This is a genomic window from Clostridium sp. AF37-5 (genome assembly GCF_003477605.1).
Taxonomy (GTDB): domain Bacteria; phylum Bacillota; class Clostridia; order Lachnospirales; family Lachnospiraceae; genus Eubacterium_F.
This window is the reverse complement of record NZ_QUDR01000009.1, coordinates 1-110,730: the sequence shown is the minus strand read 5'-3', so window position 1 is coordinate 110,730 and position 110,730 is coordinate 1. Positions and strand designations below refer to the sequence as shown.

General features: G+C 40.6%; 102 protein-coding genes, 4 pseudogenes and 2 riboswitches. Of the genes and pseudogenes, 13 read left to right on the top strand and 93 right to left on the bottom strand.

Features of this window, described 5'->3' with window-relative positions; genetic code table 11:
• Nucleotides 1-92 precede the first annotated feature (92 nt).
• From DW019_RS07835 to DW019_RS07755, 17 genes and pseudogenes are all read right to left on the bottom strand, one after another.
• Nucleotides 93-1,373, bottom strand: a complete 1,281-nt coding sequence (locus DW019_RS07835; protein WP_118443015.1) for an O-acetylhomoserine aminocarboxypropyltransferase/cysteine synthase family protein — start codon at nucleotides 1,371-1,373, stop codon at nucleotides 93-95.
• Nucleotides 1,374-1,439: 66 nt separating this feature from the next.
• Nucleotides 1,440-2,195 (bottom strand): pyruvate formate-lyase-activating protein, encoded by a 756-nt coding sequence (gene pflA, locus DW019_RS07830; protein ID WP_118443014.1) that lies wholly within the window; start codon nucleotides 2,193-2,195, stop codon nucleotides 1,440-1,442.
• Between the two features lie 84 nt (nucleotides 2,196-2,279).
• Nucleotides 2,280-4,532: a formate C-acetyltransferase gene (gene pflB, locus DW019_RS07825; RefSeq protein ID WP_117480056.1), complete on the bottom strand. Its 2,253-nt coding sequence runs from the start codon at nucleotides 4,530-4,532 to the stop codon at nucleotides 2,280-2,282.
• Nucleotides 4,533-4,631: 99 nt separating this feature from the next.
• The gene (locus DW019_RS07820) at nucleotides 4,632-5,993 is read right to left on the bottom strand and encodes an MATE family efflux transporter (RefSeq protein ID WP_118443013.1); all 1,362 of its coding nucleotides are present in this window, start codon (nucleotides 5,991-5,993) and stop codon (nucleotides 4,632-4,634) included.
• A 79-nt stretch (nucleotides 5,994-6,072) separates the two neighbouring features.
• On the bottom strand, nucleotides 6,073-7,677 hold the full coding sequence (gene pckA, locus DW019_RS07815; protein ID WP_117480052.1) for a phosphoenolpyruvate carboxykinase (ATP): 1,605 nt from the start codon (nucleotides 7,675-7,677) through the stop codon (nucleotides 6,073-6,075).
• A 177-nt stretch (nucleotides 7,678-7,854) separates the two neighbouring features.
• The gene (locus DW019_RS07810; RefSeq protein WP_118443012.1) at nucleotides 7,855-9,003 is read right to left on the bottom strand and encodes a metallophosphoesterase; all 1,149 of its coding nucleotides are present in this window, start codon (nucleotides 9,001-9,003) and stop codon (nucleotides 7,855-7,857) included.
• A 393-nt stretch (nucleotides 9,004-9,396) separates the two neighbouring features.
• Nucleotides 9,397-9,987, bottom strand: coding sequence for a DUF3793 family protein (locus DW019_RS07805; RefSeq protein WP_118443011.1), 591 nt, complete (start codon nucleotides 9,985-9,987; stop codon nucleotides 9,397-9,399).
• A 132-nt stretch (nucleotides 9,988-10,119) separates the two neighbouring features.
• The gene (locus DW019_RS07800; RefSeq protein ID WP_117479606.1) at nucleotides 10,120-10,482 is read right to left on the bottom strand and encodes a transcriptional repressor; all 363 of its coding nucleotides are present in this window, start codon (nucleotides 10,480-10,482) and stop codon (nucleotides 10,120-10,122) included.
• Nucleotides 10,483-10,580: 98 nt separating this feature from the next.
• Complete coding sequence (locus DW019_RS07795) at nucleotides 10,581-11,972, bottom strand: extracellular solute-binding protein (protein WP_118443010.1); 1,392 nt, start codon at nucleotides 11,970-11,972, stop codon at nucleotides 10,581-10,583.
• Nucleotides 11,969-12,760 carry an ABC transporter permease gene (locus tag DW019_RS07790; protein WP_022377080.1) on the bottom strand — a complete coding sequence of 264 codons (792 nt, stop codon included), beginning with the start codon at nucleotides 12,758-12,760 and terminating at the stop codon, nucleotides 11,969-11,971. Before DW019_RS07790 ends, DW019_RS07795 begins: the two co-directional genes overlap by 4 nt.
• A complete protein-coding gene (locus tag DW019_RS07785) occupies nucleotides 12,754-13,551 on the bottom strand; it encodes an ABC transporter permease (protein ID WP_117479612.1) in 798 nt (265 codons plus the stop codon). Before DW019_RS07785 ends, DW019_RS07790 begins: the two co-directional genes overlap by 7 nt.
• A 379-nt stretch (nucleotides 13,552-13,930) precedes the next feature.
• A pseudogene (locus DW019_RS07780) lies at nucleotides 13,931-14,962 on the bottom strand (ABC transporter ATP-binding protein); the annotation flags it as partial.
• Nucleotides 14,963-15,099: 137 nt separating this feature from the next.
• Nucleotides 15,100-16,833, bottom strand: a complete 1,734-nt coding sequence (locus tag DW019_RS07775) for a S8 family peptidase (protein ID WP_118443008.1) — start codon at nucleotides 16,831-16,833, stop codon at nucleotides 15,100-15,102.
• Nucleotide 16,834: 1 nt separating this feature from the next.
• Nucleotides 16,835-17,494: an RNA polymerase sporulation sigma factor SigK gene (gene sigK, locus DW019_RS07770; protein ID WP_118443007.1), complete on the bottom strand. Its 660-nt coding sequence runs from the start codon at nucleotides 17,492-17,494 to the stop codon at nucleotides 16,835-16,837.
• Nucleotides 17,495-17,609: 115 nt separating this feature from the next.
• Nucleotides 17,610-17,927 carry a type II toxin-antitoxin system RelE/ParE family toxin gene (locus DW019_RS07765; protein ID WP_022377075.1) on the bottom strand — a complete coding sequence of 106 codons (318 nt, stop codon included), beginning with the start codon at nucleotides 17,925-17,927 and terminating at the stop codon, nucleotides 17,610-17,612.
• A gap of 2 nt (nucleotides 17,928-17,929) precedes the next feature.
• On the bottom strand, nucleotides 17,930-18,208 hold the full coding sequence (locus tag DW019_RS07760; RefSeq protein WP_118443006.1) for a type II toxin-antitoxin system Phd/YefM family antitoxin: 279 nt from the start codon (nucleotides 18,206-18,208) through the stop codon (nucleotides 17,930-17,932).
• A gap of 115 nt (nucleotides 18,209-18,323) precedes the next feature.
• Nucleotides 18,324-19,592, bottom strand: coding sequence for a hypothetical protein (locus DW019_RS07755; protein WP_118443005.1), 1,269 nt, complete (start codon nucleotides 19,590-19,592; stop codon nucleotides 18,324-18,326).
• Nucleotides 19,593-19,765: 173 nt separating this feature from the next.
• On the opposite strand from DW019_RS07755, the gene DW019_RS07750 reads away from it, so the two are divergent.
• A complete protein-coding gene (locus DW019_RS07750; protein WP_118443004.1) occupies nucleotides 19,766-20,032 on the top strand; it encodes a hypothetical protein in 267 nt (88 codons plus the stop codon).
• 55 nt (nucleotides 20,033-20,087) lie between these two features.
• Entirely contained in the window at nucleotides 20,088-21,248 is a 1,161-nt protein-coding gene (locus DW019_RS07745) for a DUF4317 domain-containing protein (RefSeq protein WP_118443003.1), read from the top strand.
• 76 nt (nucleotides 21,249-21,324) lie between these two features.
• On the opposite strand, the gene DW019_RS07740 is transcribed toward DW019_RS07745, so the two are convergent.
• From DW019_RS07740 to DW019_RS07640, 21 genes are all read right to left on the bottom strand, one after another.
• On the bottom strand, nucleotides 21,325-22,488 hold the full coding sequence (locus DW019_RS07740; protein WP_118443002.1) for an FprA family A-type flavoprotein: 1,164 nt from the start codon (nucleotides 22,486-22,488) through the stop codon (nucleotides 21,325-21,327).
• 66 nt (nucleotides 22,489-22,554) lie between these two features.
• Nucleotides 22,555-23,013 carry a hypothetical protein gene (locus DW019_RS07735; protein WP_243024126.1) on the bottom strand — a complete coding sequence of 153 codons (459 nt, stop codon included), beginning with the start codon at nucleotides 23,011-23,013 and terminating at the stop codon, nucleotides 22,555-22,557.
• A gap of 227 nt (nucleotides 23,014-23,240) precedes the next feature.
• Nucleotides 23,241-23,519, bottom strand: coding sequence for a hypothetical protein (locus DW019_RS07730; RefSeq protein ID WP_118443000.1), 279 nt, complete (start codon nucleotides 23,517-23,519; stop codon nucleotides 23,241-23,243).
• 403 nt (nucleotides 23,520-23,922) lie between these two features.
• Complete coding sequence (cysK, locus tag DW019_RS07725) at nucleotides 23,923-24,849, bottom strand: cysteine synthase A (RefSeq protein ID WP_118442999.1); 927 nt, start codon at nucleotides 24,847-24,849, stop codon at nucleotides 23,923-23,925.
• Nucleotides 24,850-24,982: 133 nt separating this feature from the next.
• Complete coding sequence (locus tag DW019_RS07720) at nucleotides 24,983-25,417, bottom strand: Rrf2 family transcriptional regulator (protein WP_022376161.1); 435 nt, start codon at nucleotides 25,415-25,417, stop codon at nucleotides 24,983-24,985.
• A gap of 300 nt (nucleotides 25,418-25,717) precedes the next feature.
• A complete protein-coding gene (locus tag DW019_RS07715) occupies nucleotides 25,718-26,017 on the bottom strand; it encodes a type II toxin-antitoxin system RelE/ParE family toxin (protein WP_118442998.1) in 300 nt (99 codons plus the stop codon).
• Nucleotides 26,014-26,220, bottom strand: coding sequence for a hypothetical protein (locus DW019_RS07710; RefSeq protein WP_117479635.1), 207 nt, complete (start codon nucleotides 26,218-26,220; stop codon nucleotides 26,014-26,016). Before DW019_RS07710 ends, DW019_RS07715 begins: the two co-directional genes overlap by 4 nt.
• 154 nt (nucleotides 26,221-26,374) lie before the next feature.
• Nucleotides 26,375-27,331, bottom strand: a complete 957-nt coding sequence (gene bioB, locus DW019_RS07705) for a biotin synthase BioB (protein WP_118442997.1) — start codon at nucleotides 27,329-27,331, stop codon at nucleotides 26,375-26,377.
• Between the two features lie 84 nt (nucleotides 27,332-27,415).
• On the bottom strand, nucleotides 27,416-28,594 hold the full coding sequence (locus DW019_RS07700; RefSeq protein WP_118442996.1) for a phosphoribosylaminoimidazolecarboxamide formyltransferase: 1,179 nt from the start codon (nucleotides 28,592-28,594) through the stop codon (nucleotides 27,416-27,418).
• Nucleotides 28,595-28,605: 11 nt separating this feature from the next.
• Entirely contained in the window at nucleotides 28,606-29,319 is a 714-nt protein-coding gene (locus DW019_RS07695) for an IMP cyclohydrolase (RefSeq protein WP_117479641.1), read from the bottom strand.
• Nucleotides 29,320-29,378: 59 nt separating this feature from the next.
• Nucleotides 29,379-29,482: riboswitch (ZMP/ZTP riboswitch) on the bottom strand.
• Nucleotides 29,483-29,527: 45 nt separating this feature from the next.
• A complete protein-coding gene (locus DW019_RS07690) occupies nucleotides 29,528-30,820 on the bottom strand; it encodes a M18 family aminopeptidase (RefSeq protein WP_118442995.1) in 1,293 nt (430 codons plus the stop codon).
• Nucleotides 30,821-30,886: 66 nt separating this feature from the next.
• A complete protein-coding gene (locus DW019_RS07685; RefSeq protein WP_118442994.1) occupies nucleotides 30,887-31,657 on the bottom strand; it encodes a polysaccharide deacetylase family protein in 771 nt (256 codons plus the stop codon).
• 74 nt (nucleotides 31,658-31,731) lie between these two features.
• Nucleotides 31,732-32,970 carry a GTPase HflX gene (gene hflX, locus DW019_RS07680; RefSeq protein WP_118442993.1) on the bottom strand — a complete coding sequence of 413 codons (1,239 nt, stop codon included), beginning with the start codon at nucleotides 32,968-32,970 and terminating at the stop codon, nucleotides 31,732-31,734.
• An 11-nt stretch (nucleotides 32,971-32,981) separates the two neighbouring features.
• On the bottom strand, nucleotides 32,982-33,959 hold the full coding sequence (locus DW019_RS07675; protein WP_118442992.1) for a biotin--[acetyl-CoA-carboxylase] ligase: 978 nt from the start codon (nucleotides 33,957-33,959) through the stop codon (nucleotides 32,982-32,984).
• Nucleotides 33,956-35,194: a U32 family peptidase gene (locus DW019_RS07670; protein ID WP_118442991.1), complete on the bottom strand. Its 1,239-nt coding sequence runs from the start codon at nucleotides 35,192-35,194 to the stop codon at nucleotides 33,956-33,958. The genes DW019_RS07675 and DW019_RS07670 overlap by 4 nt, the downstream gene beginning before the upstream one ends.
• Before the next feature lie 3 nt (nucleotides 35,195-35,197).
• A complete protein-coding gene (locus tag DW019_RS07665) occupies nucleotides 35,198-35,881 on the bottom strand; it encodes an O-methyltransferase (protein ID WP_243024125.1) in 684 nt (227 codons plus the stop codon).
• 74 nt (nucleotides 35,882-35,955) lie between these two features.
• Nucleotides 35,956-36,315 (bottom strand): endolytic transglycosylase MltG, encoded by a 360-nt coding sequence (locus tag DW019_RS07660; protein ID WP_118442990.1) that lies wholly within the window; start codon nucleotides 36,313-36,315, stop codon nucleotides 35,956-35,958.
• A 3-nt stretch (nucleotides 36,316-36,318) separates the two neighbouring features.
• Nucleotides 36,319-37,989, bottom strand: a complete 1,671-nt coding sequence (locus tag DW019_RS07655; RefSeq protein ID WP_117479651.1) for a ribonuclease J — start codon at nucleotides 37,987-37,989, stop codon at nucleotides 36,319-36,321.
• 15 nt (nucleotides 37,990-38,004) lie between these two features.
• On the bottom strand, nucleotides 38,005-38,277 hold the full coding sequence (locus DW019_RS07650) for a DUF1292 domain-containing protein (RefSeq protein WP_243024124.1): 273 nt from the start codon (nucleotides 38,275-38,277) through the stop codon (nucleotides 38,005-38,007).
• A gap of 9 nt (nucleotides 38,278-38,286) precedes the next feature.
• The gene (gene ruvX / locus DW019_RS07645; RefSeq protein WP_022376178.1) at nucleotides 38,287-38,709 is read right to left on the bottom strand and encodes a Holliday junction resolvase RuvX; all 423 of its coding nucleotides are present in this window, start codon (nucleotides 38,707-38,709) and stop codon (nucleotides 38,287-38,289) included.
• 9 nt (nucleotides 38,710-38,718) lie between these two features.
• Entirely contained in the window at nucleotides 38,719-38,985 is a 267-nt protein-coding gene (locus DW019_RS07640; protein ID WP_022376179.1) for an IreB family regulatory phosphoprotein, read from the bottom strand.
• 228 nt (nucleotides 38,986-39,213) lie between these two features.
• On the opposite strand from DW019_RS07640, the gene DW019_RS07635 reads away from it, so the two are divergent.
• Nucleotides 39,214-41,439 carry a glycoside hydrolase family 95 protein gene (locus tag DW019_RS07635; protein ID WP_243024123.1) on the top strand — a complete coding sequence of 742 codons (2,226 nt, stop codon included), beginning with the start codon at nucleotides 39,214-39,216 and terminating at the stop codon, nucleotides 41,437-41,439.
• Nucleotides 41,440-41,469: 30 nt separating this feature from the next.
• On the opposite strand, the gene DW019_RS07630 is transcribed toward DW019_RS07635, so the two are convergent.
• Complete coding sequence (locus DW019_RS07630) at nucleotides 41,470-43,233, bottom strand: ammonium transporter (RefSeq protein ID WP_118442988.1); 1,764 nt, start codon at nucleotides 43,231-43,233, stop codon at nucleotides 41,470-41,472.
• Between the two features lie 273 nt (nucleotides 43,234-43,506).
• Here DW019_RS07630 and DW019_RS07625 point away from each other — a divergent pair, with 273 nt between their 5' ends.
• Entirely contained in the window at nucleotides 43,507-44,268 is a 762-nt protein-coding gene (locus DW019_RS07625) for a hypothetical protein (RefSeq protein ID WP_118442987.1), read from the top strand.
• Between the two features lie 12 nt (nucleotides 44,269-44,280).
• On the top strand, nucleotides 44,281-46,185 hold the full coding sequence (locus DW019_RS07620; protein WP_117480012.1) for a diguanylate cyclase: 1,905 nt from the start codon (nucleotides 44,281-44,283) through the stop codon (nucleotides 46,183-46,185).
• On the opposite strand, the gene DW019_RS07615 is transcribed toward DW019_RS07620, so the two are convergent.
• The 3 genes from DW019_RS07615 to DW019_RS07605 are packed head-to-tail and all read right to left on the bottom strand — an operon-like array spanning nucleotide 46,176 to nucleotide 50,169.
• Nucleotides 46,176-48,914 carry a PAS domain-containing protein gene (locus DW019_RS07615; protein ID WP_118442986.1) on the bottom strand — a complete coding sequence of 913 codons (2,739 nt, stop codon included), beginning with the start codon at nucleotides 48,912-48,914 and terminating at the stop codon, nucleotides 46,176-46,178. The genes DW019_RS07620 and DW019_RS07615 overlap by 10 nt on opposite strands.
• Nucleotides 48,911-49,696, bottom strand: a complete 786-nt coding sequence (gene srtB / locus DW019_RS07610) for a class B sortase (RefSeq protein WP_118442985.1) — start codon at nucleotides 49,694-49,696, stop codon at nucleotides 48,911-48,913. The genes DW019_RS07615 and srtB overlap by 4 nt, the downstream gene beginning before the upstream one ends.
• 11 nt (nucleotides 49,697-49,707) lie before the next feature.
• Nucleotides 49,708-50,169, bottom strand: coding sequence for a GNAT family N-acetyltransferase (locus DW019_RS07605; RefSeq protein ID WP_118442984.1), 462 nt, complete (start codon nucleotides 50,167-50,169; stop codon nucleotides 49,708-49,710).
• Between the two features lie 131 nt (nucleotides 50,170-50,300).
• Here DW019_RS07605 and DW019_RS07600 point away from each other — a divergent pair, with 131 nt between their 5' ends.
• The gene (locus DW019_RS07600; protein WP_118442983.1) at nucleotides 50,301-53,720 is read left to right on the top strand and encodes a DUF4982 domain-containing protein; all 3,420 of its coding nucleotides are present in this window, start codon (nucleotides 50,301-50,303) and stop codon (nucleotides 53,718-53,720) included.
• A gap of 81 nt (nucleotides 53,721-53,801) precedes the next feature.
• Here the strand turns inward: DW019_RS07600 and mgtE are convergent, their stop codons facing one another.
• Nucleotides 53,802-55,190 (bottom strand): magnesium transporter, encoded by a 1,389-nt coding sequence (gene mgtE / locus DW019_RS07595; protein ID WP_118442982.1) that lies wholly within the window; start codon nucleotides 55,188-55,190, stop codon nucleotides 53,802-53,804.
• Between the two features lie 37 nt (nucleotides 55,191-55,227).
• Nucleotides 55,228-56,523: a tRNA (N(6)-L-threonylcarbamoyladenosine(37)-C(2))-methylthiotransferase MtaB gene (gene mtaB / locus DW019_RS07590; protein WP_118442981.1), complete on the bottom strand. Its 1,296-nt coding sequence runs from the start codon at nucleotides 56,521-56,523 to the stop codon at nucleotides 55,228-55,230.
• 155 nt (nucleotides 56,524-56,678) lie between these two features.
• Here mtaB and DW019_RS07585 point away from each other — a divergent pair, with 155 nt between their 5' ends.
• Nucleotides 56,679-56,912 (top strand): HPr family phosphocarrier protein, encoded by a 234-nt coding sequence (locus DW019_RS07585; RefSeq protein ID WP_022376692.1) that lies wholly within the window; start codon nucleotides 56,679-56,681, stop codon nucleotides 56,910-56,912.
• A 91-nt stretch (nucleotides 56,913-57,003) separates the two neighbouring features.
• Here the strand turns inward: DW019_RS07585 and thiI are convergent, their stop codons facing one another.
• The 23 genes and pseudogenes from thiI to DW019_RS07475 form a co-directional block, all read right to left on the bottom strand.
• Nucleotides 57,004-58,191 (bottom strand): tRNA uracil 4-sulfurtransferase ThiI, encoded by a 1,188-nt coding sequence (gene thiI / locus DW019_RS07580; protein WP_022376691.1) that lies wholly within the window; start codon nucleotides 58,189-58,191, stop codon nucleotides 57,004-57,006.
• A 12-nt stretch (nucleotides 58,192-58,203) separates the two neighbouring features.
• Nucleotides 58,204-59,367, bottom strand: coding sequence for a cysteine desulfurase family protein (locus DW019_RS07575; protein ID WP_117478318.1), 1,164 nt, complete (start codon nucleotides 59,365-59,367; stop codon nucleotides 58,204-58,206).
• Nucleotides 59,368-60,129, bottom strand: a complete 762-nt coding sequence (locus tag DW019_RS07570) for a 16S rRNA (uracil(1498)-N(3))-methyltransferase (RefSeq protein ID WP_118442980.1) — start codon at nucleotides 60,127-60,129, stop codon at nucleotides 59,368-59,370. It lies immediately after the preceding gene.
• Nucleotides 60,130-60,218: 89 nt separating this feature from the next.
• On the bottom strand, nucleotides 60,219-60,896 hold the full coding sequence (locus tag DW019_RS07565; RefSeq protein WP_118442979.1) for a hypothetical protein: 678 nt from the start codon (nucleotides 60,894-60,896) through the stop codon (nucleotides 60,219-60,221).
• A gap of 284 nt (nucleotides 60,897-61,180) precedes the next feature.
• Nucleotides 61,181-61,591, bottom strand: coding sequence for an HI0074 family nucleotidyltransferase substrate-binding subunit (locus DW019_RS07560; protein WP_118442978.1), 411 nt, complete (start codon nucleotides 61,589-61,591; stop codon nucleotides 61,181-61,183).
• Nucleotides 61,575-61,853, bottom strand: coding sequence for a nucleotidyltransferase domain-containing protein (locus DW019_RS07555; protein WP_242989361.1), 279 nt, complete (start codon nucleotides 61,851-61,853; stop codon nucleotides 61,575-61,577). Before DW019_RS07555 ends, DW019_RS07560 begins: the two co-directional genes overlap by 17 nt.
• Nucleotides 61,854-61,869: 16 nt before the next feature.
• Nucleotides 61,870-62,496, bottom strand: coding sequence for a FlxA-like family protein (locus tag DW019_RS07550; protein WP_118442977.1), 627 nt, complete (start codon nucleotides 62,494-62,496; stop codon nucleotides 61,870-61,872).
• Entirely contained in the window at nucleotides 62,487-63,110 is a 624-nt protein-coding gene (locus tag DW019_RS07545) for a DUF6033 family protein (RefSeq protein WP_117478313.1), read from the bottom strand. Before DW019_RS07545 ends, DW019_RS07550 begins: the two co-directional genes overlap by 10 nt.
• An 87-nt stretch (nucleotides 63,111-63,197) precedes the next feature.
• Nucleotides 63,198-63,365: a hypothetical protein gene (locus DW019_RS15015; protein ID WP_181974939.1), complete on the bottom strand. Its 168-nt coding sequence runs from the start codon at nucleotides 63,363-63,365 to the stop codon at nucleotides 63,198-63,200.
• Between the two features lie 383 nt (nucleotides 63,366-63,748).
• Nucleotides 63,749-66,031: an EAL domain-containing protein gene (locus tag DW019_RS07540; RefSeq protein WP_182431066.1), complete on the bottom strand. Its 2,283-nt coding sequence runs from the start codon at nucleotides 66,029-66,031 to the stop codon at nucleotides 63,749-63,751.
• A gap of 111 nt (nucleotides 66,032-66,142) precedes the next feature.
• Nucleotides 66,143-66,838 (bottom strand): annotated as a pseudogene (locus tag DW019_RS07535) (HAMP domain-containing sensor histidine kinase); the annotation flags it as partial.
• Nucleotides 66,839-67,253: 415 nt separating this feature from the next.
• The gene (vanR, locus tag DW019_RS07530) at nucleotides 67,254-67,949 is read right to left on the bottom strand and encodes a VanR-ABDEGLN family response regulator transcription factor (protein ID WP_022376681.1); all 696 of its coding nucleotides are present in this window, start codon (nucleotides 67,947-67,949) and stop codon (nucleotides 67,254-67,256) included.
• Between the two features lie 72 nt (nucleotides 67,950-68,021).
• Nucleotides 68,022-68,930, bottom strand: coding sequence for a C39 family peptidase (locus DW019_RS07525; protein ID WP_117478311.1), 909 nt, complete (start codon nucleotides 68,928-68,930; stop codon nucleotides 68,022-68,024).
• Nucleotides 68,931-69,061: 131 nt separating this feature from the next.
• On the bottom strand, nucleotides 69,062-69,700 hold the full coding sequence (locus DW019_RS07520) for a class I SAM-dependent methyltransferase (RefSeq protein WP_022376679.1): 639 nt from the start codon (nucleotides 69,698-69,700) through the stop codon (nucleotides 69,062-69,064).
• A gap of 79 nt (nucleotides 69,701-69,779) precedes the next feature.
• The gene (locus tag DW019_RS07515) at nucleotides 69,780-70,070 is read right to left on the bottom strand and encodes an antibiotic biosynthesis monooxygenase (RefSeq protein WP_117478310.1); all 291 of its coding nucleotides are present in this window, start codon (nucleotides 70,068-70,070) and stop codon (nucleotides 69,780-69,782) included.
• Nucleotides 70,071-70,226: 156 nt separating this feature from the next.
• Nucleotides 70,227-70,577 (bottom strand): response regulator, encoded by a 351-nt coding sequence (locus DW019_RS07510; protein WP_242989360.1) that lies wholly within the window; start codon nucleotides 70,575-70,577, stop codon nucleotides 70,227-70,229.
• A 7-nt stretch (nucleotides 70,578-70,584) separates the two neighbouring features.
• Nucleotides 70,585-71,940 carry an MATE family efflux transporter gene (locus DW019_RS07505; RefSeq protein WP_117478309.1) on the bottom strand — a complete coding sequence of 452 codons (1,356 nt, stop codon included), beginning with the start codon at nucleotides 71,938-71,940 and terminating at the stop codon, nucleotides 70,585-70,587.
• A gap of 1 nt (nucleotide 71,941) precedes the next feature.
• Complete coding sequence (locus tag DW019_RS07500; RefSeq protein WP_117478308.1) at nucleotides 71,942-72,379, bottom strand: MarR family transcriptional regulator; 438 nt, start codon at nucleotides 72,377-72,379, stop codon at nucleotides 71,942-71,944.
• 152 nt (nucleotides 72,380-72,531) lie between these two features.
• Nucleotides 72,532-74,403 (bottom strand): InlB B-repeat-containing protein, encoded by a 1,872-nt coding sequence (locus DW019_RS07495; protein ID WP_117478307.1) that lies wholly within the window; start codon nucleotides 74,401-74,403, stop codon nucleotides 72,532-72,534.
• A 144-nt stretch (nucleotides 74,404-74,547) separates the two neighbouring features.
• The gene (locus tag DW019_RS07490; protein WP_117478306.1) at nucleotides 74,548-75,336 is read right to left on the bottom strand and encodes a class I SAM-dependent methyltransferase; all 789 of its coding nucleotides are present in this window, start codon (nucleotides 75,334-75,336) and stop codon (nucleotides 74,548-74,550) included.
• Between the two features lie 97 nt (nucleotides 75,337-75,433).
• The gene (locus tag DW019_RS07485) at nucleotides 75,434-75,628 is read right to left on the bottom strand and encodes a hypothetical protein (protein ID WP_117478305.1); all 195 of its coding nucleotides are present in this window, start codon (nucleotides 75,626-75,628) and stop codon (nucleotides 75,434-75,436) included.
• A gap of 12 nt (nucleotides 75,629-75,640) precedes the next feature.
• Nucleotides 75,641-76,516, bottom strand: coding sequence for an aldo/keto reductase (locus DW019_RS07480; RefSeq protein ID WP_118442975.1), 876 nt, complete (start codon nucleotides 76,514-76,516; stop codon nucleotides 75,641-75,643).
• Between the two features lie 2 nt (nucleotides 76,517-76,518).
• Nucleotides 76,519-77,619 carry an MATE family efflux transporter gene (locus DW019_RS07475; RefSeq protein WP_243024122.1) on the bottom strand — a complete coding sequence of 367 codons (1,101 nt, stop codon included), beginning with the start codon at nucleotides 77,617-77,619 and terminating at the stop codon, nucleotides 76,519-76,521.
• Between the two features lie 210 nt (nucleotides 77,620-77,829).
• On the opposite strand from DW019_RS07475, the gene DW019_RS07470 reads away from it, so the two are divergent.
• Nucleotides 77,830-78,702, top strand: coding sequence for a LysR family transcriptional regulator (locus tag DW019_RS07470; RefSeq protein WP_182431065.1), 873 nt, complete (start codon nucleotides 77,830-77,832; stop codon nucleotides 78,700-78,702).
• Nucleotides 78,703-78,812: 110 nt separating this feature from the next.
• On the opposite strand, the gene DW019_RS07465 is transcribed toward DW019_RS07470, so the two are convergent.
• From DW019_RS07465 to DW019_RS07450, 4 genes are all read right to left on the bottom strand, one after another.
• A complete protein-coding gene (locus DW019_RS07465) occupies nucleotides 78,813-79,262 on the bottom strand; it encodes an NUDIX domain-containing protein (RefSeq protein WP_117478302.1) in 450 nt (149 codons plus the stop codon).
• 110 nt (nucleotides 79,263-79,372) lie between these two features.
• The gene (locus tag DW019_RS07460) at nucleotides 79,373-79,783 is read right to left on the bottom strand and encodes an HI0074 family nucleotidyltransferase substrate-binding subunit (RefSeq protein ID WP_117478301.1); all 411 of its coding nucleotides are present in this window, start codon (nucleotides 79,781-79,783) and stop codon (nucleotides 79,373-79,375) included.
• Nucleotides 79,770-80,072 (bottom strand): nucleotidyltransferase domain-containing protein, encoded by a 303-nt coding sequence (locus DW019_RS07455; protein ID WP_347461416.1) that lies wholly within the window; start codon nucleotides 80,070-80,072, stop codon nucleotides 79,770-79,772. The genes DW019_RS07460 and DW019_RS07455 overlap by 14 nt, the downstream gene beginning before the upstream one ends.
• A gap of 825 nt (nucleotides 80,073-80,897) precedes the next feature.
• A complete protein-coding gene (locus DW019_RS07450) occupies nucleotides 80,898-82,280 on the bottom strand; it encodes an NAD(P)/FAD-dependent oxidoreductase (protein ID WP_347461415.1) in 1,383 nt (460 codons plus the stop codon).
• Between the two features lie 13 nt (nucleotides 82,281-82,293).
• Nucleotides 82,294-82,389: riboswitch (purine riboswitch) on the bottom strand.
• 110 nt (nucleotides 82,390-82,499) lie between these two features.
• Between DW019_RS07450 and DW019_RS15010 the strand changes: the two genes are divergently transcribed.
• Together DW019_RS15010 and DW019_RS07445 are read left to right on the top strand one after the other, a co-directional pair.
• Complete coding sequence (locus DW019_RS15010) at nucleotides 82,500-82,640, top strand: hypothetical protein (RefSeq protein WP_181974937.1); 141 nt, start codon at nucleotides 82,500-82,502, stop codon at nucleotides 82,638-82,640.
• A 6-nt stretch (nucleotides 82,641-82,646) separates the two neighbouring features.
• Nucleotides 82,647-82,787: pseudogene (locus DW019_RS07445) on the top strand (winged helix-turn-helix transcriptional regulator); the annotation flags it as partial.
• Between the two features lie 6 nt (nucleotides 82,788-82,793).
• Here the strand turns inward: DW019_RS07445 and DW019_RS07440 are convergent.
• From DW019_RS07440 to DW019_RS07430, 3 genes are read right to left on the bottom strand one after another with little or no spacing between them, the layout of a single operon-like run.
• Nucleotides 82,794-83,516, bottom strand: a complete 723-nt coding sequence (locus DW019_RS07440; protein WP_117478299.1) for an ATP-binding cassette domain-containing protein — start codon at nucleotides 83,514-83,516, stop codon at nucleotides 82,794-82,796.
• Nucleotides 83,509-85,599 carry a hypothetical protein gene (locus DW019_RS07435; protein WP_117478298.1) on the bottom strand — a complete coding sequence of 697 codons (2,091 nt, stop codon included), beginning with the start codon at nucleotides 85,597-85,599 and terminating at the stop codon, nucleotides 83,509-83,511. Before DW019_RS07435 ends, DW019_RS07440 begins: the two co-directional genes overlap by 8 nt.
• Nucleotides 85,600-85,611: 12 nt before the next feature.
• Complete coding sequence (locus DW019_RS07430; protein ID WP_117478297.1) at nucleotides 85,612-86,703, bottom strand: hypothetical protein; 1,092 nt, start codon at nucleotides 86,701-86,703, stop codon at nucleotides 85,612-85,614.
• A gap of 216 nt (nucleotides 86,704-86,919) precedes the next feature.
• Here DW019_RS07430 and DW019_RS07425 point away from each other — a divergent pair, with 216 nt between their 5' ends.
• Genes DW019_RS07425 through DW019_RS07415 form a run of 3 tightly spaced genes read left to right on the top strand, consistent with a single transcriptional unit; the run spans nucleotide 86,920 to nucleotide 88,058 of the window.
• Nucleotides 86,920-87,291: a PadR family transcriptional regulator gene (locus DW019_RS07425; RefSeq protein ID WP_022376463.1), complete on the top strand. Its 372-nt coding sequence runs from the start codon at nucleotides 86,920-86,922 to the stop codon at nucleotides 87,289-87,291.
• Between the two features lies 1 nt (nucleotide 87,292).
• Nucleotides 87,293-87,730, top strand: coding sequence for a hypothetical protein (locus DW019_RS07420; RefSeq protein ID WP_117478296.1), 438 nt, complete (start codon nucleotides 87,293-87,295; stop codon nucleotides 87,728-87,730).
• Nucleotides 87,731-87,743: 13 nt separating this feature from the next.
• A complete protein-coding gene (locus DW019_RS07415; protein ID WP_022376466.1) occupies nucleotides 87,744-88,058 on the top strand; it encodes a hypothetical protein in 315 nt (104 codons plus the stop codon).
• 15 nt (nucleotides 88,059-88,073) lie between these two features.
• Here DW019_RS07415 and DW019_RS07410 read toward each other — a convergent pair whose 3' ends face one another.
• The 19 genes and pseudogenes from DW019_RS07410 to DW019_RS07315 form a co-directional block, all read right to left on the bottom strand.
• Complete coding sequence (locus DW019_RS07410; RefSeq protein WP_117478295.1) at nucleotides 88,074-89,030, bottom strand: 2-dehydropantoate 2-reductase; 957 nt, start codon at nucleotides 89,028-89,030, stop codon at nucleotides 88,074-88,076.
• Between the two features lie 162 nt (nucleotides 89,031-89,192).
• Nucleotides 89,193-90,920 carry an ABC transporter ATP-binding protein gene (locus DW019_RS07405; RefSeq protein WP_118442974.1) on the bottom strand — a complete coding sequence of 576 codons (1,728 nt, stop codon included), beginning with the start codon at nucleotides 90,918-90,920 and terminating at the stop codon, nucleotides 89,193-89,195.
• Nucleotide 90,921: 1 nt separating this feature from the next.
• On the bottom strand, nucleotides 90,922-92,712 hold the full coding sequence (locus DW019_RS07400) for an ABC transporter ATP-binding protein (protein ID WP_118442973.1): 1,791 nt from the start codon (nucleotides 92,710-92,712) through the stop codon (nucleotides 90,922-90,924).
• Between the two features lie 113 nt (nucleotides 92,713-92,825).
• Nucleotides 92,826-93,446 (bottom strand): TetR/AcrR family transcriptional regulator, encoded by a 621-nt coding sequence (locus tag DW019_RS07395; protein WP_117478292.1) that lies wholly within the window; start codon nucleotides 93,444-93,446, stop codon nucleotides 92,826-92,828.
• 98 nt (nucleotides 93,447-93,544) lie between these two features.
• Complete coding sequence (locus DW019_RS07390; RefSeq protein WP_117478291.1) at nucleotides 93,545-94,705, bottom strand: MalY/PatB family protein; 1,161 nt, start codon at nucleotides 94,703-94,705, stop codon at nucleotides 93,545-93,547.
• A gap of 14 nt (nucleotides 94,706-94,719) precedes the next feature.
• Nucleotides 94,720-95,565 carry a DUF3737 family protein gene (locus DW019_RS07385; protein WP_117478290.1) on the bottom strand — a complete coding sequence of 282 codons (846 nt, stop codon included), beginning with the start codon at nucleotides 95,563-95,565 and terminating at the stop codon, nucleotides 94,720-94,722.
• A 373-nt stretch (nucleotides 95,566-95,938) separates the two neighbouring features.
• Complete coding sequence (locus tag DW019_RS07375) at nucleotides 95,939-97,285, bottom strand: MATE family efflux transporter (RefSeq protein ID WP_118442972.1); 1,347 nt, start codon at nucleotides 97,283-97,285, stop codon at nucleotides 95,939-95,941.
• Between the two features lie 12 nt (nucleotides 97,286-97,297).
• Nucleotides 97,298-97,951, bottom strand: coding sequence for a GntR family transcriptional regulator (locus DW019_RS07370; protein ID WP_118442971.1), 654 nt, complete (start codon nucleotides 97,949-97,951; stop codon nucleotides 97,298-97,300).
• A gap of 32 nt (nucleotides 97,952-97,983) precedes the next feature.
• Complete coding sequence (locus tag DW019_RS07365) at nucleotides 97,984-98,676, bottom strand: LrgB family protein (RefSeq protein ID WP_118442970.1); 693 nt, start codon at nucleotides 98,674-98,676, stop codon at nucleotides 97,984-97,986.
• A complete protein-coding gene (locus DW019_RS07360; RefSeq protein WP_022376476.1) occupies nucleotides 98,669-99,031 on the bottom strand; it encodes a CidA/LrgA family protein in 363 nt (120 codons plus the stop codon). Before DW019_RS07360 ends, DW019_RS07365 begins: the two co-directional genes overlap by 8 nt.
• Before the next feature lie 82 nt (nucleotides 99,032-99,113).
• Nucleotides 99,114-100,523 carry a glycoside-pentoside-hexuronide (GPH):cation symporter gene (locus tag DW019_RS07355; protein WP_118442969.1) on the bottom strand — a complete coding sequence of 470 codons (1,410 nt, stop codon included), beginning with the start codon at nucleotides 100,521-100,523 and terminating at the stop codon, nucleotides 99,114-99,116.
• Nucleotides 100,516-102,801 carry a glycoside hydrolase family 2 TIM barrel-domain containing protein gene (locus tag DW019_RS07350; RefSeq protein WP_118442968.1) on the bottom strand — a complete coding sequence of 762 codons (2,286 nt, stop codon included), beginning with the start codon at nucleotides 102,799-102,801 and terminating at the stop codon, nucleotides 100,516-100,518. The genes DW019_RS07355 and DW019_RS07350 overlap by 8 nt, the downstream gene beginning before the upstream one ends.
• Nucleotides 102,802-102,918: 117 nt before the next feature.
• On the bottom strand, nucleotides 102,919-104,373 hold the full coding sequence (locus tag DW019_RS07345; RefSeq protein ID WP_117478284.1) for a UDP-N-acetylmuramoyl-L-alanyl-D-glutamate--2,6-diaminopimelate ligase: 1,455 nt from the start codon (nucleotides 104,371-104,373) through the stop codon (nucleotides 102,919-102,921).
• A gap of 15 nt (nucleotides 104,374-104,388) precedes the next feature.
• Nucleotides 104,389-105,180 carry a Cof-type HAD-IIB family hydrolase gene (locus DW019_RS07340; RefSeq protein ID WP_117478283.1) on the bottom strand — a complete coding sequence of 264 codons (792 nt, stop codon included), beginning with the start codon at nucleotides 105,178-105,180 and terminating at the stop codon, nucleotides 104,389-104,391.
• Nucleotides 105,181-105,183: 3 nt separating this feature from the next.
• Nucleotides 105,184-106,545, bottom strand: a complete 1,362-nt coding sequence (locus DW019_RS07335) for a citrate/2-methylcitrate synthase (protein ID WP_118442967.1) — start codon at nucleotides 106,543-106,545, stop codon at nucleotides 105,184-105,186.
• A gap of 139 nt (nucleotides 106,546-106,684) precedes the next feature.
• Nucleotides 106,685-108,550 (bottom strand): heavy metal translocating P-type ATPase, encoded by a 1,866-nt coding sequence (locus tag DW019_RS07330; RefSeq protein WP_118442966.1) that lies wholly within the window; start codon nucleotides 108,548-108,550, stop codon nucleotides 106,685-106,687.
• Nucleotides 108,551-108,561: 11 nt separating this feature from the next.
• A complete protein-coding gene (locus tag DW019_RS07325; RefSeq protein ID WP_022377652.1) occupies nucleotides 108,562-108,780 on the bottom strand; it encodes a cation transporter in 219 nt (72 codons plus the stop codon).
• A gap of 26 nt (nucleotides 108,781-108,806) precedes the next feature.
• Nucleotides 108,807-109,094, bottom strand: a pseudogene (locus DW019_RS07320) (metalloregulator ArsR/SmtB family transcription factor); the annotation flags it as partial.
• An 88-nt stretch (nucleotides 109,095-109,182) separates the two neighbouring features.
• Nucleotides 109,183-110,730 (bottom strand): lectin like domain-containing protein (locus DW019_RS07315; RefSeq protein WP_243024121.1); only part of this gene is annotated, 1,548 nt, incomplete at its 5' end.

Here is a 110,730-nt window from a genome sequence, read left to right as displayed (position 1 = left end):
TTTGGGAACACACCTGCATAGCAGGTGGTTTATTTTTATTGCCAATACAAAAATGTAAAAAGCCAGCATCTTCGCTGGCTTTTTATGTCAATTTAATCCTCTAACGCCTGTTTTAAATCAGCAATTAAATCCGCTTTATCTTCAAGTCCGCAAGAAATACGAACAAGGCCTGCCGGAATACCGGCTGCCAAAAGCTGCTCATCATTCATCTGACGGTGTGTCGATGTTGCCGGGTTTAAGCAGCACGTTCTGGCATCTGCAACATGGGTTTCGATTGCTGCCAGTTTCAAACGTTTCATAAAACTTTCTGCCGCCGCACGGCCACCTTTTAATTCAAAAGAAACAACGCCGCATCCACCATTTGGCAGATATTTCTGACCTAATTCATAATACGGGTCACTTTTAAGACCGGAGTAACTTACATGCGCTACCTTTTCATGACTTTCCAAGAATTCTGCAACCGCCTGTGCATTTTCCACGTGGCGTGGCATTCTCACGTGAAGAGACTCCAAGCCAAGATTTAAATAAAAGGCATGCTGTGGAGATTGAATACAACCAAGATCACGCATCAACTGTGCGGTACATTTTGTAATAAATGCGCCTTCCTTACCAAACTTCTCTGCATACGTGATTCCGTGATACGACTCATCCGGTGTACAAAGTCCCGGGAATTTATCTGCATGAGCCATCCAGTCAAACTTGCCGGAATCCACAATTGCGCCACCTACTGCTGCACCGTGGCCATCCATGTATTTTGTCGTCGAATGAGTAACAATATCAGCTCCCCACTCAATTGGGCGGCAGTTAATCGGCGTCGGGAATGTATTATCTACAATCAGCGGTACCCCGTGTGCATGTGCTGCTCTCGCAAATTTTTCAATGTCCAAAACCGTAAGTGCCGGATTGGCAATCGTCTCGCCAAATACCGCTCTTGTGTTATCTTTGAATGCCGCATTCAGTTCCTCTTCTGTACAGTCCGGAGAAACAAATGTAACATCAATTCCCATCTTTTTCATTGTCACTTCAATTAAGTTAAAGGTTCCTCCGTAAATGCTGGAGGAAGAAACAATATGACTTCCATTTTCGCAAATGTTAAAAAGTGCAAAGAAGTTGGCAGCCTGTCCGGAAGAGGTAAGCATTGCTGCTGTACCACCCTCAAGTTCTGCAATTTTAGCCGCTACCATATCATTAGTCGGATTCTGAAGACGCGTATAAAAATACCCTTCTGCTTCCAAATCAAACAATCTTCCCATATCCTCGCTGGTATCATACTTAAATGTAGTTGACTGAATAATCGGAATCTGTCTGGGTTCCCCATTTCCCGGTGTATATCCCCCCTGCACACATCTTGTATTTAATTTGTACTCACTCATTTTTTAACTCCTTTATTTTTCATGTAATTTATTATCTATTCTACCACATTTTACAAGGATTTCCTATTATTTTTTTATCCCCAATATTTCTTCTGCGTCCTTCACTTGTTCCTCCGTTGGCACCGGAACACCTTCAAGTGAATACGGAATGCCAAGATTTTCCCATTTAAAAAGACCAAGTGTGTGATACGGTAGAATTTCCACACGGCTCACATTCGTCCACTCATCCAGTTTTTTTCGAAGTGCTTTCAAATCCTCTTTGCCATCAGTAAGCCCCGGAACAAGAACGTGGCGAATCCACATTTCTTTTCCCATTTCATTCATCTTATCTGCCATCGCAAGAATATTTTTGTTGCTTCGTCCGGTCAATTTCTTGTGTTTTTCCTCATCCATTTCCTTGATATCTAACATTACAAGGTCTGTAACTTCCATCAGTTTTTCAAACTTTTCAACGGTTGCCGGTTCTTCACCATAAATACTTCCACTGGTGTCTAAAGTCGTGTGAATCCCCTTTTCTTTTGCATACCCAAAAAGTTCGGTCACAAAATCAATCTGTAACAATGGCTCGCCGCCACTGACCGTAATTCCTCCATTATTTTTCCAGTAATTCTGATAACGGTAAGCACGGTCAAATGCCTCTTTTGCCGTCTGCCAGCCAAGTCCGACATCCATTTTTTCATCTTCATCTGTGCAAATCTTCCAAGTCTCGGGATTATGACAATACCGGCAGCGCATCTTACAGCCCTGTACAAAAAGTACATACCTCACGCCCGGTCCATCCACCAGACCAAATGTCTCAATACTATGAACATATCCCTTCATAATTACCTCTCTTTCACTTGAAAAAGATGCACAACCGGGACAAACTTCCCGGCTGTGCATCCAGAATTTTTTTGAAGCTTTTCTTTACATTCTTCCGTGGCAGGTACGTGCAATTACATCATTCTGCTGTTCTTCGGTCAAATCGATAAATTTAACGGCATAACCGGATACACGAATCGTAAAGTTTGCGTATTCTTCTTTTTCCGGATGTTTCTGTGCATCCAACAATTTTTCTTTTCCAAATACATTGACATTCAAGTGATGTGCTCCCTGATCGAAGTATCCGTCAAGTACCTGAACCAAATTGTTCTTACGCTCATCCTCATTATGTCCCAATGCGTCCGGATTAATCGTCTGCGTATTGGAAATTCCATCCAAAGCCCAGTGATATGGGAGTTTAGCAACGGAGTTCAGGGAAGCAAGCAAACCATTCTGCTCTGCTCCGTAACTTGGTGATGCACCAGGTGCAAATGGAGTAAATGCTTTTCTTCCATCCGGCATCATACCGGTTGCTTTACCATATACCACATTGGAAGTAATGGTAAGAATCGATGTTGTAGGCTCGGAATCACGGTACGTATGATATTTTTTAATCTTATCAAGGAATGTACCAAGAAGCCATACACCAATCTCATCGGCACGCTCATCATCGTTACCGTAACGTGGGAAGTCTCCCTCTGTCTCAAATCCTACTACAATACCATCTTCATTACGAACTGTCTTAACTTTTGCGTACTTAATTGCACTCAAAGAGTCAATTACATGAGAGAATCCTGCGATACCGGTTGCGAATGTACGGCGTACATCGGTATCAATAAGAGCCATCTCAGCAGCTTCGTAATAATATTTATCATGCATATACTGAATCAGGTTCAAAATATTTACATACAGACCTGCCAGCCAGTCAAGCATGCGGTCATAACTTTCCATAACCTCATCATAGTCAAGGTATTCGGACGTAATCGGTTTGTAAGCCGGTCCGACCTGATTAAATTCTTTTTCGTCCACACCACCATTGATTGCGTACAACAGTGCTTTTGCAAGGTTTGCTCTTGCTCCGAAGAACTGCATTTCCTTACCTGTCTGTGTAGCAGATACACAACAGCAGATGGAGTAGTCATCGCCCCATACCGGTTTCATCACATCGTCGTTCTCATACTGAATGGAACTTGTACGAATGGAAATGTCAGAAGCATATTTCTTAAATGTTTCCGGCAAATCAGACGAATATAATACAGTAAGGTTAGGCTCCGGTGAAGGTCCCATGTTCTCCAACGTATGAAGGAAGCGGAAGTCATTCTTCGTCACCATAGAACGTCCATCCATGCCGATACCTGCTACTTCCAATGTTGCCCATACCGGGTCACCGGAGAACAACTGGTTATAAGAAGGAATGCGGGCAAATTTAACCATACGGAATTTCATTGTCATATGGTCAATCAATTCCTGTGCCTCTGTCTCTGTCAGGATGCCTTTTTTCAAGTCACGCTCAATATAAATATCGAGGAATGTAGAAATACGTCCTACACTCATGGCAGCACCATTCTGTGTCTTAATAGCAGCCAGATAACCAAAGTAGAGCCACTGAACAGCTTCTTTTGCATCTTTTGCCGGACGGGAAATGTCATAGCCATAAATCTGAGCCATTTCTTTCATTCCCTGCAAAGCTTTAATCTGCTCTGCAATTTCCTCACGAAGACGAATTACATCGTCTGTCATTGTTCCGCATCCACAGTTTGCTTTATCTTTCTGTTTCTGCTCAATCAAAAAGTCAATACCATACAAAGCTACACGACGGTAATCGCCAACGATACGTCCACGTCCGTAAGTATCCGGAAGACCGGTTACAATGTGGCTGTGACGAGCCTTTTTCATCTCTGGTGTATACGCATCAAAAACAGCAGCATTGTGTGTTTTGTGGTATTCGTTAAAAATTTTATTAAACTTTGGATTTGGTGTGTAACCATAAGTTGTACATGCCTGCTCTGCCATCTTGATACCACCGTATGGCATAAACGCACGTTTCAGAGGCTTGTCTGTCTGAAGACCAACAATTTTCTCCAAATCTTTCAATTCTTCTTTAATATATCCCGGGCCATATGCAGTCAGAGAAGATACAACCTCTGTCTCCATATCTAAAACGCCATTATTGGCACGCTCTTCTTTCTGAAGTTTCTGCAACTCGCCCCAAAGCTGATTGGTTGCATCAGTAGGACCCGCCAAAAAGCTCTCATCTCCATCATATGGGGTGTAATTCTTCTGAATGAAATCTCTGGTATTAATCTCTTCTTTCCAGATTTTTCCTTCAAATCCATCCCATTCTTTGAACTCTTTCATCTTGTTACCTCCTTAAAAATCGCAAATGTCTATTGCTGAATGTAATACTAACATTTTCTATACCTAATTTCAAGCAAATCAATGATATTATTTCTCATTTCATTTTTGGTTAAAATTTCTCAATTCCCGGTAAACCATAATAAAACAGACAACCGCCGCTAAACAGTCTGCCACCGGACCAGCATACATAATTCCATCAATTCCCAAAAACAACGGGAACAAAAGGATTAGCGGCAGTAAAAATAGAATCTGCCTTGTCAATGCCAAAAAGCTGCCAACCTTAGGTTTGCCAATCGCTGTGAAAAAATTCGACGTAATCGGCTGCATAAAATTGACAAATGTAAAAAACAAAAAGACATGAAAATACCGAATTGCAAACTGATAATACAGTTCGGAACCATCTCCGAAAATGGAAATAATTTGTCTTGGGAAAAACTGAAACATAAAAAATGCAATTACTGCTAAAACAGCACCAATGGAAACTGCTTTTATATATGCTTCCTTCACACGCCCTTTTTTCCCCGCTCCATAATTAAAACTTGCAATCGGCTGTAAGCCCTGCGAAAGTCCAATAACAAAGGACATAAAAATCATGTTTACTTTTGTAATAATGCCGGCACACGCAATCGGAATATTTTCGCCGTAAATCGAGTGGGAACCGTAATGCTTCAACGACTGGTTCATAATAATCTGCACAATCATCATCGCGACCTGATTACTGCAAGGTGCCATACCAAGAGACGTGATTCTCTTAACATTTTCCCATTTTACAAACAAATGCTCTTTATGAATCGATACCGTCTTACCATGCATCAAGCAAATAATCGCCATGATTCCGGACACCATTTGTCCAATAACCGTAGCAAGCGCCGCTCCAGTCATACCAAGATTCAATCCAAACACAAAGAGAGCATCCAAAACGGTATTAATCACCGCTCCGATCAGATTGCAAACCATCGTCATACGCGGTCTTCCATCGGCTCGTATCAAATGACCTCCACCGGTACCAAGAAGTAAAAATGGAAATCCAAATGCCGTAACTTTTGTATATTCTATGGCAAAGGGAAGTACCGCTTTTGGTGATCCAAAAAACAAAAGCAATGGTTTTAAAAATAAAAAGGTGATAATGGATAAGAAAAGACCGCTTCCTGCAAGCAATACAACGGCATTTCCTAATAAATGCACGGCCTTTTTATCATCTCCGCTCCCCATCGCCAGATTAAATGCAGACGAACCACCAATTCCAATCAGTAAAGCAAGTGCCAGACAAGAGGTCGACAACGGGAAAGCAATATTTGTCGCTGCATTTCCTAATTCTCCCACTCTTTGACCAATAAAAAACTGGTCTACAATATTATAAAGAGAACCAACCAGCATTGAAATGATACTTGGAATCGCAAACTGTGAAAGCAATCGGTTTACCGGCTGTTCTCCCAAAGGATTTTTCGTTTCTATACTCATTTTTCTTCCATCCACTCAAAAAAAGATGTCAGGGGCAAATCATGCCCCCGACATCCTCTTTTTATCATTTTAATCAATATTATTTCTGAGGACCTGCTGCTACAAGTGCTTTACCTGCATCATTTCCTTCATACTTAACAAAGTTCTTTGTGAAGCGGTCTGCCAAATCTTTGGCTTTTGTTTCCCACTCAGAAGCATCTGCGTAAGTATCGCGAGGATCCAAAATACCGGAATCAACACCCGGAAGTTCTGTAGGTACTTCGAAGTTGAAGTAAGGAATCTTCTTTGTTGGTGCATTTTTAATATCACCATTTAAGATAGCATCAATGATACCACGAGTGTCTTTAATGGAGATACGTTTGCCGGTTCCATTCCATCCTGTATTTACAAGGTATGCCTTTGCGCCGCTCTTCTCCATCTTCTTAACAAGCTCTTCTGCATATTTTGTAGGATGCAGTTCCAAGAATGCCTGTCCGAAACATGCGGAGAATGTAGGAGTAGGCTCTGTAATTCCACGCTCAGTACCAGCAAGTTTTGCTGTAAATCCGGAAAGGAAGTAGTACTGTGTCTGCTCTGGTGTCAAGATAGATACCGGAGGAAGTACGCCGAATGCGTCAGCAGAAAGGAAGATTACATTCTGTGCTGCCGGTGCGGAAGAAATCGGACGTACAATATTTTCAATATGATCAATCGGATAAGATACACGTGTATTCTCTGTTACACTCTTATCTGTAAAATCAATTTTTCCGTTTGCATCTACTGTTACGTTCTCAAGAAGGGCATCTCTGCGGATTGCATTGTAGATATCCGGCTCAGACTCAGCATCCAAGTCGATAACTTTTGCATAACATCCACCTTCAAAGTTGAAGACGCCGTTGTCATCCCAGCCGTGCTCGTCATCACCAATCAAGAGACGTTTCGGGTCTGTAGACAATGTTGTTTTACCAGTACCGGAAAGACCAAAGAAGATTGCTGTGTTCTTTCCATCCATATCTGTGTTTGCGGAGCAGTGCATGGAAGCAATTCCGTCCAATGGAAGGTAGTAGTTCATCATGGAGAACATACCTTTCTTCATCTCACCGCCGTACCATGTATTAATGATAACCTGCTCACGGCTTGTAATGTTGAATGCTACACAAGTCTCGGAATTCAATCCAAGTTCTTTGTAGTTTTCTACTTTTGCTTTCGAAGCGTTGTATACAATAAAGGTCGGCTCAAAAGTTTCAAGTTCTGCCTCAGTAGGCTGGATGAACATGTTCTTAATGAAATGTGCCTGCCATGCTACTTCAACGATGAAACGAACAGCCATACGGGTATCTGCATTTGCTCCACAGAAAGCATCTACAACAAAAAGTCTTTTGTTAGAAAGTTCTTTCTTTGCAATATCTTTTACGGTAGCCCATGCTTCTTCTGTCATCGGATGGTTATCGTTTGCATATTCATCAGATGTCCACCATACTGTGTCTTTGGAATTCTCATCCATAACAATGTACTTGTCCTTAGGAGAACGTCCGGTATAAATACCTGTCATAACGTTTACTGCACCAAGCTCTGTTTCCTGTCCTACTTCATATCCCTCAAGCCCAGCTTTTGTCTCTTCCTCGAATAACAACTCATAAGAAGGATTGTAAACAATGTCAGTTGCACCAGTAATTCCATACTTGCTCAAATCAATTTTTGCCATCTTACACGAACCTCTTTTCTTTCTTATTTTCTGATTAGTCATTGGTTAGTTAGTCATCCAATAAAAAATCTCACAACTATAGTACCACATTTTTCGGTAATGTCAACCTTTGTCTATCTGTGTCATCCATTGGAAATGTTCTAATTCACACTAATCTCGTATATTATACACGAAAAATCAAAATAAATCCACCTTCTGTTTTTGTAAATTTATCATGACATATTCGCAGTGCTCCTGCGTACGCATTGAATACCCCCAGCCGGCTTCACCGGAAGATACAATTACCTTGCAGGAACCGCGCTGGTAAAGACCATAGTTTAACTGCCCCGCCATCTCCGTAAAGTGCCCAATCGGCCAAATCTGTCCGGCGTGCGTGTGCCCCGAAAGTTCCAAATCAACTCCTGCCTGTGCATTTTCCTCCGCCTCAATTGGCTGATGATCAACGGCTATAATATATTTTTCCTCGCGGTCTTTTTGAGGAATTTTCTGAAGAATTTCTTTCGTCGACTTCCGCCCGGATGTATTTGCCCAGCCGGCATCATCTCTTCCAAGCAGAATAATTTCATCATTTATTATGGTGTATGAATCCTTTAGGATATGAATCCCATTTTTCTCAATTGTTTCATCCAGTTGTTTTTCCGTATAGGCTTTATTCGTCGTATACGGCTGTCTGTCATGATTGCCATACACATAATAAACGCCGTATTTGGTTTTGACTTTGCCCGCCATAGCAAAAATCTCCTGCATGCTTTCATACGATGTATTTTCCTCTACAATATCGCCGCCAAGCACCAAAAAGTCAGGATGCTGGTTCTGCAAATTGGTAAGTGCCTCTTTTACCGTATTCTTGCTTTGAATCGTATCAAAGTGCGTATCTGTAAGCAGGGCAATCTTATAGTTTCCAATTTCTTTTACCGTTGCCAGCGAATAGTCAGTCTGTTTTACCTCTGTCATGTTGGTAAGCCCATAAATCATAACTATGATAAAAATAACGACCGGCAGTGCACCACAGCGGTAAATTTTATGAAGAACCCGATATACTCTGCTCTCTTTTTTGCGGCGCAGAAAAAGACGCAGGACAAATGCCACAACGTCAAAAAAGAGGAATAACACAATTAGGTGAAGCATCACCATGGAAATCGTGCGGCTCATCATGGCACTGCATCCGCCAATTACCACAGAAATTAAACTCCGGATAATCCTCATTTTTCTCGTTTTTTTGTTCCCACCGAAAAATTCAATCATGCTGCCTGACTTGCAGAATGCATAGGTTCCTGTCAATCCAAATATAACACTAAGCATCGCAATCATAATTATCATTTGCATCAAATCAATCCTTTCCTTTGCAAGTGAAGTTATTATACTTGGAAAAAGGGGAAAATGCAAGGTGGTTGCGTTTTCAACTTCCCCTCACGTTACAACAAAAGTTTTCTCATATGGGCGCTCCCGCTAAATAAGTCCGTAGCGGTATGGGCACCTAAAACACAGGTACCTCATACCGACGGACTTAAACCCATATTACGAAAATCTTTTATTGTAACGTGAGGGGAATTCTGAAAAACATCACCTTTTATCCTTCGATTTTCTCTATAGCAACGCTCCCGCACCATTCATAAATGCGCCGGGCAAAAAAAGAAGTTCATTTGTCGAGAGACAAATTGAACTTCTTTTTTAATTTCGGGATTTTCTATGGCAGTCCCTTTGTTCAAAATTGTTGCATTAGCGTTTGCACGCAATTACCTGTTCCACCTTTTTCCCTTGTCTGATTTGTTTCATGAGTTCTTCTCTGGCACACTCAAACCGGCGAAACAGATTTCTTTTGGCCGGAACATTGGCGTACACTTTCCAATATCCCGTATATAGACAATTCTTTCCATCGTTTTTTATAAATCCTTCCACGTCATCGAGCGGATATCCCAAAAGGAGTCCCAGTTCATGGGGGAATGATTTGTTCTCCGTACGATAACTACGATATCTGCGTCCAAATTCAAGCAGAATGGATTCCAGATCAAACTGCTCATAGCCATTTTCCATCAAAATTGTGGTGGCACGCTTGTTCCGCATATAAATCGCGAGCATGGCAGGATTGTACAATAAGACCGTTAGTTTGTCTCCATCCAAATAAAGGACACGGCAACGGATACCGCTGTTTTGCAGGAGAGCACACAATCTCCGCAAATGGTTTTTACGAATGATAAATAAATTGGACATTTTTAATCCGGCAATCAATGGCGCACACTGTAGAACAAATTGATTCTCAACCTGTTCCATATCCATCTTCCGAATCATCTCAATGGCTTCCTTGCTCATGCAATTGGATTCTTCCTTGGTTAGTTTTGTCTAACTTGTGTTAATCATACCAAACTCTGTATCTGCTGTCAATACACCTTACTGATACAATTTCCTATTAAGAATCCAATTATTCCATCCAATTTGTAGTAATCAACTCTGGAAACCGCAAGCCTTTAATCCACTGGCAATCACCTGATTCCACTGTGCCTGTGTCAGTTCCAGACTGGTTCCATCGTTTAATTTTACCTCGCAGTTATCTTTCGCCAGGCAGTCATCACCGCAGTCAATGCGGTACATGGTATTTCTGCTGATTGCACCAATATCCTCCAATGTATTTATCATACGGTAAACGGTCGCAATACCAATCGACGAATCTTGTTTTGCCGCTTTGTAATAAATTTCTTTGCAGCAGGAATATTCTTCCTGCAAAATAATATCAAGTAAAAGCTGACGCTGCTTTGTGATGCGGCATCCTTGTTCACGCAATCTTTCCAGTATTTCTTCTCTCTGCATGGAATGTTCCTCCTTACGAAAATGATGTTTTTCATTGTTAGTATAAACTAACTCTCGTAAGTTGTCAAGAACACGCGTCCGTTATTGCCAACTTTTTTTCAAAAACAACGCACTCGAATCCACATCCTTGAGATTCTCCGATTCGCTTCCTCACTAAAACACTGCATAACAGCGCTGCGTTTCAAAACGCTTTGCTCCGGATACTGGGCACTGACCTGCCGTGAGGCTTGCGACTTTGGCACCTCCAATACATACTTATTTTTGGTCTCTTTTGCACCGGAGAAAAAATAAGATAAGTCATAAGGGGATACTTCCTCTTCATCCTCCTCTGCGCCATAGCACCAATCTGCATACTTAAAAATCAAATCACTGTCACCACCGGCAATCACTGAAGTATAACCGACATAATACATATTGCGGATTACATTGTCCGGCCGTGAAATATAATTGATAAAAGCCTGCGCCGCTTGTTTCTTCTTCGCATCGCCGGAAATTCCGTTTTTCATCATGCAAAAACCATCAAACCAAAGGTTGCTTCCCTCTTCCGGCACTGCATAACTAAGTTCCAGCCCGTCTTTTTCGGCCTCATCCATCGTGTAAACACCATCACCGGACCACTGCATATTAAGAACGACTTTGCCGGTCACCATATCCGCTTTTCCACTGTCCGTTTCCAGTGAATACGAATTTTTCCGCATTTTTTCCAGAATCGTCTGCACCTTGGTAACCGTCTGTTCCGATGTGTCATTTAACTCATCCGTCAGGCAATGCGTTGTCTCCATCGCTTTTTGAAATTCTTCTGACAACAATTTTTTCTCTTTTAAAATCGTAAGGGCAACTAAATAAGAATCGCGTACACTGTTTTTCATCGTCACCTGTTTCCTATACTTTTCGTCAAGCAAAACCGACCAGTGGCGGACATCTTCTTTTGACACCGCAAAAGGATTATATACAAGTCCCATAACACCCCACATATAACCGGCCCCATAACGGCTTAACGATTCGCCACTTATCTTTAAATCATCAAATACATTTTTAATATAAGGAGAAACACCGCGGCTGTAATAATTTTCTTTTTTTGAAGCATCGAAAAAATCTTCCGTAAACGGCTCCAGTTTTTTCTCCTTCATCAACTTCATAATCATGTATTCCGATGGACAGACCAAATCAAAAGTATCTCCCAATGTCATCTGATTATACAAATCTTCATTTGTTCCAAAAGTAGAATATTCAACGCGTACTTTCTCCCCATATGTCTTTTCATACCAGGATTCGAAATCGTCTACCATATTTTCTCTGCCTAAAATTTTCGTTTTCTCATCCAAATCAATTGTCTCATCTTCGTCCCAGCCGCCTTCATCTAAATATTCCTCCCAGTTGGCAATCCGAAGCACAATTTCTTCGTTTTGATTCTCCTTGTTCTCACAGCCAAAGAAAACTGTACTGCAAAAAAGCAGCGAAAAACAAAATATCATCCATATTTTTTTCATCGTTTTTGTTTCCTCCCCGCTTTCATATTCATTCCAATCACAACGAGAACAACAACCAAAAATATAACCGCAGACAATGCCCACAACGCCGTCTTAATTTCGGTTCTTGCCCCCTTCGTTGCATTTACCACGTAGGTGCTGATTGTATCAAACACCGCTGGTTTTGTATACGTTGTAATAAAATAATCATCCAGTGACAACGTGACAGACAACATAAATCCGGATGTAATGCCCGGCATGATTTCGCGCACAATCACGCGCCACAAAGCCTGTCTGTGATTGCAGCCAAGGTCCAAAGCTGCTTCATATAAATTCGGATCCATCTGTTTTAATTTCGGCAGCACCGACAAATACGCAAATGGAGCGCATAATACCGTCTGTCCGACAAGCAGCGGCAGATACGTGTCCTTGTCCACACCAAACAAAACAATCATCAAAACGCAGATACTAAAACCGGTTACAACTTCTGCATTGGCAATTGGAATCTGATTCAAAAAATTGATGCACTGCCCGCTTTTTTTCCCGGCGTAAAAGGAACCGATTGCACCAATGGTTCCAAGAAGAGTGGACAAAAAAGCAACCGTAACCGCTAAAAGAAGCGTTCCGCCAATCATATGGAGCAGTTCCTTCGTGGTAAATAATGTGACATAATGCTCCAGTGAAAAACCACGAATCGCACCAATCATCGTAGAACTCGTAAAACTGTAAACAATCAGCACAAGAATCGGTGCATACAAAAACACAAATACACAAAAAAGCCAGAGTCTTTGTCCTAATTTTTTCACCATATGCCACCTCCTCTTGCTTCCACTTCCTGCTTCTTTGCAAAACGGTCCGTAATCCATGTCACAAAGAACATTAAAATAAGAAGAAGGATTGAAATCATGGAGCCATTATGCCAGTCATACGCATTGAAATAACTGCCGATCAGGCTTCCCATAATATAGGTACTGTTATAAATCATATCTAACACAACATAATTTGTCATCGCCGGCAAAAATACCATTGTCACACCACTGATAATCCCCGGTAACGTCATCGGAATCATGACCCGCCAGAACACATGGAAAGACGATGCGCCTAAATCAGCCGCTGCTTCCGGAAGACTGTCATCCAATTTGGATATCGTTGTGTACAGGGGCAGAATCATAAAGGGAAGAAAATCATACACCATGCAGAGTATCGTATTGAAAAACGGATACATCGCAAGATTTCCCTCCATGACATCTAAAATTTCTTTGACAGCTGTAATGCGCAGCGTAAAATTAATCCACATTGGCATCACAAGCAAAATCACATAGACCGGTCCCCGTTTCAGATTGCCCCGCGCCAGTATATAAGCAGTCGGATACGCAATCAATAAACAGACAATCGTTGTTGTAACAGCAATCATAAGGCTGTAAAACAAAGTTCCCATGGTTTTCCCATCGACAAAAAACTCACGAAAATTTTCCCATGTAAACTGTCCCTCTCCATTCGTAAGTGCATAATATAAAATAACAAAAAGCGGCAATACCACAAACACAAGCAGAAAAACAAGGTAGGGGATCCGAAGCTGCTTCCTTGAAAATCTAATCATCCCGCGCCCCCTTATTTATCACTTCATATGTTATTTTTTCATCCGGCACTACCACACTGACATAGTCGCCCATATTCCACAGCCACTCGTCATCCACATAATAATCCACATCATTTTTGCTTCGGATTTTATATTTGTAGTGGTCGCCTTTATATATAATAGATATAATATTTCCTTCAACAAATCCTTCTGCCGGGTCATCACTTAAATTTGCATCTGCCGGCAAAAAGGACGCCATAACATGAATTCCTTCTGTATTTTCCGGCACCTTCCCTGAAAAAAGTTTTGTCAAATCCGGTTTCCTGCTGCCGTCCACAAATAGAACATGTCCACTCGCATCCATCAGTCCCTCGTAATGGTTGATGTTCTGATTATACGGCATAACATGAATCCCCTGCGGTTTGATGTCGATTCCGACCTTCGTGCCTGCTTCAATTGCTTCCTCATTCTGCGCTACAATTTCACTTTTTCCGGAATAAATAACAATCTCATGAAACGTTCCCTTGAACACGGAGGAATGAACTTTTCCTTGTATTTTTCCCTCTCCTGCCGGGCAAAGAATAACCGACTCCGGTCGAATCACAGCCTCAACATGGTCGCCAAGTGGAAAATTCTCCTTGCAGCCAAACTCCACCCCGTGAATTGAAAGCCTGCAGTCACCGACCATTTTGCCATCAAAAATATTGCTCTCGCCAATAAAATCGGCGACAAATGCATTTTCCGGCACCTTATAAATATCTTCCGGTTTTCCCGCCTGCTGAATTTTTCCATCCGCCATAACCACAACCTTATCTGAAAGAGCCAGAGCTTCCTCCTGGTCATGAGTAACAAAAATAAATGTAATGCCAAGCTCTTTATGCATTTCCTTTAATTCAAACTGCATTTCTTTCCGCATCTTGTAATCTAAGGCTCCAAGTGGCTCATCTAACAAAAGAATTTCCGGCTCATTAACAATTGCTCTCGCAATCGCAACACGCTGCTGCTGTCCGCCGGACAACGTAGAAATTTTTCTTTTTTCAAATCCTTCTAAATCAACCACTTCCAACACTTTTTTTACCTTTTCCCGAATCACTTCTTTCGGCACTTTTTTCATTTTCAAGCCAAAGGCAATATTGTCATAAATATTGAGATACGGAAATAGGGCATACTTCTGAAACACCGTATTGATTGGGCGTTTCGCCGGTGGAAGTTTGCTGATATCTTTTCCGTGTAATAAAATCTCTCCCCCGGTCGGCTGCTCAAAGCCGCCAATCATACGCAATATCGTCGTTTTCCCGCAGCCGGACGGTCCCAAAAAGGTAACAAATTCCCCTTTTTTTATCGTAAGGGAAAAATCCTTGATAACGGGTGTGTCCTTTTCATAACACTTTTTTACATGACGCAATTCAATGATATTATTTTCTGTAGCCATCTTTGTACCTCGCAAGCAAATTTGCCGTTATTATAGCGTATTTGGGGGACAAAAATCAAGTGCATCCAATTTTTTGCTTTTGGGGCAGAAGATTAGATATCCATTACCAAATGCTTTGGTTGGTAATTTTTCTTACATCATGGAATACTGTCCGCCACACACAGCATCCCCCATCCTACTCTGTCATTCGGAAAGGTTTCAAATGCTCTTGTTCTTCTAGCGCCGCGGATGAGATAGGCTTTTACTTTCTGACCATATAAGTAAGCATCGTTTCCATTGATAATTCCATATTGCATGATCAGAGCGGCGCTTCCGGTGACAAATGGACACGCCATTGAGGTTCCGCTTTTTCTTGTATATCCGCCACCGGGTGCACAGGACAAAATACCGACACCGGGTGCCGAAAGATCCGGCTTGCTCTGATTGCAGCAGACGTAACCTCGCCCGGAAAATGGCGCATAAGTGTCCGTATTTGCATCGTATGCGGCTACGGTAATTGGGCGCATAGCGGTCGAAGGAATTGTAAGCGTAAGTGCTGATTCAGAAACTAAAAATCCGGTTTCTTCGTTAATTTGTGCACCGCTTGGCATCCACAATTCAAAACGCCCGTCCACCAGTTGTTTGGGCATGAGTGTTAATTTCCAGATGCCGCCCTGAATCATCGCCCGATCAGATACGGGGATAATTTCCAGATAAATTTCCTGCAAAATCTGATAGGGCGACGGCTCACCAAAATACCATAAAATTTCCATTCCATCCTGCAAAGAGCGAAAGGTTCCTGCCGTTTCCTCCGATACGACAATCTGACTTCCGGATGGCGTTGTTAATGTAATTTGAAAGGAATCCACATACTGCTTCCACAATTGAATGGACAGACTTGTTTCATAGGGTGAGACGCTAAACTCTACAACTTTCTCTCTGCCTGCCTCTAACTGCCCGGAAGCGTGCCGCCGCAAATTGCCCTCGTTGCCGCTGCCAATGCAGATTGTTGTGCGCCCCACTAAAGCTGCTTCATCCAAATACGTTTCCAATAATGACGTACCGGTATGCGAACCATAATTATTTCCATAACTTAAATTTAAGGCAAGCGGCTGGTTTCTTTCTGCCGCAAAACGAATACAAAAATCAATTGCCTGCATCAGTTCTGCCGTCTGCGGAAAATCTCTTTGCGTCCTGCCGCCTAATTTCACAATTAACAGTTGTGATTCATACGCCACACCGCGATTTTCTCCCCGGCTGGCACGGCCATTGCCTGCTGCAATCCCGGCAACATGTGTTCCATGTCCGCTTGCATCCACTGCCGGCGCAGGACCTAATGCTTGTAACAATTCATTTATTTTTTCTTCCGAATAAAACAAGCCGAAGGAATAACCGGACGGTGGCATAAGCTCCATTTCGCCCTCATTTACCGCCGTCTGGTTCCAAATTCCCACGATTCTTGTTGTTCCATCTTCCTTTCGAAAATCCGGATGATAAATATCAATTCCGGAATCTATGATTCCTACCAGAATACCCTGTCCGGTCAGAGAAAGGGGCTCCCTCTGTACGGGAGGAATGCACGATACCAGTTTTCCTTCGTATACGGCAAAAGACAACGCCTTTGGCTTTTCGATATATTCTACCTGTGGTTCTTCTGCCAACGCTCTCAACTGTTTTTCTGTCACTTCTAAAACAGCGTACCCTCCTAACAGCGGCGTCACCCGCTCATAGTTACCTGCCAATTGCAAAAGTTCTCCGGAATACCGAATAATCACCTGCCACAACTTTTCTTCCGGGTCATAACCGGCAGATAAATTTTCGCTTTTTTCTCTTGTATCTTCTGAGACATCTAAAGACAACTCCAGTAAATTTTCTATTTTAGGATCCGACATCTCAGTTTTTTCTCCTTCCATAATCATATGCACGCCGAAGCTTTTGTAGTGCTTTTTTTTCAATCCGGCTCACATAGCTGCGCGAAATACCAAGCTGTTTGGCAATTTCACGCTGTGTAATTTCCGGATGTTCCGGTGTTCCCTTTCCCTCGGACACACCATAGCGGAGGCGGATAATTAACTTTTCTCGTTCCGTCAGATTTTTCTCAATATAACCGTATAACTTTTCAATATTTTCTTCCTTTTCCATCCGCTCCGGAATATCCTCGTCGACACTCTCCAATACATCCAAAAATCGAAGCGCATTTCCCTCACCATCATCCCCGCTAATCGGCTCATACAAAAAAATTTCCCGCGCCCGCTTCTTATCACTCCGAAATGTCATCAACAATTCATTGTCGATACAGCGGGAGGCATACGTCGCTAACCGAACGCCCTTCCCTATTCGATATGTGTCGACCGCTTTAATCAGTCCAATTGTCCCTATGGAAATCAAATCATCGACACTATGGTCGGAATTGCTGTATTTCTTCACCAGATAGGCAACCAGCCGAAGATTTCGTTCAATCAGAATATTTCTTGCCTCTCTGTCACCCTGTTCCCATCTCTCAATTGCTTCATTTTCTTCCTCTACACTTAAAGGCTGTGGAAATGACTGCATGATACACCTCAGAGATTGTCGTTACTTTCATCCTATGTAATTTTTTGTCCATAAGTGCCTGGACGTAAAAAAAAGAGATGTCCTCGGGGCATCTCTTTTTTTAGGATAAACTTCTCTACAAACCACGAATAATATTCAAATAATCTTGGCGTTGATCTACGACTGCATATACAATCACTTGCTTATTTTCCTCATGAATTTTATAAAATACTAAGTCTTTTTCTAAAATAAGCACTTTATACCCTTGTCTCTTAAGAATAAGATATCTTGGCTCGGTTCCAATATATGGATCATCTCCTAATTCAAGAATTCGTTTTTCAATCTCGTCAAGTTTCTCAAGTGCTGCTGTATTTCCAAAATTTTGAGCAATATACAAAATTATTTTTCTGATACCTGCATCGGCTGTATCAGTCCTTATTACCGCATACTTCATAATCACTCCTCCTGAAGCATTTTTCTCAAATCATCAAATGTTTCCGTTATCGGAGCAACTCTGCCATTTTTAACATCATCTTCCGCTTCGGCTAATACTTCTAATAATTCTATTCTTGCTTTCATATTTTTATATTCTTCATAGGAAAGTGCAACCGTATCGCCTCTGCCATTTACTGTAATAATCACTGCTTCTTTGTTTTCCTTACACAGTTTTGATATTTCAGAATAATGATTTCGCAAATCAGCAGATGGTCTTATTGTTTCTTGCAATGTCAACATATTAGTCACCTCCGTGTATAATATATGCAAATTATATCATCTTTTGTGTATATATTCAATATCGGATGTTGTGCTGTTTGTGACAATAAATCTTAAATTACCATCAGCGTATAAATCACACATACGCTTCATCATTAAGCCCCTGCTGCATAAGACGAACTTTCGCCTTTTTACTGCTGTAGAGTTTTGTCACTTTCGTATTTTTGTTGTAGGAATAATAAAAAAGTTTACCTTTCTCATTTACAAATTCACCAATCCAGGTACCGTTTTTCGTTACATCCAGTATCATTCCTGTACGCACGGTCCAATTGTGCATGCCACACTGATTGCCGTCATTATATCCATTTCCATAATTCTTCAAAAAAGAACTTAGTTCTTCCTCATAGGTAATCGACTTCCCGGTCTTTTTATTTAAACTTACAACAACATAATTTCTGTCGTATGAAATTTCCTGATATGCTCCAATTTTATACTGATAATCTACTGCTAATTGCAAATACATTGTATTGCCGATAAAATAGAACTTATCAATATGCATCGAATGGAATGCATCTGTGGAAAACTTCTCTTTTACACACTGCATTAATACATCCATTGAAATCAGGTTTGTTTTCTTCTTTGCCATATCATAACAAACAATCCACTTTTCTGTTGGAACATACAGTTTTTTACCAGAAATGCCAACCTGCGTATCTAACTTTTCATGTTCATCATAACGGTAGCGTTTTGACTCATACTGCGAAGCCTTATTTACTATTTTTTTACGTTTTCCGGTAGACAGATTTAACTGGTAAAAGGCTTCATCAATTTTTTTATAATAACTCTTAAACCGCGAGTAATAAATGCAGTTTCCAATCTTTGCAGTAAGCCCCGATGCATCCTTTGCAACATTAATACTGCTGTAATAGACAGGCTTTCCGGTAAGTGACGTTTTCTGTTTCGTTTTCTTGTTATAAGATACAATCGAATTGTTTATGCGATAGACAATTTTTTTATCCGTCGCATAAAGGAACTCCTGCCATTCGTTGACATAAAACAACTTCTTTTTCTTTTTTACTTTTAACTTTCCGCTCTTTTGGTTCAACGGAACCTGCCATACATAACCGGTCGACGAATCCTTCCGATTTACTTTGTAATAATAAATATAGCTTTTCGTCTTGTAAATTTCCCTCATTGAATACTCTTTTTTAATCAATGTGTACTTTTTCTTTTTACTGCCATCCTTTCCATAGAGTTCAATTCCGTCTTTGTAATTACTGCAGTAAACATACTTTTTGCCAGTGTACGGATTCGCTGTCTTTGCTTTTGAAACCGCCGCCTGCGGTAAAATCATAGAAAGTACAAAAACCATGCAAACCCCTATTTTGCTGAATTTTTTTACCATATACATCATCCTCCTTCTCGGGTTGTTTCTATAAACAATACGATTGAAAATGGTAAAATGTTGCAGTTTTTTTAATCTATTTTTACTTTTTTTATAACATTTTCCATTTTTCATTCGTATTGTAAATAGACACCCACAAAAAAGCAAATAATTATCGAAGGGAGAATTTAACTATGAAGAAAAAAATTGATGTAACAAGCAATAAAGGGAAAGTAAAAAATCTTGACATTCCAGCTACACTTGGCGATGCACCGGTAACACAAATAGGTTATGATTACATCACAAGAGATGCCAATTCTGGAGATGACTTTGATGAATTCGGCCAGACAGTTTTTGGCATATATGTAGAAGAAGCACACAACTGCGATGGTGCTTTTGAAGATATATTGATAAAAAAGCAAAAAAGAGTACAAAATAATATTTCCTTTTTTTCTCCCTGATGTGGTACAATGGAAAAAGACAATTTCCGGCGTCTGCCGGTTAAGGGAGGTACATATGAACAAAAAAGAAATCGCAGAAATCAAAAAACGATTTACAAAAACAAAATGCAGCTTTACAAGACTCTGCGGATGTTACGTGGATGCCGACAAGCAAAAACGCATGACTTTAAAGGAAGCGTTTTTAGGCCTTCCGGAAGAAGAAATGTTTAAATACATTGACATTTTCCGCAAAACACTTTCCGGCTCCATCGGAAAAACACTTCTGAATATGGAGTTTCCAACCGAACAGGAAACAAAGGAAGACGGCACGCAGGTATTTTTAATGAAACTGTTAGAAAGCAAACTGACCGATGATGAATTGCTAGATGCCTTTTATGACAAAGTAATTGAAAATTACGGCTATCCGGAAAATTATTTTATTATTTTGGTTCATGACGCTTATGATATTCCGAAAATCACAACAGACGGCATTGAAAATTTTGATGCATCGGAATATGTGTATGACTACATTCTTTGCAGCATCTGTCCGGTTAAGCTGACAAAACCGGGACTTTGCTACAATGCAGAGACCAACCACATCCAAGACCGGATTCGTGACTGGCTCGTACAGCCGCCGGAACTTGGCTTTTTGTTCCCGGCATTTAATGACCGCAACATGGATATTCACAGCCTTTTGTATTATTCCAAAAATGCGGATGAGGTGGATGAGGTGATTACCGACAAGCTCCTCGGCTGTCGTATGCCGCTCCCGGCAAAAAGCCAGAAAGAAACATTCAACGCAATTGTAGAGGAATCGCTTGGCTTAGAATGTGATTATGAGGTGGTTAAATCCATTCATGAAAATCTGAATCAGATGGTAGAAGAAAACAAAGAAAATCCGGAGCCTCTCACATTAGATAAATCCGACATGACGCATCTTCTGGAAAAATGCGGTGTTGAGGAAGAACAAATTGAGGCTTTTGAGGCACATTATGACGAATCCGTCGGAGAAAATGAAACACTGGTTGCCACCAACTTATCCAATACAAGGAATTTTGAGGTGCGCACCCCGGATGTTAAAGTTTCCGTTAATCCGGAGAGAACCGACTTAGTAGAAACAAAAGTAATCGACGGCGTTCCGTGCTTAGTCATTGAAATTAATGATTTAGTAGAGGTAAATGGAATTCAGATTGTATCTGAGCTTGCTCATAAGGACAAAGAAACCGAAAAAGAATAATATGATAAAGGCAGTTTCACGAAAGGATTTTCCTTCCTGAAACTGCCTTTTTACTTCAATTATATTGAATTACAAATTATGCCAACAATTCATCTGCTAACGCTTCCATCTGAGCGACATCTGCCTCTTTCATCGTCGACTTGATTGTAACCATGTTGTCACAGAGTGTCATATTTTTCATCTTCTCAAATGCTTCGCGCATTTTTCTGTTTGCCACCGGTGCCCAGCTTCCATTTTGCACAAAGGCAACTTTCTTGTTCTGGAAGTTTTTGTGACCTAAGTGGTACAGGAAATCCTGCATAACCGGGAACAAACCGCCATCATATGTTGCACAGGCAACTACAATTTTATCATAGCGGAACGCATCCTCAATTGCCTCTGCCATATCTTCTCTCGACAAATCACTGACAACGACTTTTTTTGCACCTTTGGCTTCTAACACTTCACCAAGTTTTTTCGCTGCTTTTGCCGTATTTCCATGAATGGATGCATAGGCAACAAATACACCGTCATCTTCTGCTTCGTAGCTACTCCAAACCTGATATTTACCAATATAATAGGCAAGGTTTTCCTGAAGAATTGGTCCATGAAGAGGACAAATCTTCTGAATATCCAAGCCGGCTGCCTTTTTCAACAAAGCGGCTGCCTGCGCACCATATTTACCTACAATATTAAAGTAATATCTTCTTGCTTCACAAGCCCAGTCTTCATCGGCATCCAGCGCACCAAACTTACCAAAAGCATCGGCAGAGAACAAAACTTTTTCCGTGGATTCATAAGAAACCATAACCTCCGGCCAGTGAACCATCGGTGCCATCACAAACGTAAGTGTGTGTGCACCAAGAGACAAGGTATCTCCCTCAGCAACAACCACCTTTTTGTCTGTTACATCCATCTCAAAGAACTGTGGCAGCATCGCAAATACCTTCGCATTGCTGACAAACTGCATCTGCGGATATTTTTCAGCAATTGCCTGAATGCTTCCGCTGTGGTCTGGCTCCAAATGAGAAATCACAAGATAATCCGGTGTTTTTCCATCAAGTTCTCTCTCTAATTTTTCCAGCCATTCATCAGTTTTTCTGGCATCCACCGTATCCATTACGACAATTTTTTCATCCAAAATCACGTAAGAATTATACGATACGCCATTTGGCACAATGTACTGGCTCTCAAACAAATCAATATCTTTATCGTCCACTCCAATATAACGAATGGCATCTGAAATCGTCACATTACTCATTTACAAATCCTCCTTATCCTTAGGTCAATAATATCGACTTAAGAATAACACCATCCCATAGAAAAATCAAGGCATATACGGAACTCTTTGTTTTTTTACTTTTACGATTGCATATACATGAATCTTTGAACTGGAATAAAGTTTCTTGATTTTATTCTTTTTCACTGTTTTCGTCTTTGATTTACCATTTTTCTTGTATTTGACAAGGTAGGAAATCTGCTTTTTATAATTACCATCGTCATTACTCACAAGTTTAAAATAAGGTTTGGACCATGTATAATTTCCTGATTTCTTTTTCGCATAGGTTCCCATGTCAAATTGTGTACGAGTAATTGATGTTAAGTTTGGGTCAATGCTTACCTTTGTCTTCTTGCTCTTAACATTCAGTTTTTTCACTAGATTGCTGCCAGATATATATAAATCCTTAACTGACTTTGAAACAATTATTTTTTGAATTTTAGAACCAACACTTATGGTTACATTTCTTTTCCCCTTAACCTCTAATTGATTTATTTTCCCATGCATACCGTCTCTTGATGGTGTAACGCAATCTTCCCAAAAATTACTATCAAAATTGCCATTTAGTACCACATTTTTAATATTAGCGAACGCGTTCCTAACACAAATTGAATCTTTGAATACGATTTTCGTTAATTTTGCAGCATCCAAAAAATTCTCAGCATAAATATACTTTAGGCTTTTTGGCAAATTAAGTTGTTTTAAATTCGGTGTATTCGCAAAAGCAAATTCTCCTATTTTTTTACTCCCTCCGGAATCGTAATCTTTTCTACTGACTTACTATCTGTCGAAAATACATGTCGAGAATTTTTAAATTCAGCATACTCACTATCTGTAAAATGATATTCGTTTTCCTCATTAAAATAGTAATCATATTCATTCCAACATATTCCAATCTGCACAATGGAATATCCATCAATTATCTTCGGAATTACCACTTCTTTTGTCGGTTTAATCTTTAACACGGTTGCGGTTTTATTGGCTTCATCTAAAACTGCACCTCCCTTACTCACTTATCATAGCATATAATCATCCGTAAAAAACAAAACCGGCACGAATGGTCGTTTTTCGTCCCTAAACGGTCAAAATCATCTCCGTTTGAAGCATCTACTTACTATAACGTTCCAAACGGAGAAAATCTGACAAAATATTTAATTTATTTTTCACCAAGAAGTTTTTTCATTTTACCCGACATTTCCGGCTGATGCAAAACACTTGCCTTGCTAATTTATCGCATAAATGCACACATTTCAATAAAAATGACATTTTTAGCAAAATGAAGGGCCACTTTTGCAAAAAAAGCACCTCTTTCTTTGGAATTTTGTTTTTCAACTTAATCCCAACACAGAAAAAGGTGCTTCTTCTTTATCTTTTTAATTATCCTATAAAATTTTCACCCTAGCAGTTTGAAACCGCTTAAGAAAACATCGGTGTGGATAAATAGCGATCACCGGTATCCGGGAACAGGGCAACAATTGTCTTGCCTTTGTTTTCGGGTCTCTTTGCCAGTTCTGTCGCTGCTTTTAACGCTGCTCCGGAAGAAATACCAACCAAAATTCCCTCTGTTCTTGCAATCTCACGGCCTAACTCAAAGGCATCCTCATTTTCAACCGGGATTATCTCATCATAAATGTCCGTGTTCAATGTGTCCGGTACAAATCCGGCACCAATTCCCTGAATCTTATGGGCTCCTGCCTCACCTTTTGACAATACCGGAGAAGTTGCCGGCTCTACTGCTACAATTTTCACATCCGGATTTTTCGATTTCAAATATTCACCGACACCGGAAACGGTTCCGCCTGTTCCTACACCGGCAACAAAAATATCCACTTTTCCTTCGGTATCCTCCCAAATTTCCGGACCGGTCGTACGCTTATGTGCACGTGGATTCAGTTCATTGACAAACTGTCCAGGAATAAAGCTGTTTGGAATTTCTTTTGCGAGTTCATCTGCCTTTGCAATGGCACCTTTCATTCCTTTTGCGCCATCGGTCAAAACAAGTTCAGCGCCATACGCTTTCATCAGGTTGCGGCGCTCCACGCTCATCGTCTCCGGCATTGTAATAATAATACGAATACCAAGCGATGCAGCAACGGAAGCAAGACCGATTCCTGTATTACCGCTTGTCGGCTCAATAATCACGGAGTCTTTTGTCAATTTACCAGTCTCCAATGCATCTAGAATAATTTCACGTGCAATACGGTCTTTTACGCTTCCAGCTGGATTAAAATACTCTAATTTTGCTAAAATTTTTGCCTCTAAATTGTGTTTTTCCTCGTAATTTCCCAACTCTAAAATCGGTGTATTTCCTACTAAATCAGTTACTTTCTTATAAATTGCCATCTTTCTTACCCTTCCTTCCTTTCTTTTCATATTATTCATACGTGTTTGGTATGATTACTATTTGATGATTAAAAGAATACACCTTATTTCCTAGTTTGTCAATAGGAAATAAGGTGTTTTTTGTTTTTCAATTTTAAATGGAATAATCGCCGTCTTTTGCAATCTGCCAGTCAACCAAATCTGCAAGTGTAATGTTGTCAATTACATCACTGATAGCATCGTTTAATTTCTTCCAGACAACGGCTGTTGCGCAGTTGTCCATGCGGCTACATGACCCAAGTTCTTCATCCACGCAGTCAACCGGTGCCATACTGCCTTCTGTCAGGCGCAAAATCATGCCTACTGTGTATTCTTCCGGCTTTTTTGTCAGCAGATATCCGCCCTGGGGTCCTCGGATGCTTCTGACATACCGTGCCTTATTTAAAATTGCTATAATCTGCTCTAAGTATTTATCGGATATTCCCTGACGGCTTGATATTTCTTTTATTCTGGTTGGTTTTTCTGAATCATTCAGTGCCAAATCCAGCATAAGCCGCAGCGCATACCTGCCTTTTGTTGATATTTTCAAGGGTCTTCCCTCCTGTTCTTTTCATACATTCCCTACCGTATTTATATGATACAATAAGAGGGGCGAAAAATCAAGGGGTGGTGTTTATTTGGTTTCGTAAATAATAGCGGAAAGTTTGTCCCTTGTGTGCCGCTTTCGCTTAACAAATACGCAGGGGTATCGGCAGGTCAAAAACACCTGCCAGACACCCGCGTATTCGTAGCACACAAGAAACAAATTTTCCGCTGCTATTTACTGAAGCCAAATAAATCAGCCACATCCATCATAGCTTGAAATTGCGGTCGTTCAGTATTTTTATTATTACCAGCCTCGAAGTTGTCGAGACAATTTTGCGGAATTATATACTTCATGAATAATAATATCGTCACCACAAATCTCGTACACGATAGTATAATTCTTGTAGTACAATTCACGCACATTCGTATCACGAATCCATTTTGCCGGAGTTCCTTTTTCAGCTTCGCCTTCATTACTTAAAGAATCTCCCAAATCAATCAATTCATCAACAAAAGACACTGCACGAGCCGGATTATTTCTTGCAATGTAGTCTTCAATATCATTCAAGTCTTCAATTGCCAAATCAGACCAGATTATGCTCATGCAAGAATTGTCCTTTCTTCACGTTTCTTTTGAAACATTTTGCGTACTTCGTCCGTTGTATGCCCGCCATATTCAGTGATAGATTGCTGGCTCTTCTTGAAACGAAGCAATTTATATAAGTTTTCCATAACTTCAAATTCATCCTGAATGTCATCAGATATGTCAGAAAGATTATCAATAATCAACTGTTTTGCTGTACTCATACAAATCACCCTCCTTGTTTTGTTGTACATAGTATAACACGATGCCGTCATTTTTACAATTGATTTCAAAATCCTATTTGGTTTCGTAAATAATAACAAAAGCGACGCAGGATACAGCCCTTCCCCCCTCTTATAATCTTCCGGAACCTGTAAACTAAATCTCAAAACCACTTGCAACAAGCATTTGTTTATCCTGTTTGGTATTATTTCCCGATGTTGTAAGCATATCGCCGGTTATCGTGGCATTTGCCCCGGAGAAGAAAGCTTTTTTACCATTTTCCTTCATCAGTTTACGGCCTGCTGCCAAGCGAATTGATGTCGAAGGGTTAATAAAACGGAACATAGCGATAACTCGCAGAAGTTCTTCTTCGGTAAGCTGTTTTAGGTTTTCAAACGGTGTACCCGGAATCGGCATCAGTGCATTTAACGGAATGGAATCAACTTCAAGCTCTGCAAGCGTAAGTGCCATATCCAGCCTATCCTCCCATGTCTCTCCCATGCCGACAATTCCTCCGGAGCAAACCTCTAATCCGGCCTCTTTGGCAGCCCGGATGCACGCAAGCTTATCCTCAAACGTATGCGTGGTGCAGATACTTGGAAAATATCTGCGCGACGTCTCAATATTCGCATGGCAGCGTGTTACGCCAACCTTACGCAAAATTTCAAACTGCTCTTTTGTCAAAAGACCATGCGAAGCACATAATTCAATTTCTTTACACTCCTCATGCATTCTTTTGTACGCTTCTACAATCTGATCAAACTCTTTGCCGACAAGCGTTCTGCCCGCTGTCACAATAGAAAAACGATGAGCTCCATTTTCTTCATTTACATGACATGCTTTCACAAAAGAATCCACATCCATTACATCATATTCTTCTGCTCCGGTATGGTGATGGCTCGACTGGGCACAGAACCGGCAGTTTTCACTGCACCGTCCGGCACGTCCATTAATAATTGTGCACAAATCCACCTGATTACCACACAATTCTTTTCGAATTTTATCGGCTCCCTGACAAAGCGACTCCAAATCACCATCAATCAAAAAAGTCAGGTCATCTTCTTTTCCTAAACGTCTTCCTTCAATAATCTCATTTACCAGTTCTTCATACATAATAAAATTCCTCCTATGGTAGATACTTTTATTCTACCATGGGAGGAATGATTGTCAACCTAAATATTTTATTTAGTTGTCATTTTAGTGATGGAACAAACGGATTCCTGTAAAGCTCATCACCATATTGTGACGGTTGCAGGCATCGATACAATCCTTATCACGAATTGAGCCGCCCGGCTGTGCAATGTATTTTACACCGCTGCGGTATGCTCTTTCAATGTTATCATCAAATGGGAAAAACGCATCGGAGCCAAGTGTTACATCTTTTGCGTACTCGGACAACCATTTCTGCTTTTCTTCTTTTGTAAATACCGGTGGTTTTTCGGTGAAATATTTTTCCCAGCATCCATCTGCCAAAACATCCATGTAATCTTCACCGATATAATTGTCAATGGCGTTGTCGCGCTCGGCACGCTTCATCCCCTCTTTAAACGGCAGGGAAAGTACCTGTGGAGACTGTCTTAACAGCCAGTTATCTGCCTTCTGTCCGGCAAGTCTTGTACAGTGAATACGGGACTGCTGTCCGGCACCGATACCAATTGCCTGTCCGCCTTTTACAAAGCAAACAGAATTTGACTGCGTATATTTTAACGTAATCATTGAAATTGCCATATCAATTCTTGCTGACTCCGGCAAATCTTTATTCTCTGTCACAATGTTGCTGAAGAAATCTTTGTCAATGTTTAACTCATTACGGCCCTGCTCAAAAGTAATACCAAATACTTCTTTGTGCTCAATTGGGTCCGGTACATAATTCGGGTCAATCTCGATAATGGCATAAGCACCTTTTTTCTTCTCTTTCAGAAGTTCTAATGCTTCCGGCTCATAACCCGGTGCAATAATTCCATCGGAAAATTCTCTCTTAATCAATTTGGCTGCGGAGACATCACACACATCTGACAATGCAATAAAGTCACCATAAGATGACATGCGGTCAGCACCTCTTGCTCTGGCATAAGCGGCAGCAAGCGGAGATAACTCACCCAAATCGTCTACCCAGTAAATCTTTGCCTCTACCTCACTCAAAGGAAGACCTACTGCTGCACCTGCAGGGGAAACATGTTTAAACGAAGTTGCTGCCGGAAGACCGGTCGCCTTCTTCAATTCGCTGACTAACTGCCAGCCGTTAAATGCGTCCAAAAAGTTAATATAACCCGGTTTTCCATTTAACACTTTGATTGGCAGTTCACCATCTTTGCGGTAAATACGGGATGGTTTCTGATTCGGGTTACAGCCATATTTCAATTCCAATTCTTTCATGATTTTCTCCTTTACTTATTCTTATTTTTAATAATCGATTCGTATTTTCCGGTTTCAATGTCAATGTAGCGCACAAATAAGGAAACTTTATTGTCCTCATTCAAGCTTTCCCACAGCATATCAGCAAATGCATTCATATCATCCATTGTTTCAATCCATTTCGGCTCGCCCTCAAAACTTGGCAATGGATTTCCATCACACATATAAGTATGGATAAAATGTCCCTCTCCTGCTACCGGATTCTCATATGCGAAAGTATAACGATTGCAGGCATCCGGATTTCCGTTATTGCTTTTTAAAATAGACATTGCATAATTGTACTCTCCATTTTCCACATGCATAATGCCGGAAATTCTTGGTGTATAATTCGGGCCGTCCGGTTCAAATTCTCTTGTGCGGAGCGCCTGCTCAAAAGTCTGCTGTTTATCCATCAGTTCATAAATTGTGTCTGTCTGGTCACCGTTGGTAACAATAGTCTTGTTTCCCAATACGCGGACCGGTGCGTAGATAATAAGACTTGGGTCACTCAATTTTGATGGGTCAAATGCCTGTGTGCGGATTCCCTCACCATCGTTTACAAAGACACGGTTTCTACTGTTTTCACTCCGCCCCATAATAAAATAAGCGGTCACTGCGTATTTACCGTTTGGTGATTTTCCAATCACGATTCCACGTCCCGGATACGCATTGTTTTTGAGTTCCTGTTCCAATGAAAGTTTCTGCATCATGATTCCTCCAATCTTTTTTGTAATAGTATCAAAAAAACCGCCCGGGCAACCGGGTAAACGGTCGCCCAGGCGGTCGGCAATTCATACAAATCCACACTCCCTGTGAGTTCTCTCACTCTATATGATTTTCATATAGTTTCCGCCAGTCGTATGGAACTAAGTTTAGAATAACTGATTTTTAGGGAAAATGCAAGCGTTTTCTTCATTAAATACGCCACATGCCATCCTTTATCTGGCAAATCTCACTCTCATAAAATGCCTGAATTGCTTCTATCATGGTTTCTACGTCCTCACAGCCGGCAGTTTCCACCGCACTGTGCATGGCAAGCTGCGGCAGACCGATATCCACCATTGGCACACTAAAGGAATGACTCAAAAGATTACCAAGTGTACTGCCGCCCGGCATATCGGCGCGATTCACAAACAACTGCGTTTTGATATCATTTTTTTCACAAAGTGAGCCAAACACACCACCGGTCATTCCGGTTGTCGTATATCGCTGACTCGCGTTATATTTGATGACAACACCGCCGTTTAAAACAACCGGGAACTCATCATCACTCTTTTCCGGATGGTTTGGATGGACAGCGTGCGCATTATCTGCACTAAGCAGAAAACTCCGGCTTTCCGCACAAATCTGCTCCTCCTTTGTCATGCCGTAAAACAAACAAATCCGCTCCAATACATCCGGCAGGAAATTACTAAGTGCCCCCTGTCTGCTGCCGCTTCCCACCTCTTCATTATCAAAGAGGCAAAAGATAGAAAGCGCTTCTTGCGGAAGTTTATCCTGTGCACGTAAAAACCCTTGTAACGTCGTGTACACACAACCTAAATCATCAAAACGCGGCGTCAAAAGGAACTCATCTTTGACACCGGCTGTGACTGCCGGCTGGCGCACGGTAAGAATCAAATCCATATCTACAATTTCTTCATCCCCTTTGCAGCCTGCTTCCTCCCGCAAAAGTGTCATCAGTTCTGCCTCGCTGCCACCATATAACGGCTGTAAATCAACGTGAACATTATGCTTATATCCCTGATTGATTTCTCGGTTAAAATGAATGGACAGATTTGGAATCACAAATACATTTTTATCCGGTGCAATGAGAACACTGGAAATTCCCTCTTTTGTCTTTTTCATCACACGTCCGGCAAGTCCAAGCGGTCTGTCAAACCAGCTTGTGTGAATCATGCCGCCATAACCTTCGATTTCTGCTTTTGCATAAAAGGCATCTTTTTTCTTAGCTTTCTTAATCCGAAACGTAGGAAAATCACTATGACTGGCACAAAGGTGATAATAAAGCGGTTTTTCTTTTGGCATGGAAAAGGCAAGTAAACTCGACTCATTTCTTGTTACGTAATAGTTTTTGCCGGGCTCTAACTGCCAAAGATTTTCTTCTTCCAAGGACTGAAAACCAGCCACTTTCAAAGCCTCTTTTACCTGTTTTACCGCATGATACGGACTCACACTCTGATTCAAAAAAGAACATATTTTATCCATAATAAAATCCCTCTCTCTTTCCGATGATTTTCCTTTAGTATACCAAATAGCCGCCATTTTTACAAATCAGCGCCAGCTCGCCGGAAACAAATATTCCTCTCTGTGGTCAAGCGTATCAAAACGATACCCCTGTTCTTTGATATAATCAATAATCTGTGGAAGAACTTTTGCTGTATTATCCATGGCGGAGGCATCATGCAGCAGGATAATCGGCTTTTCAAAGTGCGTGACATCTTTTTTTACATTTTGAAATATTACTGCCTGTGAAACATGAGGGAAAATCGAATCTTCGCCCGATACATTCCAGTCGAAACTTCTTACGCCCTCTTTCCTTAGCTGATTATGGAGTTCATCTACATAAGATTTCACATAACCGTTATTGCTCCCCCACGGAAAGCGGTGGAGTGTCGGCTTTTCTCCTATTATTTTTTCAATGCAATCGGATGCCGCCCGAAAATCTTTGTAAAAACAATTGGCACTGGCATACATCTGATTATGCTCATGGCAGTATGTGTGCACACCAATCGCATTTCCTTTTTTCTTTAATTCCTTTACAGTATCAACCCGCTCCCCCGTAATTTCCTTTCCAATCAGGAAAAATGTTGCGACAGCTCCTTTTTCCTCTAATATTTTAATGATTTTTTTCGTATTTCCACTGGGACCATCATCGAATGTCAGATAGGCAGTTTTTTGATTTTCCTTTTGGACTTTAGATACAAAACTGCCCGTTGGAACAATAATTGTGCCGTCATTTTCCGTTTCGTAATTTCTCTTTACTTCATAAAATAACAGCACAAAAAGGACACAGACACAAACAACATAAACTGTCTTTTTCATCAACACACCACCAAAACAATTCCCCTTATTCCATTGTATGATAGCAGTGTCAAAAGGTTAAATGTTTATCCATATTAAAGCAGATGTGGCGGAATCACCGCTTTTACGAAAATGCCGTCCTCACGGTATTCTTCTTGTTCCAGTCTTCCAAACTCACGAATTGCCTGGATTTTCCCTGCTTCGTCGTAAGCAAATACTTTTTCAATCTTCACCATTCCCTCATCCAGTACCTCTTCGATCTTTTCCACCAATTTATCCAGTCCGATTTTCTGCTTTGCAGAAATCATAAGAGATGCTTCGCTATTTTTATCTTTTAAGCCATCCGGCTTATATTCCAGACAGTCCATTTTATTAAATGCTGTTATAACTTTTTTGTCGCCAATATTTAACTCGCGCAAAGTGTCATAAACAACCTCCATCTGCAAATCATATTTGGGATTTGAGACGTCAACAACATGAAGAATCATGTCCGCATACTTCGCTTCCTCAAGCGTGGAGCGGAAGGCACGAATCAGCGAGTGTGGCAGTTTACTGATAAATCCAACTGTATCGGTAAATAAGATTTTCTGCCCATCCTCTTTTTCCAAAACGCGTGTCGTCGGGTCAAGTGTTGCAAATAACTTATCCTCTTCTAATACAGCGGCTTTTGTCAGTATATTCAAAAGTGTTGATTTTCCGGCATTTGTATAACCAACGATGGCAACTGTTTTCGTCGGATTCTGCGTTCTTTTATGACGCTGCACCTCACGATTTTTCACGACTTCTTTTAACTGACGGTTCAACATGGATATGCGCTCTTTAATCAGACGCCTATCCATTTCCAGCTTTTTCTCACCGGGACCTCTTGTTCCGATTCCACCGCCAAGCCTTGACAAACTTTTACCAAGTCCTGTCAGCCTGGATGAACGGTAGCGAAGCTGTGCTAATTCAACCTGCAGTTTTCCCTCGCTCGTCCTTGCATGAGCGGCAAAAATATCTAAAATCATTACGGTACGGTCTAATACCTTAACCTGCAGTTCTTCCTGCAAATTGGTAAGCTGCGCCGGCGTAAGCTCATCGTCACACACAATGCCATCCGCATCGGTCTGCATAATCAGTTCACGCAGTTCTTCAATTTTTCCCTTGCCGACATATGTTCCCGGATGCACGGACTCTCTCTTTTGAATCAGTCTTCCGACTACGATGCCGCCTGCTGTTTCCGTAAGTTCTGCAAGTTCATCCAAAGAATAGGAAACATCCGTTCCATCCTCTAAATCAACGGCAGTTAATAAAAATTTTTCCTGCACCTGTTCTGTCTCATAGGTCTTAGCCATGTTTTTCTCCTTTAACAAACCCGCACGGTAATTTCTCCCGTACGCAGAATCTCCTGTGTATGGTCTTCCTTTTCCACAATCAATCCACCGTCTTCATCAATCGCAACGGCAGTTCCGTATTCCCAGTCTGTTCCGCTTGTAAAGCGAATCTTTTTCCCAAGAACATTTGACCACTTGCGGTAATCTTCCATAAAACTTTTATCCGGTAAATCCTGATATAACTTACATAAATTCTCAATAATTGCTGCTACCAATTCATTGCGCGGAATCTTTTCGTCCTCTGCGCATACCGTTCCGGCAATCTCTTTGATTTCATCCGGATAACCTTCCTTTGGCGCATGGTAATTAATTCCAATTCCCACGACAACTGTATCAATCCGTCCCGACTCAAAATCGGACACTGCCTCGGTCAAAATGCCACATATCTTTTTTCCGTTCAGATAAACGTCATTCACCCACTTAATCTCCGGTTCCTGTGAAAGGACATCCCGAATCGCACGACATACCGCAACAGAAGCCGCTGTTGTAATCAGGACAACATCCTGCGAAATTTCCGGCTTTGGACGGAACAAAACACTCATGTAAATCCCGCTTCCATCGGGCGAATAAAAACTTCGTCCGCGTCTGCCACGTCCATTTGTCTGCTCCTCAGCAAGTATCACAAGCCCCTCGCCTTCACCATTCAGTGCACACCTCTTTGCTTCCATATTCGTGGAATCAATGCACTTAAACACCTTGATTTTCTGACTGTCGTACGGCTTATGCAGACACAGCCGGATTCCTTCCTCCGACAACACATCGCTTTCTTCTTTCAGGCGGTAACCACGGTTATTTACTGCCTGAATCTGATAACCTTCTTTTTTCAGAGTATTCACTGCCTTCCAGATAGCCGATCTCGTCACGCCAAGTGATTCTGCCATCTCCTGTCCGGACAAATCTCTTTCCCTGCTTGCCTCTAACAGTTTCAATACTTCCGTCTTTACACTCATCGTTCAATCCCTCTCATAATCTCGCCGGCGCAGACCACACCGTCCACTCTCATGCGGATTTTCTCTCCCGGATGCGGACAGGAATCTGTCTCTTCGCCATCCTCATTCAACATTTGCAGCACAGAAACCGTCTGGTTTTCGCCATTTTTCTTCATAATTTCAATGGTATCGCCAACTCTGAATTTATTTTTCTGATAAAACACCACATACCCATCTTCCGTTACTTCTTTCACCTGTCCAAGATAAACAGCACCCTTCTGATAGGTATTGTTATCATAAATCTGTGTTTCATGCGTTGGTTTTCCAAAGAAGAAGCCGGTCGTAAACTGACGGTAGGTACATTTTGCAATTTCCGCCTGATAATACGGAATATTTTTCTTATATTTTTCCGGGTCTTCAAAATAATCGTCGACTGCCTGACGGTACGTTCTGGCAACGACAGCGACATAAAGAGCTGTTTTCATACGTCCCTCGATTTTAAAACTGTCAACACCTGCTTCCACCAACTCCGGAATGTGCTCAATCATACACAAATCCTTGGAATTGAAAATATATGTTCCCCTCTCGTTTTCCTCAACCGGCAAATATTCACCCGGACGATTTTCTTCCATAATATAATATTTCCAGCGGCACGGATGGGTACATGCACCAAGATTCGCATCACGGCCGGTAAAATAATTGCTCAAAAGGCACCGCCCGGAATACGAAATACACATCGCACCATGGACAAATGTCTCGATTTCAAGGTCTTCCGGTATATGTGCATCAATATCCGCAATCTCTTTGATGGAGAGTTCACGCGCCGTCACAACACGCGTTGCGCCCAATTTATGCCAAAACCGGAATGTACGGTAATTCACATTATTTGCCTGCGTACTGATATGGATATCAATTTCAGGACAGATTTCCGTTGCAATCTGGAATACACCGGGATCGGAAATAATCAGAGCATCCGGATCGATTTCTTTTAATTCTTCAAAATACTTCTGCACACCCTCTAAATCTCTGTCATGTGCAGTAATATTCGCTGTCACATACACTTTTTTCCCGTGTTCGTGAGCAAAACGGATTCCCTCAGCCATATCTTCCTTAGAAAAGTTTTTTGCCTTTGCCCGAAGTCCATACATTTCACCGCCGATATAAACCGCATCGGCACCATAATAAACGGCTGTCTTTAACACTTCCAAACTGCTTGCCGGGGCAAGAACCTCCGGCTTTTTTCGATTATTCTCCATGAATTACTCTCCCTTTCCATTTCTTTTTTTCGTACTAATTGTCATGCCATCGGCAATCGGCAGACAGATTGTTTCTAATTCTTCCTTCTCACACAAAACTTGTAAATATTCCCGCATACGTCCATGTATCGTACGATCTCTGCGCAGTACCGCATAACGGGATTCCAACACATCACCATCATGAAAAATATTATCGGACACAAGCATCGCGTCATCTGCCATCAAAGCAATAACATCCGGCAAAAAATTCAAATACTGTCCCTTTGCCGCATCCATAAAGATAAAATCATAGGATTTTCCTTTTGTTAAAAGTTGTTTTAATACTTCCGCTGCATCACCTTCAAGCAACGTAATCCTGTCATCTTCATCCAGCATCTCTAAATTTCCCCGCGCTTCTTTTAAGCGCATCTCAACTTTTTCAATTGTCGTAATATGTGAAGATTTTGGCAAATACTCACGCATGCAAAGAGCGGAAAATCCAACCGCTGTTCCAATTTCTAAAACCTCTTTCGGCTTTCTCTCCCGCAGCAAGAAACGCAACATATCTCTTGTGCCGGACCTTATAATCGGCACATCCTCTGAAAGTGCCTTTCTCTCAAGCTCTTCTAATGGCTTTGGCAGTGGCTCCCTGTATTTTTCCAAAAACACTTCCATGCGGTCATGGTGACTCGTCTTTGTGTGTACCATTTTTTCTCCTTTACTAAACGCACAAAAAATCCCAGTCCTGCCATAAGAAAACATGGGATTTTATGTGTTATCATTTACAATCCGTAAATTACACGGATAATTTCCTCGTAGGTCATACTGCTGTTCAGCGTATAAATACCTTTCTGCATGTCGGTTCCCTCGCGTTTCATCAACTGCATGTGCACATAAAACGCCGCCGGATTACCGACCAAATCCTGATTTGACAGCCGCTTAGCCACTTCAAATTCACCATCATCCTCCGATATGGTAAATGCTGTTGTCTGTCCCGGCGGCAAATCTTTTGACGTATCGCCCACCGCCTCGCAGGCAAAGGAATAGCCGACGCGGCACAGCTGTACACCACCAAATACAACCAAACCATAAAACACGATATTCAGTAATACAATTAACATGGTTCGTACAGCTTTTAACATGGATTATACCTCCATAATAATTGGTAAAATAACCGGATTTCTCTTCATCTTCTTCCACAGGAAGTCATTCAGAGTATCCTTAATTTCTGTTTTAATTCTTCCCCAGTCTGTAATTCCTCTTTCGTATAGACGGTCAAGCGCAATATTAACAACTTCATGGCACTCATCCATCAAGTTTTCCGCTTCTCTAACATAAACAAAACCACGGGATACAATATCCGGTCCTGCCAAAATCGTGTTGGAGCCTTTCTCCAGTGTAAGTACCACAACCAAAAGACCATTTTCCGATAAGTGCTGGCGGTCACGAAGAACAATATTTCCTACATCGCCAATGCCAAGTCCATCGACCATAATTCCCTGTGCAATCGTTTTACCAACAATTGTCGCACGATCCTCACGGAGTTCCAAAATATCTCCGGAACGTAAAATCTTAATATTTTCTTTTGGCACACCCATCTTCTGTGCTACATCTGCCTGTCCCTGCAAATGACGGTACTCACCATGAACCGGTATAGAAAACTTCGGTTTCACAAGCGAATAAATCAATTTAATCTCTTCCTCACATGCATGTCCGGAAACGTGAGTATCCTGAATAATTACCTTTGCACCCTTTTGAGAAAGTTCGTTAATTACTTTTGAGACCGACTTCTCATTACCCGGAATCGGACGGGAACTGAAAATAACAACATCCCCGGGTTTAATTGCGATTTTACGATGAATACTTGCCGCAATACGGGAAAGAGCTGCCATTGCTTCACCCTGACTTCCCGTCGTAATCAGTACGAGCTGCTCATCGGAATAATTTTTCATCTCTTCCAAGCTGATAATCATATTGTCCGGCACCTGAATATAACCAAGTTCCACCGCCGTATTTACGATGTTTACCATGCTTCGTCCTTCAATGACGACTTTACGGTTCTGCTTCTTCGCCGAATTAATAACCTGCTGCACACGATCTACATTCGAGGCAAACGTAGCCACGATAATACGGTTGTGTACATTTTCCTCAAAAATCGAATCAAAAGTCGCACCAACCGTACGCTCCGACTCAGTAAAGCCCGGTTTCAAAACATTCGTACTGTCGCACATCAGGGCAAGTACACCTTTTTTACCAAGTTCTCCAAAACGAGCCAAATCAATTGTGTCTCCGTAAACCGGCGTATAATCTACTTTAAAGTCACCGGTGTGTACAACAATTCCTGCCGGTGTATAAATGGCTAATGCCGCTGAATCCGCAATACTGTGATTTGTCCGGATAAACTCAATACGGAAATCTCCTAAGTTAATATACTGACCATAAGTAACAACTTTTCTCTTAACGTTATTTAACAGATTATGCTCTTTTAACTTATTCTCGATAATTGCCATCGTAAGTCTCGTAGCATAAATCGGAACATTCAGTTCTTTTAACACATAAGGCAGAGAACCGATGTGATCCTCATGTCCGTGTGTAATGACAAAGCCTTTCACTTTATCTCTGTTATCCTGCAAATACGTGATATCCGGGATTACTAAATCCACACCTAACATATCATCTTCCGGGAAGGCCAGTCCGCAGTCCACTACAATAATACTCTCTTCCGTCTCAAACGCCGTAATGTTCATTCCAATCTGTTCCAAACCTCCAAGCGGAATAATCTTTACGCGCTCTTCCCCTGTTTTTTTCTTCTTCAATTTTATTACACCTCTCTATTCTAATCTTAATTCTACATCGTCCAATAATTCTTCTAAGTACTTTGAAATAATTTTCAACTCTTTCTCATCGTCTACAACCTGATACGTTACCAGTTCGTCCTCTGTTTCCTCTCTCAAAATCATTGCTTCTGCTTCCTCATCCTCAACGGAATCTGTCACGAGAAGATACGATACACCGGCAATGTCTGCTTTTTCCAACACAAAAAAAGCCTCCTCGCTGCCATCGTCAGCCGTAAGCATAATGAGTCCATTTTCGTTTTCTGACATCAAATCCTCCTAATTGTGTATGGAATCTAAATAACCTTGTAAAATCAGGGAAGCTGCAATCTTATCTACATACGTTTTCCGATGTTCTGAGCGCACTCCGCCTTCTTTTAACACATCCATGGCAGAAACCGTGCTGAGCCGTTCGTCCCACAGCACTACTTCTAACCCTGTTCTAGCCTTTAGTTTTTCCATAAATTCTTTCGTTCGCTCGACACGCTCTCCCTCCGAATTATTCATATTCTTCGGGTAGCCAAGCACAATACGTCCTACGTCATTTTCCTCTGCCAGTACCTGAATACGTGCCAGAGTCTGTCGTAATTTGTTTTCACTTTTTCTTTTTATAACTTCAACCGGCTGGGCAGTCAAAAGCATGGAGTCGCTAATCGCCACACCAACTGTCACTGAGCCGTAATCAAGTCCCATGATTTTCAAAATAAATACCTAGTCTTCCTTGAGATTATTCTCAATATAGTCTTCTAAAAACACTTCAATAATTTCGTCACGCTCTGCGCGCATAATCAAACTTCTTGCACCTTTGTGACTGGTAATATAAGTCGGGTCTCCCGACATCAGATACCCAACAATCTGATTAACCGGATTGTAGCCTTTTTCCGTCAATGCAGAATAAACTGCCGCAATCACATCACGGACATCCAAATCTTTCTCCGCCTCAACCTTAAAGTATTGCGTATTATTCAATTCCTGCATGCCGCCACATCCTTTCTATAATCATACCCAATTACTAATATTGTAATATATATAACCTCAATTCGCAAGAGTTTTTTTGCATGAAGTTTATCTCCGCAATCTTATAATATTTTTCACCAAGCACAGCAGAAGAACGGCAGCCATCATCTGCTTTTGTTTTTTTATCATACACTAGAAAAATTCGTTTGACAATTGTATAATGTTACAAAAAAGAAAAAAAGGAGCAATATGATGAGTCAACTGTTTTACTATACACCGGCAAACGGAGACTGGAACAAGGCACTTCCGATTGGAAACGGAAAACTTGGAGCCATGATTTTTGGAGAGGAACATGAAGAACATTTTCAGCTTAATGAAGATTCTGTCTGGTTTGGAACAAAACGAAACCGCAATAATGCGGATGCCAGAAAAAATCTAGAAAAAATCCGTGAATTAATTTTAAATGGAAAAATTTCAGAGGCGGAAAATCTCTGTAAATATGCCCTGTCCGGCACACCACAGAGCCAGCACAGTTACCAGACACTGGGTGATGTTTATTTTGATTTCTGCGGTGTACGAAAAAAAACAAAAGATTTTAAGCGGACACTCGATTTATCAACCGCCATACATACCTCAAAAGTCACGGATGCAGACACTGGCTTTTCCTATGAAATTGAGACTTTTGCCGACTTCGACACAAACTGCATTGCTGCCCATTTTACGAGTACTAATCCGGATGGGCTTTCTTTGGCTGCCTCCTTACAGCGTGGCTCTTTTTATGAGGCAACCACCCACACAGACGACACGCTGTTAATTTCCGGCAGACTCGGCGGCGGGGATGAATCTTTTTGTGCCGGTATGCGCTTTGTCATTTCGGACGGCGCACAAACAGGCATGGGCGAACATTTGTTAGCCGAACACTCCTCTTCCATTACCGTATTACTGACAGCGGCAACTACATTCCGTCACAAAAATCCGGAAGAAGCAGTAAAAGAATCATTAAAAAAAGCAGCTTTCATTCCATATGAGAAATTGAAAGAAAAACATGTCAAAGAATACCGCTCATATTTTGACCGCATGCATTTATCACTTCCTTATGATTCATCTCTCGATGCCCTTCCAACAGATGAAAGACTTGCACGTATTGATAAGGAACACCCGGATAACGGACTCATTAACACGTACTTTGATTTTGGCAGATATCTGTTAATTAGTTCCAGCCGCGGCGACTGTCTTCCGGCAAATCTCCAGGGCATCTGGAATGATTCTTTAAGTGCACCGTGGGGAAGCAAATTTACCATTAATATCAACACAGAAATGAATTACTGGCCGGCATTATCCTGCCGGTTAGCCGACTGCGAAAAACCGCTTTTTACACATATGCTGCGCATGTTGGAAAACGGAAAACAGACCGCTAAAGAAATGTATGACTGCCGTGGTTTTGTCGCCCACCACAACACCGATTTATGGGGTGATACAGCACCGCAGGACATCTACATTCCTGCTACTTACTGGGTTATGGGCGGTGCATGGCTTGCTACCCATATCTGGAACTATTACAGTTACACAAAAGACCTTGATTTTCTCAAAGAAATGTACCCATTTTTACGAGAATGTGTTGCCTTTTTTATGGATTTTCTCATCGAAGTTAATGGCGAATTGGTAACCTGCCCTTCTGTGTCACCGGAAAACACTTATATCATGAAAGATGGCACACAAGGACGCTTGTCTTACGGCGTTACGATGGACAATGAAATTCTCCACGAATTATTTGACCATTTTGAAAAGTCCTCCACATTGTTACAAGAAACCGATATCGATTTTTGCCAAAGAGCAAAAGAAACGGCAAAAAAACTACCAAAAATAAAGATTGGAAAACACGGTCAGATTATGGAATGGATGAAAGATTATGATGAAGCAGAACCGGGTCACCGCCACATCTCACATTTGTGGGCACTTCATCCGGCTTTCCAGATTACGCCGGATAACACACCGGATTTATGTGATGCTGCCAAAATTACGTTGCAGAGGCGTCTCAGTAAAGGCGGCGGACACACCGGCTGGAGCCGTGCGTGGATTATGAATATGTATGCCAGATTATGGGATGGAGAAAATGCTTATAAACAGCTTTTACTCCTCTTTTCCAACTCAACTTTACCAAATCTGTTTGACACGCATCCACCATTTCAAATTGATGGTAATTTCGGCTCAATTGCTGCCATCGCAGAAATGCTCTTGCAGTCAAGAGAAGATAAGACGATTTTTCTTCCTGCACTTCCAAGTGCATGGCAGAATGGTTTTGTAGAAGGAATCTGTGGCAGGGAAAATATCTGCTATGACATTCGCTGGAACAAAGGCGTCCTTTCCGATGTCACCCTGCACGCAGGGTCTGATACCTCCATCACGCTTTCTTACAAAGACAAGGAAAAACGCCTCACCCTGCAAGAAGGTGAGACGTTATCTGTATCATTTTAATCATTTAGGAGTGTAATCGTTTTACTTTTATTAATCGTCCTGTAAAGCATCAAACCCGCTCTCACCGGTTCTGACTTTGACAACTTCTTCGACATTGTATACGAAGATTTTACCATCGCCAATGTGACCGGTGTAGAGTGCCTCTTTAGCAGCATCTACAACTTTTTCTACCGGCACGGCACTTACGACAACCTCAACTTTCGTCTTCGGCAGCAACGTAAATTCAACCGGTACACCACGATAATACTCTGCTGTACCTTTCTGAGTACCACAGCCTAATACAGAAGTTACGGTAATACCGCTGACGCCAATCGCATTCAGTGCTTCCTTCAAATCTTCGAACTTGCTCTGACGGCAGATAATGGAAATCTTGCTCATCTTCACTGCACCTTCGGCTACCTCTTTCTTCTTCTTGAGAGTCGGAGCAGGAACCTCTGCTACCGGTACAGCGGCTTCCATCGGGACATCGCCCATCATTGTCTTTGCTCCTGCCGGTGATGCAGCATAGAAGCGGTTACCAGCCGGCATAAAGTCTGCGTAAGCACTTGGTAAACCATGTTCGGTTGCATCCAGACCTTCGATTTCTTCCTCCGGTTTTACACGAAGACCAATGGTTGCACGGATTGCAAGGAATGTAAGTGTAATCAATACAACAGCCCATGCACCAACCGTAAGAATACCTAAAATCTGAAGTCCTAACTGGTTAAATCCACCACCGTAGAACAAACCTTCTTTAATTCCCGCTATTTTAAATCCCGGTGCGGATGAAGTAGCAAACAAACCAACTGCGAAAGTTCCCCAGATACCATTCATCATATGTACGGCTACCGCACCAACCGGGTCATCCACACGAAGCACATGGTCACAAAGCCATACACCAAAGACAACCAGCACACCGGCTACCGCACCGATAATAGCTGCACCGAGTGCATCGGTTACATCACAAGGAGCTGTGATTGCTACCAAACCTGCAAGAGATGCATTCAAACACATCGAAACATCCGGTTTGCCATATTTAATCCATGTAAAAATCATACATACAACGGTTGCCACAGCAGGTGCGACTGTTGTTGTCAGGAAAATTGAACCAAGCGTTTTCAAATCTGTTGCAGCAGCACCGTTAAATCCATACCAGCCAAGCCATAAGATGAATACACCAAGTGCACCAATTGTTAAGTTATGACCAGGAATCGCATTTACCTTTATCACTTTACCGCTCTTATCTTTCTTAAACTTACCAATACGAGGTCCTAAGAATGCGGCACCAATTAAAGCACAGATACCACCTACCATATGAATAGCACAAGAACCGGCATAATCATGGAATCCAAGATTTGCTAACCAGCCGCCGCCCCAAATCCAGTGGGCTTCAATCGGATAAATCAATGCTGAAATCACTGCTGAGTATACACAATAGGACAAGAACTTAGTTCTCTCTGCCATTGCTCCGGAAACGATTGTTGCCGTTGTTGCACAGAACACAAGGTTAAATACAAACGTTGAAAAATTGAAATTTGCAAAGTTCGTAAACAAGTCAAATCCCGGTTTACCAATAAATCCAAGATAATCTTCACCAAGTAACAATGAAAAACCAATCAACATAAACATCACAGTTCCGATACAGAAATCCATGAGGTTTTTCATAATGATGTTACCGGCATTTTTGGCTCTGGTAAAACCACCCTCTACCATAGCAAAACCTGCCTGCATCCAGAATACCAGTGCGGCGCCAATCAAGAACCATACGCCCCACAAATCGCTCTGAAGCGATTCAACTGCTTTCATTACATCCATACTAATTCCTCCTTTTCTTTCATGACGTATTCCCCTGCAATAGAAAAAGCGCCAGAAACAAATTCTCGTTTCTGACGCCTTCGTCATTTATGTCTGCAATTATAAAACGCGGTTTTCTAAATGTCAATACCTTTTTTACATTTTGTGCATTTCCAACAAATACCATTCGTAAAAATGCAACTTTTTTCAATAATTAAACAACAATCCTTTTCTTGCACACATTTCTGTGCTATAATTGATTATGTTTATCAAAATAAGAAAGGCTGATTATAAATGGCTTTAAATACCAAAGGAAAAAAGACATCTTTGACCGAAGAGGCATCCATTTACCAGAAAAGACAGGATGATTTATCGGACAAAGAACGTATAAAGAATATGACAGGAAAGCAAAAACGGGACTTTTTCAGAACTTATTATCTTCCCAAACTGCTCGTTATACTTGCTGTAGCCGGTGTTGTTTTTTACATCGTATGGGTTGATTTTATCAACAAGTCTCATATTTATATGCGGTGTGCGATTCTGAATGAGTCGATTACCGACAGCACCCTGACAGAATTCAGTGACCGATTTACCGACTCTATGAAGATGGATTATAAAAAGAACCGTGCTTCTTTTTATATGTATTATACCCGCTCGGATGTTGCCAGAGAGATGGGAGCCGACACGGGCAGCGATTTATCGGAAATCAGCAGCCGTCTGGTGGCAAATTCATTAGACTGTATGATTGCTTCTTATGAAGATGTAGAAAATATTTACTTAAAAAATGGATTTATTATGAATCTCAATGATTTTTTAAGCGAAAAAGAAAAAAAGGCCTTAAAACCTTATCTTGTCACCAAAAAAAATGAGGCTGATAAAGTGATTGGTATTTCTTTGAAAGACTGTAAAAAATACCGGACACTTTTCACCGGCAGAACACCAATTACAGAAGAACCTGTTCTTTATGTAATTACGAACGCAACCGATGAAGGAAAAAATTATGTCAAACAACTCATTCATTACCTTTATTCGGATGAATTAAAACAAACAGCGTAGATTGGAGGACTTATGTTAAACGGACGAAAAACCATCGGTATTATTTTATTTGATATAACCGGCTACTATCAGCAGCAGTTGGTACATACGTTATCAAAAACCGCTTCTAAGCGCGGCTACAATCTGCTTACTTTCTCTGCTTTTACCATCTACGGCAGCGATACAAAAAATGCAGCAGGTGAATATAACATTCTCCATCTGATTCCGTATGAACAGCTCGACGCCCTAATTGTCTGCCATGACACATTTAACAGCAATGAAGCTGTCGAGGAACTGTGGAAACTTGTCACAGAACGCTGTCAGGCACCCATTATCAGCATACGCAAAAAGGTAAATGGCTGTTACAACATATTAGCAGAAGACACAGATGCAATTCCTGCTTTTGTACGCCACTTTCATGATGTTCATCACTTTGACCGCATTGCCTTTATGTCCGGACCATACAACCATCCGGATGCAATTTTCCGCTTAGAAAAATATAAAGAGGCAATGGCTGAGTTAGGACTTGACTGTCCGGAAGAATACATTTTCGAAGGTGACTTTTGGAAAAATTGTGCCGCTGATGCAGCAAACCACTTTATGAATTTAACAAACCGCCCTCAGGCAATTGTCTGCGCCAACGACTACATGGCACTCTCTCTTTGTAAAGAACTTACATTACAGGGTTATTCAGTGCCACAGGATATCGCCATTTCCGGTTTTGATGATGTACGGGATGCGCGTGCAAATGTACCACCGCTAACCACCTGTTATGTCTCAGTCTCTGATATGGCAAAAAAAGCAATGGAAACGATTGATACCTTATTAAATGGGAAAGAAGCTCCTGCCTGCACGTTTGTTCCTACAAAAATCATCATCCGCAACTCCTGCGGCTGTGAATCCTCCACGATGAAAGATTTAAGTCTTTCCCGTATGTATGAAGTGGAATTAATGGAACAGCTGATTAACCAAAATGCGCATAATACATTCGTTTCCATTTCGCTGGAAAATATAACATCCGCAGAGGATATCGGTGATTATCTCCGATTAGAGGATGCCCCCGGCATTACCCGCGATTTCTACCTGTGTCTTGGCATCCACGGCAATGGTGCCTATCCACAGGTAAAGAAAAAAGCACCCGGTTTTGCAAAACGCTCCCATTCGATTTACAGTTTAAGAGATTTAAATCCAATTGCCACCTCAAGTTTTGAGACGAAAAAATTACTGCCGCCGGAAGCTATCCGCGAGGAACCAATGGCAGTATTTTTCTTCCCGATTCATTATTTGGAGTATAATTTTGGCTATGTAGCAGCAACCTCAAACGGTGAGGAAGCACAAGATACATTATTTCACTCCTGGCTTTCCCTTATCGGAAATACATTGGAAAACTCGCGAATTCGTGCAAAAAATCAGGCACTATTGGAAAAATTAAATATGCTCTACCACGAAGATTTTCTTACAAAATTATATAACCGCCGCGGTTTTGAGCAGTTCTCGGAAGAAGAATTTGCAGAAGCAAAGAAACACAACATAAAGACGATGACACTGAGTATCGACATGGATAACCTGAAATACATTAACGATGTTTATGGACATTCTCATGGAGATTTAGCACTTCAGACAATTGCCGATGCAATGCGTCAAGCCTGCTCCGGGTGTGAAATCTGTGCCCGCATCGGTGGCGATGAATTCGCTGTATTCGGTTATGACTACAGCGAAGAGAAGGCAAAACAGTATACCGAAAACTTCTTACAGTACTTAAAAGATTTTAACGCTGACAGCAGCCTTCCATACTGCGTCAACGCCAGTTTCGGATATACCATCTCCGACCCGTCACTTTCCATATCGCGAGAGCAGTACATGAAAGCCAGCGACGATTTACTCTATCAAAACAAGCGAAAACGTAAGGAAAAGTATGGTAACCTAAGTCAGCGGTAAAAAGATTCTAAAAGTTGTAAAAAGCGCTTCATCTGTAGTGGTTTCTCCAAAAAAGCATTGATTCCTATTTGTATACTGGATTCAATGCTTTTTTGGTGGATTTCATCCACCAATACAAACAAAGGAACTTTTTTTGCCCGTTCACGGCTGCGAAATTCCAGTGCAAAATCTTCATAATCAATTGCTAATGAATATCCATCCACCACAACAACATCAAATGGCTCTGCCACATAACTCTCCCATAATTCCAACCCTTCTTTTGCAGAATAAGCAACATCCACCTGTGCTCCACAGACACGAAACCGTACCCCCATCATATCAGATTCCTCATTCTGCGACTCAATAACCAGAATTTTATAGCCTTTCAATGATACATCATTTGGGAAAAGTTCCGGTTTTAGCTCTAACTGCGTAATCTTATCTTTCCAGCTCTTCTTTAACGGAAGTTCCAATTTCATCACATTCACATTTCCTCCTCGACGGCTTAATTCCAATCTTCCACCGAGAAATTCCGATAAGCGTCTGGCAACCACCAATGAGAATGTTGTACAGTAAATACCCTCTTTTCGCTTCCAGTCCATTCTGGTGTTTACATGATCCAAAAGATAGTTTCTGCCAAATGAAGACTCATCAATTGGCAGTCCCCAGTCCTCAAACATAACAGATAATAAAAACTGGTCGTCCCCTCTTTTTTCCACTGTTCCGAATACACGCACAGTAGAAGATTCCTCTGAATTTAGCAGGCAGTTTCCAAGAATGTGGTTAAAAATTTCGAGAATACGCTTTTCATCTCCAAAACACAGTTCTCCATCCAAATCAAAGTTTGCCTCTAGCGTTAGTTTTGCCCGGTTCATTCTCTCTTTCCAGTCAGTAACCACTCCATTTACAAGTTTTGCCAGAGAGAAAGAATTGTTTTCAATCACCATTTTCCCCTGTTCAATTATTTCGTATTCTGACATACTCTCAATAACTTCGAGTACATACTGAGCGGCCGTGCGGATTTCTCCAATTCGCTCTTGCAGATTCTCCTGCTTATAAAGTTCCGCGCTTACATATTGAACCGGCGCCATTACTTCTCTTGTTAAAATAGCCAGAAAATTTCTTCTCATCTCCACCATATCCTTTGCTTCTTTTAACGCTGTCGCCATCAATCTGCGGTTTGATTCTTCCTCTTTTAACTGAATCAGTCTCAATTCATGCATATCCTGTGCTTCAACAATAATTGTATCCGTGTCACTTCCCAGATAGCTGTAGCGGAAACATTTGTATCGATAATCCCCACCCGGTTTATTAATGCGGAAAAATAAAACTTCCTCAATCGAACTTGACTCCAGCACGTCTTTCATGTTATCCAAATCAAATACCGTATAAAAACGCGCCTTATCCTCCGGGTGCACGTAATGAGTTGCCGTTTTTTCCACAAAATCTTCAAACATGGTAAACGGGTAAATGTCTTCAAAAGCTTCCTCTCCGGTAAAATATCCCTTCATTGTGTGGTCACGCAGAGAAACTTTGATTACGATTTCATAAATTTTATCTGCCTGTTTTTGATAAATATTCTGTAATTCGAGCCGCTCTTCCTCCTGTTTTTTCTGTTCCTCAATATTTTTCATACTGCCAACCAAGCGAACAACCTGACCCTTTTCCAATACTTTCGTGACTGCAAATTCATACCACTGATAACTCTCTTTGCCGGTAGAATTCTCCTTTGTTAAAAAACGAATCTGTGAGGATGCCGAAATTTCATCCGTATATAAAAAGTCAAAAACACCCTTATCCTCCGGGTACAAAAGACCGGAATCATACATAATTTCATTCAGCGTTCCCTTACACTGTTTTTCCACGCATAAAGAAAATGTCATATGTTCGGAATCTTCATAAAACTGCATCTGTTTTTCCTTTACATCGTATTCAAACAGAAAGTGGGCATTAATCCCCGAAGCAATCATATAACGCTCTTTTTCCCGCTCTAAGCGGTACATCGTACGTTTCTGTTCCGTGACATCCAAAAGCGTACATAAATACTCGCATCCCTCTTCGGTTTCCTGATAATATCTGCCGACCATCCGGTACCATCTTGTATCCTGATAACGAGGATGCCTGGTACGAAAATCGTAATCAAGCGGTTCCTGTTTTCTTGCCTGCTCAATGATGTGGCTGCGAAGCCCCGGCAAATCCTGCGGATACGTATAAATACCGGAACTGCCAAGGTACTGCTCCCTCGTTGTTCCCACCATTGTAAAATACTGGTGATTTGCCTCCATAATGTAGAAATTCGTATCGGTAACAAGAACGGTCATCACACCACCCGGAATGTTATCATAGGTCGTGTCTCTTTCCCTCATCGTTTTTTCTTCGCGTGAAACATCAACGACTAAAGAACGGATATTTTTTCTTCCGGTATCATCTTTTTCATAGCGTCCGTTTTCCCACACCCAGATAAGTGAACCGTCTTTCTTTCTCATGCGGTAACGGCACGTGTAACTGCCGCTCTGTTTCAGATTTTTTCGAATCTGATAACGAATTTCCTCATAATCCGGTGGATAAATCAAATCTCCCACTTTACCACAGCTGCGTATCATAAGTTCCGACTGCGTATAACCCATCATATTACAGAATCCCTCATCCACCTCATCAATGAGCATTTCATCATTTTCATAATGCGAAAGTCTTTCTCCAAAGTCTTTGAGTTCATGCATTCTGGCTAACTGCCACATTTCCTTTGTCATACATTCTCCTTCTTTCTAGCCACAACTACAAACCGCCCGTTTTCCGTATGATAAGCACAAGTTACCAAAGTCAGAAGCTGCTCTCCGTAAGCCGGCGTTGCCCCATCTTTGTAAATTGATAATTTCTTACAATTTTTCACATAGGTTTCATACTGTTTTTTTGACAGTTTTCCTACATACCGGTAATACTTAAACACATCCTCATTTTCTTTATACACTTTCGAGCGAAATACTGCTACAACCTCATACTGCCGCTTCTCATAAAGCGTATCAAACTCAATCGTTTTATGCTTTTTATAAAAATCTGCCTTTTCAAAATCCTCCAAATGCGCAAACATCAAACCGCTTTTCATGTGATGACCGTAAACCATCAAATTTCCTTTTAACTCATCAATGTCACACTTAGCATCTAAAAACGGTAGTCCGTTCACATCGGATTTTTTCTCAAAATTGCGATGTAAATAATATTCCGAATCTTTTTTCGTCTGCATAACCGGATAATCAATTTTTGTATTTTTCACCGTTACCCAGCCGATTAAATCTGAATTTTTCTTATAAAGCTTACGGTATCCCTTTTGAATCGACCGTCCGGTTTCGGATTTCACTTCTGTTTCTTCTTCGGTGTCCGAAAAAGCCTCCTGCCTAATCTGCTGCAATTGTGATAATTCGTTTTCTGTTTGTTTCGCCATCCAGAAATAATGAAATAAATATCCCCCACTGGCTAAAAATACGACTATAAACACAATCAGAAGAACCGTAGACAACACTCTTTTTTTCTTCATATTCTCCTCCTTTACAATGCCTTTCTCATCGGCGTAAAACGAATCCCATCCGCCTTTTGTTCCTTATCCAAAGGGACAAAACCGTTTTTTTCATAAAAGCCCACAGCATACGGCGAAGCATTTACCGTAACCGCACGAATTTTAGGATTCTGAGCTAATACCTCATTTTCCACTACTTTCATCAGCTTCGTTGCCACTCCCAGATGATGAAATTTCCCCCTCACAAACAAAAGACTAATGTGCTGTCCTGTGCGCAGGGCAATTACTCCAATCAAATATTGATTGAGATAGCACCCATAAAATTTCATTTCGCCTTGATTGACTTTTTCCACCATATTATGATACTCAATAAAATGGCGGAAAGTCTGAATCCCCATTTCTTCATAATCCGGCACCTCAAATTCTTCAAAGACTTCCCAGATAAGTTCCAATGCCGGTCTTAGTTTCTCCGGCACAATTTTACAAATCTGCATATTTTTTCCCTTTCCAAAAAAACTACATCTTAAGTATAAAGAAATTCATTGCCTGTGTCAAAGTTTTTTGCTATCCTTATACATAGATAATTAACCCACATTCAAAACGACTTTTTAGGAGGATAACCTTTATGAAACAGCTTTTTAACAACGACTGGTTTTTCCACAGAGAACCACTGGAAACGACCATCGATACATTCTTTAATACAAAGGACTGGGAGCCGGTTGACATCCCGCATGACTGGATGATTTACGACAGCAAAGATTTGTACGCTCAGGGAGTCAGCTGCTACAAAAAAACTTTTACGGTGCCTGCCCTCGGTTTAGACCGCCTTTCCATACTGTTTGAAGGCGTATACATGGATAATGAAATCTATCTGAATGGAGAGAAAATTTTCACATGGCCTTACGGCTACTCACAGTTTGAAATTGATTTGACTTCCTATGTCAAAGAGGGCGAGAATACCATCTGGGTAAAAAACACCTATGAACTTCCAAACAGCCGCTGGTATCCGGGCTCCGGCATTTACCGAAACGTCTGGCTTGTAAGACGTCCTGCCGTTCATTTCACAACAGACGGCGGTTATCTGTCAGCAAAAAAAGAGGGGGATGCTTTTATTCTGCATGCCGACTACGAGATTCAAAACGATACCGATTCTGCCTGCGAGGTTACTCTTTGCCACAAAGTACTTGCACCGGATGGTAAAGTGGCCGGTACAAGCAAAGAAACTCTTACCATTCCTTGCGGCCTTACCGTAAGCAAACAGACAATGACTTTTGAAGCCCCACTTCTTTGGGATATTGAGTCACCGAATTTGTACACCGTACATAGTGAAATTATAAAAGACGAAACTGCCATTGATTCCAGTGATGAACGCTTTGGTTTCCGGACAATTGCCTTTGACCCGGATAAAGGTTTCTTTTTGAATGGCAGAAATGTAAAAATCAACGGTTCCTGTGAACATCATACGCTCGGTGCACTCGGTGCTGCCATAAACCGCGAGGCTGTCAGACGCCAGCTTACAATTATGCAGAAAATGGGTGTTAATGCCATCCGCAGTGCACATAATATGCCGGCACCGGAACTGATGGAATTATGTGATGAAATGGGTCTTCTTTTGTACACGGAAAGTTTTGATATGTGGGAACACTGCAAGACCGATTACGATTACGGAAATTATTTTAAAGACTGGTGGAAAACCGATTTGACAAGCTGGGTACGTCAAGACAGAAACCACCCATCCGTCTTTATCTGGGGCATCGGAAACGAAATCCACGACATCAATTTTGACCGTGGATTAGAAGTAACAAAAATGTTACGGGATGCTGTCAAAGAACTTGACTACTACGGCAATGCCGTTATTGGCATGGGTTCTAATATCATGGGCGGTGAGGGAGCTCAGAAATGTGCTGCTGAAGTTGATTTGGTCGGTTACAATTATATGGAACATCTGTATGATGAACACCACGAAAAATATCCGGACTGGTGCATTTTCGGAAGTGAAACTTCTTCCACTCTGCAAAGCCGTGGTATTTACCATTTCCCACTGACAAACCGTTTATTAACTTACGATGACGGACAATGCTCTTCCCTTGGCAACTGTACCACAAACTGGGGAGCTAAAAATACAGACGTCGTTGTATCTGCCCACCGTGACCGTGATTACTGTTTTGGTCAGTTTATCTGGAGCGGTTTTGATTATATCGGCGAGCCGACACCATATTTTACAAAAAATTCGTATTTCGGTCAGGTTGACACCGCCGGTTTTCCAAAGGACAGCTACTATCATTACATGGCTGAGTGGACGGATTATAAGACAAATCCGATGGTTCATCTCCTGCCTTACTGGGATTTTAATATCGGTCAGAAAATTGATGTCCGTGCCTTTTCCAATGCGCCAAAAGTCGAATTATTCTTTAACGGCAAATCTCTTGGTGCACAGACGATTGACCACAAAAAAGGCACTCACTTAGCCTGCGACTGGCAGATTGCCTATGAGCCGGGTGAGCTAAAAGCAGTTGCTTACGATGAAAACGATGCGGTAATTGCAGAAACCGTACAAAAATCTTTTGGCGATGCCAAAAAAATCGTATGCAAGCCGAACAAAGAACAACTTTTAGCAAATGGCGAAGACCTTTTATTTGTCGAGATTAACACTCTCGATGAAAACGATACATTTGTTGCAAACAGCCGCAGCCGTGTTCAGGTTCACGTCAGCGGTGCCGGACGTTTAATCGGGCTGGACAACGGTGACAGCACCGACTTTGATTCCTACAAAGGAACGAGCCGCCGCTTATTCAGCGGTCGTCTTCTGGCAATTATCGCCGCCAAAGACACACCTGGAACCATTGAAATCGAAGTCACTTCCAAAGGACTTACTGCTGCCACCCTTTCGATTCCTGCCCTTTCTTGTGATGTTCGTGATGGCATTTCCTGCTTCATGGAAAACAAAGAATCCGCAGAAGATTTAACCGATGAAATTCCGGTTCGCAAAATTGAATTGACAAACCACGGCACCAATCATTTCGATGAAAATGCGACAGAAACTACCGTTACCGCAAAAATTCTCCCTGCGGATGCAACCTACCGGGAAATTGAATTTAAGGCGGTTACACTTGATGGTGTCGAAAGCAATAGTGTGAAAATCGAGACAACCGGAGCCGAGGCAACGATTCACGCATTAGGCGATGGTGAATTCCGCCTGTGTTGCAGCTGTAAAAACGGACGCGATGTGATGGAAGTAATGTCCGAGCTGGAATTTTGTGTGACAGGTCTCGGCGAGGCAACTTTAAATCCGTACAAAATGGTAAACGGCATCGATTATAAAGACTGCACAAACGAAGCTAAATTAAGTTTTCAGGGCGGTGTCTATATCACCGCTGAGGAACGCACCCGCTTCCTCTTTGAAAATGTGGACTTTGGCGAATATGGCTCGGATGAGATTCACATTCCGATTTTCTCATTTGAAGATGAGCTGCCAATTGAAATCTGGCTTGGTGACTCTGAAAAAGACGGCAAATGCCTTGTCAAAGACAAGTATCAGGCAAAGAGCTGGTATAACCACTATCAGGAAAATGTTTACACTCTGCCGGAGCGAATCCGCGGTGTACAAAGCATTTCCATCGTGGTATACCCAAGCATCAAACTTTCCTTACAGGGCTTTTACTGCAAGACATTAAGCAAAGCCTACGGAAAAGTATACGCCATCGAAAACAATACGATTTCCGGTGATATGTTTACCGTTTTAGAAAAACAAATTACTGACATCGGAAATAATGTTACACTCGAATTTGAGCATATGGATTTTGGTGAAGAAGGACCATCAAAAATTACAATCTGCGGTCACTCACCAATTCCTGTCAACACGATTCACATCCGCTTCTTTGCAGAAGACGGCAGAGAGATCAATCACATGGCAGAATTTACGCAGAGTGATGATTACAAAGAAGTCACTTTTCCAATTAGCGGCTTTACCGGATACGGAAAAGTAAACTTTATCTTTATGCCGGGTAGTAAATTTGACTTTGACTGGTTCCAGTTTGAAGCATAGAAAGTAGAAAAAAGAAGTTCATTCGTGAGAGACTATAACGTGAAAGCGTTATCTCGTCTCGATACGAATGAACTTCTTTTTTTAACCCATTATGGGAATCAGGAACAGCCATGCCAATCCATAATACGTGACCACAGCCACCAAATCATTTACCGTAGTAATCAATGGACCGGATGCAACTGCCGGATCAATTTTAATTTTTGCAAAAAACAGTGGCACTAATGTTCCTACCAGACTTGAAATTACCATTGCTAAAAGCAGTGACACGCCAACACAGCCGGACACCAAAAATGCCGTCGGAAGGGCATAGCCCTTTAAGCCGAAAATATACAGTCCCAAAAAGACAAATGCCAGTCCGCCCAAAAGCAGCCCATTGCAGAAGCCAACTTTCATTTCTTTCAGCACAAGCCGAAGTTTTGCTTTTGCATTCAATTCATCATCCATCAGTACGCGAATCGTTACCGCCAGTGATTGTGTGCCGACATTTCCCGCCATATCTAATATAAGGGACTGGAAACAAATCACAATCGGAATCACCGCCACCACAGCTTCAAATGAGCCAACCACAGTTGACACGCCCATACCCAGTAGAAGCAAGATGATTAACCATGGCAGTCTCTTTTTCATACTTTCCTTTGTTGTCTCACGCAAGTCTTCCTCTGCTGTCAAACCAGCTAACTTCGCATAATCCTCACCCATCTCATCATCAACTGCCTCGATAACATCCTGAGCCGTCAAAATACCAATAATTTCTTTTTTATCATTTAATACCGGAAGCGAATCCTCAGCATAATCCTTGATTTTTTCAATGCAGTCGGATATCTTTTCGCAGTCTAACAAATACGGATATGAATAACTAATGAGATCATCCAAATCATCATTTTCTCTGGCAATAATTAAATCCTTTAAATCAATCGCACCACTGAATTTATTATTCTCATCCACAACATAAAGCGTTGAAATATTGTCGTTTTCACCTGCCTGTACAATCAGCTCACGCATAGCCTGGCGAATATTCAATGTCTTTTTAATACAGATATAATTGGTCGTCATAAGACTACCAATTTCCTCTTCATCATACGAATGAATCAACTGAATATCTGCCTTGACATCCTCGTGCAGAATCGGACGCAGTTTTTCCTTTACACTCTCATCAATTTCCTCCAGCAAATCAACTGCGTCATCAGAATCCATTTCATTGATAACTGCCGCCAGTTTATCAATCCCGATTTCCTCAATATAGTCTTCCGGTTCCTCAATAAAAGTAAAAATTTCAGATACCCATTCAGGCTCTAATATATTATATAAATGGATTCTTTCTTCTTTTGTCAGTGCTTCTAAACTTCTTGCAATATCATTATCATGGTAGTCATGTAATTTCTCAATAATTTCTTCATCCGGCAGACCACTTCTTATAATCGATACAATTTCATCGGTAAACTGTGGTTCTTTTAAGATTTCTTTTTCCATACTCATTCCTCCGTTCAGGTATAATGCAAATCAATCCTCACACCAAAACATGCTCCACAAGCACCTCATGAATCTCATTTTCCCCATACCCTTTTTCTGCTGCCTCAGATGCTAAAACGCCAATCTTTACATAACGTTCATTGTGTCCAATCAGATACCCTTTTCCTTCATGGGAAACAACTTCTTCAAACAGTACCTTTTCCCGTTTTGAAACAAAAGCATCCGCATAATTTTTCTGATATTCTTTTGTATCCTGTATGAGCAAATCACTCCTGTGTTTTTTCACCTGCGGGTCAACCTGGTCTGTCATTGCCGCAGCTCTTGTTCCTCTGCGCGGCGAATAAGGAAAAATGTGCAAATCAGAAAAAGCAATTTCCCTCAGAAAATTTCTTGTAATCAAAAATTCTTCCTCGGTTTCTCCCGGAAATCCCGTTATGACATCCGTGGTAATCGCCGGATAATCAAAATATTTTCGCAGAATTTCCACTTTTTCCTTATACTCTGCACTTGTATAATGCCGGTTCATCCGCTTTAATACCGTATCGCATCCGCTCTGCAGGGATAAGTGGAAATGCGGGCACACTTTTTTTATTGCCGAAAGTTCTTTTGCAAAAGATTCCGTAATAATTCTTGGTTCGAGTGAGCCAAGCCGGATTCTCTCAACCCCCTCAATTTCTGCGACTTTTGAAATCACAGCCAAAAGTGGTTTACCTTCAAGGGAGACAAAATTTAATGCATCCGAAAAATCCACGCCATAAGAAGACAGATGAATCCCGGTAAGAACAACTTCTTTATAGCCCTGCTTCGCCAACAATTCTACATGAGAAATAACCTCATCTTCTGGCATGCTGACTAACTTACCTTTGCCTCTGACATAAGGAATCATACAATAAGTACAAAACTGATTGCATCCATCCTGAATTTTCAGATATGCTCTTGTTCTCTCATGCTCCACATGACGGCTTCCCATCGTCTGTGTTTCTTTCGGCGTCAAATGAAATTGTTCCACAAAACGCTCTGCCATATGCTCTTTTTCCCGATTTGAGAAAAAGGCATCAACAGCCGAATCCTCTTCAAGTTTTGCCTCGCCGCTCTCAACATAGCAGCCAACTGCCACTACTAAACTATCCGGATTTTTCTTTTTCGCACGGTGTAACATCTGCCTGGATTTCCGGTCAGCCATATTCGTCACCGTACACGTATTTACAATATAAACATCCGCTTTTTCCTGAAAATCTACTACATCAAAGCCAAGAGACTGAAACTGTTCCATCATTTGTTCCGTCTCATAAAAATTTACTTTACAGCCAAGTGTCAAAAAAGCAACTTTCATTTTATTCTTTTCCTTCCATAGCATTTTGCACAAAAAACAATATTTTTTTGAAAAGACCTCGTTTATTTTTTATATTGACATACTTCGTTAATCATACTAATATAATACGTGAAGAGAGGAAAATCTCTTAACACAAAATAAGGAGGTAATATAGTATGAAAACAGTTAAAATTTCTTTAAACTCAATCGACAAAGTAAAAGCTTTTGTCAACGAAGTAACAAAGTACGATGCAGAGTTTGACTTAGTATCCGGAAGATACGTTATTGATGCAAAATCCATCATGGGTATTTTCAGCTTGGATTTGTCAAAACCAATCGACCTCAATATTCACAGCGAGAACAACATTGATGAAATTCTTGCTAAACTTGACGAGTTCATCGTTAAATAAAAAATATAATATTGGGTTTGTTACTTAGCATGGGGCGGCATGATGGCCGCTTCTTTTTTTGTCTCAAAACGACGCACCGCCCCACAAAATTTTATTCTGGTTTTACACAGATTACTTCACGTTCTTCAATCGCTTTCTTTACCATTTCATCAATTTTTTCCGCTAAGTTTTTCTCAGACTCTTCCATCTTTGCAATGTCCGGTTTCGTCACCGGATGCTTTGCCACAAAAATCGTACAGCAGTCTTCAAACGGCTGAATCGATGTCTCAAAGGTATCAATCTTTTCCGCAATCTCAATAATTTCATTTTTATCAAAAGCAATCACCGGACGGAACACAGGCATATTACATACCGCATCCGTTGCCGCTAAACTCTGCATTGTCTGGCTCGCCACCTGTCCGACACTTTCACCGGTAATCAGTGATAAGCAGTGACGTTCTCTCGCAATTTTTTCTGCAATCCGCATCATGTATCTGCGCATAATAATTGTCAATTCATCGTGCGGACATTTATCATAAATATACAGCTGAATATCTGTAAAATTCACAATATGGAGATTGATATTACCCGCATACTCGGAAACAAGACGCGCTAAATCTACAACCTTTTGTTTGGCACGCTCACTTGTATATGGCGGTGCATGAAAATAAACTGCTTCAATTTTCACGCCACGTTTTGCCATCATATAGCCGGCAACCGGACTGTCAATACCTCCGGATAAAAGCAGCATTGAGCGGTCACTTGTACCAACCGGCATACCGCCGGGTCCTTTGATACTTGTCACATACACATAAGCACGTTTGCGGATTTCAATATACACTTTAATTTCCGGATGGTGCACATCAACCGACGCATTTGGCATATTTTCAATGATATACTCACCAGCCTGCATGCAGATATCCGGGCTTTTCATCTCATATTTTTTATCGCTTCGTTTGGCAAATACTTTGAATGTGAATGGGCGGTCACCCAGTTCTTCTTTCATATGAGTCACCAGTTCCTCACATACATGGGAAAATGTTTTATCCTCTACTAGAACAACCGGACAGATATGAGCAATACCAAAAACATGGCTCAGCCCTTCCATCACTTCTTCCTTGTCAAAATCATCCGAAAGAGCCTCCACGTAGACGCGTCCCTGCTCCTTCTCTACCATAAATTCACCCACACAGCGGTCCAAACGCTCACGCACACGGCGAACCAATGCATTTTCAAATACATAACGGTTTTTTCCTTTAATTCCGATTTCTGCATATTTAATCAAAAAAGCTCGTACCATTTTTCTCTCCTTCTATCGTCTTGTATACCGTGCTAACACCGGTACCAATTGTTTTAATTCCGTAATTGTCTGTTTTAACTGCTCAATCTGTGTCTCCACGGAAAAACTAAACCGCAGCGTACAGTCAAGCCGCTCATTTGCAACGCCAATCGCTTTCAGCGTTCCACTGATTCCCGGATGATTTGAGGAACAGGCGGACCCGGAAGAAACATAAATTTCTTTTTCCTCAAGGGCATGCAAAAGCACCTCGCTTCGGACACCGTCAAAACTCACACTCACAATATGAGGTGCCGTCTCTTCTACCGCAGAAGCATCACAGGCATTTACAACAGCCCCATCAACTTCTCCAATATGAGAAACAAAATACTGTTTCAATTCATACAAGTGCTTTCTATTTTCCTCCAGATTTGCATACATTTTTTCTGCAGCCAGAGAAAGCCCGGCAATTCCCGGTACATTTTCCGTTCCGGAGCGCATCCCCTGCTGCTGCCCACCGCCATGAATATAGGGATGAATTTTAACCTTATCCCCAATATATAAAAATCCGGTTCCTTTCGGTCCATGAATTTTATGACCGCTGACACTCAGCAAATCAATTCCCATTCGTTTTGGATAAATATTCATTTTCCCATATGCCTGAATCGCATCTACATGGAAAATAATATCCTTGTTAAATGCTTTTACAATTTTAGAAAATTTCTCGACATCCAAAATCGCACCAACTTCGTTATTCACAAGCATCGTAGAGACTAAAATCGTATCCTTACGTAATGCATTCTCAAGCGTTTCCTCACTCACATGCCCCATTGAATCCACGGGAAGGTAAGTGACTTCATAACCCATTTTTTCTAAATATAACAGCGGCTCATAAACAGCCGCATGCTCAAAACAGGTTGTGATAATGTGCTTGCCTGCACGGGCATTTGCAAGTGCTGAACCAATCAGCGCCATGTTATTACTCTCCGTACCGCCGCTTGTAAAAACAATGTTTTTCGCCGCACACTTTAACGTTTTGGCAATCTGTTCTCTCGCCTGTCTTACATAACGCTCTGCGATAACACCTTTCATGTGAAGGGATGATGGATTTCCAAAGTCCTCGTACATCACCCGCGTCACCAAGTCACAGACCTCTGAAAATGGTCTCGTCGTCGCCGCATTATCCAAATAACATTCCATTTATTCTTCCTCATTTCTTCCTTCGATTAAAAACATAAGAATCGACAACGCTGCTAACCCTGCCGTTTCCGTCCGCAAAATTCGTTTACCAAGAGAAATCGGTTTAATCCCTTGTGCCACTGCCGCTTCCACTTCCCCGCGTTCAAAACCACCTTCCGGTCCGATAAAAATGCCAATCCGGCCGCCTCTTTTTATTTGAGAGGCCTCCGTAAAGGAAAGAACTGACTCTTTCATGCCCTCGCACAATTCGTAAGGAATCATCACATAATCCATTTCATCTGCCATAGAAAGTGCTTCCGAAAAACTTTTCACCGCCGTCACTTCCGGTAAAACACCTCTACCGCTTTGCTTTGCGGCCGATTCAGCAATAGTACGCCATCTTGTCACTTTCTTTTCTTCTTTTTTGGCGTCCAGTTTTACCACGCATCGTTTTGTTTTCACCGGCACAATGGATGCTGCTCCCAATTCCACTGCCTTTTGAATCACGAGTTCCATTTTATCTTTTTTCGGCAGTGCCTGAAACAATGTAATTTCCACCGGAAGTTCCGAAACCGCCGGTTTCTCATCCCGAATCAAAAGACTTATCTCGCTATCGGAAACCGCCAGAATCTCGCACTCATAATCCACATCTTTCCCACAGGAAACCATTATCTTTTCCCCTTTTGTCATCCTGAGAACATTGCGGATATGGTTTACATCATCCCCATGTATCACAATTTCATTTTCCGTGCGGTTTTCCTCCGGTACAAAAAAACGGTGCATCCTTCTCTTCCTTTCCTTCAACATACGAACGGCACAAACAGCGTCCTTCCTGTCTGTGCCGCACGGTTGTATTCGTTTATTCTTTTTCGTTAAATCAACGTGCCAAACATCGTATATGTCGACTTGCCCTGATTCAATGCAATCTGGTTTGTACTCTGATTGTACAGTGTCGATGCTTTCTGTGCCACGCGGTCAGCAAGTGAACCGCTGCCTGAAAACAGTGCCTTCAAATCACTCATATTTGCTGCCTTGAATTTCGTCTCATCCAAAGACAATGTATTATCGTCATTGATTGTAATTCCAACTTTATTCAAAAGTCCCTGACTCAGATTCATCTGTTCCGTTCCCCATACAGCCGTCTGTAAAATACTATATGAGTTCATACTTTTTGTTGTGCCAAGTACACTGTTGTACTGGCTCACAAAATTCTTTGCCTTATCTAACAAATCTTCTGCTTTTGTATTATCACCATAAGAAGCATTTTTTAAATCATTTGCTGCCTGATACAGCTTCTGTGACGAACTCTTTAAACCAGACAACTTTGTGCCACTGTCTGCTGTACCGGAGTTTTTAATTGTCTCCGCAGAATCACTGCTCTTCTGTTTTGCCACATAAGCTTTCATCGCTTTTTTGTAAGCACCTTTTTGAATCATCTGCAAGTCGCCAATCGACGACAAAAGTGAGCCGCCCCTTGTACTGCTAGTTCCAAAAAATGTGTCTACAAATGAATTTGCTCCATATGTTCCTAATCCATACATATTATTCATAACATTCACTCCTTTGATTACTGCATCGGTACTCCATTACCTTAACTCTGCGACAATCCTATCGCAGTTTTATCCACTATCTTTAGTATAGCAGAAAATGGGTATGTGTCAAGTCGTTGGCACTTTTTGATTTCCGTAATTCAGGAGAAAAGTCAAAGAAACTGGCAACGAATATTTGACGCAAACAAAACCAGCCAAACTCAGTTTATCCTTATCTTATAAATGCGTCCTAGAACACTTTCCTGTATACGGTTGTTACCACATCTAATAACGATACACGGCCTCTAATTAAGGCTATCCCCCAACTGCTTCACTTTGTCGGCAAAAATGTAAAACAGATCAATATATTTCCTAACAATTGCGTTACAATGCGTTTTCACAATTTCGCAATCATAATCATGAGTAAGTTCATTCCTCACTTTTAGCATTTCCATCCATGCCTCATCAGAAATCAAATTTGCTTTGAATGCCTCTCGCAACACTTCTCTTGGAGAACCAGCAACAAACCCCGTGATTGCATAGTACTGCACCAAAATGTCTTTCATAACCTTCCATGCCAAATCAAATGTAATGCTAAACTTAGCACTCGTTCCACTCAGCACAAATGAATCAGAAAAATCTCTGTTCTTTGCCTCTGATAATGCATCCAGCGAATTACAAAATGATGTAAACCGGCGATTAAATTTTTCGTCCATACTGTCTGATATCCTCCAATAACAACTGATTTTTACAAGTATCCATATTTACCATATCGACGCTGTATAATGTTGGCAGATTTTCCACTTCTTCGACAAGTGCATCAAAATCTTTGACACCGGTTACTGCAATGTCAATGTCGCTTCGTTCCCTCGCAGTTTCCTTTGCTCTTGAACCATATAATATAACTTCTTTTGCTCCAAAATCCCGACAAAGATTTGCCGTTTCTCTGATTACCTGCTCTGCTTTCAAAAGTATCACCTGCCTCTTTCCTATACTAGCATTTTGTGAAGGAACTGGCAACTTCCTTATCCTCATCCTCTTTTTCTTTTGCCACATCAGCAATCTTTTGATTTAGTGTTCCCAAAGTATTCATCTGGGATGCAGATGCTGACAATTTCTTCTGCTCCAGTTTTTCAAGCTCTTCTTGTTTCTTTTTAACGCTGCTGCCACTTCCCGCATCTTGTCTGATTTCAGCTTTCAGCCCTCTGATTCTGCCTTCCATTCCGGTCACCGCTCTGCCCTGCACCTTTGCCTGTGCCATAGCAGAATCTGCCGAAATCATAGACTCCATACTAGCCTGTGATAATCCAGCCGTTTGTTTATCTTCATTTGCAGCTGCACGATTGTTTCCTGCAGACATCTCTGCCTGCTGTTTTTCTCTTCTCTGCTCAATCTGATGCTGCCGCAGTTGATTATATAAGTCATTGATTTGTCTTTGTATTTCCTGACGTTTTTTCATTTTTTCTTCTGCACTCAATGATTTATTCGAAGAAATTTCCTGCTGCTCTTTCTGCTTTCTGGCAATCTCGTTTTTAATATTTATGCTAAAAGAATCCATCTTCTGTGCCATTTTAATTCCAGCTGTCTTGGAACCAGCTCCGCTCAGTCCATTTACCTGCATTTTTCATCTCCTCCTGTTAATCGAAATTGAATCCCCTTAAATCGGTTTTGTAAATACGCCCGGCACGCTTTTCCTTTTTTCTTTGCCAGTTTCTTTTCTAAAATTTCATTTGTATGGTCTGACATTTTCTTCAAAAAGGAACTCTTATCTGAATTTTTTGTAATAACCCAGCCGCCCCAGTTTCCATTTTCGTCGCAAAACCAGCCGTCGCTTACCACTTCCCGCCCCTGTGCTTTCATCTGTGCCTTAAACTGTTTGGAGCAATTCGTTAAAAACTTAACATCCTTTTCAAAGGTCATTCTCGCCTCTTCATCAGTTCCCAGTTTGTCTAAATATTTCGGATGAATTACAAAATTCACATCCGATGAATTGCCATATGTCTGCCCGTAACCTACAGTTCCCACAAAAAACTTAGTTCCACTATTTCGCTTTTCCACTTCCTGTATAAAATCAAGACCGGATGAAGCAGCATCCGATATACTTTTCTCATAACTCACACCACCATTATTAACCACCGTCCGAGACGATGGTTTCGAATCCGATGCCTTCATCCCAACTGTCTCTTGATTTTTCACCGGATAGAAATAACCATTCCCAATTCCATTTACTGCCATAATGCCATCCTCCTTGAAGTATTACTCGTTTGAACTCCATTTCAAACATACTTTATAGTGTAAATATCGGCATTATTAATAAAAAACTTAAATCAAAAACATCTTCGCCAGCACACCCTCTTTTTCTATTTCTTTTATATTATCAAGTTTAATTGTTCCATTTGGAAATATACTTAAGATGCGGTCACAGTACATATTGACTGCATATCCCACAACTCCCAGTGCGAACATAATTCGAATGATTAGTATTGTCATATTTTTGTCCTCGCCCTTCCTTGTTGTTAGTTGTATCTAACTAATCATACCATTTTGCCTGTTCTTTAGCAACCTTTCTACAGTAAAATAATCCAATAGAAGCTCGAGGAGGTTTTTGCTTATGCTAACCATTAGTGACCTTATCTCAGTGCTCGCACTGTGTGCGACCTTTTATAGTCTTGGTTATACGCATGGTAAGCATAATTCCAAGACACAAAAATAACCGCCCCTGTCTGACAAACTTTGGCGGTCATTTCTGACAAAATTATCAGGCTATCCGCATAGGCGGTAGCACTTCTTATTAATATCATAATATCATTGAATGGTTTTTATGTCAAATGAAACAAAAAATCCGGTCGCGTCTCAATCCTGCTCTCCCCCCTCTACATATATCTCTCCTCAAATTCACTCACCGGAATCGGCTTTGAAAAATAATACCCCTGATAGATTCCGCATCCCATCTGTGAGAGTTTGACAACCTGTTCCTCTGTCTCCACGCCCTCTGTGATCACAGAAAGACCAAGCATTTTACTAAGAGATATAATCATATTTAAAATCGTCATACTTCTTTCCAAATGTTCCGGTTTTGTTGTTCTTAAAAATCCCATATCGATTTTTAACACGTCAACATCTATATCCTTCAACGTATTAAAAGAAGAATAACCGCTTCCAAAATCATCAATTTCCACTTCAAAACCATATTTTCTAAACTGACCAATGATTTCAAGTTCTCCGGCAGTTCCCGTCATGATAGCCGTTTCCGTAATCTCCAGTTTCAAAGTTGATGGCACAATTTGATACTTTTCCACAAGAGACGTGATGGTCTTATAAACATCCATATAACAAAAATCCTTTGTAGAAATATTTACGGATATATATAGATCATCCCTTCCGTTTTTCTGCCACTGTGCCAATTTTTCAACAGCAAGCTCCCACACAAACCGGTCAAGCCGGTAAATAAGTCCTGTCCGCTCAAAAATTTCAATAAAATCTCCCGGAAAAATCAATCCGCGTTTCGGATGCTGCCATCTTACAAGAGCCTCTGCCCCAATCATTTTTCCTTCCGATGTCATCTGGGGTTGTAAGTACATGCAAAACTGCCCTTTTGCAATCGCTTCATCGAAATCCCCTACAAGCTGTTTTTCTTCAATAGTTTTATCCAATATAACATCACTATAATAGGCAATCGATTTGTCATAGTTTTCATACAATGTTTTCATGGCAAGATTTGCTTTATCACACATGATGGAAACATCCTCATCTCTGTCCGTAATTTCGTAAACACCAATATACATATACAAATGATACATATCATTATCAAACGCATGTCTCATTGTCTGTACCATATTCATAAAATTCTGCTCCAAAAATTGAGTTTTTGGAACACACATTGCAAACTTATCCCCACCAATTCTGCCATGGACAATACCTTCACCACATTGTTCCCTAAAAATGTCCGCCTGCATTTTTAGGACTTCGTTTCCCTTTTCAATTCCAAAAAGATCGTTAATCAATTTAAAATCCTTAATATCAAAACATACTAACAGCCAGTCCTCGTCTGTTTTTTCTTTTAAAACTTCTGCTACTTTTACTGAAAAATAATCTTTATTATATAATCCGGTAAGCGTATCATGCGTCGCCAAATATTTTTCTTTTTCATAGGCAAGACGTTTTTCTGTTGTATCAATGAGATTTAAGAAAAATCCTATGTATTCACCCTTCTTTGCAAATATCTTTCTATATTCTATATCAAAATAATGTATTTCATTGTCAATCGTCCTTTGGGCACTCCATTCCACGCAGTCCCGGTTGTCAAAATCATGTCCACACAGCCAATTCTGCACCTGCTCGGAAAATCCTGCAATATCATTTGACAAGTCATGAAATATACTGCGTGCATGATCATTTGCATAGACACATTCCCCACTAATATCAAAACAGATTACCGCATTATTCATACCTGCCACCACAATGGACAATGTTTCATCAATCAACTCCCTTGGCGACCGATATAACGTCAAATAACAAATTAAAATGGATGCAAAGACAAAAAACGGAAGAGAAATATCTAATGGAAATCCCGAAATATTACATACAATATTTAATATAACAATCACACAAAACACTCCAAAAATTGGAACATATTTCTTGCGGTAAAAATCCGATATTTGCACAATCTTTGTCAAAAAAGATGCAATAATGCAAAATATCAAACAATAGGAAAATCCATAATGAAGATAATAAAAAATCGTTTTATCACTAATATGATACATCTGAAAACTTATATAGTTTTCTGCTTTCAACGTAAATACATGATGAAAAAATACATTTAGAAACAGTGAAATTCCATCCAAACCTGCAACAACAAAACAGCCTGTCCGAAACAAAGTCACTTCGTTAAAAACCCGGGTATACTGTTGTGAATACTGTAATATATAAATCAACAGCACGTCAAAAGAAAACAGATACAGTCCTTCCATAACATACGAAAACAGTTGGTTGTCTGAAAGCACAAATACCCCATTACTAAGAATGGTGATAATCACAAGAACAAGACATTTTACAATAGAAGATGCCACTTCACTTTTTACTTTTCCAGCATATTTTATACAAATCAATATTGGAATTATCATTAACAGCAATACCAGTATATATACTTTGTCCATATAGGCGTCCTCCATTCAAATATAATCTATCCACTTTCATTATACAATGAAAAATATACTTGTCAAATGACCTTTCAAAGTTGTTTGTATCAAGTGTTTATCGACGCATTTTCATTCACACGGAAGTTCTACTTCAAACACAATTGTCTCATCCGCACTCTCTGCCCGTATCTGTCCGTAATGCATCTCCACAATCTGTCTGGCAATAGCTAAGCCAAGTCCTGAACCACCCGTTGCAGAAGACCTTGATGCGTCCACACGGAAAAACTGCTCAAAAATATGTTCCAATTTTTCTTTAGCAATCGTCCGCCCATGATTTTGTACACGAATCAAAACTTTGTGCTCTTTCGTCATCCGCTTCATTAACAAATGTATGACCGTATCCGGATAACTATAATTGACAGCATTGCGAAGCAGATTATCAAAGACGCGTTCCAATTTATCAGCATCTCCGGACAAAATAATATCTTTCTCAATCACAGATTCTACAGATAATCTCTTTTCCTGCAAAATCGGCTCAAACTCGCTAACAATCTGTTCCAGCATACGGCTGAAATGGATTGTCTCTTTTTCCAGCGTCATAACAGAAAGATTAAAACGCGTAATATCAAAAAATTCATTTATTAATTCTTCTAGTCTTTCTGCTTTATTGAGTGCAATTTCTGTATAACGTTCACGTAATTTTTCCGATATTTGCAGCTCATCCCGAAGCAATGACAAATATCCTATCACACTGGTAAGAGGTGTTTTTAGGTCGTGAGCCAGATATACAATCAAATCATTCTTTTTCTGCTCTGCCTCCTTCGCCGCCATCTCATTTCGCAGCGCCTGCTCCCGCACAAGATTCAACTCATTTTGCACGCCCTCCAAAGAACGTGGCATTTCCAATGGCTTTTCCGGCCAGGACACCATTTTCCCTGCGGCATCCACAATCTCATCTATTTGCCGGAATACACGATACAAATAATAGATTGTCACAATCAACCAGATTGCTCCGCCAATTGCTGCACAAACAGTAATGATATGCAGATTAAGCCAATGTAATAACGGCCAGTACGAATCCGACGGATACCATACTCTGACTGACAAAACAAGTTTTGATAATATAACAAATAATGCCAGACTACCGATACATACCCCCAGTGTAATGACATACTGCATCATAAGCTGTCTTGCCTTATGATTATGCTTTTCCCCTTGTTTTTTCTCTAACTTTGCATTCTTACTCAATGGTATAACCTACCCCCCAGACTGTTTTTATAAACTTTGGTTTTCGTGGCATCTCATGCATTTTATCCCGTATTCTGGCAATGTGTGCCATTACCGTATTGTTGTTGTCCAAATATTTTTCTTTCCATACCGCTTCAAACAACTCCTCAGAAGACACAACATTCCCCTGCCGCTTCGCCAAATACCAGACTATATCAAACTCCAAAGGCGTAAATGCAACTTCCTGTCCATTCAACGTACATTTATGGCTAGCCTTAGAAATATGCATACCCCGTATATCAATCTCTTCATCCTGCTCCCCTGCAAAACCTACTGTATTATATCGTGTATAACGTCGTAACTGCGTTTTCACACGAGCGGTAAGTTCCAACGGGTTAAATGGTTTTGTAATATAATCATCTGCTCCCACCGTCAATCCCATAATTTTATCTAAGTCCTCTACCTTCGCCGTCAGCATAATAATGGGAAAATAAAACTTCTGGCGAATCCTTCTGCAAAGTGCAAATCCATCCATGTCAGGAAGCATAATATCCAATACGGCGAGACTAATTGGTGTTGTCTCCAAACAATTAAGAGCATCCCCTGCATTATAAAACTTGTACACCGTATATCCCTCATTTTGTAAATACACCTCTACTAAATCTGCAATTTCCCTTTCATCATCTACCACCAGAATATTCTCAGCCATCTGCGTATTCACCTCTTCCATTTACTCATTTGAGGTCATTGTACTACAAACAAATAGCTTCTGCAAATGTCCTCACCGGCAATATGCCCACAAATTTTTTATCTGTGGCTCAAGCACCTCATAATCCCATAAGCAACTCCTGCGAATACAATTGGGATCGTTTACCTTAATCTTTCCATACTTCATCCCGGTCAACACAATAAAATGCCCCTCTGTTGTAAAATCTCCCGGTCCCACACTGCAAATAATCGGCTGTCCCTGCTGCAATGCGGTTTGAACGGTTTTCTTACTCAAGCTAATTTCACGTCCCTCAACGCCAAGATATGAAGCACCTTCGGTAAGCAGACTCCAGCTCGTTCCCGTTCCTTTTAGATAATAGCCATTTTCCTGTGCATATTCTGCAATCTTATCCGGTGTTGCATTTCGATTGCCGGTCAGCCCCACAATCACCATTGACAAACAAGTCGGAGCACAGCCCGATAAACCAATATCACTGCTCCCATAGGATACATATCCCCATCTTCTATCCCATTGCAGCAAAAGAGGTATCTTTCCCTCACATTCTTTTTTTGTTAATTCACCGTGCGCAGATTTATCTGCTATTAAATATCCAGCCACAAAATTCAACATCTCCGAATTATTACAAAGAGAACGTAATAATACCGTCGGATATTCCGCCCGATTGTTATAAATACTTTCATATGTTTGATTTTTCTTGGACAAACGGCTTAATTCATTTGTAATCTGTGCTTCGCTAAACTTTTTGGGTGCTTTCTCCTTTTCACCATGAACGGACATATTCTCAGCAGACACATCATATACTTCATCAGATTGCCACTGTCTAATCCATGTTACTGCACTTCCAAAAAATTTCCATATCACCATCAGCGCCAAAACAATTGCAAGACCTCTTACTAATTTTTGTTTTCTTTGTTTGCTTCTCCTCTTAGCAAGGATTGTCTGACTGTTTATTCTTTCCATAAAAATAGCCTCCTTTGTCAGTTTCTGATAACATCATAGCAGAACAAAAAAGGCTATTTTTATAGTTCCTATCACAACTTTCTGATATCTTTCTTCATAATTTCTTACAAAATTATGACTGTACTTTCCGATTATTTACTCACCACACAATGCATGCGCATTCCCTTTCGAATCTCCAGTTTTTCTACCTTTAAACCCGCCTTTTTACAGCAGTCCGTAACCACTTCTCTTGTAGCGATTGTCACATCTCCGTGCCCACACAAATTTGCCAGAGGAAGTTCTATCTTATCCATAAACCATAATAACAATTTATTATCACTGGTTACATCCCGAAGTACAAGCCTTCCACCGGGACGAAGACACCTTTTTACGCTGTCAAAAAATGCCTGTGGATTCGGATAATGATGAAAGCTATTCGAGCAGATAATGGCATCAAACGCATTGTCCTCAAACGGAAAATTCTCGCAATCACCAACTACAAAATCAGCATTTGGAATATTTTTCTTTTTTGCCTGTTCAATCATTGCCGGTGTCAAATCAAGTCCTGTATAATGACGATCCGGATATTTTTCCGCAAGCAGAGAAATCATTGGCGCAGGTCCACATCCGGCGTCCAAAAGGTCTGAAAAATCTTCCTTTTCCAGTTCCTCCAAAATATCCGGGTAATCTTTTTTACACATCTTATAAATTCCCGCATGGTCGCTTTCATAATTTTTAGCCGCCTTTGTAAATTCTTTCACCGACATATTTTTATATTCTTCATCTGTCATCACATTTCTCCTTTCACGATTAGCCACGTCTAACTAATGTTATTTTAGCATAACCAGTCACGAATGCAAGAGTTAATTATTATACCGAAATCTCACGCACCGATGTATCTAGGACGTATTTCTCCTTTATCTCTTTCAAAATATGCATATGCTCACTCCGCAAATGTTGTTGCTGCTGTCCTTTTGATTGCCACTGTTCAACAAGAAGCACACAAGCCGGGTTGACCGCATCATAATAATAATCATAAGATATACAGCCGTCTTCTTGACGTATTTCTTCTAAAACTCCGGAGGAAATCACTTCCTTCACAAAATCCTTTCTTTTATTTAGTTTTGTCTGATATTTCACAAGCAGTATGAGTTGTTCCATATTTTATGACCTCTTTTCAGTTATATTTTCATAAATCGCACGAACTACTTTTTCTTCCTCCAACGGCTTTGCCAGATGTGCATTCATGCCTGCTGCCATGCATTTTTCTTCATCCTCCTTAAAGGCATTTGCCGTCATCGCTATGATTGGAATTGTCTAAGCGTCCGGACGCTCCATGGCACGTATTGTTTTGGTCGCAGTAATCCCATCCATCACAGGCATCATAATATCCATGAGAATAACATCAAAAGCTTCCTCGGCGGATGCTTCAAATTTATGTACCGCCTCAAGTCCATTGGATACCGGTTCTACCAATGCACCACAGTCTTCTAATATAAACCGGGCAATTTCCATGTTCAATTCATTGTCTTCGGCCACTAAAATTCTAAGACCGGTGATATCTGCATCTGCAGCCTCTTCTTTTTCTTGTGCTTTTGCCTGCCTGTCAAGTCGGAAAGGAATTACAACCGTAAAACAACTGCCTTCTCCCAGTTCACTTTCTATCACCTCAATACTATTTCTTCTTTATCCGGCAAGTGTTCTTCCTCACAAAAACAATATAAAAAATCACATTCAAAACAATTCCAAAACATGTCGCAACAGGGGCCGCCAATCCTATTTTAGTAAGACTTGCATGTGGCTGTATACTCATAATATAGGCAAGAGGCAGTCTCACTAACAATGTCTGAATCAGTCCCTGGATCATTACCCATACCGTTTTTTCATTTCCATTAAAAAATCCTACCATACTAAATAAAATGGCTGTAACAATCGTCTCCGGTGCAAACCCTCTCAAATATTCTGCACCCTTTTGAATTACAGCCGAATCGGTTGTAAAAATAGATGTTAAGTAATCGCCAAAATTCCATACACAAATAAATACTACCGCACCGACAACCAAACCAACTCCCATGCCGGTAAACATAGACTTTCTTGCTCGTTCATTTTTTCCGGCACCAACATTCTGTGATACAAACGATGCCATAGACTGCATAAGCGCACTTGGAACAAGCATTGCAAAATTGACAATTTTACAAGCAACTCCGTACCCGGAGGAAGCTTCCAGTCCAAGCTTATTGATAAAGGCACAAAGTGCCAAAAAAGACATCTGTGTCAAAAATTCCTGAAGCGCCAATGGCAATCCCACACGAACAAATCTCTTACACTGTTTATTAATTTTAAAATCCCGTTTTTTAATATGAAAACCATAATTTTTCTTCTTTAGAATAATAATGGCAAGAATGACACTTACCGCCTGAGCCGCAACTGTTGCAATCGCGGCACCGGCCGTATCAAGATGAAAACCAGCTACAAGAATCAAATCTCCGATAATATTTACAACGCATGCAACCGCCACAAAAATAAGCGGTGATTTGCTATCACCAAAGCCTCTGAAAATGGCTGCTAACACATTATAGGCAACAATAAAAAATATTCCGCCTCCGCATATTCTTACATAAACGGATGTAAGGGCAAGCGCCTCTTCTGGTGCCTGCATCAATACCGCTAATGGATTCGCAAAAAATACCATCACAACAAATAATATAATACATATGATTGTAAATACCGTCACGGCTCCTCCTAACAATTCGCCGATTTGTTCCACTTTCTTTGCCCCAATATACCGTGCAATAAGCACCGTAATTCCCATTGCAAACTGCGTGATTACAAAGGTAACAAGATTCAATATCTGACTGCCTGTAGATACCGCCGACAACCCAACCGTCGTTCCAAATCTTCCTACAACAAGCAAATCTACTGCACCATATGCCGCCTGTAATACAAGTGCACCTAAAACAGGCATCATAAATGGAATTAATTTATTTAAAATACTTCCCTGTGTAAAATCCGCTTTTTCTCTCTGATTCATTTCATTTTCTTCCCTTCATAACTTCATATAATTTTTCTATCGTCTCTATCATGTTATCCGCATCCGCGTCAGAAATATCATCAAGTTCTGCACTAAGTTCACCAAAATACTGGTCTACATATTTATCCACTAAGTCTTTTCCTGACGCAGTAATTTTAATAAACACAACTCTTCCATCTGTTTTTGCTGCCTTCTTTTCAACAAGTCCAAGTTTTTCCATATCTTTTGTAATTTTGGTAACACCCGGTCTTGGCAGCCCCAATTCATCGCTGATATCACTTACTTTTATATTAGTTGTTTTTAATTCTAATTTCCGTATTGTATCCAAATAATGAATGTGAGTGGATGTGACTCCATTCGGCAGTTTAGGAAGTAAATCCCTTACACGTTTCGCCAGATAACAAGCATCCATTACTTTCTTAATCTTATCTCTCTGCATAATAAAATACTCCTTTCGCAATTTGATTACCTAATGTAATTACTTTACATAATCAATATACCTGCATTTTCCCTTTTTGTCAACAGCATATTTTTTAAGATACACACAAAAAAGGGACACCCCTTAAATCAAGGTGTCCCCGTCACATTTTCCTATTTCTTTTGTTTTCTCAAAACTGTTCTTTTACTCCACTTACTGTAATATTTTTTGCCGTTAACAATCTTGTATGCACGAATTCTGGCATAATATGCCTTTTTCTTTCCTTTGAGACGAATCCACTTATTGGTGTGCTTGGCTTTAATTTGTTTCGTCGTCTTTTTGGTAAATTTTTTAGATGTAGAATACTGAATCTCGTATCCACTTACATCTGTCACTTTCTTCCAGTAAATTTTGACCCGCTTTCTGTTTTTCTTCAAATGTTTTTTGCTGATGTATGGTCTTTTTACTGTAATCTTTTCCTTTACGATATTATCTTTCGGTGTTTCTTTTTTATCCGTTGTGTCCGTGTTGTTTGTGTTTGTATTTCCGTTACCTTTAGTACCTGTATTAGAACCGCCATTATCACCGGTTCCACCATTTTCCTTGTTTGGGTCCTTTATTTCTCCGCCACCTGTTTCACCGCCGCCTGGGTTATCCGGTTCATTCTTTTTCGCCACAATACCGTAAAGACTTAGATGCATTGTGTTAAAAATCACACAACCATCTTCCACGGTGCATTTAAAACGCTCCATTATTTTACCATCTTTTACATATACAACTTCATAGGAATCATAATCCTTCAACTCGTCCGGAAGTATAAGTTTCACTCGCATCGGACAGCCATTCACCTGTACAATTTCTTGATTTTTCATCAAATTAATATCCAGCAGATATTTTAAATTTTCTTTTGCCAAGGTCTCCGGAATCGTCATATTAGCCATTTCAAGAGAATATTTTTCATCCTTTGGCAGTTCCAGTTCCACACTTCCTCCGGTACACGAAACAACCGTAACTTCGTCTTCCTCCGGTACATTAGGTGTATTGGGCTCTTTTTCCCAGAGTGCATACAAGGTTACATATTTGTAATAGCTCTCATTGTCCAGCAACTCATCTTTTTCCAGGTCATCCCCATTATCCTTACGCCAGCTTTCGCTAGATATCAACTGATATGTTTTCCCACTGCCGTCTTTTTTACTATTCCATCCCTTAAATCTGTACCCACTTCTTTGTGGAATATAGTGAAAAACAGGCATAGCCATATCATCATCCGCACCGAGATAATCGTACTTTTTCACAAATTCGTCTTCTATCATACCTCCGTTGGCATCCAGATTTAATACATACGATGTTCCCTCAAACGTTGTCTTTTTATAAAGGGCATAAATCACCAATGAATCACCACTTTTAAAATACGACTTATCCAGTGCACTTGTTAAAAATTCACCATTGCAGCCCCATCCACAGAAAGTGCAGCCTTCGCGCTCTGCCGCATACTTGGACATATCTAGTGATTTAAGCTCGTCTTCCTTATATGTTAATAGAATCTTGGTCTGACCGGGCAAAGCACTGCCGGTAATTTCTCCGCCATTCCCATTCAAAAGCACACGATACTCTTCCTGTTGTTCTATTTCGTCACCTAAGAATAATGCGTATAAACTGCAGCCATTTGTAAATTGCACACCGCCCATGCTTCCTGAACTATTAAAATCATCGATGCTTAACTCTTCTATAGTATCTACAGCAGCCGAACCTTTTGCCCATCCTGAGAACTTTCTAATCTCATTATAAGCAACAACACCATTTGTAAGTTCAGACACGTTTAATACCGTTTCGCCCTCATCTACGTTAAACTTAATTACCTTGCCGGACTGACCGTCAATATTTGCTACCTCCTTATCTGACCCCTTTAGATTCAATACCAATGCATACTTTCCATCCTCCGCAATCGTAAACGCACCGGCCTCTTTCGTTCCAAACCACATTGCCGCCACGGTAAGCACAAACATGGCAAGCATGCAAAACTTCATTTTCCCTTTCATAATCATACATATCCTCCTTTAGATGTTTTATGGTTGAATTGTATACTATCCGGGAAAATTTTGCAATTATTTCCAAAAAAAGAGTGGCTTTTCCATTAAATTTTCACTATTTTTCACTAATATTTCTTGTAATACCGAAACAATAGAAAATTATTTTCTCACCTTTAATTCTACCAGTGCGGCATAATGTTTAATGTCAAATTCCTCTAGTGCAATTTCTGAAAGCAATTTCAAATGTTTGGTTTCCCATGATTGCAGTTCTTCTTCATTAAGAGAAGCACCTACTCCACGGCAGGCTTTCATTCGCCCATGCCACGAATCTCTGGAAAAATGTACATCCAGCTTGTATTCTTCGTGATGAATCAAATCAAAACGTGTTTTATAACAGTCTGGAATCCGGATTGGATGCATCGTTTCTCCCGCCCCACTCCATGCAGGACTATATTTTAGTACAAGTTCTTCGCTTCTGCCGGCAATTTCATCCTCGTAAGGAAGCCACGCCATATACAAAACCAGAAGTTTTCCGCCGGGTTTTAACATCCGGTATAGATTTGGCATAACGCTTTCATGATTGAAATACCAAAAACACTGACAAGCAGTAATGACATCAAAGGATTCTGCAGGAAGATCTATCTTTTCCGCTGCAACTGCTTTGTAATCAATATTCATACCAACAGACAAGTGTTTTGCCTGTTCAATTTGTTCTTCCGATATATCTGTACCGATCCATTTTCCACCGTAGGAATACATATTTCTTGGTAAAACACCCGTCCCAGTTCCTAAATCCAATATCTTCTGACCATCCTTGCATAAACCTAAAGCCAAAATTTTCTGATAAAATATCTTAGGATAAATATCACGATATTTTGCATACTCGGAGGAAACTTTTCCCCAGTCAAAACCTTTACCGCCATCAATTGTTTTATCTTTGATAATCAATGTTATTACCTCCGTAATCTTGTTATTAAATTCTCTGCAAATCCTTGAAAACAGTATAACACAAAACAAAATGGCATGGTGAACTGATTGAAACTATTCACGCTAAAAATTCCTGATTTTTCACGTAAGAATCTTTTTGGAATTGCGGCATAATTAAACGATAGTCTGTATTCTTTTCAAAAACAGATTGGGCATTGTATTTACCAGACAAAAATCCATTTGCCAGTGGTGAAAACGCCACAAATCCTACTGCTGAAACTTCCAAGTCTGTTCCTAAAATCTTTTTTCTCATCTTCAAAACTCCTTATACATGATACTGGTTCGCTTTTTCCAAGAATTCTGTCACTGCTTTTCCGGTATTTCGTGCGGTTGCATAGGTATGTCCGGTATCCAATGATGTGATTTGCTCCATTTCATCTTCTGATAAAGCAAAATCAAAAATATCCAGATTTTCCCTCATCCTTATAGGATTTGCAGACTTTACAACCGGGACAATTCCTCTTTGTACAAGCCATCTTAAAATAATCTGTGCCACTGATTTTTGATGCTTCTGTGCAATTTCACATAATATTTCATTCGTAAAAAGATCTTCTTTTCCGGCAGCAAGAGGTGACCATGCCTGCATCAGAATGTTTTGTTCCTTCAAATAGTTACATTCATCTTCACGCTGGAAATACGCATTGCACTCAATCATATTTACAGCCGGTTTTACCTTGTTAAAGAACAAAAAATCCGCCATTCTGTCCTGCGTAAAATTATCCACTCCAATAGATTTTACCTTTCCCTCTTCATACAATTCTTCTAACGCACGCCATGCCCCGTAATAATCATTGTATGGCTGGTGGATCAGATATAAATCCACATAATCCAGCCCCAGACGATCAAGGGAACGCTGGAATCCTTCTTTTGCTTTTTCGTAATTAGTATCCGTTATCCAAAGCTTTGTTGTCACAAATAAGTCTTCTCTTTTAACAATTCCTTCTGCAATCACACGTTTGATTGCTTTTCCAACAGCAGTTTCATTTTCGTAAGCAGCCGCAGTATCAATCAGGCGGTAACCTGTTTTAACTGCCTGCACAACAGCACTTTCACATTCTTCCAGATTCGTCATACGGAATACTCCGTAACCGATTGGAGGCATCGTTACTCCGTTATTTAATACAATATCTTTTCTTTCCATAATTACATTTCTCCTTTATTTGTATGAAATCTTTTCGATGGATGATAAATTACTAATACTATAAAAATCAGTAATGCCGTCACCGAAAGGCTGACCGGATAAGCAGTTAATATTCCGGCAAACGTTTTGTGTGAAGGGAATACTGCCATTATCCAGAAAATTCTCACTCCGCATATTCCCAGCGTTGTCACGATAGCCGGTATCAGAGAAAAGCCAAAGCCTCTCATATAACCAGACATATTTTCATACAACATACTGATCGTATATGCAGAAAATACCATAATCATCCTTGTATATCCTACAGAGATAACCTGTGGGTCATTATTAAAAATGGATAGTAATTCCCTTCCTGCCAGTAAAATCAAAACAATGGCACACGCAGTTGCAACCGCATCCTCAACAATACATAAAATCAAAACTTTTCTGCACCTTCTGATCTGTCCTGCGCCATAATTTTGTCCCACAAAAGTCGTACACGCCTGACTGAAAGAGTTCAATATATCATACACAAAAATCTCAATATTGTAAGCTGCTGACGATGCTGCCATAACAACCGTTCCAAGGCTGTTGATAGCCGATTGGATCACGATATTGGCTGCTGCAAATACCGCACTCTGGATTCCAGCAGGTAAACCGATTCTCATGATCTGCCCTAATATTTTCCGGTCAATTCTCAGTTCCTTCCATTCTACATGAATCAGTTCTTTTGTTTTTACAAGGCCATAAAACAGTAAAGCAGAACTTACCGCATTGGAAACAACTGTTGCAATGGCAACTCCATTTACTGTCATCTGTAAGACAGCTACAAAGAACAGATTCAGCAATACATTCAGGATTCCTGATATTGTCAATATGACAAGCGGCGTTTTCGTGTCTCCGGTACTTCTAAAAATAGCTGCTTCAAAGTTATAGAGCAATATGACCGGCATTCCAATCAGGTAGATTCTTAGATAAAGCAGAGCTTCCGGAAAGACATCCCCCGGCACCTGAAGGGATGACAGTAAGGGATTCGCAACCAATTCCCCGGCAATGGCGACGCCGATTCCTGCCAGTATTGCAATAAAAATCGAAGTATGAACCGACTGCAGCCACTGGAAGTGCAAATAGCGGCAGCTTATTCCAGATGGAGCCGTGTAACATATCCAACGATTTTCGTTTTTGCTTTTCCATCATTTTTCTCAATCCTCTTATCTATGTTCTATCAGTGAAAAGTATAATCTTCTCTGATTAAAATAACAAATACTTATATAGAATGATTTATCATAATTGACAGGAATGATAAGAAAGGCTACACTAAATTTGAGGTGATGATAATGGAATTACGAACATTACAATATTTTCTTGCCGTAACCAAAGAAGAGAATATCACAAGAGCTGCCGAGAGCCTGCACATTTCGCAGCCTTATCTTTCCAAGCAGCTCATGGAACTGGAAAATGAATTCGGAAAACAATTGCTGATTCGTGGCAAGCGCAAAATTACATTGACGGAAGACGGAATTATCCTTAGGAAACGGGCAGAAGAAATCCTATCCTTAGTGGAAAAGACCGAATATGATTTAAGCTCTAACAACTCACAAATTGGCGGAGAAATTATTATTGGTGGCAATCCAACGATAACAGTATTAAATACAGCCGCACGTCTTCGTTCCAAATACCCAGATGTGCATTTTCAATTTTACAGCAGCGATGCGATTGATGTATTAGAACGTCTGGAGCATGGAAGCATCGATTTTGCTGTATTTTTGGAACCGATTGACATTTCAGAATATAATTACATTTCACTACCGGAATCATCCCGTTGGGGAGTTTTAATGCCTTCTGACTGCAAGCTTGCAGAAAATGATTTTATAGAGAAGAAAGATATTTTGAAAATACCTCTGATTTTTCATCGGAGAGCCGGTCTGCAACAGTTGATTTCTCATTGGGCTGATACTGATATAAAAAACTTCAATATCGCTGCCACATATAATGTAGTCAATGGCTCTCCAACAAAATTTATCAAAAGTGGATTAGGGTTTTATCTGACCACTGAGGATTTACTTCCGACGATTTTAGAACAGGATGTTTGTTTCCGTCCTCTAAATCCACCATTAGAAATACATTATGCATTGATCTGGAAAAGAACTGCATTTCAATCAAAGGCTGCTGAAATATTTCTGCAAAAATTAAAGCAATCTACAGCCTAGAGAAATGACAATTGCTGGCATAAAAGATGGCAGGCAGTCTCGTTATAAGACCACCTGCCTATTGATTATTCCTATGTAGTTTTCTGTATCTCGTCAGTCCGACAAACTGCCTAATCAAGCGGATAACTTATTTCGTCTCCCCAACTTAATACAAGTTCAAAATAATCATCTACTTGTAATAATCCATACGACCATAAAAAAGCCCTATCTTTTTCACTAAGTTCATTAAGCTTTTTCCAACATACATTTTTGATAGATTGTTCTTCTCCTACTGGAACTTCTGGGTCTATTCCCACAATCGCCTCTTGTTCTTCCGAAACATCAACTAAAAATACATATTCTATACTTCCATCTTTGCAATGTAATGTGTTTAGAGGTCTATTAATTACTCCTTCTAAACCACATTCTTCTTTCAATTCCCTTATAGCAGCTTCTTCTGCGGTTTCACCTATCTCAATTCCACCACCTGGAAGTTTCCAAATATATCTATTAAATCGAAATGTTTTTATCATCAAAATCTTGTCATTCCTAACAACCAAAGCCATACTTCTATTTCGCACTGATATTCCTCCTAAAATTACGATTTGTACCCACTACATTTCAGGCGGGTTGTTCATTTTCTTCTATCGTAATTCTTCCTGTTGATACCGTACTAAATCCTCCACTCATCTTACACCCAATCACTTTCAACTACATCCAGTTTCTTTACCAGCATATCCCTAAGAACAATAAAAGCCGGAATAAAACTGTCACGTATCAGCATAATCATTTCATCAATTTCATCTTCATTATAAATATGAACAGAAGTATTGCGTTTTTTCAGCATAAGCAGCCATACCTCAGAATCATTGATAAATCCAATTTTATAACCAAGCTGCAAGATTTCACGAAGCGAACCGGTAGCAGTACCTTCCACACTATGCAGTCTCATAATTTCCTGCAATGCTTTCCATGCAAGTTCAAAAGTTAGATTAAATTGTCCAATAATCCCTGTTCGATATATATCATTTTCTTCTGCAAGTTTAAAATCCGCCTCTGCCAATATAGACAGACTATTTGTAAAGTTTTCAAGTTTTTTCATAAATTATAACACCATCCCTTTCTATTTCTTGTTTCAATTCATCTGAAATTTTTACATCTGCTCGTACGACATCAAACATAAGAAGAGAATGCATATTTTCCTTGACATCCCAATAAAAATGTTCAAAATCTCCACCATATACTGCGATATCTATATCACTTCTTTCTGTATTTGTGCCTCGTGCACGGGAACCAAACAGTATAATTTTTGTGACAGAATACTTCTTCGCAAAAAAAGAAAGTTCCCTCAATATTCGATCTGGAAGATTATATTTCATATTTATCATCATATAAAAATCTCCTTGCAAATAAAATCAACACTCTATATAATGTATCGTCATAATTTCAGAAAACTAAACAGAGCATTTCGTCATTTCTCCTACTATCTTACACATTTTTCCTATTTCTTGCAATCGCAATCGAATTAAAAATAATACTTGACTTCATTTAATTGCGTGCTCGGCGTATATCATGGATATGGTTTTACAGAAAATTTCATACCGGATTATCTCATGACATACTGCAAAAATTTTGTTATGGCATTTCCGTTGCAGCTTATTCTTGTTGGTCCACTTGCAAGATTGATATTTCGAACACTATTTATTAAAAACAAACGGGCAGGAAGCACAAATGAAATTCAAAAAGAATACGAGCAAATTGTGAAAAGTACGATGTAAATTCATATTGGGGTTCTTCTGCTGCCTTTTGCGGAAAGCCCGCTTTCAATGTCCACTTTTACTTCATTCAAACATCCAGCCGATACACATCACTTTTCCCGTTTCTTCCAGCTAATAAAGCCATACAAATCAAAGCTTCCCGATGAAACATTGGATATCACAATGATTAGCAGGGAACCAATCCATACTCCCCCATTCTTTTTTTGTTAAACTTTTAATTGGATTACTCATAATAGTGCCTAAGCTCCTTCCTATTTTCAAAAAAATAAAGCGCCAGCATTTCCTATCTTCTAAGACCTAACGATAGAAAATCTGACGCTTAACTTTCCTACCCGGTGGCAGGAAAGTGTCGTGTTTTATTTCATTGTTATTCTAGTTATAGCATAAAAGAAAAAGCTTGTCTAGAATTTTTTAGGACAATTACTCCCACTTTCCTTATCAATTATTCACAATATGGTCTGCCACATACACGCCGCTTGCCGAAGCATGCGAAAGCGAATGTGTTACACCACTGCCATCACCAATCACATAAAGACCTTTATGTTTCGTTTCCAAATTTTCATCAATATCCACTTCCATATTATAAAATTTAACTTCCACTCCGTATAAAAGAGTGTCATCATTTGCTGTACCGGGTGCCACAGCATCAAGTGCATAAATCATTTCAATAATACCATCCATAATACGTTTTGGAAGCACCAGACTTAAATCACCGGGCGTTGCCGCAAGAGTCGGACGCACTGTACTTTCCTCAATACGATTTACCGTACTTCTCCTTCCCCTCACAAGGTCTCCAAATCTCTGAACAATCACACCACCGCCCAGCATATTGGATAGTTTTGCAATACTTTCACCATAACCATTGCTGTCTTTAAATGGCTCAGAAAAGTGCTTCGCCACAAGCAGCGCAAAATTAGTGTTTTCTGTTCTCTTTTCCGGGTCTTCAAAACTGTGTCCATTTACCGTAATAATTCCGTTTGTGTTCTCGTTCACAACCTGCCCATAAGGATTCATACAAAATGTGCGGACACGGTCCTCAAATTTCTTTGTGCGGTAAACAATTTTACTCTCATATAATTCATCGGTAAGATGCGAAAAAATAACTGCAGGAAGTTCCACGCGAACTCCGATATCTACTCGATTTGATTTTGTGGAAATATCAAGATCTTCACAAATTGACTGCATCCATTTACTTCCGCTTCGCCCAACAGAAATAATACACTCTGTACATTCTGCCTCCCCATCTTTATATAAAACCTTATAACCCTCTTGTTTTTTTTCGATTTTATCTACCGGCGTCTGGAAATAAAAATCTACTTTATCCTTTAGTTTTGCAAATAAATTTTCAAGAACTACATAGTTAATATCGGTTCCTAAATGTCTTACGGATGCATCCAAAAGTGTAAGTTTATTCTGCATACAAATCTTCTTAAACTTCGTGTTTGCCGTTGAATACATATGCGTTTTTGCACCACCATAAGCACAATTAATCTCGTCGACATATTTCATTAGCGAAATTGCCTTTTCCCTTCCAATATACTCATAAAGTGTCCCACCAAAATCATTCGTAATATTATATTTTCCATCCGAAAAAGCGCCTGCGCCGCCAAAGCCACTCATAATTGCACAGGATTTACAATTAATACAAGACTTTACTTTATCTCCATCAATCGGACATTTGCGTTTCTCTAAAGAATATCCCTTTTCAAATACGGCAACTTTCAGAGACGGATTCTTCTTCGTCAACTCGTACGCTGAAAAAATACCTCCCGGTCCGGCACCTACAATAATTACATCATATTTCATATTCGTGTCCTCCATTTCATAACAAATAAAAAACTACCATAATTGTTATAGTAAACTATTACGGTAGTTCGTAGAAACGTTTGACCAATTACAAACCTATATAACACTGAAATCATATCATAGATTGCGGGCAGCTGCAAGTGTTTCGCACTTTTTTGTGGAATCGGCAATACAAATTTTCAATAAATTTCGATATTCCTGCTCTTCAAAAGTACCCCTAAAGGAGGATTTTTTATGAGTGATTTTGATAAAATACAATCTCTTTTACAAGAAAGAGCAGACTGTAATGCTAGAATAAATTTAATTCCATACGAAGGAGAAGATATAAATGTAATTAGCAATTTTCTAAAGGAAAAGTGCTGGAAAACCTTTTAATCTCTAGACGGTCTCATCACCCGAACCGTTTACCCAGAAGTTCCTCCTCATGTAGAATATGCTCTGAGCGAAACGGGCGAATCCATGAGACCGATTCTTATGGCAATGCAAAGCTGGGGCACAAATTACAAGAAAACTTTAAAATAATTTTACCTATTTTTCTCCCTTATCACCAAAATAATTCATATACACATCCTCTAAATTATTTCCATCAACGGCATGAACCAAATGTTCCGGCGTATCATCTGCCACCAGTTCTCCCGCCTTCATGATGAGAATCCGGTCTGCAATACTTTCGACATCACTTACCACATGAGTTGCTAATAAAATTATTTTATTCTGAGACAACTGATGAATATAGTTTCTCAAATTGACACGTTCTTTCGGATCAAGTCCTGCTGTCGGTTCATCCAAAATTAGAAGTTTGGGATTGCCTAATAATGCCTGAGCCAGCAAAACACGCTGTTTCATTCCCCCGGAAAACCCGCCAATTTTTTTATCCGCCACATGTGACAAGTGAACAATTTCTAAAAGATTTTCAATCTGCTTTTTTGCTTCTTTTTTTCGGAGTCCTTTCAATTCCGCCATATAAACCAAAAACATGCGGGCAGAAAAACTTTCATAAAATCCCTGCTGCTGTGGCATATATCCTACTTTTTCCAGATAACTTCCCCCCATCTTTAATATCTCTTTTCCATCATACAAAATTTCACCGGAATCCCTTTTTACATTATCCGTAAGCAAATTCATTAGTGTACTCTTCCCAGCTCCATTCGCTCCGAGCATACCATAAATACCATCTTCAAATGTATAAGAAAAACTTTTCAATGCCACCTTTTTCCCATATGTCTTTCGCAAATTTTTTATTTCAATCATTTACATTCCTCCATCTTCGATATGTAACAAAAATGCTTATACAGAGACACAACAATACAAAGATACCAACAAAAATGGTTTTCCTGCCCCTCTGCGTTCCAAGTACCATATATTCTGAAACACCGGAAATCACTGTAAAAATTAACAATGACAGCGAAATCATCTGTGCTTTTTCTACCCGTTCTGTCGTAGATGATATCATCAGGCACAGATTGGCAACCATCATATAAATTAAAAAGCGCATAAAAATCCAGATACACAAAAACTGTCCGATGCTAATGGAAAAAGGCACATTTTGTAAAAATGATATATTTTGAACCGGTGCACTCAAACCATCTAAATTATATAAACGCCCTGCTTCATAAATCTCCGCTCCAACAGTCAGACCACAGGTAAATACCGCCGTAATTACCGCACAGACTTCCTTTCGTAAGAAAAAGCTCTTCCTGCCTTTTTTTGTACACCGCAGAATAAAGCGGACACCGGACTGCCTCTCCATAGCATAACATCCGGACAACATAAATATCATGGCAAGTATTGCCAGTGCACCGTGAACCATTCGGTCAGATACATTTCCTTTACCAAACAGCCAACGATACCCGGTTTCATTCAGCCACCAGCCATCAATTCCCTGTTTTTCCAGTTTTTCTGCATAATTTAACCGCTCTTCAAGTTTCAAAGCCATTGCCCTTGTTGCCTCGTAGGACTCATAAATATCATCTGCTTCTTTTAATGATTCCCCCGATGCTTTGGCACGGTTCTCCTCAACCTTTTTCAATTCTTTTGTTATTTTTTCATATGGCTGCATCGTCTCTTTTGTAATATGTCCGGTATTTTGTTCATAAAAATGATTTAATTGTTCCCGTGCCGGACTAACCATTAAATCCTCCATGGAAATGCCGCTTACAATCAAATACACAAAAATAATAGCAGCAAAGATTCCCTTTCCATAGAATAATGTTTTATATAATTCAAATCCAATCCCGTGACAATGACACAAAATCTTTTTCCACCATTCATTCACCCGCTCCAGTACACGCTCCACAATTCCTGCCGCATAAAACGGTCTCGTCCTCTTATTAATATAACAGGCAGCAATCCCTGCGGCAGCACAAAATACAATAGCAGTTCCCTGCACAAATTCCCGCAGATTAACCAGTATACCGCCTATCCGGAAATTGACATATTCTAAAAATGTTTCTTTTGGACTTGCCAAAAACCATAAATTGAAATATCGCAAGACACAAAGCGGATGCTGTTGTGGGATAAGATGATACAAAGCAAATGCCGTTCCATAAATTAAAACCACCAAAACCAGTCCCAGATTTCGGTTATGTACCAGTGAGAGGAACGCCCACACAAACAATCCCGTAAACATCATTAAAAGTGTACAAATCACCCAATAATATATCAAAAAACCAGATACAGAAAGGGGAAGGGTAAAATCTTTTAGCGCAATAACCGACTGTGCCGGCGAAGATAGGATTCCACTGCCTCCGTAGTCAAAAAAAGCCATCCACAATGTTTCAGAAAAAATAAAAAAGCTAAATAGCAGCGTTAAAAACAAAAAGATACCTAATCGTTTTACTGCCAATTTCATTCTTCCCGCTTTACAGCTATAAGTAATCTGCCAGAGCCCCGACTTCCTTTCATCAAAAAAATTTAGAACCGTTACAATAATAAACAAAAGGAAAACATAAAAAATTTCATCATATTCCAAAAATTCGGACATCGCCTTTTCAGAATGTGAAACATCTATATTGACTCCTTTTATCCTTGCAAAATCTTTTTTTGTCCGCTGGATATTTTGATTAACAAATGAGTTTTCATCCGAAAAAATACTAATCTCGGACAAAGTTTCCGACTGTGCATCCATCTCCTTTATTTTACTAACAAACTCTTCTTTTGCCGTTTCCTGATCTTCCTGCCACACATCAAGGGTATCCTGTCTCGTTTCTTTGTCTCTTAACGCCTGCAAATTATCCATTTGATAATATTGAAACAAAAACAAATTTGCAATTAATAATACAAATACGGCAAGCAGATATTTTTTTTGACAAACAATTCTTCTTAATTCTCCCATAATAACTCCCCTCTATTTCAAAGTAGAAATCTCCTTTAAATTCAGTATTTGATAAGTTTCTTTTTCTATATTTTGAAGCAGTACTTGTTTGGAATCAGACCAGATAATTTCCGGACTATTTTCTGTCATGTTTTTTCTCTCACAAATCACATTTCCATCATAATCCACAACCATAATCCTCCGGTCTGATACCGAGTCTGCACATGGTTCATTATCAAAATATATATACTTTTCGTCCCGGCATACACTACAGATTTCATATTGCCACTCAAACAGTTTCTTTTCATTTTTACCATTCTCATCATATGAACGAAGTCCTTTTCCATCTTGGTAGCAAAAATAGCGTTCTCCCCTGACAGCCAGTAGAGCCTCGCCCTTAGGAATATTTAATTTTTTACTAGAACCCTCTAAAATGTTCCATTCGTAATTCAATAATTCTTCCTCTGTCCCATCCTTATCCAAATAACAGCTTGTCGTAAAATAAATATGATTTCCCCTTGTTTCATTAACATGAATAAGCGGCACATATCCTGTCACCTGAGCAACTTCCTTTTTTTCATCCGAGGAATCCAAAAGAATCTGATACAATGTCTGTGTCTTCTTTTCTCTGTCTTTCTGCATCCAGTTCACTGCCATATAGCCATAGCCTCTATGTATCGTAAAATCTAGCGAGCAGCCGGAATCACCACTATCATAGCGAAACAGTACTTTCAATTCTTCTCTCTGGCTTCCATCCAGGCTGATTCGATACAAAGAACAGGTTAATTCTTCCGAACCTCCGGCTACTACATAAAGATTTCCGGCATATGCCTGAATATTCTCCGGATGAGTAAAATGGGCATTACATGAATTATCTTTGTGTTTGCAATTTGGTTTTCCACATAACGGAACTGCTTTTTTCGATTTTTTATCAATGAAATAAACATATTGATCCTGTAACACATAAAATCCATTTTCTGTTGCTGCTGCATTTCTTATCATGGAAAAATTCTGTGCATCCTGTTCTTGATTATAGTTCTCACCATAATCCTTCTGATTGGTTCCACCGCAGCCGGTAAGACAAATACATAAAAGAATATACGCTGCAATAATAATTTTTTTCATTTGAAACTACTCCCTTCTCTTATTATTTAAATCTAGTTTTTCTTTCAACTTTAGATTTGTTATTTCTTTTTTAGAATAACATCGTATGTAGCAAATGTCAAATACTATTTATTAAAAAGTATTGATGTTATATAATAAAGTTGACAACATGATTTATATAAGATAAAATAAAACTCAGAAAATTTTATGGTGATACATATATAAAGGTGTGAAAAAATGGCAAAACAAACTAGAAAAGTAAACACAATAAAAAATGGCACCATTGAATTGGTTTTGTTACTATTATTGCAAACGAACAAAAAATATGGATATCAACTGGCACAGGAAATGTCCGAATTAAGCAATGGTAAATATGAATTAAAAGAAGCGACTATGTATCCAACTCTTTATCGTTTAAATCAAAATGGCTATTTGGATTTTGAACAGGTTAAAGTTGGCGTTCGTCGGACACGTGTTTACTATTCTATCACGGAAAGTGGCAGATTAAGATTAAAAAATCTTTTACAAGAATATGATACCATTACTTCAGCAATTGATACCATCATTTCTTGTGTCTCGCAAGTGGATAATAAAAACGGGGAGGATTAACATGCAACGAAATATCACAAAAAAATACCTAAGACAAATTCGAAGACTCTATAAGGGAAAACATAAAATAAAAAAAAATTTTCTAGATGAGTTAGAACAAGACTTATTACATTATCAAAAAACTCATCCAAATGCAGATTACAATGATTTGCTGACGCAATTTGGAGAACCATCAGAAATTCAAAACATGGTCTCCTATCACTCACTCACAAAACTCCATCCAAGAAATATGATTTTATATTGGTGCAGTTTTTCTGTCTTTTTTATAATACTCATTATTCTTATATGGCTTACAATTCAGCATGTATGTGCTATGCGTGAATACGCTGATGGATATTATGTGGAATACTTTGAAGAAGACAATAAAAATATACAAAACATAAATCCTATAAATGGAAACCCAGACCCAACACCAGTGCAAGAAATCACTTTTGATTAGGAGGTTACAATCCATGCTCAAAAAACATCAAATCAAAAAAATCATAAAGCAAATGGTTCCTTCCTCTGTTTATTCAAATCCTCAACGGAAAATGCTGAGAGAAACTGCAAAAACAGAGTTGTATGATTATATAACTAAATATCCAGATGCAACCTATGCAAATTTACAACAACAATTTTGTGACAACGAGATAATTAATTCCAAGCAAATGCAAACAAGCAAAAAAATCATGAAATTAATGATAGGTATCGGCGGACTATTATTTATTGCCTGCCTTATTGCTTATTTTATTGCAGACAATTTGGAGCCGCCGACCTATGTTTTTTAATTTCTTTATAATCCCCTACTTAAACATCACCGGCTCCTCATTTCCTCCGCGATAATCAAAGACACCTTCATTCTTTTCTTCTAACGCCTTAATCATATGATAGGTATACTCATTATATGGCGTCGGGATACCAAGTTCCTTTCCCATGCGTATAAGCGCACCGGAAAACATCTCAATTTCCGTCTGTCTCCCTGCATCCAAATCCTGCAAAGTAGAATATCTCGCACTTGGCGGCACGGCGCTTCTTTGTGTCGAAGTATTTTCCACCTTTGACATATCGATTCCCTTTGCCAGCGCAATTGCCTCAAGTTCTTCCTTAAGTTTATCACTGATTTTTTTCATGTGAACACTATCCCGGTAGCAGCCGACCCCGGCACCCAAAATTGCCTGTGGCAGGTTGTTGCACACATTTAACCGGTATTTGCTCCACACCTCTTCACGAATATATTTTGTCGCACGAAAATGGATTTCTGTTCTTCCAAACAATTCTTTTACCGCCTGCACCCGCTCACTGTCATAGGGTGTCTTCAATTCTCCAAAAATAATTCCTATCGTTGTTTCCGGATTGAAATAAAAGCCCGTTTTCTCTTTATGAGAAGCAATCTTAATGACAGAATATAATACGTGTGGCTCTCCCACTTCCTTTGCAATAATTTCCTCACTATCAACGCCATTCATCAGACTCATAACAATTGTATTTTCTCCCACAGCCTCTTTGATACTTGGCAGAGCCTTTAAAAGTGCATTGTATTTGAGAGCAACCACTAATAAATCTGCTTTCTTTGCTTCCTTTGGCGCCCACACCTGCGGGCGATAAACCTTATCATTGATAAGACATCCCTCCCTCCGAATGCGCTCCGCTCTTTCTCCCTCTGCGATGACACCAAGTTCTACATCATCCAAAGCAGAAATCCCCCAGATAACATAGGAACCAACTGCCCCTGCTCCTAAAACGGCTACGGAATGTATCATTTTATTTTCCTCTTTTCTTCATATTTTCTTTTTTATCCAGCAATGCGGACAGCCTTCGTCCTCATCTTCAACTCCATATCCACAAAAGTTTTTCCGATACGATAGGAAATGCTGTGCCAGTTCATACATTTCTATTCTATGCAGTTTTTTCGTATTCTGCCTCTACAGTGCCCAGTCCGCAGCAAGGTTCTGCGTCTTCACCATATTGGCATAAATACCGTCTTTCGCATCCAGCTCAGATGGCGTTCCACTCTCTGCTACCACACCGTCTTTTAATACTACTATTTTATCCGCATTTGCAACCGTTCTCATACGGTGAGCAATAATCATGACCGTCTTGTCTTTAATTAAACGAGACAAAGATTCCTGAATCATCGTCTCATTGTCTACATCCAACGAAGCCGTCGCCTCATCTAAAAGAATAATCGGTGCATCCTTTAAAAAGGCTCTGGCAATCGAAATTCTCTGTCTTTCTCCACCGGAAAGTTCCGATCCGTTTTCTCCGATTACCGTATTCCAGCCGTCGGAAAGTTTTTCTGCGAACTCATCGCAGTGAGCAAGTTTTGCCGCCGCAAGCACTTCTTCATCCGTTGCATCCATTTTACCGATTCGTATATTTTCAAGAATTGTATTATTAAACAACGTAACATCCTGAAATACAATTGAATACAGTGACATCAAAGTCTCCGGGTCTACTTTGGAAATATCCATGCCGCCGACTGTTATGCTGCCGCGGTTTGCATCCCAGAAACGGGAGGCAAGACGGGAAACTGTCGTTTTACCGCCACCGGATGGTCCAATCAATGCTGTAACCTCTCCCTGCTTTGCCACAAAGGAAACATCTTTCAACACCACATCACCGGTCTCGTAAGAAAATCCCACATTGGAAAATTCAATGTTATAACCGTCATTCTTCATTGTGTTTGTACCGTCCTGTACTTCATGTGACAAGATTTCATCTAACCGGTCACTCTGAACACCGGAAGCAATAACTGCTGCCAGATTTTGCAGAGAAACCTGCATTGGGTCATAAATTCTTGATACTACCATCAAGAACATGAAAAAGGTAAGAATATCTAATTCCCCTTTTGCTAACAATACACCACCAACAAGTGCAACGGTAGCAATTCCAAGTTTCAAAATCATCTGTGAACTTCCGACAAATACAGCTGTTCCAAGCTCTGTTACAATCGCATGCTTTTCAACCGCCTTAATTTTTGCAGTCAGTCCTTTCATGTAATCTTCCTGCGTATTATAAGCCTGCAAATCTCTTACATTTTCCAGGCACTCCTGAATACCGTCTGCACATGCCATTTTCAATACCATCTGTTTTCTATTCAAACTCTTCTGTACTTTTCCCGAACATCCGACAATGAGAAATGAAACCGGAAGTACCCAGAGTGCTGCAATCGCCATACGCCAGTCAAAGAAAAATAAACCAACCGCAATCAAAGCTGTCGAAATGCACGCACCAAAAAGTTCCGGAATGAAATGAGAAGATGCTGTCTCCATCTGTGCGCAGTCATTCATAATTGTGCTTGTTAAGTCTGACAAGTCTTTTTTCCCGAAGAAAGAAAGCGGAATTTTTCTTAATTTCTCAGCTAATGTTACTCTTCGGACACCACTTTCAACGTAGGTCGATAAAAACGTGGCATTGTACTGAATGTATGTTGAAATACCAATCAATACAAATGTAATCAAACACCCTGCCACATAAAAGAGAACTTTATCCCCTAAATTTCCTGCCATATAGTCTCTTACTAAATAATACAAAAGGGCAACCGGCACCATAAGTATAATATTCGAAATGGTAGCGGAAATAATTGCTTTTATCATATCCGATGCTCCCTGTTTGGAAAGAGCATATTTATGCATCAATTTTTCTATCATATTACACACCTACCTTCCAGCTTACAGATTGATTGTATGCTTTCCACATGTGTGCATACAGCCCTTCTGCATCTTTTAATTCTTCATGTTTTCCTGCCTGTCTGATTTCGCCATCCTGCAAAACAAAGATACGGTCAACACCGGTAACAGAAGAAAGTCTGTGTGCAATCATAATCACGGTTTTTCCTTTTGAGAGTTTTGCAAATGCTGCCTGAACTTTCACCTCATTATCCGGGTCAGCAAACGCTGTCGCCTCATCCAAAATCAGAATCGGTGCATTTTTCAGCATTGCTCTTGCGATGGAAATACGCTGTGCCTCTCCACCGGATAAATAAGTTCCTTTGGAACCGATTACGGTATCAATACCATTTGGCAGTTTTTCGATAATATCTTCACACTGTGCATTTTTTAATGCCTCCATGACTTCCTCACGGGTCGCATCTTTTTTACCCATGCGCACGTTGTCATAGATGGACATTTTCAAAAGTTTGCTGTCCTGGAACACAAACGATACGGTATCCATCAGCTTTTTCTGCTCAATATCCTTTACATCCACGCCGCCGATTTTTATGCTGCCCTTTGTCACATCAGAAAACCGCGCAATCAGACGCGCAATCGTTGTCTTTCCACCACCGGATGGTCCGACAAACGCAACCTGCTCACCGGCATGAATTTCAAGATTGATATTTTTCAGTGCATCCTTTGAAGCACCTTCATATCGGAACGAAACGCCATCAAAGCAAATGGAAGTGTCGTTTGACGTCTTTTTAGCCGTGCTCTGTGTAAGTGGTTTTTTATTGAGAATTCCATCAATTCTCGTAAGTGCATCTTCAACAATCATCGTATTTTCACCGGCGTACATCATCTTTGTTAAGGTAACCGTGATAATTGGTGTGATAATTATATAAAACAGTAAATTTAAAAGAAATGTGTTGTCCACTGCTCCACTATTTACCCCGCCAAAGAAAAATGCTGCTGCAATCAAAATAGCAAATACTGCATTAATTGATACCGTGTATACCGTCATCGGAATGCGCATATCTTTTGTGTAAGAAATCGTCCATTTTTCGTAATTTTTAATTGCCTCACGAAATCTCTTGAACGAAAAGACAGACTGACCAAATGTCTTTACGACGGGGATACCACGAACGTATTCTACAGCTTCACTTGACATTTCTTCGAGTGCATTCTGGTATTCTGCCATTTTCTTTTTCATATTTTCGCCCATCATGCTTCCCATCACAAGAAAAGCTACCCCAACCGGAATCAGACACAAAAGTCCAAGCCGCCAGTCAAATACGAAAAGAAGAATCGCAAGACCAATCGGCGTAGCAGCTGCCACGCATTTATCCGGCAGCTGGTGAGCTAAATAGGTCTCGGTTGCTGCACTGGATTCATTCACAACTTTTCTTACTTTTCCACTTCCCTCTTCATCCATAAAACCAAGTGGCAGCGTTAAAATATGTTTCATCAGCCCAACTCTTATATTTGCCTGTACGCGAAATGCGGACAAATGCGAACAAATCAAAGCTCCGATATAGATAAGCATGGACAATATCGCAAATCCAACCGCACTCCATCCATAAGCCGACAGATTTTCTGCATCTGCATAATTTGGTGCCACGTAGAGCACCCCTTTGATTATGCGCCAGATAAAATAGAATGGAACAAGTGCAACAAACGCACTTATCGCAGCAAGAATCCAGGATGCAATGGTAAGATATTTATACTTTCCGGCATAAACAAATAACCGCTGCATCGAACTTTGCTTTGTTTCTTTCTTCTTTGCCATCTAAGAAAGCCTCCTTCAAATACTATTCGTGTCACATAACTAGTGTAAGTTATAACTAACCAAAGATTTAAAAGAGGGGCTGCTTTCACTCCATGCAGCCTTCCTTTTTATATTCAATCTTTTTCATAAATAACACGCCATCCGGCACAGTGATATTTTGCAAGCATATCAATATATCGGAGTGCCTCATCCTTTGGCATGTTGTGCCTAACCACTTCAAAAAAACTTTCAAAAAGGGCCTTATTCATAATATGTGAAAATTCACCGGTAATAGGACTTTCCTTTTGGGGGTCAATCCCCGCTGTCTCCATGTATTTGACCGTATACTCTGTCTCAATCTCCACTAAATGTTCCACAAAATTTTGAAATTTTGTTCCATAAGAACCATCCACCAAAAGTTGAAACTCCTGTAAATGCTCATACATGAATAAAACCATCTGGCGCATACCATCTCTCGTTAAATCATCCATAATTTCCGGCTGCTTCTCCGGGTCCGTCTGATGAAACTTTTCCTGTATGCCACGGAACATCCGGACAAATTCTTCTGCTGCCGTCTCAACAATTGCACTAAAAAGTCCTTCTTTTCCACCATACCGGGAATAAATTGAACCCGTCGTAGTTCCGGCTTTTGCAGCAATATTCCGAAGGGATGCATCCACATACCCTTTTTCAAGAAATTCCTTCTTTGCACATGTTTCTATTTTCTCAGAAACACCTTCCAATGGTTTTGACACCTGTACCTCCAATCCATAACACCGTTATATAACACTGTTATGAGTATAATCTTGCGTCTTTCTTTTGTCAATGCCTTACCGCTTATTGCGACATTTTATCATTTTATCTGTGTGATTGCCTGAGACAGCCGTTTTAATCCATCCATCATCCGCTCTCTTGGGCACGCTAAGTTCATTCGGAAAAAGTGTTTTCCATCCCCGCCAAAGACATTGCCATCGGATAAATATAATCCGGTTTTCTCGCGAATCTTTTGTACCAGCTCTTTCGCATTCTGTGAAACCTCCTCACAATTAACCCATAAAAGATAGGTTGCATCGGACAAAATCACCGTCAATTCCGGAATTTTCTCCTGAATATATGACGTAGCGACACGTTTGTTTTCCGAAATATAGGCACGCAATTCGTCAAGCCACACTTCTCCTTTTGTAAATGCTGCTACTGCCGCATCAATGGCAAATGCATTTGGCTCCGCCACCTCATCGGTATTCAGTCCCCGCCATACTTTGTGACGAATCACCGGATTTGGAACCGAAACTGCCGCCGTCTGCAAACCGGCAATATTAAACGCTTTCGTCGGCGCAATGCACGTAACGCTGTTGTCACGGCACGCCTCGGAAACAGAAGCAAAGGGAACATATTCACACTCGGGCTCCGTTAAATCACAATGAATTTCATCGGACACAACAATCACATGATATTTTTGACACAGCTCGCCGATTCTTGAGAGCGTCGCACGGTCCCATATCTTGCCCCCCGGATTATGAGGGTTACAGAGAATCATAAGGGTTGTCTGAGGATCCGCCAGTTTTTGCTCCAAATCTTCAAAATCCACCCGGTAATTTCCATCTTCCAGCACAAGCGGACTTTCCAACACCTGACGTCCGTTGTTGAGAATTGAATTGAAAAAGATGTTGTACACCGGTGTGTGAATCAGCACTTTTTCTGCCGGCGTTGTCAGTTTTCTGACAATGGAAGAAATGGCAGGCACCACACCTGTACAGAAAACAAGCCAATCCTTTTCCATTTCAAAATGATGTCTTTTTTTCCACCAGCCAACATATGCCTCATACCATTGTTCCGGAATCACGGTATAACCAAAAATCCCATGATTCAAGCGTTTTTTCATTGCTTCCAGAACACACGGTGCGGTCGCAAAATCCATGTCCGCCACCCACATCGGCAATTCATTTTCCTCCACATCCCACTTCAGCGATGCGGTGTTTCTGCGGTCAATCATCTCATCAAAATTGCTTGCCATGAAAATTTTCCTCCTTATACTGTCTCCTCACAAATAATTTTTGTCTTCGACGGGTCTATTTTATCCTTTTCCAAAATGAGTTTTCCAATGCTTTTTGCGCGGATTTCTCCACTTGTCGGATTCAATACACTATCAATCGTGTTAGTAATCTGTGCATCCACCGTCGAATACTCAAATGCCAGCGTCGTATTAATTAATTTGCAGTCTTTCATCACCAAATGATCAATGTAACACATGCCCTGAAGGCTCTCAATCGTACAGCCAATCAGTGTCAGATTTTTTGCATTCCATCCAAGATATTCACCCGAAATAAAGGAATCGTAAACGGTTACATTTTCACTGTTCCAAAATGCGTCCTTGGACAACAATTTGGAATTTTTGATTTCTACATTTTTTACGCCATCAAACGAATAATTTCCATAAAGTGTCAGACCGTCAATCTTCATATCTTTGCTGTTCATGGCAAAATAATCGCCTTTTGCCATCACATCATTCAAAACAACATCCTGACAGTTCCACAATGTTTCCTCTGCATTTGGAATGGACACGCGGGAAAGTGTTAAATCCACACATCGGCGGAAATTTTTAGGTGCCTCAATTGCACAATCTTCAACAACCATATGGTTCGTATACCACACACCGGCACGCGCCATATCAAACCACGTGCTGTCTTTTACAGAAATGGAGTCCGAATACCACAGCGGATATTTCCACTTAAACATACTGTTTCTTAATTCAATATTATGACTTTCTTTCAATGGAGATTCTCCATCGTCAAATATCGTATCGTATATTTTCAAATCCGCACCTTGAAATAAGGCACGCTCACCAGTCAAAAACTGTTGTCTGATTTCTTTCATCACAAATACCTCCTGTATCTGGGCTAAAAATAATTGGTAGCACCAATAACATACTATTTCCTATTATAGTTTCTTGCTTTAAAATGTCAAATGGTTGTTGGGTGGTTTTTTGTTTTCCGTAATTCTGTAGTAAAGCTTTATAGAAACTCTGAAAAGGAACGAAACACATCCATAAGATGAACTGAGTTTGGCTGGTTTTGTTTATTTCAAGTTTCCGAGATTGGTTTCTTTGGCTGCCCATAATTCCGTAGAAAAATTTTGTGACTCGTGGGTTTTGAGTACGTCGGTATGCGGCACTGGTAGTTTCAGTGCCCATACCGCTACGCACTCAACAAGTGGGAGCGCCCACGAGGTTCAAAACTTTTCTACGAAATTATGGGAACCGAAAAAAGTGCCCTCGAAAACTTGAAACAATCCCCACCATTCCCACCAAATCAGCGAGTCCCCACCCGATTGGTATCGCCGCCCAGATTCCTATCACGCCGGTGTGGAAAAGTCCGGTGAGTGCATAGGCAAGAAGCACTCTCGTTCCCAGTGAGATTATCGTAAGAACCACCGAGACAACCGGCTTGTCCACCGCGCGGTAATATCCATAGAGCAAAAACAAAATACCGATTCCAACATAGAAAGCGCCTTCTACCCGGAGATATTCGGCGCCGGCAGCTGATATGGCACTGCCCTCGTTTGTAAAAAATCCCATCAGCGTGTCAGCAAATCCAAAGACAGCTGCACTGATTACAAGGCAAAAAATCAATACGCTGACGAGTGCCAGCAGAAATCCTTTCCGGATGCGGGCATACTTCTTTGCCCCGTAATTCTGTGCCACAAAAAAGGAAAAGGCATTTCCAAAATCCTGCACAGGCATATACGCAATCGTGTCAATTTTGACCGCCACGGAAAACGCTGCCATAATCGTTGTACCAAAAGAATTGACTAATCCCTGTATCATCAGGATGCCAAAGTTCATAACGGACTGCTGCAAACACGTAAACCCGGACAAAGAAAGAATCTGCCGGAAGTTCTTTTTTTCCCATGTGAAATCTTTTTTCGCAGGGCACAAATCAGAATACCGGAAGAGAAAATAAAGCATAAGACCGATACCTGCTATATATTGGGAAATAACGGTTGCCACGGCAGCACCCGCAATACCAAATGAGAATGTCACAACAAACAAAAGGTCAAGTCCGATATTAAGTGCGACTGAAATCCCAAGAAAAACAAGTGGCAGCACCGAATTTCCGATACTCCTGAGAACACTTGCAAAATAGTTATACAAAAAAATAGCAAAGAATCCGGCAAACACATATATGAGATACGTTACCATATCCTCTACGGTTTCTGCCGGAACCTGCAAAAGATAAGTAAGTGGTCTTACGAATCCATACAACAGTATTGTCAAAACGATCGAAAGACTACCAATTGCCGTAAAGGACATAAAAATCCCATTTCGGAAAGTCTCTTTTTCTCTCCTACCGTATGCCATCGAAAAAAAGGCACCTGCTCCCAGACACAGACCAATAACAACCGAAGTCAAAAATGTCATCAACGTATACGATGCGCCAACTGCCGCCAGTGCCCTTTTGCCAAGATAACGCCCGACCACCCATGTATCGACCAGGTTATAAAACTGCTGCAGCACATTGCCAAGCATGAGAGGAAGTGCAAAAATCCAGAGGCTCTTTACAATTGCTCCCTTCGTTAAATCTCGTTCCTGTCTCATCCTGTGTTCTCCTTACATCCGCTTCTCAATCAAATCATAATGAAAATCAATTGCAGCATTAAAAGCCTTTTCATCCTCTTTTATGAGAGCCTCATAAATCCGCGTGTGACTCGCTAACAGACAATCTCTACTGTCATATTCAACGCATTCCGTATACACAATGCTGACCGCCTGCATAATTGTAATCAGCAGATTATTTTTCGTAGCAAAAACAAGTGTGTCATGAAATTCCTTATCCTGTTTTGCCAAAGGTTCCCCGGTTAATTCAGCCATTGTATGTAATAAATCCGAAAGTTTTTGTTTGATTTTTTCATCGATACCATTTTCCAAAAGAAGATTGCCAGCCATTTTCTCCATGGCACGGCGAAACTCACAGATTTCACTTTTCGTTACCCCATTTAAAAGAAGAAGCATTTGAATCATGCTGCCAAAAGACTGCCCGATATTCTCCGCAACATAATTACCGGAGCCCTGCTTCCTTTCAACAACGCCCATGCCATGCAGAACACAGATGGCTTCTCTGGCAGAATTTCTTCCAATTCCTAACTGCTCTGCAATCTTTCTCTCCGTCGGCAGTTTACTTCCCCAAGTCAAAGTACCATCTTTTACCAAATCGTAAAAATATGAAAGCACCTTTTGATATTCCTGACACCCGGTTTGTTTCATAACCTTTTCCTTTCCTATGTAAATGAAATTTCTTAAATAAACTTCATAAATAATGGGGAAAATACTACGGTCAAAATTCCCGTAGCTGCAATCGCAAGACTGCTCATTGCCCCTTCGATTTCGCCAAGTTCCATTGCTTTCGCCGTTCCAATCGCATGTGAGGAAGATCCAAATGCGAGTCCCTTCGCAATCGGATGAGTAATACGAAACAACTTGCAGACAAGCTCACCAAACATATTGCCAACCACACCGGTAACAACAATCACTGCTACCGTAATGGTAACATAACCGCCTAACTCTTCGGAAAGCCCCATGCCAATTGCCGTTGTAATCGACTTTGGCAAAAGCGTCACATATTCCGTGTGCGACAGACTCATAAATTTTGCTAACATAAAAACTGTTACACCACTGGTAAGTGTACCAGCTAAAATACCAAACATAACTGCTTTCCAATTCTTTTTAAGAAGCTGCCACTGCTCATACAAAGGAATCGCAAGACATACCGTAGCCGGAGTCAAAAACCAGCTCAAATAAGAAGCCCCTGCATTGTACACATCATAATCAATATCTGCGGTCACTAATATAACAATTGATAAAATAATGGATATTAAAAGTGGATTTAATAGCGCAATTTTAAATTTCTTTTTCAGAAATGCCCCTGCCATATACGCAAGCAGACTAATGGTAACTCCTGCAAAAAGTGAGTTCTCTAAAAATTCATTCATGGTCTTTCCCCTCATCTTTCTTAATCATCCACTGAGCCGTTTTTCCCGTTGCCACAGCTACCGCAACAAAACTAACAAACGTAATAATTCCCACGGGAATTAAAAGAGGTTTTAACACATTCCACGATACCATCAGACCAACGCCCGCCGGAATAAACATCACCGGCATAATTTCAATCAAAAACTTCCCTACCTCCTTCACCGAAGACAGTTTAATATGTCCCGTCATCAAACCCACAAATAAAATCACCATACCGTAAATACTTGCCGGAATTGGCAGTGGCAGAACATATTTGACAAGTTCGCCAACAAATGTGATACATAAAATAAGTAAAAACTGCTTTAAATATTTCATAATCCTCTTCCTTAACGTAATATAATAAATTGGTAGTACCAATTTGGCACCACCAACTATTATACAACGGATATCCTTCTTGTCAAGAATTTCTTCTTTTTTCCAGCTCAGCAATATTTTCAGTCACCTTTTTTTTCGAAAGCGGATAGATAAAAAGCAAAATCATCGCCACAATAAAAAGCCCAATTGCCGGTATCAGACATGACATCTGAAAAATCCGGTCAAGAATCACTGCACGCCTTGCTATCTGCTCTGCTCCCTGCGGATTATGCATAAGCTGTGCCTGATATCCAACCGCCGCTAAAATCGTCCCCACAAGGCCCGACGACAAAGCCTGACCTAACTTTCTTGCAAACGAATATAAGGAATACACCGTTCCATCTTCGCGCACCTTATTTTTCACCTCGGCATCATCAATCACATCTGTTATCATTGCCCAAATAACTGTGTTAAAAAAGCCGATTCCGATATAAGCAAGGACAAAAAAGCCAACGTAAACCCATTCATTTTTCGGATATATTACCATACACAAAAACAAAATCACTGCTCCAAATAGGCAGGAAAAAGCCGACAATTCCCGTTTTCCATAACGCACGGACAGCCGTGTAGCAAGCGGTGCACACACACCTAACACCGCTAGACTGGTGAGAAGCGAAAACATTGACTGTGCCTTAGCGCTATTATACACTTCCGGAAATACATAGGCAGAAATTCCCTGCATGCCAAGTAAGGCAAGCAGCAAAAACATCGCCGCCGCAATAATGCCAAGCAATGCCCGGTTTTTCATTAGATTTTTTAACTGGCTTGTGAACTGGATTTTCCCTTCACTCGCCGGCACCTCAACACGCTCTACCGTAAGTCTTACACACAGCAGATAACACAAAAAGGATAGCACAGAAAAAACACCGGCAATTACCGTCATACGAAATCCTGACAAAACCGTCTGACCTTCCACCGTAACATAAGCAAGCATCGGTGTTCCTGCTCCAATTACAAGCCCGGCAAGAGTTGCTCCGACCGTCCGCCAGGTTGATAGCTGCGCCCGGTCCTTTGCCTCGGCAGAAATTGCCGAAGCCATCGAACCATACGGAATATTAACCGCGGTATAAAAAATCGATCCCCACAAAATATACGTGACAACCATCCAGCCTACCTTAAACCAATATGGCATACCGGCAAATGCTGACTGGTAAATCAAAAAACTGGAAATCGCAACCGGACCACACATCCGCCTTATCCAAGGACGAAATTTTCCGTCCTTCCCCGGTTTACTCCGATCCACAATCTGTCCCATTGTAATGTCCGTGAATGCATCTAAAAAACGAGCAGCCATCATTAACATTCCCACCACACCGGCACCAATTCCCATAACGTCTGTATAAAATTTCAACATGAAAGCCGATGATAAAATAAAGGTAAAATCATTTCCGAAATCGCCAAACATATACCCGATTTTATCCCGCATACCAAAGAGTCTGACTTGTTTATCCATTTAAATTCTCCTTTTTAATTTCGTTTAATTTCATATTCAGACTTTCTAAAAAGCCATCCGGTGCCATCGCCCCAAGCATTTCCTTCATACTTTCCAACTTCATTTTTTTCATCATATCCCACATGCCTTCTTCTTTTGCAAGTGTCATACCGGTAATCAATTTCATCGCTTTCGTGACAAGTTCCATCGCCTCATCATTTTCACTGATTTCCTCTAACGTACAGCGGATATGATAACGGTCCTCCGGATATTTCATTTCCTCTGAAAGATTTAGCGAACCAACCTCCTGAAACCAGTTTGCCACGCCTTCTTCCCTCTCACTGGCTTCCGGGAATACATAGCTTTCCGGCTCTTTTTCCACCCTATCAATCGTCACAGCATCCCATACATCTCCTGCCTTTACAAGAATTGCATTTTTTCCTCCACTAAGAGAAATCGGGAAAGATGCCACATGACGTTTTACCTCATTTACCGCCATTTCTTCCCCATTCACAAAAAGTGTCACTCTTTCCTGATTTGTATACACGCGGATTTGGGTATTTTCCCCAGAGCGGAGCGAATACCGCTTATCACAGATATGAACCATCGGTTCTGGATTCCAGTACGCCTTGTATAGGTAAAAACTATCCTTTTTAATTTTTCTGTCCATCGTTACAAGGCCTTTGTTATTTCTTCCCGTCACACCGCCTTCTGAACGTGCGGCACACCCAAAATCAAACATATTCCATACATATGAGCAGAAAATCCAAGGGCGTCTCTCTAACATATGTGCCATATATTCGTGGTATCCTGCCTGATATGCCTCGCTGTAATCTTTACACTTTGGATTTTCTCCCTGATAGGTAATGATTCCCTCACAGCCATACTCCGACAATCCGATGCAGCGGTTTGGATATTTTTCATGATACTCATCCATCCATGGACCATTGTCCTCTGTCTTTCCGCCATACCAGCCAAAATAATGGTTATAACTTTCCACATCGGTAATTTCATGCATCGGACCGTCTTTCGGCGTCATCGTCACATGAGCAATCGTCGTGAGACGGTATGGGTCAATCTTTTTAGCAAGTGCATTTAACTCCCTGTGATTCTCCACAAGCTTTTCAGAAATACCCCCAATCAAAATTTCATTGGAAATGCCCCAGAAACAAATGCTTGGATGATGGTCATTCTGATAAATAAGTTCCTTTAACTGGGTTATACAGTTCTCATGTGCTAAAGGGTCTTCATTCATCACGCTGATAAAAGGAATTTCCGCCCAAACAACAAATCCTCTTTTATCACACTCGTTATAGAACTCCTGTGCGTGCTGGTAATGGGCAAGACGCACCGTATTTGCCCCGATTTCTTCAATCAGCTCAGCATCCCGGACGTGATCCTCTTTTGTAAGTGCATTTCCCTGATACAATTTATCCTGATGCCGGCTCACGCCGCGCAGCGGCACACAATTTCCATTTATTAGGAAACCGCGCCCGGGATCACAGCAAAAAGTCCTTACACCAAATTTAAGTTCCACTTCATCCAGACATTCGTTATTACGCATAATGAGCGCCTTTAGCGTATACTGATAGCTATTTTTAATATCCCAGCGGTGCGGTTTATAAAGAGGAATAGAAGTATCCGGTGAGTCCGCCGGACGTGCTGCACTTGCCACTTCTTTTCCATCTTCATCAAAAATCTGGTAAATCACCTGATTATCTTTTTCCACCCCGCAAATCTTTGTTCGGATGTGAAGCATAAAATCCTCTTTGTCCCACGAAGCTGGTTCTGTGGCAGCATGGATTCCCAAATCTCCGTAGTGTAACAGTTCAAAATGTGTTTCCGGCACGCAAATCAGATGTGCGCCACGATACAGCCCGCCATAAAAAGTAAAATCTGCTGACTGCGGATAAATCGCATCACATTTTTCATTGCTGCACCAAATTGCTATCGTATTAAATTCTTCCGTACATTTTTCCGTAATATCGGCTCGAAATGCTGAATAGCCCCCCTCATGGCTCACAACGAACTCACCATTTACAAACACTTTTGCCTGCTGCCCCGCCGCCGGTATTTCCAAAAATAAACGAGAATACTTCGCAGACGGCTCCCACTTATCCAACGTTTTTACATACCAGTAACTGCCTCTGTCATATGTTCCATCTCCCTTTTGTCCATCCAGTGCATTCCATGTGTGAGGCAGCGAAACAAGTTCTCCCTCTCCCGGTCTTGCCTCCGAAACATCTACATCCGCATGAATAAACCACCAATTCTCATTAAAATCTAAAATCTGACGCATTTATTTATTCCTCCATTGAATCATTCTCTTTTTACTTATACCCAAAAAAAAAGAAACTATCCGTTTATGCTTTCGTTTCGCATAAATTGATAGTTTCTTTTTCAATTCAAATTTTAATTAACGCGCCAGCGCATTCATAACCGCTTCTCTCTCACTGTAATGGTATTTCACACCATTGATTTCCTGATATTCTTCGTGACCTTTACCAAGAAGAATAATCATATCGCCATCCTCAGCATGGTCAACTGCATAATTCACAGCCTCCTGACGGTCCGGAATCACCACATACTCACCGTTTGTCTTTGCCAGACCAACCTCAATATCTTTTACAATATCCATTACGTCTTCCGTTCTCGGATTATCACTTGTCACAATTGCAAGTTCCGCCAGATTTCCAACGGCCTCTCCCATCTCGTAACGGCGCAGTTTACTTCGATTGCCGCCACATCCGAAAATAGCAATAATCCGGTGCGGATTGTAACCACGCAGAGTCTTTAGCACACTCTCGGTACTCACACCATTATGCGCAAAATCAATCAATACGGAAAATCCTCTGCCGGTCGGAACATTTTCCACACGGCCACGCACTTTTACGTGCTCAAGCGCGTGCAGAATCACCTCTTCCGGCATTTTCAACAGAGCACCGGTACACGCCGCACACATTCCATTGTAAATATTAAAACGTCCCGGCAGACCAACAATGATATCTCCGTTCAAAAGACCATTCGCATGGAATTTCATACACAGATTTCCCTCGTTATTCACATGCTCAATTTCCGTTGCCGTCATATCCGCATCTTCTGTTCCATATGTTTTAACCTCACATGTCGCATCTTTTATCATTTCTTTCCAGTGCGGGTCATCACGATTTACAATTCCGACGTCACACATCGTAAACAGACGGCTCTTGCAGTACAAATACTCATTAAAATCTGCATGCTCATTTGGTCCGATGTGGTCCGGCGTAATATTGGTAAAAATACCATAATTAAAATGCATTCCTGCCACACGGTCCATCTTGATTCCCTGCGAGCTTACTTCCATTACCATATACTCGCACCCGGCATCCACCATATCTTTAAAATATCTCTGCAAATCATAGGATTCCGGCGTTGTATGCTCCGTCGGTGTCACCTTGCCGGCAATTGCCACACCAATTGTACCAACAATTCCGCAGGTTTTCCCGGATTTTTCAATAATATCACGAATCATATATGTGGTTGTCGATTTTCCTTTTGTTCCTGTAATTCCAATCGAAATCATCTTCGATGCCGGATAATCAAAATACGCCTGGGATAAAAGACTCAGCGCTGCTCTGCCATTTGCCACACGAATCACTGTAATACTTTCATCTATGGACTCAATCTCTTTTTCCACAACAAGCACCGATGCGCCTTTTTTCACAACATCCGGAATGTATTTATGACCATCGACAACCGTTCCTGCAATGGCAACAAACAACATTCCCTCTTTGATTTTTCTGGAATCATATGCGATATCTGCCACTTCCGTATCAAGGCTTCCCTGTACCAGTTCGTACTCGATGTGCTCCACTAATTTACTTAACTTCATTTCGCCGACCTCCCTTTACTCGATTAATTGATAATGTTTCAATGCCTTCTCAATTCCATCTTCCATCACAGCCGCCGTTACATAATCGACCGACGGAAAAATATCCGGATTGCCACTTCCCATTGCAATGCTGATGCCGGTGAAATCAAGCATCGGCAAATCATTTGTACTATCACCAATTCCTACCGTATGCGCTCTGTCAATTTCTAAACGCTTACAAAGAAAATCAATTCCGGTCGCCTTTGAATAACCTTTTGGCACGACCTCATAAAAAGTCGGGTCACGTAAAATAAAATCAAACGTGTTTTCCCATTGTTCCTTAAATGATTTCATGTCACTGCTCTCATCAAACCAGAGTGCCATCTTATCAAAATTCAAATCGGCATCCTCCCAGAACAACTGGCATTTTGCCGAAAATGTTCCATTTTCCTCAAAGATGGATTTTACAACCGGCATCCAGTAATCTCTGCGGAAATATGCCGTCTCCTGACCTTCCAAAACACCATCGATATGATAGCGCGTCAGAGAATCGGCAACTTCTCTCTGCAATTCTTTCGGTAATGTTGCATGAAGCAGTTCTTCCCCATGATAAAATATATTCGTACCACATCCGCCTACCACACCATCAAAACCAATTTCCAAAATATCCTTTGGCCAGATGGACTTGCAGCGTCCGGTACAAAGAAACAGTAAATGTCCGTTTTTCTTTGCCTGATGCAGGGCACGCACCGTACTCTCCGGCACGATTCCCTCTTTTTCATCTAACAAAGTTCCATCAATATCGAAAAATAACATGTATTGTTCCATCGTTTATTCTCTCTCGTCTATTTCACGGAAATCCACATGACTTCCTACGTATTTGTACGCCGGTCGAATAATTTTACCCTTGTTTACCAACTCTTCCAGACGATGTGCACTCCATCCGGAAATACGGGCAATCGCAAAAATCGGAGTAAATAATTCTCTCGGAATACCAAGCATAGTATATACAAAACCACTGTAAAAATCAACATTTGCACAAACCGGTTTATAACGCAAATGTGCTTTCATAATCAAATCTTTGGACACTTCTTCCACTGTTTCATACAGATGAAATTCATCCATTTTACCTTTTGCCTCCGCCAGTTTTTTTGCATAGCGTTTCAAAATCACGGCACGAGGGTCAGACAATGTATAAACCGCATGTCCCATTCCATAAATCAGACCGGATTCATCAAAGGCCTCGCGATTCAGAATTTTATTCAAATATTCTTTAATCTGCTCTTCATTATTCCAGTCCTTGCAGTGTTCTTTAATATCATCAAACATCTGCAACACTTTTAAGTTGGCGCCACCATGACGCGGTCCCTTCAGCGAAGCAATGGATGCTGAAATCGCAGAATATGTATCTGTGCCGGAAGACGTTACCACATGATTGGTAAACGTCGAGTTATTACCGCCGCCATGCTCTGCATGAATGACAAGTGCAATATCTAAAACTTTCGCCTCTAACTCCGTAAATTTACCGTCCTGTCTTACCATCTGCAAAATATTTTCTGCAATTGACAAATCTTTATCCGGTGTACGGATGTATAAATTATCATCAAATCCAAAATGACGGTATGACAAATACGCATACACCGCAATCAACGGAATTTTGCCGATTAACTGCAAAGACTGGCGCAGTACATTTGCCACGGAAATGTCGTCCGGATTCTCATCATACGAATACAGTGTCAGCACACTTTTCTGCAATGCATTCATAATGTTTGCACTTGGCGCTTTCATAATCACATCACGAACAAACTGACCGGAAAGCTCCTGAAGACTGGTTAATACCTCTTCAAAATCCTTTAACTGAGTATGTGTCGGCAGTTCGCCAAACATCAGCAAATAGGTTGTCTCCTCGAAAGCGAATCGGCGGTTTTCAAAACTTTTTACAAGGTCCATTACATTATATCCCTGATAATAAAGTTCTCCGTCGCAAGGAATCTTTTTGCCGTTTTTCAAGCGGTATCCACAGACATCTGAAATCTCTGTCAATCCGGTAAGTACTCCTTTACCATTCGAATCGCGAAGTCCCCTCTTCACATCATATTCGTTATACAAATCCTGGTTAATGGCACCGGATACCATACAGTAATTCACCAGATTTTCAAATTTGCCATTTAACTTTTCTCCCAGTTCCATCATTGAGTGATTATCCAAACCAAATCCTCCTTCTTTTGGACTCTTGTCATAGTCGAAAAAAGAGGATAGGACACTTCATTTTCGGACCTATCCTCTTTGACTACGACATTATACTACATGTTAATCAAAAATGCAAATCATGTTAATGATTTTTCATCACCCGCATTGAGTTCAAAATTGCTAAAACGGATACACCGACATCGGCAAATACAGCTTCCCACATATTCGCCACACCAATTGCACCAAGCAAAAGTACAACTGCTTTTACGGCAAGGGCAAATACAATGTTCTGCTTTACAATGCGAAGTGTTTTTCTGGAAATCAGTACGGTTGACGCAATCTTTCGAATATCATCATCCATCAAAACAACGTCTGCCGCCTCAATTGCTGCATCGGAACCAAGACTTCCCATCGCAATACCAATATCCGCACGGGTCAAAACCGGTGCATCATTGATACCGTCGCCGACAAAGGCAAGACGCTCTCCATCTTTTTGCGCAGAAAGAAGTTTTTCCACCTCATCCACTTTATCACCGGGGAGAAGTTCAGCATGTACTTCATCCAGTTTCAACTCATCTGCCACATGTTTCGCAGTTTTTTCTCTATCACCGGTCAGCATAACACATTTCTTCACGCCAACATTTTTCATCTTGTGAATCGCCTCTGCTGCGCCCTGTTTCACGGTGTCGGAAATCACAAGTGCCCCTAAAAAGGTCTGCTCCTGACCAACATAGACAACCGTTCCGGCGCTTTCACACGGCTCATAAGCAATCGACTGTTTTTTCATCAGCTTTTCATTGCCGACATAAGTCATCACACCATCTACGAGAATCTGAACTCCGTGGCCCGCAATTTCAACCGCATCTGACACACGGCTTCTCTCAATTTCTTTTCCATATGCCTCAATAATCGAACCGGCAATCGGATGGTTTGAATAGCTCTCGCCAAGTGCTGCCACTTCCAATAATTTATCTTCGGAAACACCGGCAGGTTTCATCTCGGTTACTTTAAATTCGCCTTTTGTCAACGTTCCGGTCTTATCAAATACAATGGTAGTCATCTCTGCAACCGCCTCTAAGAAGTTACTGCCTTTTACCAAAACACCAATCTTAGATGCAGCACCGATACCGCCAAAGAATCCAAGAGGCACCGAAATCACCAGTGCACACGGGCAGGAAATAACAAGGAAAATGCACGCTCTCTGAATCCACTCAGCGAATCCTCCGCCTAAAATAAGCGGCGGAATCACAGCAAGCAAAACTGCTCCAATCGTAACGACCGGTGTATAGTATTTGGCAAATCGGGTGATGAAATTCTCCACCTTTGCCTTTTTACTGCTTGCATTCTCAACCAGTTCCAAAATTTTAGCAACCGTCGAATCATCAAATTCCTTTGTGGTACGGATTTTCAGCGTTCCGCTGCCATTGACGCAGCCACTGATAATCTCGTCGCCCTCTGACGCTCTTCTCGGTACTGACTCACCCGTAAGTGCCGCCGTATCAATTAACGATTCGCCCTCTATAACAACACCATCGAGAGGAATTCTCTCTCCCGGCTTTACAACAATAATCGTACCGACTTCTACATCATCCGGGTCTACGGTCACTAATTTCCCATCTTCCTCTACATTCGCATATTCCGGACAGATATCCATCATTTCCGTAATGGATTGTCTGGATTTCCCAACCGCATAACCCTGGAACAATTCACCGACCTGGTAAAACAGCATTACAGCAACAGCCTCTAAATACTCACCAACGCCAAATGCACCAAAGGTGGCAATCATCATCAGAAAGTTTTCATCAAAAATCTGTCCATGGGAAATATTTCTCACAGCCTTAAAAATAATGTCATATCCGACAATCAGGTACGGAACGGCAAATATCAAAAGCTGTGCCCACCATGGCAGTGGCTCTAATACTCCCATATGCTCACAAACAAACAGGATAACAAACAGGACAAGGGAAATGATAATCCGAAGTCTCATTTTTTTCTGTTTTTTTGTCATACAATCATCTCCTACAAAAGAATCTGGCAATCCGGCTCAACTTTTGCACAAACACGGACAACCTCATCCATAATTTCATCAAAACGTGCATCATCGGCATCTACTGTCATCTTCTGTGTCATAAAGCTGACTACCGCATCGTTTACACCATCAATTTTTTTAATTGATTCTTCCATTTTTGCTGCGCAGTTTGCACAATCCAAGTCCTGTAATTTAAATTTCTTTTTCATGATTCATTTCCTCCAATTCAATTATGTTATTCCGCAATATGGTCGATTCCCTGCTCGATAATCGTTCGCACATGGTCATCGGCCAGTGAATAAAACACCGATTTCCCCTCGCGGCGGCCTTTTACTAACTTATTCTGTTTTAGAATCTTTAGCTGATGCGAAATTGCTGACTGCGTCATATTCAAGGTTTCCGCTAAATCACAAACACAGACATCCTTCTCAAATAAAACAAACAAAATCCGGATTCTGGTCGAATCGCCAAACACCTTAAACAATTCCGCCAAGTCATACAATTCATCTTCACTTGGCATTTTATCACTCTCCGTTTCTGTAAATTTACATATGAACAATTATTCATATGTTCATTATATGCAGGATAACATAAAAAGTCAACCCCTATTATCATTTAATTTTTATTTTTATATTCGCTGTCTTTTTACTGCCGTCACCCGCTGCTGCCTTTACATAAACCGTCTTTTTCTTTCCGGCCTTCTTTGCCTTAAAGACACCTTTTTTTGACAGGGTAGCATATTTTTTATATTTACTCTTTGTAAATTTATAGGTAATCTTTGCATCCCCTGCGCGTTTTTTCGTCACTTTCAGCCACTTACTTAACTTTACTTTTTTACCGGCTTTCACCTTTTTCAACGAATATTTAAACTTTAGTTTTTTCACAACCACTGTCCGGGCACTGCTATTATCAGGTGTTACAGGATTATCCGTAACTACCGGGGTTGTCGGATTATTGGCTGCCGGTGTTGATTGTGCCTTTTGCGTCGGCGTAGTCACAGGTGCTGCCGTTGGTGTTGCCGTTAGCACTGGCGTTGGTGTTGCCGTTGGCACCGGTGTTGGTGTTGCCGTTGGCACCGGCGTTGGTGTTGCCGTTGGCACCGGCGTTGGTGTTACCGTTGGCACCGGCGTCGGTGTTGCTTTCGTAGAATCCCAAGTATCAGAAAACATCTTAATGCAGAGATTTGCATTGTTTTTTCTGCCGCCAGACCATACAAGTTTGGAAAAATCTTCCCACTCACCATCCGAATACTGAACATAACTTTCGCCCTCATTTGCGCTAACTGCTTCTGTAAGTGCAGAATTGTTATAAGTACATTCATAAGTCTGATAAGAAGTATCCCCACTCTCTTCCAATTTTACAACAACTGCATAACGCTTTCCTTTTGTCATAAATACTTCATCTTTATCTTCTTTTACAAAATCAATGGTATGATATCCGCGCTCTGCAATCGTACCGGACAATGAAGACATTAATTTACCGGACATCGGATTATCCGAATCCGGACTCTCATAAATTGATACTTCATAATTTACATTTGCTTCCTGTGTATAGAAAGAAACTGCCTGCATTTTTTCATCGGCTTTTGCCTCAAATACATTGGCACCACGCAGAAAACTTCTCGAATAAGCAAATGGAATTCCACCATCATATTGATAGTTATTGTCGTAATTATCCGCTTTTTCCACATCAAAGAATGCCACCTCTGCCTCTTCATTCTTCTCCGCCTGCAGCATAGCATCCTCATAAGAAATCCAGAAATATCCGCCCATACTGTTGCAGTCGCCCCAGCTGTTGCGAATTAGCCATGCACCGTCTGAAGAAGGACGACATTTGGAATTAAAATTACTTGCCGAATAATTATCATCCCATCCTACAATCAATACACTGTGATTGGTCGTCTTGCTTGTATCATCACAATAATACGCCGTAAAATTGCTTTTCCCAGTATTTCCATACATCTGCTCGTCACTCGATGTTTCCGGCGCATACATAGAGCACTCCGCTGCCCCATACTCCATCAATTTCTGTTTGATTTGGTTGCGGTTCGCTTTCGTCATATAAATGTATTCTACGTTCTGCAAATGATAGGAATCCTTATCATACATCACGTATAATCCAATTATCCTCTTTTGAGGGTAATGGATTATTCTCCTTTC

Coding starts and splice junctions, on each gene's coding strand:
- DW019_RS07390 (WP_117478291.1), bottom strand. CDS start 94,705: ATGGCAAGCAATTTTGATGAGATGATTGACCGCAGAAACACCGCATCG.
- DW019_RS07790 (WP_022377080.1), bottom strand. CDS start 12,760: ATGGTGAAAAAATTAGGACAAAGACTCTGGCTTTTTTGTGTATTTGTG.
- DW019_RS07450 (WP_347461415.1), bottom strand. CDS start 82,280: ATGGAGGACACGAATATGAAATATGATGTAATTATTGTAGGTGCCGGA.
- DW019_RS07415 (WP_022376466.1), top strand. CDS start 87,744: ATGCTCAAAAAACATCAAATCAAAAAAATCATAAAGCAAATGGTTCCT.
- DW019_RS07670 (WP_118442991.1), bottom strand. CDS start 35,194: ATGGAGAATAATCGAAAAAAGCCGGAGGTTCTTGCCCCGGCAAGCAGT.
- DW019_RS07765 (WP_022377075.1), bottom strand. CDS start 17,927: ATGAAGTATGCGGTAATAAGGACTGATACAGCCGATGCAGGTATCAGA.
- DW019_RS07520 (WP_022376679.1), bottom strand. CDS start 69,700: ATGACAGATGAAGAATATAAAAATATGTCGGTGAAAGAATTTACAAAG.
- DW019_RS07660 (WP_118442990.1), bottom strand. CDS start 36,315: ATGTTAAAAGCTGTACGAACCATGTTAATTGTATTACTGAATATCGTG.
- DW019_RS07355 (WP_118442969.1), bottom strand. CDS start 100,523: ATGGATAAACAAGTCAGACTCTTTGGTATGCGGGATAAAATCGGGTAT.
- pflB (WP_117480056.1), bottom strand. CDS start 4,532: ATGAAAGAGTTCAAAGAATGGGATGGATTTGAAGGAAAAATCTGGAAA.
- DW019_RS07635 (WP_243024123.1), top strand. CDS start 39,214: ATGATGAGTCAACTGTTTTACTATACACCGGCAAACGGAGACTGGAAC.
- DW019_RS07690 (WP_118442995.1), bottom strand. CDS start 30,820: ATGGATAAAATATGTTCTTTTTTGAATCAGAGTGTGAGTCCGTATCAT.
- DW019_RS07665 (WP_243024125.1), bottom strand. CDS start 35,881: ATGGTACACACAAAGACGAGTCACCATGACCGCATGGAAGTGTTTTTG.
- DW019_RS07640 (WP_022376179.1), bottom strand. CDS start 38,985: ATGCAGGAATTGAATAATACGCAATACTTTAAGGTTGAGGCGGAGAAA.
- DW019_RS07325 (WP_022377652.1), bottom strand. CDS start 108,780: ATGAAAAAGAAATTTAAATTACAGGACTTGGATTGTGCAAACTGCGCA.
- DW019_RS07400 (WP_118442973.1), bottom strand. CDS start 92,712: ATGGCAAAGAAGAAAGAAACAAAGCAAAGTTCGATGCAGCGGTTATTT.
- DW019_RS07435 (WP_117478298.1), bottom strand. CDS start 85,599: ATGGGAGAATTAAGAAGAATTGTTTGTCAAAAAAAATATCTGCTTGCC.
- DW019_RS07650 (WP_243024124.1), bottom strand. CDS start 38,277: ATGTCAGAAAACGAAAATGGACTCATTATGCTTACGGCTGACGATGGC.
- DW019_RS07575 (WP_117478318.1), bottom strand. CDS start 59,367: ATGGAATGTTATTTGGATAATGCGGCGACGACGAGACCATTTTCAGAG.
- DW019_RS07480 (WP_118442975.1), bottom strand. CDS start 76,516: ATGGAAAGAAAAGATATTGTATTAAATAACGGAGTAACGATGCCTCCA.
- DW019_RS07625 (WP_118442987.1), top strand. CDS start 43,507: ATGGCTTTAAATACCAAAGGAAAAAAGACATCTTTGACCGAAGAGGCA.
- DW019_RS07715 (WP_118442998.1), bottom strand. CDS start 26,017: ATGAGCATAATCTGGTCTGATTTGGCAATTGAAGACTTGAATGATATT.
- DW019_RS07820 (WP_118443013.1), bottom strand. CDS start 5,993: ATGAGTATAGAAACGAAAAATCCTTTGGGAGAACAGCCGGTAAACCGA.
- bioB (WP_118442997.1), bottom strand. CDS start 27,331: ATGTATGAAGAACTGGTAAATGAGATTATTGAAGGAAGACGTTTAGGA.
- DW019_RS07385 (WP_117478290.1), bottom strand. CDS start 95,565: ATGAAAGAAATCAGACAACAGTTTTTGACTGGTGAGCGTGCCTTATTT.
- DW019_RS07455 (WP_347461416.1), bottom strand. CDS start 80,072: ATGATGATAAATATGAAATATAATCTTCCAGATCGAATATTGAGGGAA.
- DW019_RS07470 (WP_182431065.1), top strand. CDS start 77,830: ATGGAATTACGAACATTACAATATTTTCTTGCCGTAACCAAAGAAGAG.
- DW019_RS07585 (WP_022376692.1), top strand. CDS start 56,679: ATGAAAACAGTTAAAATTTCTTTAAACTCAATCGACAAAGTAAAAGCT.
- DW019_RS07360 (WP_022376476.1), bottom strand. CDS start 99,031: ATGAAATATTTAAAGCAGTTTTTACTTATTTTATGTATCACATTTGTT.
- DW019_RS07600 (WP_118442983.1), top strand. CDS start 50,301: ATGAAACAGCTTTTTAACAACGACTGGTTTTTCCACAGAGAACCACTG.
- DW019_RS07350 (WP_118442968.1), bottom strand. CDS start 102,801: ATGCGTCAGATTTTAGATTTTAATGAGAATTGGTGGTTTATTCATGCG.
- DW019_RS15015 (WP_181974939.1), bottom strand. CDS start 63,365: ATGACAATACTAATCATTCGAATTATGTTCGCACTGGGAGTTGTGGGA.
- DW019_RS07695 (WP_117479641.1), bottom strand. CDS start 29,319: ATGCAGAAACTTTCATTGGAACAGGAACTCAAAAACAATGCGTATCCG.
- DW019_RS07515 (WP_117478310.1), bottom strand. CDS start 70,070: ATGGAACAACTCATACTGCTTGTGAAATATCAGACAAAACTAAATAAA.
- DW019_RS07405 (WP_118442974.1), bottom strand. CDS start 90,920: ATGATAGAAAAATTGATGCATAAATATGCTCTTTCCAAACAGGGAGCA.
- DW019_RS07495 (WP_117478307.1), bottom strand. CDS start 74,403: ATGATTATGAAAGGGAAAATGAAGTTTTGCATGCTTGCCATGTTTGTG.
- DW019_RS07630 (WP_118442988.1), bottom strand. CDS start 43,233: ATGGATGTAATGAAAGCAGTTGAATCGCTTCAGAGCGATTTGTGGGGC.
- DW019_RS07570 (WP_118442980.1), bottom strand. CDS start 60,129: ATGCACCGTTTTTTTGTACCGGAGGAAAACCGCACGGAAAATGAAATT.
- DW019_RS07365 (WP_118442970.1), bottom strand. CDS start 98,676: ATGAATGAATTTTTAGAGAACTCACTTTTTGCAGGAGTTACCATTAGT.
- vanR (WP_022376681.1), bottom strand. CDS start 67,949: ATGGCTGAGAATATTCTGGTGGTAGATGATGAAAGGGAAATTGCAGAT.
- DW019_RS07755 (WP_118443005.1), bottom strand. CDS start 19,592: ATGGTAAAAAAATTCAGCAAAATAGGGGTTTGCATGGTTTTTGTACTT.
- DW019_RS07550 (WP_118442977.1), bottom strand. CDS start 62,496: ATGCAGGTAAATGGACTGAGCGGAGCTGGTTCCAAGACAGCTGGAATT.
- hflX (WP_118442993.1), bottom strand. CDS start 32,970: ATGGCTAAGACCTATGAGACAGAACAGGTGCAGGAAAAATTTTTATTA.
- mgtE (WP_118442982.1), bottom strand. CDS start 55,190: ATGGAAAAAGAAATCTTAAAAGAACCACAGTTTACCGATGAAATTGTA.
- DW019_RS07805 (WP_118443011.1), bottom strand. CDS start 9,987: ATGAGCAAGGAAGCCATTGAGATGATTCGGAAGATGGATATGGAACAG.
- DW019_RS07525 (WP_117478311.1), bottom strand. CDS start 68,930: ATGGAAAGAATAAACAGTCAGACAATCCTTGCTAAGAGGAGAAGCAAA.
- pflA (WP_118443014.1), bottom strand. CDS start 2,195: ATGAAGGGATATGTTCATAGTATTGAGACATTTGGTCTGGTGGATGGA.
- DW019_RS15010 (WP_181974937.1), top strand. CDS start 82,500: ATGAGTGATTTTGATAAAATACAATCTCTTTTACAAGAAAGAGCAGAC.
- DW019_RS07540 (WP_182431066.1), bottom strand. CDS start 66,031: ATGGACAAAGTATATATACTGGTATTGCTGTTAATGATAATTCCAATA.
- DW019_RS07675 (WP_118442992.1), bottom strand. CDS start 33,959: ATGAGTGTAAAGACGGAAGTATTGAAACTGTTAGAGGCAAGCAGGGAA.
- DW019_RS07735 (WP_243024126.1), bottom strand. CDS start 23,013: ATGCATGGGAAAATAAATCAATTAGAGGTTAAGGGGAAAAGAAATGTA.
- DW019_RS07545 (WP_117478313.1), bottom strand. CDS start 63,110: ATGGCAGTAAATGGAATTGGGAATGGTTATTTCTATCCGGTGAAAAAT.
- DW019_RS07700 (WP_118442996.1), bottom strand. CDS start 28,594: ATGAAAGAATTGGAATTGAAATATGGCTGTAACCCGAATCAGAAACCA.
- DW019_RS07425 (WP_022376463.1), top strand. CDS start 86,920: ATGGCAAAACAAACTAGAAAAGTAAACACAATAAAAAATGGCACCATT.
- DW019_RS07370 (WP_118442971.1), bottom strand. CDS start 97,951: ATGAAACAAACCGGGTGTCAGGAATATCAAAAGGTGCTTTCATATTTT.
- DW019_RS07345 (WP_117478284.1), bottom strand. CDS start 104,373: ATGAAGTTAAGTAAATTAGTGGAGCACATCGAGTACGAACTGGTACAG.
- DW019_RS07485 (WP_117478305.1), bottom strand. CDS start 75,628: ATGAGAAAAAAGATTTTAGGAACAGACTTGGAAGTTTCAGCAGTAGGA.
- DW019_RS07335 (WP_118442967.1), bottom strand. CDS start 106,545: ATGATGGAACTGGGAGAAAAGTTAAATGGCAAATTTGAAAATCTGGTG.
- DW019_RS07760 (WP_118443006.1), bottom strand. CDS start 18,208: ATGTTGACATTGCAAGAAACAATAAGACCATCTGCTGATTTGCGAAAT.
- DW019_RS07835 (WP_118443015.1), bottom strand. CDS start 1,373: ATGAGTGAGTACAAATTAAATACAAGATGTGTGCAGGGGGGATATACA.
- DW019_RS07440 (WP_117478299.1), bottom strand. CDS start 83,516: ATGATTGAAATAAAAAATTTGCGAAAGACATATGGGAAAAAGGTGGCA.
- DW019_RS07560 (WP_118442978.1), bottom strand. CDS start 61,591: ATGGACGAAAAATTTAATCGCCGGTTTACATCATTTTGTAATTCGCTG.
- DW019_RS07745 (WP_118443003.1), top strand. CDS start 20,088: ATGAACAAAAAAGAAATCGCAGAAATCAAAAAACGATTTACAAAAACA.
- DW019_RS07460 (WP_117478301.1), bottom strand. CDS start 79,783: ATGAAAAAACTTGAAAACTTTACAAATAGTCTGTCTATATTGGCAGAG.
- DW019_RS07430 (WP_117478297.1), bottom strand. CDS start 86,703: ATGAAAAAAATTATTATTGCAGCGTATATTCTTTTATGTATTTGTCTT.
- DW019_RS07505 (WP_117478309.1), bottom strand. CDS start 71,940: ATGAATCAGAGAGAAAAAGCGGATTTTACACAGGGAAGTATTTTAAAT.
- cysK (WP_118442999.1), bottom strand. CDS start 24,849: ATGGCAATTTATAAGAAAGTAACTGATTTAGTAGGAAATACACCGATT.
- DW019_RS07410 (WP_117478295.1), bottom strand. CDS start 89,030: ATGATACATTCCGTAGCCGTTTTAGGAGCAGGGGCAGTTGGTTCCTAT.
- DW019_RS07685 (WP_118442994.1), bottom strand. CDS start 31,657: ATGAAAAAGACAGTTTATGTTGTTTGTGTCTGTGTCCTTTTTGTGCTG.
- thiI (WP_022376691.1), bottom strand. CDS start 58,191: ATGGTACGAGCTTTTTTGATTAAATATGCAGAAATCGGAATTAAAGGA.
- DW019_RS07750 (WP_118443004.1), top strand. CDS start 19,766: ATGAAGAAAAAAATTGATGTAACAAGCAATAAAGGGAAAGTAAAAAAT.
- DW019_RS07375 (WP_118442972.1), bottom strand. CDS start 97,285: ATGAGACAGGAACGAGATTTAACGAAGGGAGCAATTGTAAAGAGCCTC.
- DW019_RS07605 (WP_118442984.1), bottom strand. CDS start 50,169: ATGCAGATTTGTAAAATTGTGCCGGAGAAACTAAGACCGGCATTGGAA.
- DW019_RS07785 (WP_117479612.1), bottom strand. CDS start 13,551: ATGATTAGATTTTCAAGGAAGCAGCTTCGGATCCCCTACCTTGTTTTT.
- DW019_RS07800 (WP_117479606.1), bottom strand. CDS start 10,482: ATGCAGAGAGAAGAAATACTGGAAAGATTGCGTGAACAAGGATGCCGC.
- DW019_RS07710 (WP_117479635.1), bottom strand. CDS start 26,220: ATGAGTACAGCAAAACAGTTGATTATTGATAATCTTTCTGACATATCT.
- DW019_RS07795 (WP_118443010.1), bottom strand. CDS start 11,972: ATGAAAAAAATATGGATGATATTTTGTTTTTCGCTGCTTTTTTGCAGT.
- DW019_RS07565 (WP_118442979.1), bottom strand. CDS start 60,896: ATGAATAATATGTATGGATTAGGAACATATGGAGCAAATTCATTTGTA.
- pckA (WP_117480052.1), bottom strand. CDS start 7,677: ATGGCAAAAATTGATTTGAGCAAGTATGGAATTACTGGTGCAACTGAC.
- mtaB (WP_118442981.1), bottom strand. CDS start 56,523: ATGAAAGTTGCTTTTTTGACACTTGGCTGTAAAGTAAATTTTTATGAG.
- DW019_RS07420 (WP_117478296.1), top strand. CDS start 87,293: ATGCAACGAAATATCACAAAAAAATACCTAAGACAAATTCGAAGACTC.
- DW019_RS07340 (WP_117478283.1), bottom strand. CDS start 105,180: ATGGAACAATACATGTTATTTTTCGATATTGATGGAACTTTGTTAGAT.
- srtB (WP_118442985.1), bottom strand. CDS start 49,696: ATGAAGAAAAAAAGAGTGTTGTCTACGGTTCTTCTGATTGTGTTTATA.
- DW019_RS07500 (WP_117478308.1), bottom strand. CDS start 72,379: ATGCAGAGAGATAAGATTAAGAAAGTAATGGATGCTTGTTATCTGGCG.
- DW019_RS07615 (WP_118442986.1), bottom strand. CDS start 48,914: ATGACAAAGGAAATGTGGCAGTTAGCCAGAATGCATGAACTCAAAGAC.
- sigK (WP_118443007.1), bottom strand. CDS start 17,494: ATGCAGTCATTTCCACAGCCTTTAAGTGTAGAGGAAGAAAATGAAGCA.
- DW019_RS07740 (WP_118443002.1), bottom strand. CDS start 22,488: ATGAGTAATGTGACGATTTCAGATGCCATTCGTTATATTGGAGTGGAC.
- DW019_RS07330 (WP_118442966.1), bottom strand. CDS start 108,550: ATGACAAAAAAACAGAAAAAAATGAGACTTCGGATTATCATTTCCCTT.
- DW019_RS07775 (WP_118443008.1), bottom strand. CDS start 16,833: ATGTCGGATCCTAAAATAGAAAATTTACTGGAGTTGTCTTTAGATGTC.
- DW019_RS07810 (WP_118443012.1), bottom strand. CDS start 9,003: ATGCAAATGATAATTATGATTGCGATGCTTAGTGTTATATTTGGATTG.
- DW019_RS07620 (WP_117480012.1), top strand. CDS start 44,281: ATGTTAAACGGACGAAAAACCATCGGTATTATTTTATTTGATATAACC.